The sequence below is a fragment of the Actinoallomurus spadix genome (genome assembly GCF_024055725.1).
GTDB lineage: Bacteria > Actinomycetota > Actinomycetes > Streptosporangiales > Streptosporangiaceae > Actinoallomurus > Actinoallomurus spadix.
The window spans coordinates 57,672-170,130 of record NZ_JAMXMX010000010.1 but is presented as its reverse complement, the minus strand read 5'-3'; the positions used below and the strand labels follow the sequence as shown (position 1 = coordinate 170,130).

The 112,459-nt window shown below is 71.3% G+C and carries 109 protein-coding genes (2 of these 109 only partly in view); 57 read left to right on the top strand and 52 right to left on the bottom strand.

Annotated features, from left to right (window positions below; all coding sequences use genetic code 11):
• Positions 1-68 carry the 3' portion of an organic hydroperoxide resistance protein gene (locus tag NE235_RS17345; RefSeq protein ID WP_252804054.1) on the top strand. The gene continues 346 nt to the left of window position 1, outside the view, so 68 of the gene's 414 nt are visible here — the last part of the coding sequence; its start codon lies off the left edge, out of view; the stop codon is at positions 66-68.
• A 37-nt stretch (positions 69-105) separates the two neighbouring features.
• Here NE235_RS17345 and NE235_RS17340 read toward each other — a convergent pair whose 3' ends face one another.
• The 3 genes from NE235_RS17340 to NE235_RS17330 all read right to left on the bottom strand — a co-directional run bounded on the left by NE235_RS17340 (position 106) and on the right by NE235_RS17330 (position 3,898).
• Positions 106-870: a hypothetical protein gene (locus NE235_RS17340; RefSeq protein WP_252804052.1), complete on the bottom strand. Its 765-nt coding sequence runs from the start codon at positions 868-870 to the stop codon at positions 106-108.
• Entirely contained in the window at positions 867-1,406 is a 540-nt protein-coding gene (locus NE235_RS17335; RefSeq protein ID WP_252804050.1) for a SigE family RNA polymerase sigma factor, read from the bottom strand. Before NE235_RS17335 ends, NE235_RS17340 begins: the two co-directional genes overlap by 4 nt.
• A 98-nt stretch (positions 1,407-1,504) precedes the next feature.
• Positions 1,505-3,898, bottom strand: a complete 2,394-nt coding sequence (locus NE235_RS17330) for a beta-xylosidase/alpha-l-arabinosidase (RefSeq protein WP_252804048.1) — start codon at positions 3,896-3,898, stop codon at positions 1,505-1,507.
• Positions 3,899-4,277: 379 nt separating this feature from the next.
• Here NE235_RS17330 and NE235_RS17325 point away from each other — a divergent pair, with 379 nt between their 5' ends.
• The 9 genes from NE235_RS17325 (at position 4,278) to NE235_RS17285 (ending at position 14,264) form a co-directional block, all read left to right on the top strand.
• On the top strand, positions 4,278-5,615 hold the full coding sequence (locus NE235_RS17325; protein ID WP_252804046.1) for an ABC transporter substrate-binding protein: 1,338 nt from the start codon (positions 4,278-4,280) through the stop codon (positions 5,613-5,615).
• 28 nt (positions 5,616-5,643) lie between these two features.
• Positions 5,644-6,582, top strand: coding sequence for a carbohydrate ABC transporter permease (locus NE235_RS17320; protein ID WP_252804044.1), 939 nt, complete (start codon positions 5,644-5,646; stop codon positions 6,580-6,582).
• A 4-nt stretch (positions 6,583-6,586) separates the two neighbouring features.
• Positions 6,587-7,474 (top strand): carbohydrate ABC transporter permease, encoded by an 888-nt coding sequence (locus NE235_RS17315; protein ID WP_252804042.1) that lies wholly within the window; start codon positions 6,587-6,589, stop codon positions 7,472-7,474.
• A 12-nt stretch (positions 7,475-7,486) separates the two neighbouring features.
• A complete protein-coding gene (locus NE235_RS17310) occupies positions 7,487-8,884 on the top strand; it encodes a glycoside hydrolase family 30 protein (protein WP_252804039.1) in 1,398 nt (465 codons plus the stop codon).
• Positions 8,884-9,957: a Gfo/Idh/MocA family protein gene (locus NE235_RS17305; protein ID WP_252804302.1), complete on the top strand. Its 1,074-nt coding sequence runs from the start codon at positions 8,884-8,886 to the stop codon at positions 9,955-9,957. Before NE235_RS17310 ends, NE235_RS17305 begins: the two co-directional genes overlap by 1 nt.
• A complete protein-coding gene (locus NE235_RS17300; protein ID WP_252804038.1) occupies positions 9,954-10,829 on the top strand; it encodes a DUF6807 domain-containing protein in 876 nt (291 codons plus the stop codon). Before NE235_RS17305 ends, NE235_RS17300 begins: the two co-directional genes overlap by 4 nt.
• Positions 10,823-11,524 carry a cupin domain-containing protein gene (locus NE235_RS17295; protein ID WP_252804035.1) on the top strand — a complete coding sequence of 234 codons (702 nt, stop codon included), beginning with the start codon at positions 10,823-10,825 and terminating at the stop codon, positions 11,522-11,524. Before NE235_RS17300 ends, NE235_RS17295 begins: the two co-directional genes overlap by 7 nt.
• A gap of 197 nt (positions 11,525-11,721) precedes the next feature.
• Positions 11,722-12,783 carry a lytic polysaccharide monooxygenase auxiliary activity family 9 protein gene (locus NE235_RS17290; RefSeq protein WP_252804033.1) on the top strand — a complete coding sequence of 354 codons (1,062 nt, stop codon included), beginning with the start codon at positions 11,722-11,724 and terminating at the stop codon, positions 12,781-12,783.
• A gap of 89 nt (positions 12,784-12,872) precedes the next feature.
• Complete coding sequence (locus tag NE235_RS17285) at positions 12,873-14,264, top strand: endo-1,4-beta-xylanase (RefSeq protein WP_252804031.1); 1,392 nt, start codon at positions 12,873-12,875, stop codon at positions 14,262-14,264.
• A gap of 358 nt (positions 14,265-14,622) precedes the next feature.
• On the opposite strand, the gene NE235_RS17280 is transcribed toward NE235_RS17285, so the two are convergent.
• Positions 14,623-14,895: a hypothetical protein gene (locus NE235_RS17280; protein WP_252804029.1), complete on the bottom strand. Its 273-nt coding sequence runs from the start codon at positions 14,893-14,895 to the stop codon at positions 14,623-14,625.
• A 198-nt stretch (positions 14,896-15,093) separates the two neighbouring features.
• Between NE235_RS17280 and NE235_RS17275 the strand changes: the two genes are divergently transcribed.
• On the top strand, positions 15,094-16,527 hold the full coding sequence (locus tag NE235_RS17275; protein ID WP_252804027.1) for a hypothetical protein: 1,434 nt from the start codon (positions 15,094-15,096) through the stop codon (positions 16,525-16,527).
• Between the two features lie 76 nt (positions 16,528-16,603).
• Here the strand turns inward: NE235_RS17275 and NE235_RS17270 are convergent, their stop codons facing one another.
• A complete protein-coding gene (locus NE235_RS17270; protein WP_252804025.1) occupies positions 16,604-17,800 on the bottom strand; it encodes a sensor histidine kinase in 1,197 nt (398 codons plus the stop codon).
• A gap of 8 nt (positions 17,801-17,808) precedes the next feature.
• On the bottom strand, positions 17,809-18,462 hold the full coding sequence (locus tag NE235_RS17265) for a response regulator transcription factor (protein WP_252804023.1): 654 nt from the start codon (positions 18,460-18,462) through the stop codon (positions 17,809-17,811).
• A gap of 188 nt (positions 18,463-18,650) precedes the next feature.
• Here NE235_RS17265 and NE235_RS17260 point away from each other — a divergent pair, with 188 nt between their 5' ends.
• From NE235_RS17260 to NE235_RS17245, 4 genes are read left to right on the top strand one after another with little or no spacing between them, the layout of a single operon-like run.
• Positions 18,651-19,214, top strand: coding sequence for a hypothetical protein (locus tag NE235_RS17260; RefSeq protein ID WP_252804021.1), 564 nt, complete (start codon positions 18,651-18,653; stop codon positions 19,212-19,214).
• Positions 19,211-20,398: a peptidoglycan-binding protein gene (locus tag NE235_RS38220; protein ID WP_252804019.1), complete on the top strand. Its 1,188-nt coding sequence runs from the start codon at positions 19,211-19,213 to the stop codon at positions 20,396-20,398. The genes NE235_RS17260 and NE235_RS38220 overlap by 4 nt, the downstream gene beginning before the upstream one ends.
• Complete coding sequence (locus tag NE235_RS17250; RefSeq protein WP_252804017.1) at positions 20,395-21,165, top strand: ABC transporter ATP-binding protein; 771 nt, start codon at positions 20,395-20,397, stop codon at positions 21,163-21,165. Before NE235_RS38220 ends, NE235_RS17250 begins: the two co-directional genes overlap by 4 nt.
• A complete protein-coding gene (locus tag NE235_RS17245; RefSeq protein ID WP_252804015.1) occupies positions 21,162-22,388 on the top strand; it encodes an ABC transporter permease in 1,227 nt (408 codons plus the stop codon). Before NE235_RS17250 ends, NE235_RS17245 begins: the two co-directional genes overlap by 4 nt.
• A 124-nt stretch (positions 22,389-22,512) precedes the next feature.
• Here the strand turns inward: NE235_RS17245 and NE235_RS17240 are convergent, their stop codons facing one another.
• Complete coding sequence (locus tag NE235_RS17240; protein ID WP_252804013.1) at positions 22,513-24,291, bottom strand: hypothetical protein; 1,779 nt, start codon at positions 24,289-24,291, stop codon at positions 22,513-22,515.
• A 286-nt stretch (positions 24,292-24,577) separates the two neighbouring features.
• On the opposite strand from NE235_RS17240, the gene NE235_RS17235 reads away from it, so the two are divergent.
• Positions 24,578-25,501, top strand: coding sequence for an alpha/beta hydrolase (locus NE235_RS17235; protein WP_252804011.1), 924 nt, complete (start codon positions 24,578-24,580; stop codon positions 25,499-25,501).
• A gap of 21 nt (positions 25,502-25,522) precedes the next feature.
• Here NE235_RS17235 and NE235_RS17230 read toward each other — a convergent pair whose 3' ends face one another.
• The 4 genes from NE235_RS17230 to NE235_RS17215 all read right to left on the bottom strand — a co-directional run bounded on the left by NE235_RS17230 (position 25,523) and on the right by NE235_RS17215 (position 28,741).
• The gene (locus tag NE235_RS17230; RefSeq protein ID WP_252804009.1) at positions 25,523-26,110 is read right to left on the bottom strand and encodes an SLATT domain-containing protein; all 588 of its coding nucleotides are present in this window, start codon (positions 26,108-26,110) and stop codon (positions 25,523-25,525) included.
• Between the two features lie 142 nt (positions 26,111-26,252).
• Positions 26,253-27,413, bottom strand: coding sequence for a glycosyltransferase family 4 protein (locus NE235_RS38215; protein WP_252804007.1), 1,161 nt, complete (start codon positions 27,411-27,413; stop codon positions 26,253-26,255).
• Positions 27,410-28,147, bottom strand: a complete 738-nt coding sequence (locus NE235_RS17220; RefSeq protein ID WP_252804005.1) for a hypothetical protein — start codon at positions 28,145-28,147, stop codon at positions 27,410-27,412. Before NE235_RS17220 ends, NE235_RS38215 begins: the two co-directional genes overlap by 4 nt.
• A gap of 144 nt (positions 28,148-28,291) precedes the next feature.
• Positions 28,292-28,741, bottom strand: a complete 450-nt coding sequence (locus NE235_RS17215) for a GNAT family N-acetyltransferase (RefSeq protein WP_252804004.1) — start codon at positions 28,739-28,741, stop codon at positions 28,292-28,294.
• Positions 28,742-28,885: 144 nt separating this feature from the next.
• Between NE235_RS17215 and NE235_RS17210 the strand changes: the two genes are divergently transcribed.
• Both NE235_RS17210 and NE235_RS17205 read left to right on the top strand, forming a co-directional pair.
• Positions 28,886-29,143, top strand: a complete 258-nt coding sequence (locus NE235_RS17210; RefSeq protein WP_252804002.1) for a WhiB family transcriptional regulator — start codon at positions 28,886-28,888, stop codon at positions 29,141-29,143.
• Between the two features lie 82 nt (positions 29,144-29,225).
• Positions 29,226-29,852: a rhomboid family intramembrane serine protease gene (locus tag NE235_RS17205; RefSeq protein ID WP_252804001.1), complete on the top strand. Its 627-nt coding sequence runs from the start codon at positions 29,226-29,228 to the stop codon at positions 29,850-29,852.
• Positions 29,853-29,938: 86 nt separating this feature from the next.
• Here NE235_RS17205 and NE235_RS17200 read toward each other — a convergent pair whose 3' ends face one another.
• Together NE235_RS17200 and NE235_RS17195 are read right to left on the bottom strand one after the other, a co-directional pair.
• Positions 29,939-30,664: an SDR family oxidoreductase gene (locus tag NE235_RS17200; RefSeq protein WP_252803999.1), complete on the bottom strand. Its 726-nt coding sequence runs from the start codon at positions 30,662-30,664 to the stop codon at positions 29,939-29,941.
• Between the two features lie 24 nt (positions 30,665-30,688).
• Positions 30,689-32,179: a translocation/assembly module TamB domain-containing protein gene (locus NE235_RS17195; protein WP_252803997.1), complete on the bottom strand. Its 1,491-nt coding sequence runs from the start codon at positions 32,177-32,179 to the stop codon at positions 30,689-30,691.
• Positions 32,180-32,381: 202 nt separating this feature from the next.
• Here NE235_RS17195 and NE235_RS17190 point away from each other — a divergent pair, with 202 nt between their 5' ends.
• Positions 32,382-34,214 (top strand): acyl-CoA dehydrogenase, encoded by a 1,833-nt coding sequence (locus NE235_RS17190; RefSeq protein WP_252803996.1) that lies wholly within the window; start codon positions 32,382-32,384, stop codon positions 34,212-34,214.
• 148 nt (positions 34,215-34,362) lie between these two features.
• Here NE235_RS17190 and NE235_RS17185 read toward each other — a convergent pair whose 3' ends face one another.
• Positions 34,363-35,319 (bottom strand): LysR family transcriptional regulator, encoded by a 957-nt coding sequence (locus NE235_RS17185; protein ID WP_252803993.1) that lies wholly within the window; start codon positions 35,317-35,319, stop codon positions 34,363-34,365.
• 84 nt (positions 35,320-35,403) lie between these two features.
• Between NE235_RS17185 and NE235_RS17180 the strand changes: the two genes are divergently transcribed.
• From NE235_RS17180 to NE235_RS17170, 3 genes are all read left to right on the top strand, one after another.
• Positions 35,404-36,282, top strand: a complete 879-nt coding sequence (locus NE235_RS17180) for a serine hydrolase (RefSeq protein ID WP_252803991.1) — start codon at positions 35,404-35,406, stop codon at positions 36,280-36,282.
• Positions 36,283-36,452: 170 nt separating this feature from the next.
• Complete coding sequence (locus NE235_RS17175) at positions 36,453-37,430, top strand: MBL fold metallo-hydrolase (RefSeq protein ID WP_252803989.1); 978 nt, start codon at positions 36,453-36,455, stop codon at positions 37,428-37,430.
• A gap of 277 nt (positions 37,431-37,707) precedes the next feature.
• Positions 37,708-39,054, top strand: coding sequence for a cytochrome P450 (locus NE235_RS17170; RefSeq protein WP_252803987.1), 1,347 nt, complete (start codon positions 37,708-37,710; stop codon positions 39,052-39,054).
• A 33-nt stretch (positions 39,055-39,087) separates the two neighbouring features.
• Here NE235_RS17170 and NE235_RS17165 read toward each other — a convergent pair whose 3' ends face one another.
• Both NE235_RS17165 and NE235_RS17160 read right to left on the bottom strand, forming a co-directional pair.
• Positions 39,088-39,330 carry a Uma2 family endonuclease gene (locus tag NE235_RS17165; protein WP_252803985.1) on the bottom strand — a complete coding sequence of 81 codons (243 nt, stop codon included), beginning with the start codon at positions 39,328-39,330 and terminating at the stop codon, positions 39,088-39,090.
• Positions 39,318-39,659 (bottom strand): Uma2 family endonuclease, encoded by a 342-nt coding sequence (locus NE235_RS17160; protein WP_252803983.1) that lies wholly within the window; start codon positions 39,657-39,659, stop codon positions 39,318-39,320. Before NE235_RS17160 ends, NE235_RS17165 begins: the two co-directional genes overlap by 13 nt.
• 162 nt (positions 39,660-39,821) lie before the next feature.
• On the opposite strand from NE235_RS17160, the gene NE235_RS17155 reads away from it, so the two are divergent.
• The gene (locus NE235_RS17155) at positions 39,822-40,649 is read left to right on the top strand and encodes an endo alpha-1,4 polygalactosaminidase (RefSeq protein ID WP_252803981.1); all 828 of its coding nucleotides are present in this window, start codon (positions 39,822-39,824) and stop codon (positions 40,647-40,649) included.
• Between the two features lie 4 nt (positions 40,650-40,653).
• Here NE235_RS17155 and NE235_RS17150 read toward each other — a convergent pair whose 3' ends face one another.
• Complete coding sequence (locus tag NE235_RS17150; protein ID WP_252803979.1) at positions 40,654-42,144, bottom strand: MFS transporter; 1,491 nt, start codon at positions 42,142-42,144, stop codon at positions 40,654-40,656.
• Positions 42,145-42,330: 186 nt separating this feature from the next.
• On the opposite strand from NE235_RS17150, the gene NE235_RS17145 reads away from it, so the two are divergent.
• Positions 42,331-42,702 (top strand): YciI family protein, encoded by a 372-nt coding sequence (locus NE235_RS17145; protein WP_252803977.1) that lies wholly within the window; start codon positions 42,331-42,333, stop codon positions 42,700-42,702.
• Positions 42,699-43,910 carry an RNA polymerase sigma factor gene (locus NE235_RS17140; RefSeq protein WP_252803975.1) on the top strand — a complete coding sequence of 404 codons (1,212 nt, stop codon included), beginning with the start codon at positions 42,699-42,701 and terminating at the stop codon, positions 43,908-43,910. Before NE235_RS17145 ends, NE235_RS17140 begins: the two co-directional genes overlap by 4 nt.
• 123 nt (positions 43,911-44,033) lie before the next feature.
• Here NE235_RS17140 and NE235_RS17135 read toward each other — a convergent pair whose 3' ends face one another.
• From NE235_RS17135 to NE235_RS17100, 9 genes are all read right to left on the bottom strand, one after another.
• Positions 44,034-44,414, bottom strand: coding sequence for a cytotoxic translational repressor of toxin-antitoxin stability system (locus NE235_RS17135; protein ID WP_252803974.1), 381 nt, complete (start codon positions 44,412-44,414; stop codon positions 44,034-44,036).
• Positions 44,415-44,455: 41 nt separating this feature from the next.
• Complete coding sequence (locus NE235_RS17130) at positions 44,456-44,872, bottom strand: type II toxin-antitoxin system HicB family antitoxin (RefSeq protein ID WP_252803972.1); 417 nt, start codon at positions 44,870-44,872, stop codon at positions 44,456-44,458.
• Between the two features lie 144 nt (positions 44,873-45,016).
• Positions 45,017-46,420, bottom strand: a complete 1,404-nt coding sequence (locus NE235_RS17125) for a dihydrolipoamide acetyltransferase family protein (protein ID WP_252803970.1) — start codon at positions 46,418-46,420, stop codon at positions 45,017-45,019.
• Between the two features lie 2 nt (positions 46,421-46,422).
• Complete coding sequence (locus NE235_RS17120) at positions 46,423-47,400, bottom strand: alpha-ketoacid dehydrogenase subunit beta (protein ID WP_308206095.1); 978 nt, start codon at positions 47,398-47,400, stop codon at positions 46,423-46,425.
• A gap of 48 nt (positions 47,401-47,448) precedes the next feature.
• Complete coding sequence (gene pdhA, locus NE235_RS17115) at positions 47,449-48,570, bottom strand: pyruvate dehydrogenase (acetyl-transferring) E1 component subunit alpha (protein ID WP_252803968.1); 1,122 nt, start codon at positions 48,568-48,570, stop codon at positions 47,449-47,451.
• A 218-nt stretch (positions 48,571-48,788) separates the two neighbouring features.
• Positions 48,789-50,399, bottom strand: coding sequence for a hypothetical protein (locus NE235_RS17110; RefSeq protein WP_252803966.1), 1,611 nt, complete (start codon positions 50,397-50,399; stop codon positions 48,789-48,791).
• 67 nt (positions 50,400-50,466) lie between these two features.
• A complete protein-coding gene (locus NE235_RS17105) occupies positions 50,467-50,673 on the bottom strand; it encodes a hypothetical protein (RefSeq protein WP_252803965.1) in 207 nt (68 codons plus the stop codon).
• Between the two features lie 81 nt (positions 50,674-50,754).
• Positions 50,755-50,880, bottom strand: a complete 126-nt coding sequence (locus NE235_RS37445; RefSeq protein ID WP_289848762.1) for a hypothetical protein — start codon at positions 50,878-50,880, stop codon at positions 50,755-50,757.
• 24 nt (positions 50,881-50,904) lie between these two features.
• Positions 50,905-53,037 (bottom strand): pentapeptide repeat-containing protein, encoded by a 2,133-nt coding sequence (locus tag NE235_RS17100; protein ID WP_252803963.1) that lies wholly within the window; start codon positions 53,035-53,037, stop codon positions 50,905-50,907.
• Between the two features lie 119 nt (positions 53,038-53,156).
• On the opposite strand from NE235_RS17100, the gene purS reads away from it, so the two are divergent.
• From purS to purL, 4 genes are all read left to right on the top strand, one after another.
• Positions 53,157-53,399 carry a phosphoribosylformylglycinamidine synthase subunit PurS gene (gene purS / locus NE235_RS17095; protein ID WP_252803961.1) on the top strand — a complete coding sequence of 81 codons (243 nt, stop codon included), beginning with the start codon at positions 53,157-53,159 and terminating at the stop codon, positions 53,397-53,399.
• A gap of 133 nt (positions 53,400-53,532) precedes the next feature.
• Positions 53,533-53,976: an ATP-binding protein gene (locus tag NE235_RS17090; RefSeq protein WP_252803959.1), complete on the top strand. Its 444-nt coding sequence runs from the start codon at positions 53,533-53,535 to the stop codon at positions 53,974-53,976.
• 55 nt (positions 53,977-54,031) lie between these two features.
• Complete coding sequence (gene purQ / locus NE235_RS17085; RefSeq protein ID WP_252803957.1) at positions 54,032-54,709, top strand: phosphoribosylformylglycinamidine synthase subunit PurQ; 678 nt, start codon at positions 54,032-54,034, stop codon at positions 54,707-54,709.
• The gene (gene purL, locus NE235_RS17080) at positions 54,706-57,045 is read left to right on the top strand and encodes a phosphoribosylformylglycinamidine synthase subunit PurL (RefSeq protein WP_289848760.1); all 2,340 of its coding nucleotides are present in this window, start codon (positions 54,706-54,708) and stop codon (positions 57,043-57,045) included. Before purQ ends, purL begins: the two co-directional genes overlap by 4 nt.
• Positions 57,046-57,133: 88 nt before the next feature.
• On the opposite strand, the gene NE235_RS17075 is transcribed toward purL, so the two are convergent.
• Positions 57,134-57,883, bottom strand: coding sequence for an SDR family oxidoreductase (locus NE235_RS17075; RefSeq protein ID WP_252803955.1), 750 nt, complete (start codon positions 57,881-57,883; stop codon positions 57,134-57,136).
• 18 nt (positions 57,884-57,901) lie between these two features.
• The gene (locus NE235_RS17070) at positions 57,902-58,642 is read right to left on the bottom strand and encodes an SDR family NAD(P)-dependent oxidoreductase (protein WP_252803953.1); all 741 of its coding nucleotides are present in this window, start codon (positions 58,640-58,642) and stop codon (positions 57,902-57,904) included.
• A 128-nt stretch (positions 58,643-58,770) separates the two neighbouring features.
• Here NE235_RS17070 and NE235_RS17065 point away from each other — a divergent pair, with 128 nt between their 5' ends.
• A complete protein-coding gene (locus NE235_RS17065; protein ID WP_252803951.1) occupies positions 58,771-59,370 on the top strand; it encodes a TetR/AcrR family transcriptional regulator in 600 nt (199 codons plus the stop codon).
• 44 nt (positions 59,371-59,414) lie between these two features.
• Here the strand turns inward: NE235_RS17065 and NE235_RS17060 are convergent, their stop codons facing one another.
• Positions 59,415-60,086: a TetR family transcriptional regulator gene (locus NE235_RS17060; RefSeq protein ID WP_252803948.1), complete on the bottom strand. Its 672-nt coding sequence runs from the start codon at positions 60,084-60,086 to the stop codon at positions 59,415-59,417.
• Positions 60,087-60,167: 81 nt separating this feature from the next.
• Between NE235_RS17060 and NE235_RS17055 the strand changes: the two genes are divergently transcribed.
• Both NE235_RS17055 and NE235_RS17050 read left to right on the top strand, forming a co-directional pair.
• Positions 60,168-61,592 (top strand): MFS transporter, encoded by a 1,425-nt coding sequence (locus NE235_RS17055; protein WP_252803946.1) that lies wholly within the window; start codon positions 60,168-60,170, stop codon positions 61,590-61,592.
• Between the two features lie 122 nt (positions 61,593-61,714).
• Positions 61,715-62,335 carry a pentapeptide repeat-containing protein gene (locus tag NE235_RS17050; protein WP_252803944.1) on the top strand — a complete coding sequence of 207 codons (621 nt, stop codon included), beginning with the start codon at positions 61,715-61,717 and terminating at the stop codon, positions 62,333-62,335.
• Between the two features lie 14 nt (positions 62,336-62,349).
• Here NE235_RS17050 and NE235_RS17045 read toward each other — a convergent pair whose 3' ends face one another.
• Complete coding sequence (locus NE235_RS17045) at positions 62,350-63,003, bottom strand: class I SAM-dependent methyltransferase (protein ID WP_252803942.1); 654 nt, start codon at positions 63,001-63,003, stop codon at positions 62,350-62,352.
• Positions 63,004-63,118: 115 nt separating this feature from the next.
• Positions 63,119-64,318: a S8 family peptidase gene (locus tag NE235_RS17040; protein ID WP_252803940.1), complete on the bottom strand. Its 1,200-nt coding sequence runs from the start codon at positions 64,316-64,318 to the stop codon at positions 63,119-63,121.
• Positions 64,319-64,526: 208 nt separating this feature from the next.
• Here NE235_RS17040 and NE235_RS17035 point away from each other — a divergent pair, with 208 nt between their 5' ends.
• Positions 64,527-64,970: a sterol carrier family protein gene (locus NE235_RS17035; protein WP_252803937.1), complete on the top strand. Its 444-nt coding sequence runs from the start codon at positions 64,527-64,529 to the stop codon at positions 64,968-64,970.
• A 112-nt stretch (positions 64,971-65,082) separates the two neighbouring features.
• Here the strand turns inward: NE235_RS17035 and NE235_RS17030 are convergent, their stop codons facing one another.
• Positions 65,083-65,436 (bottom strand): DUF4190 domain-containing protein, encoded by a 354-nt coding sequence (locus tag NE235_RS17030; protein WP_252803935.1) that lies wholly within the window; start codon positions 65,434-65,436, stop codon positions 65,083-65,085.
• 162 nt (positions 65,437-65,598) lie between these two features.
• Here NE235_RS17030 and purF point away from each other — a divergent pair, with 162 nt between their 5' ends.
• Genes purF through NE235_RS17015 form a run of 3 tightly spaced genes read left to right on the top strand, consistent with a single transcriptional unit; the run spans position 65,599 to position 68,808 of the window.
• The gene (gene purF / locus NE235_RS17025; protein WP_252803933.1) at positions 65,599-67,035 is read left to right on the top strand and encodes an amidophosphoribosyltransferase; all 1,437 of its coding nucleotides are present in this window, start codon (positions 65,599-65,601) and stop codon (positions 67,033-67,035) included.
• Entirely contained in the window at positions 67,032-68,075 is a 1,044-nt protein-coding gene (gene purM, locus NE235_RS17020; protein WP_308206094.1) for a phosphoribosylformylglycinamidine cyclo-ligase, read from the top strand. Before purF ends, purM begins: the two co-directional genes overlap by 4 nt.
• Before the next feature lie 52 nt (positions 68,076-68,127).
• On the top strand, positions 68,128-68,808 hold the full coding sequence (locus NE235_RS17015) for a SanA/YdcF family protein (protein ID WP_252803931.1): 681 nt from the start codon (positions 68,128-68,130) through the stop codon (positions 68,806-68,808).
• Positions 68,809-68,818: 10 nt separating this feature from the next.
• Here the strand turns inward: NE235_RS17015 and NE235_RS17010 are convergent, their stop codons facing one another.
• The 6 genes from NE235_RS17010 to NE235_RS38210 all read right to left on the bottom strand — a co-directional run bounded on the left by NE235_RS17010 (position 68,819) and on the right by NE235_RS38210 (position 78,041).
• Positions 68,819-70,315, bottom strand: coding sequence for a SulP family inorganic anion transporter (locus NE235_RS17010; RefSeq protein WP_252803930.1), 1,497 nt, complete (start codon positions 70,313-70,315; stop codon positions 68,819-68,821).
• A 28-nt stretch (positions 70,316-70,343) separates the two neighbouring features.
• Positions 70,344-70,949: a carbonic anhydrase gene (locus NE235_RS17005; protein ID WP_252803928.1), complete on the bottom strand. Its 606-nt coding sequence runs from the start codon at positions 70,947-70,949 to the stop codon at positions 70,344-70,346.
• Positions 70,950-71,142: 193 nt separating this feature from the next.
• Positions 71,143-71,514: a hypothetical protein gene (locus NE235_RS17000; RefSeq protein WP_252803926.1), complete on the bottom strand. Its 372-nt coding sequence runs from the start codon at positions 71,512-71,514 to the stop codon at positions 71,143-71,145.
• 289 nt (positions 71,515-71,803) lie between these two features.
• Complete coding sequence (locus NE235_RS16995) at positions 71,804-75,931, bottom strand: carboxypeptidase regulatory-like domain-containing protein (protein WP_252803924.1); 4,128 nt, start codon at positions 75,929-75,931, stop codon at positions 71,804-71,806.
• A gap of 580 nt (positions 75,932-76,511) precedes the next feature.
• Entirely contained in the window at positions 76,512-76,736 is a 225-nt protein-coding gene (locus NE235_RS16990) for a DUF3073 domain-containing protein (protein WP_252803922.1), read from the bottom strand.
• Between the two features lie 237 nt (positions 76,737-76,973).
• On the bottom strand, positions 76,974-78,041 hold the full coding sequence (locus NE235_RS38210) for a Glu/Leu/Phe/Val dehydrogenase dimerization domain-containing protein (RefSeq protein ID WP_252803920.1): 1,068 nt from the start codon (positions 78,039-78,041) through the stop codon (positions 76,974-76,976).
• A gap of 187 nt (positions 78,042-78,228) precedes the next feature.
• On the opposite strand from NE235_RS38210, the gene NE235_RS16980 reads away from it, so the two are divergent.
• Both NE235_RS16980 and bldC read left to right on the top strand, forming a co-directional pair.
• Positions 78,229-79,095 (top strand): hypothetical protein, encoded by an 867-nt coding sequence (locus tag NE235_RS16980; protein ID WP_252803918.1) that lies wholly within the window; start codon positions 78,229-78,231, stop codon positions 79,093-79,095.
• A gap of 240 nt (positions 79,096-79,335) precedes the next feature.
• A complete protein-coding gene (gene bldC, locus NE235_RS16975; protein WP_141956617.1) occupies positions 79,336-79,539 on the top strand; it encodes a developmental transcriptional regulator BldC in 204 nt (67 codons plus the stop codon).
• Positions 79,540-79,838: 299 nt separating this feature from the next.
• Here the strand turns inward: bldC and NE235_RS16970 are convergent, their stop codons facing one another.
• Positions 79,839-80,540 carry a TetR/AcrR family transcriptional regulator gene (locus NE235_RS16970; RefSeq protein WP_252803916.1) on the bottom strand — a complete coding sequence of 234 codons (702 nt, stop codon included), beginning with the start codon at positions 80,538-80,540 and terminating at the stop codon, positions 79,839-79,841.
• Positions 80,541-80,765: 225 nt separating this feature from the next.
• Here NE235_RS16970 and NE235_RS16965 point away from each other — a divergent pair, with 225 nt between their 5' ends.
• From NE235_RS16965 to NE235_RS16945, 5 genes are all read left to right on the top strand, one after another.
• A complete protein-coding gene (locus NE235_RS16965) occupies positions 80,766-81,836 on the top strand; it encodes a LacI family DNA-binding transcriptional regulator (RefSeq protein WP_252803914.1) in 1,071 nt (356 codons plus the stop codon).
• A gap of 249 nt (positions 81,837-82,085) precedes the next feature.
• Positions 82,086-82,322 (top strand): hypothetical protein, encoded by a 237-nt coding sequence (locus NE235_RS16960; protein ID WP_252803912.1) that lies wholly within the window; start codon positions 82,086-82,088, stop codon positions 82,320-82,322.
• Between the two features lie 148 nt (positions 82,323-82,470).
• The gene (locus NE235_RS16955; protein WP_252803892.1) at positions 82,471-83,328 is read left to right on the top strand and encodes an N-acetylmuramoyl-L-alanine amidase; all 858 of its coding nucleotides are present in this window, start codon (positions 82,471-82,473) and stop codon (positions 83,326-83,328) included.
• Positions 83,329-83,330: 2 nt separating this feature from the next.
• A complete protein-coding gene (locus tag NE235_RS16950; RefSeq protein WP_252803890.1) occupies positions 83,331-84,767 on the top strand; it encodes a DUF7059 domain-containing protein in 1,437 nt (478 codons plus the stop codon).
• Positions 84,768-84,770: 3 nt separating this feature from the next.
• Positions 84,771-85,865 (top strand): DUF711 family protein, encoded by a 1,095-nt coding sequence (locus tag NE235_RS16945; protein WP_252803889.1) that lies wholly within the window; start codon positions 84,771-84,773, stop codon positions 85,863-85,865.
• Here NE235_RS16945 and NE235_RS16940 read toward each other — a convergent pair.
• Positions 85,855-86,736, bottom strand: a complete 882-nt coding sequence (locus NE235_RS16940) for an alpha/beta fold hydrolase (RefSeq protein WP_252803887.1) — start codon at positions 86,734-86,736, stop codon at positions 85,855-85,857. The genes NE235_RS16945 and NE235_RS16940 overlap by 11 nt on opposite strands.
• Before the next feature lie 96 nt (positions 86,737-86,832).
• On the opposite strand from NE235_RS16940, the gene NE235_RS16935 reads away from it, so the two are divergent.
• Positions 86,833-87,324, top strand: a complete 492-nt coding sequence (locus NE235_RS16935; protein WP_252803885.1) for a DUF523 domain-containing protein — start codon at positions 86,833-86,835, stop codon at positions 87,322-87,324.
• A 125-nt stretch (positions 87,325-87,449) separates the two neighbouring features.
• Complete coding sequence (locus tag NE235_RS16930) at positions 87,450-89,117, top strand: MFS transporter (RefSeq protein WP_252803884.1); 1,668 nt, start codon at positions 87,450-87,452, stop codon at positions 89,115-89,117.
• 13 nt (positions 89,118-89,130) lie between these two features.
• Here NE235_RS16930 and NE235_RS16925 read toward each other — a convergent pair whose 3' ends face one another.
• Positions 89,131-89,745 carry a DUF1707 SHOCT-like domain-containing protein gene (locus tag NE235_RS16925; RefSeq protein ID WP_252803882.1) on the bottom strand — a complete coding sequence of 205 codons (615 nt, stop codon included), beginning with the start codon at positions 89,743-89,745 and terminating at the stop codon, positions 89,131-89,133.
• 68 nt (positions 89,746-89,813) lie between these two features.
• Between NE235_RS16925 and NE235_RS16920 the strand changes: the two genes are divergently transcribed.
• Both NE235_RS16920 and NE235_RS16915 read left to right on the top strand, forming a co-directional pair.
• Positions 89,814-90,527: a L,D-transpeptidase family protein gene (locus tag NE235_RS16920; RefSeq protein WP_252803881.1), complete on the top strand. Its 714-nt coding sequence runs from the start codon at positions 89,814-89,816 to the stop codon at positions 90,525-90,527.
• A gap of 66 nt (positions 90,528-90,593) precedes the next feature.
• Positions 90,594-91,355, top strand: a complete 762-nt coding sequence (locus NE235_RS16915; protein WP_252803880.1) for an arylamine N-acetyltransferase family protein — start codon at positions 90,594-90,596, stop codon at positions 91,353-91,355.
• Positions 91,356-91,377: 22 nt separating this feature from the next.
• Here NE235_RS16915 and NE235_RS16910 read toward each other — a convergent pair whose 3' ends face one another.
• Positions 91,378-91,572, bottom strand: a complete 195-nt coding sequence (locus NE235_RS16910) for a hypothetical protein (RefSeq protein WP_252803878.1) — start codon at positions 91,570-91,572, stop codon at positions 91,378-91,380.
• A 49-nt stretch (positions 91,573-91,621) separates the two neighbouring features.
• On the opposite strand from NE235_RS16910, the gene NE235_RS16905 reads away from it, so the two are divergent.
• The gene (locus NE235_RS16905) at positions 91,622-91,753 is read left to right on the top strand and encodes a DUF397 domain-containing protein (protein WP_252803876.1); all 132 of its coding nucleotides are present in this window, start codon (positions 91,622-91,624) and stop codon (positions 91,751-91,753) included.
• Here the strand turns inward: NE235_RS16905 and rodA are convergent.
• From rodA to NE235_RS16885, 4 genes are all read right to left on the bottom strand, one after another.
• On the bottom strand, positions 91,746-92,933 hold the full coding sequence (gene rodA, locus NE235_RS16900) for a rod shape-determining protein RodA (protein ID WP_252803872.1): 1,188 nt from the start codon (positions 92,931-92,933) through the stop codon (positions 91,746-91,748). The two genes, NE235_RS16905 and rodA, sit on opposite strands and share 8 nt — an antisense overlap.
• Positions 92,934-93,115: 182 nt before the next feature.
• Positions 93,116-93,700, bottom strand: coding sequence for a carbonic anhydrase (locus NE235_RS16895; protein ID WP_252803870.1), 585 nt, complete (start codon positions 93,698-93,700; stop codon positions 93,116-93,118).
• A 96-nt stretch (positions 93,701-93,796) separates the two neighbouring features.
• On the bottom strand, positions 93,797-94,189 hold the full coding sequence (locus tag NE235_RS16890) for a hypothetical protein (protein WP_252803868.1): 393 nt from the start codon (positions 94,187-94,189) through the stop codon (positions 93,797-93,799).
• Between the two features lie 267 nt (positions 94,190-94,456).
• On the bottom strand, positions 94,457-95,131 hold the full coding sequence (locus tag NE235_RS16885) for a DUF2231 domain-containing protein (RefSeq protein WP_252803866.1): 675 nt from the start codon (positions 95,129-95,131) through the stop codon (positions 94,457-94,459).
• 199 nt (positions 95,132-95,330) lie between these two features.
• Between NE235_RS16885 and NE235_RS38205 the strand changes: the two genes are divergently transcribed.
• The 3 genes from NE235_RS38205 to NE235_RS16870 all read left to right on the top strand — a co-directional run bounded on the left by NE235_RS38205 (position 95,331) and on the right by NE235_RS16870 (position 98,081).
• Entirely contained in the window at positions 95,331-96,023 is a 693-nt protein-coding gene (locus NE235_RS38205) for a phosphatase PAP2 family protein (protein ID WP_252803865.1), read from the top strand.
• Between the two features lie 11 nt (positions 96,024-96,034).
• On the top strand, positions 96,035-96,811 hold the full coding sequence (locus tag NE235_RS16875; protein ID WP_252803862.1) for a phosphatase PAP2 family protein: 777 nt from the start codon (positions 96,035-96,037) through the stop codon (positions 96,809-96,811).
• Between the two features lie 247 nt (positions 96,812-97,058).
• Positions 97,059-98,081 carry an RCC1 domain-containing protein gene (locus NE235_RS16870; RefSeq protein ID WP_252803860.1) on the top strand — a complete coding sequence of 341 codons (1,023 nt, stop codon included), beginning with the start codon at positions 97,059-97,061 and terminating at the stop codon, positions 98,079-98,081.
• A gap of 114 nt (positions 98,082-98,195) precedes the next feature.
• Here the strand turns inward: NE235_RS16870 and NE235_RS16865 are convergent, their stop codons facing one another.
• Positions 98,196-99,089 (bottom strand): alpha/beta fold hydrolase, encoded by an 894-nt coding sequence (locus tag NE235_RS16865; RefSeq protein ID WP_252803857.1) that lies wholly within the window; start codon positions 99,087-99,089, stop codon positions 98,196-98,198.
• A 237-nt stretch (positions 99,090-99,326) separates the two neighbouring features.
• Here NE235_RS16865 and NE235_RS16860 point away from each other — a divergent pair, with 237 nt between their 5' ends.
• From NE235_RS16860 to NE235_RS16850, 3 genes are read left to right on the top strand one after another with little or no spacing between them, the layout of a single operon-like run.
• The gene (locus NE235_RS16860) at positions 99,327-100,160 is read left to right on the top strand and encodes a CPBP family intramembrane glutamic endopeptidase (protein WP_252803855.1); all 834 of its coding nucleotides are present in this window, start codon (positions 99,327-99,329) and stop codon (positions 100,158-100,160) included.
• Positions 100,157-101,311: a sensor histidine kinase gene (locus NE235_RS16855; protein ID WP_252803853.1), complete on the top strand. Its 1,155-nt coding sequence runs from the start codon at positions 100,157-100,159 to the stop codon at positions 101,309-101,311. Before NE235_RS16860 ends, NE235_RS16855 begins: the two co-directional genes overlap by 4 nt.
• Complete coding sequence (locus tag NE235_RS16850; protein ID WP_252803850.1) at positions 101,308-101,967, top strand: response regulator; 660 nt, start codon at positions 101,308-101,310, stop codon at positions 101,965-101,967. Before NE235_RS16855 ends, NE235_RS16850 begins: the two co-directional genes overlap by 4 nt.
• A gap of 55 nt (positions 101,968-102,022) precedes the next feature.
• Here the strand turns inward: NE235_RS16850 and NE235_RS16845 are convergent, their stop codons facing one another.
• The 3 genes from NE235_RS16845 to NE235_RS16835 form a co-directional block, all read right to left on the bottom strand.
• Entirely contained in the window at positions 102,023-104,788 is a 2,766-nt protein-coding gene (locus NE235_RS16845) for an alpha-amylase family glycosyl hydrolase (RefSeq protein WP_252803847.1), read from the bottom strand.
• 219 nt (positions 104,789-105,007) lie between these two features.
• The gene (locus NE235_RS16840) at positions 105,008-105,772 is read right to left on the bottom strand and encodes a maleylpyruvate isomerase family mycothiol-dependent enzyme (protein WP_252803845.1); all 765 of its coding nucleotides are present in this window, start codon (positions 105,770-105,772) and stop codon (positions 105,008-105,010) included.
• A gap of 66 nt (positions 105,773-105,838) precedes the next feature.
• Positions 105,839-106,654 (bottom strand): hypothetical protein, encoded by an 816-nt coding sequence (locus tag NE235_RS16835; protein WP_252803843.1) that lies wholly within the window; start codon positions 106,652-106,654, stop codon positions 105,839-105,841.
• Positions 106,655-106,967: 313 nt separating this feature from the next.
• Here NE235_RS16835 and NE235_RS16830 point away from each other — a divergent pair, with 313 nt between their 5' ends.
• On the top strand, positions 106,968-107,372 hold the full coding sequence (locus NE235_RS16830; protein ID WP_252803842.1) for an SSI family serine proteinase inhibitor: 405 nt from the start codon (positions 106,968-106,970) through the stop codon (positions 107,370-107,372).
• Positions 107,373-107,478: 106 nt separating this feature from the next.
• Here NE235_RS16830 and NE235_RS16825 read toward each other — a convergent pair whose 3' ends face one another.
• Positions 107,479-108,075 (bottom strand): FHA domain-containing protein, encoded by a 597-nt coding sequence (locus NE235_RS16825; RefSeq protein WP_252803841.1) that lies wholly within the window; start codon positions 108,073-108,075, stop codon positions 107,479-107,481.
• Between the two features lie 722 nt (positions 108,076-108,797).
• Positions 108,798-110,309 carry a DUF4082 domain-containing protein gene (locus NE235_RS16820; RefSeq protein WP_252803840.1) on the bottom strand — a complete coding sequence of 504 codons (1,512 nt, stop codon included), beginning with the start codon at positions 110,307-110,309 and terminating at the stop codon, positions 108,798-108,800.
• A 449-nt stretch (positions 110,310-110,758) separates the two neighbouring features.
• On the opposite strand from NE235_RS16820, the gene NE235_RS16815 reads away from it, so the two are divergent.
• Both NE235_RS16815 and NE235_RS16810 read left to right on the top strand, forming a co-directional pair.
• Positions 110,759-111,214: an Ig-like domain-containing protein gene (locus tag NE235_RS16815; RefSeq protein ID WP_252803838.1), complete on the top strand. Its 456-nt coding sequence runs from the start codon at positions 110,759-110,761 to the stop codon at positions 111,212-111,214.
• A 341-nt stretch (positions 111,215-111,555) separates the two neighbouring features.
• Positions 111,556-112,459, top strand: the 5' end (the start) of a protein-coding gene (locus NE235_RS16810) for a DUF4082 domain-containing protein (RefSeq protein ID WP_252803836.1). It continues 2,222 nt past the right edge of the window; 904 of the gene's 3,126 nt are visible here — the first part of the coding sequence; the start codon lies at positions 111,556-111,558; its stop codon lies off the right edge, out of view.

Sequence of the window (112,459 nt, the reverse complement as noted above, 5' to 3'; positions counted from 1 at the left end):
CCCACCAGGTCTGCCCCTACTCCAACGCCACCCGCGGCAACATCCCGGTGGAGCTCGTCATCGAGTAGACACCCAAGAATGGCGCCCGGCCGCGGCGCCCGGCCGTCAGAACCGGCCGCTGTCGGTGATCGGGTGGCCGGCGGCGTCGGTGCCCGTCACGGTGTAGGTGTCCTCGTGGGCGTCATGGGCGGCCGGCGTACGGCCGTACTGGGCGGCGAAGACGTACCGGCCGGGCGGCACCGAGCGGCCGGGCCGCAGTTCCCACGTGTAGACGAAGGCGGTCCGCTCCTCGCCGACCGTGACCTGGAAGGCGTCACCGGGCAGCGACGACCAGGAGCCCACCGACCGCACGCCCTGCGTGCGCGCCACGCGCACGATGACGCGGAGCGCGGTGAGCCGCCGGGTCCCGGACACGGTGACGTCCTCCTGCGCCCAGTAGGCGCTGCTCTGCGGGTCGAGCCGGGCCGTGACCGCCGGGGACGCCGCCGGAGACCGCGGCGGGACCGCCGACGAGCCGCCGGCGTGGCCCGACGGGGAGGGACGGCCGGGGCGGGACGTCGGTCCGGCGCTCGCCCACGTGGAGGCCGCGGACGGGGACGGCCGGTCGCTCGGAGCGGACGCGTGCCCGGCCGGGACGGCCGGGTCCGCCGATCCCCCGGAACGCCACGTCACCACCCCCACGGCGACCGCGACCACGGCCACGCCGGCCGCCGCCAGCGCCGCCGCGGCCGGCGAGCGGCCACGCGCCGGGCGGTCCCGCCGCGCGCGGACCCCGGCCTCCACCCGGGACCGCATGCGGTCACTGTCAGGCCGGTGCGCGTCGGCCTCCTCGCGGAGGGCGGGGCGCAGCCAGGGCGGCGGCTCCTTCACCGCGCCTCCCCGGCCCGGCCCGCCGGGTGCGCCGGCGGCGACCGCCAGGCGCTCAGGGCCTTCTCCAACTCCGCCACCCCCCGTGACGTCTGGCTCTTCACGGTTCCGACCGAGATCCCCAGGACGCGGGCCGTCTCCTGCTCCGACAGGTCGAAGGCGTACCGCAGGACGACGCACGCGCGCTTGCGCATCGGCAGGCGCCGCAGCGCCGCCCGTACGTCCACCACGGCGGGGACGTCCGGATCCTCGGTCCGGTCCCGGAACATGGCCCTGAGCAGCCCGGCGCGCGTGCGTTCCCGGACAAGAGTACGGACGCGGGTGGCGGCGAGGTTCACCACGATGCGGCGGACGTAGGCGAGCGGCTGGTCCGCCGCGCGGACGCGGTCCCACCGGTCCCAGGCGGCGAGGAACGCGTCGGCGGCGAGGTCGTCGGCGGCGTCCGCGTCGCCGGTCAGCAGATAGGCGAGACGTGCCAGCTCCCGATGGTGCGCCTCGAAGAAGGCGTGGAACTCTGCTGCGTCGTCCTCGGACTGCACAGGGCGCTCCCGGGTGCGTCGGCTGTGTCCGCTCGTTCGGCCTCAGCCGCGCCGAGACTAGTGGCAGCCCCGATCGGATTTCTACCGGTGCGCGGGTCTCAGCACGGCGTCACCTCGACGGGCACGGTCAGGACGCGGTCCGGTCCGAGCACACGCTCCGGGCCGGTCAGCGTGAAGGCCCCCTGGAGGGGCAGGTCGGCGCTGGACCGGCCGACCGCGACGTCGATCCGGCCGGGCTCGACGATGCGCCGCAGGCCGAGGTCGGTGAACGAGGTCCGGTCCGCGTGCACGGTGAACTCCACCCGGGCGGCGGCACCGGGTTCGAGCCGGACCCGCGCCCAGCCGGCCAGCCACCGCACCGGCCGTACGACCGAGCAGACCGGGTCGCCGAGGTACAGCTGGACGACCTCGGTACCGGGCCGGTCGCCCGTGTTGCGGACGGTGGCGGCGACGCGGACGGTCCCGTCCGTGGCGGCCGATGGGTCCACCTCCAGCGCGTCGTACGCGAACCGGGTCCAGGTCAGCCCGTGGCCGAAGGGGAACAGCGGCGTCGGGTCGATCGAGCTCCAGCGCGACGGCCCGCCCGTCCGGGAGTGCAGGTACGTCGCCGGCTGGCCGCCGGGGCCGTGCGGCACGCTGACCGGCAGCCGTCCCGACGGCTCGACCCGGCCGGACAGGACGCCCGCGACCGCCGGGCCGCCCTCCTCACCGGGGAAGAAGGCCTGCACGATCGCCGCCGCCCGGTCGACCAGGCCACCGAGGGCGTACGGGCGGCCGGCGAGCAGCACGATCACCGTGGGCGTGCCGGTGGCCAGGACCGCGTCGGCGAGCTCGGCCTGCCGGCCCGGCAGGGCGAGGCTCTCGGCGTCGCAGCCCTCACCCGAGGTGCCGCGGCCGAACAGGTCCGCCCGGTCGCCGAGGGTGAGGACACAGACCTCCGCGCGGCGGGCGGCCGCGACGGCCGCGGCGATGTCCGCGTCGTCGGTGACCAGGACGTCATGGCCGGCCGTCACCTCGACCTGCGCGCCGGACAGCTCGGCGCGGAGCGCGTCTCCGAGGGGCGGGATCTCCACGCCGAACGGCAGGTCGGGGAAGCGCGCGGTCATGTGGTTGGGGAAGGCGTAGCAGCCCATCATGGCCCGCGCGTCGGCGGCGAGCGGGCCGGTCACCGCGACGCGGCCGGCGCGCAGCGGCAGGGTCCCGTCGTTGGCGAGCAGGACGACCGACTCCTCCGCGACACGGCGGGCCAGCCGCCGGTGGGCGGGGGGGTCCAGGTCGATCGGGTCGCCGGGCCGTACCCCGTCGGTCGCGCCGTCCACGGGAACACCGTCGCCCGCGCCGTCCACGGGCAGCCCGTCGACCGCGGCGCCGGTGGGGGCCTCGTCGAGCAGGCCCAGTTCGCACTTGAGGGTGAGCACGCGGGACACCGAGCGGTCCAGGTGCTCCTCCGGGACCGCGCCGCGCCGCACCAGCTCGACCAGCGGCGCGCCGTAGCAGCGGATCGTCGGCAGCTCGACGTCGACGCCCGCGCGCAGGGCCAGGGCGGCGGACTCGCCGGGGGAGCCGGCGACGCCGTGCATGTCCTCCAGGAAGGAGATGCCGAAGTAGTCGGCCACGACTATGCCGGTGAAACCGAGCTCGTCGCGGAGCAGCCGGGTCATCAGGCGTTCGTCGGCGTGGGCCGGGACGCCGTCGACGTCGACGTACGCGGCCATGACCGAGCGGGCGCCGCCCTCGCGGAGCGCGAGCAGGAACGGTTCGAGGACGATGTCGGCGTACTCGCGGGGGCCGATGGCGGCGGACGCCATGTTCCGGCCGGCCCGGGACGAGGCGTACGCCGCGAAGTGCTTCAGCGTGGCGACGATCCCGTGGCTCTCGAGGCCGCGCACGTACGCCGTGCCGATTCGGCCGACGAGGTACGGGTCCTCGCCGATGGTCTCCTCGGTCCGGCCCCACCGGGCGTCGCGGGTGACGTCGAGGACGGGCGCGAGGCCCTGATGGACGCCGACCTGCCGCATGCTGTCGGCGATCGCGCCGGCCATCTCCTCGACCAGTTCGGGGTCGAAGGTCGCGCCCCACGCCAGGGGGCTGGGGAAGACGGTCGCGGTGTGGGTCATGAAGCCGGTGAGGCACTCTTCGTGCGCGATCGCCGGGATGCCGAACCGGTTGCCGGCGGCGACCCGCGCCTGGAGTTCGCGCAGCCGCGCCGCGCCTTCGGCCGGGGGGACGGGCGCGGTGCCGAAGACCCGGGTCAGCTGGCCGAGTCCGGCCTTGATGACGTCGCCCAGCGGCGGCGGCTCGCCGAAGTCGTCGGGGAGCGGCGCCACCTCCTCGCCGGGTCGGGCGGACACGGCCCAGTAGCCGACCAGCTGGGCCGCCTTCTCCTCCACGGTCATCCGGCTCAGCAGGTCGGCCACCCGCTCGGCGGTCGGCAGGCGGCGGTCACGCCATGACCCGGTCGGTCGGGTGGGGTGAGGAAGCGTTTCGGCCATCTTCGGTGGGCTCCCGTCTGGCGGTCGAGTGTGGGCCGGGCGTGTCCCGTGGGCCTCGCGCTCCCACCGCATCGAGGTCCACGGGGCACGCGTCCTGGGTGCGGCCGGCGGTGGCGCCGTGGATGGCCGGACGCGCGGCTCGATGGCGAGGAGCGTTCTCGCCGAGCGGCCGAAGTGAACGTTATCGCAATGTTTCGGAGCCGCCAAGGTCTCGCTAGCTCGCTAGATCGCCGATTTATCAAGAAATGACGCGAAGGGTTGACCGCTGCGGGGCGCTTTCTTAAGGTACGGCAGCAACTGGTTTCCCGACACTTTTTCGAAACCGCGCCGACACGTCGTCGCAACGCCCGTCTCTGCCGCAATCCCCCAAGGAGGACCGATGGGCGACTCACCGCTCTCGCGCCGCACCTTCCTCTCGGCCGCCGGAGCCGCCGGAATCGCCGGCCTCACCGCCCCTCTGCTCAGCGCCTGCGGAAGCTCCGGGCCCTCCGGTGGCGGCGGAGGCGGAAAGAAGACCCTCCAGGTCTGGGCCCTCCAGGACGACGGGCAGAACCCCATCCAGCAGGCGGCACTCGACGACTTCAACAAGTCGTCGGCCACCAAGCTCAAGCTGGTGCCGATCCCCGACTCCGGCGGTTCCACCTACCCCGACAAGCTCCGCATCGGCATGGGCTCACCGAACCCGCCGGACCTGTTCTTCAACTGGGGCACCGGCAGCATCCAGGACTACGCCCAGTCCGGCCGGCTCGTCGACCTCACCCCGCAGCTCACGAGCGACACGGCCTGGAAGAACTCCTTCCTGCCCTCGGTGCTCGACGCCGGGAAGGCGGCCGACGGGAAGTACTACGGCATCCCGATGCGCGGCATGCAGCCCGTGCTGCTCTTCTACAACAAGACCCTGTTCACCCAGCACGGGCAGAAGCCCCCGACCACGTACGACGACCTGCTCAACCTCGTCACGTACTGGAACTCGCAGAAGATCCAGCCGTTCGCGCTGGGCCACCTGGACGCCTGGCCCGACCTGATGTGGCTGGAGTACCTCGTCGAGCGCCTCGGCGGCCCGACGGTCTTCGCGGACATCCTCGCCGGCAAGCCGAACGCCTGGTCGAATCCTGTCGTGCTCGACGCCCTGCACCGGATCGTGGATCTGGTCGACCGCAAGGCGTTCGGTACCAACTTCGCGTCGGTGAACTACGTCAACGACGGCGCCGGGGTGCTGTTCGCCAAGGGCAAGGCCGCGATGCACCTGATGGGGACGTGGGAGTACTCGAACCAGGTCGACAAGCATGTGAAGTTCGCCAAGAACGACCTGGCGTTCGCGCCCTTCCCGACCATCAGCGGGGGCAAGGGCGACCCGAACAGCGTCGTCGGCAACCCCACCAACTACTTCTCGATCAGCAGCAAGAGCAAGGACGTCAACGCCGCCCTCGCCTTCCTCAAGAAGGAGATGGGCAGCCCGATGTACATCGACAAGCTGATCAAGGCGGGCGACGTGCCGGCCGCCACCGGCCTGGAGGCGAGGCTGTCCGCCTCCCCCAACCCGGAGTTCTCCAAGTACGTCTACCAGATGGTGCAGAAGGCGCCGAGCTTCACGCTGTCCTGGGACCAGGCGCTGCCGCACGTGTTCACCGACCCGCTGCACAGCAACCTGCAGAAGGTGTTCCTCAAGAAGATGACGCCCGAGCAGTTCGTGCAGACGCTGGGCGCGGTGAAGTAATGGTGGCCCGGACCGAGGCGGGCGGCCGATGACCGCCGTCGCGAGCACGCGCCGAGGCGGGCGGGCGACGGACGCCGGAAGGGGTTCGGACCAGGCGTCGCGGCCCGGCGCACTGTGGGTCCTCCCCGCAGCGCTGTTCTTCGGCGTGTTCGCCGGGATTCCCCTGCTCCTGACGGCCGTCCTGTCCTTCACCCAGTGGAACGGCCTCGGTACGCCCGCCTTCAACGGCCTGCACAACTGGCGCCATGTGCTGTCGGACGGCGCGGTGTGGGACTCACTGCGGGTCAGCCTGGTCTTCATGGTGTTGTGCTGGGTGGTGCAGACCCCGCTCGCCCTGCTGATCGGCGTGTGGGCGGCGGGCCGGGAGCTGAACCGCGCGGTGCTGTCCTCGATCTTCTTCCTGCCGTTGCTGATGTCGACCGCGGCGATCGCCATCACGTGGCGGGTGCTGCTCGACCCGAACTTCGGGCTCGCCGCCACGATCGGCCCCTACATCGGATTCCCGGACGGGAACATCGCCGGCGACCAGCACGGTGCCGTGGCCGCCGTGGTCGTCGTCGTCGCCTGGCAGTTCGTGCCGTTCCACGCCCTGCTGTACCAGGGCGCGGCCCGGCAGATTCCGAAGATGCTCTATGACGCCGCGCTCATCGACGGCGCCACACGGTTCCAGCAGTTCTGGAAGATCACGCTGCCGCAGCTGAGGAACACCATCGTCACGTCGTCGGTGCTGATGCTCGTCGGGTCGCTGACCTACTTCGAGACCATCCTCATCGTCACCGACGGCGGACCGGGCACCGCGACCATGGTCCTGCCTCAGCGCATGTACATCAGCGCCTTCCAAAGCTTCCAGATGGGGTACGCGAGTGTGATCGCGCTGGTCCTGGCCGCACTCGGCACGGCGCTGTCGATGCTCATCGTCCGCTTCTCCGGCTTCGGGAAGATGCGCAGCACGCTGGAGGGGATCTGACGCCATGACGATAGTCCGAGAACAGACGCCGGTGCCGGTCGCGAGCGACCGGCACCCCAGCGGTCCGCGGCGGAGGCGACAGCGGCCGAACTGGGCCGCCGGGCTCCTGGCGGTGGTCTGGCTCGTGTTCGTGGGTGTGCCGATCTACATCATGATCAAGGACAGCGTCCAGTCGCAGGACGCCTACCTCGACAGCGGCCCGTTGTCCCTGCCGCACAGCCTGACGCTCGGACGCTTCGCCGATGTCTTCCACGCCGGGTACACCCGCTATCTGATCAACACGGCGGTCGTCACGGTGGCGAGCGTCGCGCTCACCGTGCTGCTCGCCTTCCCCGCGGCGTATGCGATCGTGCGGTCGCGCAGCCGGGTCGTGTCCGGGACCTTCCGGATCTTCCTGGCCGGACTGGCCGTCCCCGCGCAGGCCACGATCATCCCGGTCTACCTGATGATCACTCGGATGCACCTGTACGACTCGCTGACGGCGATCATCCTGCCGACCGTGGCGTTCGGCCTGCCGCTCAGTGTGCTGGTGCTGTCGTCGGCGCTGCGGGACGTCCCCCGCGAGCTGTACGAGGCGATGACCATCGACGGAGGAGGGTCGTTCCGGCTGATGTGGAGCCTGGCGCTGCCGCTCAGCCGCGCCTCGCTGACCACGATCTCGGTCTACAGCGCGCTGAGCGCCTGGAACGGATTCCTGTTCCCACTGATCCTGACGCAGTCCACCGAGCAGCGCGTCCAGACGCTCGGCCTGTGGGCCTTCCAGAACCAGTTCGGCTCCAACGTGCCCAGGCTGATGGCCGCCGTGGTGCTCTCGGCTCTCCCCATCTTCGTCGTCTACCTGTTCGCGCGCCGCTGGCTCATCGCGGGCCTGGCCGGCGTGGGCGGAAAGTAGAGCCCTCCCCCCATGCGCAGATCGCTCGCCCTCGCCCTCACCGTGGCGACCGCCTGCTCGCTGGGCGTGCCCGCGCACGCCCAGGAGCCATCCCGCGGCCGGGTCGACTTCCGCGCGAACCTGCAGCCCATCGACGGGTTCGGTTTCTCCGAGGCGTTCCAGCGGGCCGCCGTGATCCACGGGCTGAACGGGCTGCCGGCGCCGAAGCAGAAGGAGGTCGTCGACCTGCTGTTCGGCCGGCGTACCGGCGCGGGCGCCTCCATCCTGCGGCTCGGCATCGGCTCGTCCGCCGACACGGTGTACGACCACATGCCGTCCATCGAGCCCGCCGACCCGGGAGGGCCGACCGCACCGCCGAAGTACGCCTGGGACGGCGACGACGGCGGCCAGGTCTGGCTGGCGAAGCAGGCGCAGTCGTACGGCGTGCGGCGGTTCTACGCCGACGCGTGGAGCGCGCCGGGCTTCATGAAGGACAACGGCACCGACGCGAACGGCGGCACGCTCTGCGGCCTGCAAGGAGCGGACTGCGCGAGCGGCGACTGGCGCAAGGCGTACGCGAAGTACCTCGTCCAGTACACGAGGTTCTACCGCCGCGAGGGCATCCGGATCACCGACCTGGGCTTCACCAACGAGCCGGACATCACCGTCTCGTACGCCTCGATGAACTTCACCCCCGCCCAGGCGGTCGAGTTCGTCAAGGTCCTCGGCCCGCTCGCCCGCAAGGCCGGCCTGAACCTGTCCTGCTGCGACCACACCGGCTGGGACGGGCAGCAGGACTACACCCGGGCCATCGAGGCGGACCCGCGGGCGGCCCGCTGGGTCACGACCGTCACCGGCCACGCCTACTCCAGCCCGGTCACCGCGCCGCAGCCGACCCGGAAACGCACGTGGATGTCGGAGTGGGGCCCCGGCGGCAGCACCTGGAACGAGAACTGGGACGACGGCACCGAGTCCTCCGGCTTCGCGGTCGCGGAGAACATCCACCGGACCCTGACCGACGGCGGCGCGAGCGCGTACGTCTACTGGCTCGGCGCCTCCATCGGGGCGACCCGCGCGCTGATCCAGCTCGACGGCGACGCGTACCACGTGTCCAAGCGGCTGTGGGCGTTCGCGGCGTACAGCCGGTTCATCCGCCCGGGCGCGACCCGCGTGGCCGTGACCGCCGCCGACCCGGCGCTGAAGGTCTCGGCGTACCGCAACGTCGGCGGCACCAAGGTCGTCGAGATCCTCAACACCGGCACCACCGCGTCGACGACGCACCTGGCCCTCGGCTCCCCGGCCGGGCACGCGCAGGCGTACCTGACCGACGCCGGCCACTCGGTGTCCCCCGTCGCCGCCGCGCGCCTCCACGGCCGGGCCCTGTCGGTCGCCCTCGCCCCGCGCTCGCTGACCACGGTCGTCCTGCGGTGATCCGGGCCGCGATCGTCGGCACGGGCGGGATCGCGGGGATCTGCCACCTGCCCGCGCTGCGGGCGGAGGCGCACCGCGCCCGGGTCGTGGCCGCCGTCGACGTCGACGCCGGGCGCGTCAAGGACTTCTGCGCCGCAAACGACATCCCGGCCGCCTACACCGGCCTGGCGGAGATGCTCGCCGAGGCCCGCCCCGACCTCGTCCACGTCTGCACGCCGCCGCACGTCCACGCCGCGCAGGTGACGGCGTGCCTGGAGGCCGGCGCGTGGGTGCTGTGCGAGAAGCCGCCGGCCCTCTCGCTCGCCGAGTACGACGCCATGACCGCCGCCGAACGCGACGGCGGCCCGTACGCGGCGGTCGTCTACCAGCACCGGTTCGGCTCCGGTGCCCGCCACCTGCGCCGCCTCGTCACCGAGGGAGAGCTGGGCCGGCCCCTGGTCGCGGTCTGCCTCACCACCTGGTACCGCGACCAGGCCTACTTCGACGTCCCCTGGCGGGGCCGGTGGGACACCGAGGGCGGCGGCCCGGCCATGGGCCACGGCATCCACCAGATGGACCTGCTGCTGGCCACGCTCGGCGACTGGGCCGAGGTCCGTGCCATGGCCGGCCGCCTCGCCCGGGACGTCGACACCGAGGACGCGTCCGTCGCGTCGGTCCGGTTCGAGAACGGCGCTCTCGCGTCGGTCGTCAACAGCGTGCTGTCGCCGCGCGAGGAGAGCCGGCTGCGGTTCGACCTCACCGAGGCGACGGTCGAGCTGTCGCACCTGTACGGGTACGGCAACGCGGACTGGACCTACACGCCCGCGCCGCACGTCACCGACGAGGCGCGGATCGCCGCGTGGCGGACTCCGGACCGCGACGTGCCGAGCTCGCACACCGCGCTGCTCGCCGACCTGCTCGACGCGTACGAGCGCGGCGAACGCCCGGAGACCAGCGGCGCGGGCGGCCGGCAGACCCTCGAACTCATCGCCGCGCTCTACAAGTCGGCGCTCACCGGGCGGCCCGTACGCCGCGGTGAGATCGACGACACGGACCCCTTCTACCGAGCGATGAACGGCGGGATGGCCCTGTGAGGATCGAGTACATCGGCGACCACACGCTCGCCGTGCGCGAGCGCGGCGTGGAGCTCTTCCGGTACGTCTACCGGCCCGCGACGCCGGCCTTCGAGGGACCGAAGCCGTACCTGCACCCGGTCCGTACGCTCGCCGGGGACGTCGTGACCGCCTTCCGGCCGCACGACCACCGCTGGCACAAGGGTGTCCAGATGACCGTGTCGCACCTGTCCGGGGAGAACTTCTGGGGCGGCGGCAGCTACGTCCGCGACCAGGGCTACGTCGACCTGCCGAACGTCGGCGTCATGCGGCACGAGGGCTTCGCCGACGCCGACGCCGGCAGTGGCCGGATCGCCGAGCGGCTCACCTGGCACACGCAGGCGGGCGAGCACTGGGTGGACGAGCAGCGCGAACTCACCGTGCGCGACGTCACCGAGGACTCGTGGGCGCTGGAGTTCGCGACCGCGCTGACCAACGTGCGAGGGGAGCCGCTCGTCTTCGGCAGCCCGACCACGAACGGCCGCCCGGCGGCCGGGTACAGCGGGCTGTTCTGGCGCGGACCGCGCGCCTTCACCGACGGGGAGGTCATCGCGGCGGACGGCCGGGGCGGCCCCGAGATGATGGGGCGGCCCGCGGCCTGGCTCGCGTACGTCGGCCGGCACGACGAGGTCGACCGGGCCTCGACGCTGCTGTTCTTCGACGACCCGGAGTACGGCAGCGACTGGTTCGTCCGGAACACACCGTTCCCGGCGGTCAACCCCTCGCTCGCCTTCGCCGAGGAGTTCACGCTGCCGCCCGGCGAGACGCTGCGCCTGCGGTACCGGATCGTCGTCGCCGACGGCGCGTGGGACCGCGCGCGGCTCGACGCGTACGCCAAGGACCACGCGTGGTGAGCCCGCTGCCCGGTGCCGTCGGGATCTCCGGGCTGCGCGTGTACGACTGGCCGACCGCCGACGGGCTGTGCGGCGGCTCACCGCACGCCCACCTGACCTGCGCCGAGGCGTACGTCGTCGTCGCCGGCGAGGGCAGCGTGCAGACGCTGACCTGCGACGGCTTCGCCGAGACGCCCCTGACCCCGGGCACCGTCGCCTGGTTCACGCCCGGCACCGTGCACCGCCTCGTGAACGGTGACGGCGCGCTGCACATCGTCGTCGTCATGCAGAACGGCGGGCTGCCCGAGGCGGGCGACGCCGTCTTCACCTTCCCGCCCGAGACGCTGAACGACCCGGCGGCGTACGGGCGGGCGGCGACCCTGGACCCCGCCGCGCGGGCGGACACCGCCCGGCGCCGCCGCGACCTGGCCCTGGAGGGCTTCACCGCGCTGCGGGCGCGGCTCGACGACGGCGACCCGGCGGCGCTGCACGACTTCTACCGGTCGGCCGTGAGCCTCAAGGCGCACCTGTTCCCTGAGTGGGAGAAGCGCTGGCAGACCGGCGCGTTCGCCGAGGCGCTGCGGACCGGCGCGCAGCTGAGCCGCCTGGGCGCGGGCGACATCGGCCACCTGACGGAGGCGGCCGTGCACCGGCTCGAACCACCGCCGGAGCGCGCCTTCGGCATGTGCGGCCGCCTCGACACCTACGTGCCCTGAGCCACCCGGCGGCGCTTTCATCTGCTTTCACCCAGGAGATGACGAATCTGCATGTCGGGGGCGATCCCGGCCCCCCTGAGACGACGACCGTTGCCTCCGCCGGAACCCGCGCGCATCCTGGGCAGGCGCTCCCACCGCGCCGAACTCTCGCGGGTCCGCACGCCCGGACCGCGGGCGGATCGAAGGGAAACGGTGTCGTGAGAAAGCGACGGAGAAGCGCGCTCGCCGCAGCCCTCGGCATGGTGTCGATCCTGCTCATGAGCGTCTTCACGGGCACACCGGCGTGGGCCCACGGAGCGTCCATGCAGCCGGGCAGCCGTACGTTCCTGTGCTGGAAGGACGGCCTCACCTCGACCGGGGAGATCAAACCCCAGAACCCGGCGTGCGCGGCCGCCGTCGCGCAGAGCGGGACCAACTCGCTCTACAACTGGTTCTCCGTGCTCCGGTCCGACGGCGCGGGCCGTACGCGGGGCTTCATCCCCGACGGGCAGCTGTGCAGCGGCGGGAACCCGAACTTCTCCGGTTTCGACCTACCCGGCACGGACTGGCCGGTCACGCACCTGACGAGCGGCGCGAACTACCAGTTCCGCTACAACAAGTGGGCGGCGCATCCCGGCTGGTTCTACCTGTACGTCACGAAGGACGGCTGGGACCCGAGCAAGCCGCTCACCTGGGACGAGCTGGAGACCGATCCGTTCCTGACCGCGGACCACCCGGCGGACACCGGCCCGGTGGGCAGCGTGGACGGCTACTACTACTGGTCCGGCAACCTCCCGGCGCACAAGACCGGCCGGCACATCATCTACTCCGTCTGGAAGCGCTCGGACAGCAACGAGACGTTCTACGGCTGCTCCGACGTCGTCTTCGACGGCGGTAACGGTGAGGTCACCGGCGTCGGCAACGGCGGTGGCGGTGGCACCGGGGGCGGCGGTGGCACCGGTGGCGGTGGCGGCGGCACGAGCACGCCGTGCACCGCGACGTTCAAGACGACCAGCAGCTGGTCGGGCGGCTTCCAGGGCGAGATGACGGTCAGCAACCCCGGAACCACTCCTCTCAACGGCTGGACCGTGAGCTGGATGCCGGCGAGCGGCCAGACCATCAACAGCGTCTGGAACGGCACGCTGACCGTCAGCGGGGACATGGTCACGGTCCGGAACACCGACTGGAACAGAACGGTGAACGGCGGTGCGTCGACCACCTTCGGATTCGTCGCGAACGGCTCCGCGGGCGCGTCGATGATCTCCTGCACCAGCCCCTGACCCGCGGACACGGCGCGGGGAAGCACTGCTCTCCCCGCGCCGTGTCATGCGCCGGCGCATTTCCCGAAACACCCCCTGGAGGAACCAGCATGTCCTCGCCACTCCGGCCGAGACTCGCGGCCGTCCTGGCGCTGGCCCTCGGCGTGCTCCTGGCGCTCACCGCGACGGTGATGCGCCCGGCGTCCGCGGCGTCAACGCTCGACCAGCTCGCCAAGGCCAAGGGCAGGTACTTCGGCTCGGCCACCGACAACTCCGAACTGTCCAACAGCGCCTACACGGCGATCCTGGGCGGCGGTGAGTTCGGGGCGACCACCCCGGGCAACTCGATGAAGTGGGACACCACCGAGCCCTCCAGGGGATCGTTCAACTTCAGCGGCGGCGACCAGATCGTCTCCTTCGCCAAGAGCCACAACATGATCGTGCGCGGCCACAACCTGGTCTGGCACCAGCAGCTCCCGAACTGGGTGTCGAGCCTGCCGAGCAACCAGGTGCAGGCCGCGATGGAGAACCACATCACCACCGAGGTGACCCACTACAAAGGTCAGCTCTACGCCTGGGACGTGGTGAACGAGCCGTTCAACGAGGACGGCACCTTCCGCACCGACGCCTTCACCAACGCGATGGGCAACGGCTACATCGCCGACGCGCTGCGCACCGCGCACGCCGCCGACCCGGACGCCAAGCTCTACCTGAACGACTACAACATCGAGGGCCTCGGCGCGAAGAGCGACGGCATGTACAACCTCGTCAAGTCGCTCAAGCAGCAGGGCGTCCCGATCGACGGCGTCGGCTTCGAGGGCCACCTCGCGATCCAGTACGGCTACCCGACCAACATGCAGCAGAACATGCAGCGCTTCGCCGACCTCGGTGTGGACGTCGCCGTCACCGAACTCGACGTGCGGATGCAGTTGCCCGCCGACACCAGCAAGGTCAGCACCCAGGCGCAGTACTACACGGACGCCGTGAAGGCATGCCTCGCCGTGACCCGCTGCGTCGGCATCACGATCTGGGACTACACCGACAAGTACTCCTGGATCCCCGGCACCTTCAGCGGTGAGGGCTCGGCCCTGCCCTGGGACGAGAACCTCAACAAGAAGCCGCAGATCTACGGCGCGATCAGCACCGCGCTCGGCGGTACGGACGACGGCGGCACCCCGACGCCCCCGCCGCCCGGCAGCTGCAAGGTCGCGTACTCGGCCAACGACTGGGGGACCGGCTTCACCGCGAACGTCACGATCACCAACGGCAGTACGGCCATCAACGGCTGGACGCTGAAGTTCTCGTACGCCGGCAACCAGAAGCTGTCCCAGGGCTGGAGCGGCACCTGGTCCCAGTCCGGCGGCACCGTCACCGTCACCAACGCGAGCTGGAACGGCGCCCTGGCCGCCGGCGCGTCGACCTCGGTCGGCGCGAACTTCACCTACAGCGGCTCCAACTCGGCCCCGAGTTCGTTCACCCTCAACGGCACGGCCTGCGGCTGAGTGCCACCGATCGTCCCCCCGGGGGCCTCGCGTGCGGAGGACCGAGGCCCCCGGGGCGACACCACGTCACTCGTACGAGGCGCCCGCACTGTCACCGGCGACGAGGCGGTCACCAGGCACAGGCACCGGCCGCGTCACCGCGGACGCGGCGGCCGCCCCGTCGGCCGCCACTCGGCCGTCGGCCAAGGCCACGACCTCGCATTGATGATCGCGCGGGTCAACTCCTCGGGGTCGAGCGCCTCGATCAACCGCCACCCGGAAGGCGGCGGTACGAGGGCCCACCACGACCTGGTGTACGAACCGAACCAGATCGGCATCCCCGGGAACCGCCGACGCAGGACGCCCAGTGCGTCGGCGCTCACGGACGTTGGTCCGGCCGTTCGGCGCCCACGTCGAGGTACGCCACGATTTCGGCGGCCGCCCCGGCCGGATCGCCCACCGGATGACGCATCTCGTCGACGCGACGCCAGACGAACGCGTCGTCTTCGATGCCGATCCAGACCCTGCCGCCGGTGAGGCACGCCCGGACGGACAGGGCCGGCCGGGCGTCGCTCAACCCCACATACAGTCCGGATCCAGCGAGTGCCTGGCACAAACCGGTCAGTGCGCGGATCTTTCGTTCGCTGTCCACCTGGCTCCTTTCGATCGCTCGGGATCGCGCTCTTCACGGTCGGGCATCGGACGCCGTGAAATGGACCCGGATCTGGGAAGGCAGGTGCGAACAGGCGCGGATCGGTGTGTTCGGTGTGCTTTAGTTTTTGCCTGGCGTCACGATTAAGGTTGTCACCGTGACACCCCCTGACGGCAACGCTTCCTGGGCGGACACCCCATGACGGTCATCACCGACGAGGACAACTGCAAAGCGGGCAAGCCGAATGAGAAACTGAAGGATCTCCTCGAAGAAGTCGGGTGGCGCCCGGAAAGTCTCGCGCGCCGTATTAATGCGGCCATATCAACAATGCGCCGGGAGAACCGCCAAATCCACCATAAGACCCCCTATCGTTGGCTGAACCGTGGCGAGGTCCCCCATGCGCCGGTTCCCGAGGTCGTGGTGTGGCTCCTCGCCGACGCCACTGGACGCGACCTGACGTTCGACCAGGTGTGGCCCCGCGGAGCACCGCGTTCTTCGCTGCTCTTGCCCGCCGACCACCGCCTCGATCTACCCTGGGACGCGGGCGGTTTGCTGCGTCTCCTGGAGGAGTGGTCGCATCCGATGCTGACCCGGCGGACGTTCATGGCGGTCTCCGGTATGACGCTGACGCGCCATGCGTGGCAGTGGGCCGAGGCTCCCGTTCCGGCTCTTGCCTCGGCCGTGCGAGAGGGAGACCCCGTCACCGCGCCGATGCTCGAACTCGTCGAGGAGATCGTCGCGCGATGCCGCCGGCTGGACGAGCGGCACGGCGCGGCAGGTGCCGCCTTCGTGGCCGACCAGTTCGCCTGCGTGTCACGGTTACTCCGGCGGTCCCGGTACGACGCGCGCACCGGTCGGCGGCTTACCTCGGCTCTTGCCCAGCTCGCGCAGACCTCCGGTTTCATGGCGTTCGACTCCGCCCGGGACGGCGAGGCGCAGCGCTGGTACCTCGTCGGTCTCCGTGCGGCGCACGCCGCCGATGACCGCGCTCTGGCTGCGAGCATCCTCGGCCTGATGAGCAACCAGGCGACGGAGACGGGCAGGACGGGTGACGCGTTGCAACTCGCCACGGCCGCGCAGGAAGCGGCCTCGCAGGGGCCTTCGACGGTGCGAGCGCTCATCGCCGCGCGCAGTGGCCTCGCCAGCGCGGTGGCAGGTGACTCGGCGACCTTCCAGCGTTTGCGGGAGCAAACGCTGGAGTTGATCGACGACGCGAAGGACCGGGGAGAAGCCGTTCCTGATTGGGCGGGTTACGTCACCCGGACCGAACTCGACGCGATCGCTGGGCGGGGCATGGTCGTTCTGGCCGGTCAGATGCCGACGCGCCGGCGCCGTCTCCTGGCGGAGGCTCAGGATCTGCTCAGCGGCCGGGCGCGGACCGATCCGTCCGGAGAGCCGCAGCGGTCCGCGCTCCGGCACGGAGCATGGCTGGGGCTGGCCCATGTCCACGCCGGAGACCTCGACCAGGCCGTGGCCGCCGCGCGTCGTGCCGTCAACCGGCTGCCCGGCGTGACCTCGGCCCGTAGCACGGACCTGCTGCAGCGACTCGGCCGTGAACTCGCCCCACACGCCCGCCGGTCACCCGAGGTGAAGAACCTCCTGCGCGACCTCGAGGGAAGGCTGCCGACGTGAAACGTGCGCCCACGGGGCGGAGGGAGAGGGGGCGCGACCGTCGTCTCGTGCTTTGAGGAGTACGGCGGCCGGGTGGTCAGGGGAAGCGGACCTCGACGTCCAGACCGCCTTCCGGGCGGGCGTGCGCCGTGACGGTGGCGTCGTGGGCGGTGGCGATGGCGCGGACGATCGACAGGCCCAGGCCGTGGCCGCCGTCATCGCGGGCCGTACGCCCCCCGAGGCGCTGGAACGGCTCGAACAGCTCCGCCACCCGGTCCGGCGGGATGACCGGGCCGGTGTTGCGCACCCGCAGGACCGCCCGCCCCGTCTCGGTCGCCGTACCGACCTCGACCCGGCCGCCGGGGACGTTGTGGCGGACCGCGTTGTCGAGGAGGTTCGCGACGAGGCGTTCGGCGAGTGCCGGGTCGCCGGCGGCCGGCGCGGGAAGCGTCCGCGCCTCGATCCGGAGCCCGAGCCGATCGACCTGGGGCCGGGGGGCGAGCAGCGCCTGACCGGTGAGCTCGCACAGGTCGAAACGCTCGCGGCGGTCCAGCCCCCGTTCGCTCGTCGCCAGGGTGAGGAGCGCCTCCAGCAGGCGTTCCTGCTGCTCGCCGATGGCCAGCACGCGTTCCGACGTCGCCCGGAACGCCGGGACGTCGGCTTCGCGGTCGGTGAGCGTCTCCTCCAGCAGCGCGTGCCCCAGGGTGAGCGGGGTGCGAAGCTCGTGCGCGGCGTTGGCGACGAAGCGCTTGTGCGCGCCCAGCGCCGTCTCCAGCCGGCCGAGGAGGCCGTCGACGGTGTCGGCCAGGTCCTTGAGTTCGTCGCGGGGGCCTTGGACGGCCAGCCGTTCGTGCACGTTGCGCGCGGAGATCCGCCGGATCGTGAAGGTCATCGTCCGCAGTGGGCGCAGCACCCGCCCGGCGACCAGCCAGCCCAGCACGACCGACACCAGCATCATGATCGTCAGCGCGATGCCGGACTGGACGAGCAGGGCGTGCATCTGGGCCGCGTGCTGCCGGGCCACCTCGGCGTCCAGCTGCGTGGTGAGGCGCTGCAGGTCGGGCGGAACGGGCTGCTTCGGGAAGATCCCGCCGCCCGAGGTGGCCGGTCCGATCTGACCGGTCCGGTAGATGACTCGCCGCGGTCCCGTGGCGTGACGGACGAGCAGGTAGGTGATCGCGAGCAGGATGGCGCCGGAGACGGCGAACAGCGCGCCGTACAGGGCGGTGAACCGGAGGCGTACGGTGCGCGGCCGCAGACCGGCCGGGACCCGGGGACGAAGCAGCGTGAGCATGGGGGCCTTCAGATCCGGTAGCCGCCCCGGGGGACGGTCTCGATCACGGGTGGGGCTCCGAGCTTCGACCGCAGGCGGTTGATCGTCGCCTTGACCGTCGTGGTGAACGGGTCGGTCGCCTCGTCCCAGACCCGTTCGAGCAGTTCCTCGGCGGGCACGACCCGGCCCTGCGCGCCGAGCAGGTACTCCAGCACCGCGAACTCCTTGGGGCTGAGGGCCAGGCGTGCGCCGGCGCGGAAGGCGGTCCGCTGCGCGGGGTCGAGCCGTACGTCACCGCGCGCCAGCACCGGCGGCAGGGCCGGCTGCGCGCGCCGGGCGAGCGCGCGGACCCGCGCGATCAGTTCCGCGTACGCGAACGGTTTGGGCAGGTAGTCGTCGGCGCCGAGGCTGAGCCCCTCCACCCGGTCCGCGATCGTGCCCGACGCGGTCAGCATCAGGATCCGAGTGCGCGGTCCCTTCTCGATCAGGGCGGCGCAGACCTCGTCACCGTGGACCTCGGGGAGGTCCCGGTCGAGCACGACGACGTCGTAGTCGGTCAGCGAGGTGCGGTCGAGGGCGTCCCGTCCGTCGTAGGACACGTCGACCGCCATCCCCTCACGGCGCAGCACGCGCGCCACCGAGTCCGCGAGTTCGACCTGGTCCTCCACGACCAGCACTCTCATCCGCGTACGCCCCGCGGCCCGGGCAGGGTGGTCTGGTCCATGCGGTCAGGATGCCCGACGACCGGTCACAGGTCGGTCACAGCGGCTCGCACCGGGATGTGACCGGCCGATCCGTACAACTGGCCTCACGACGAACGGCCGCCGGGCCACGACGGTCCGGTGGCGTCGACCTGAAGAGAGGCCGGGACATGAACGACGCAGCCGGTATGCGCATCACCCCGATCACGCCGCGCCGGATCCGGCGCGGCCGCTCGCTCGCCGCGGTACTCCTGATGGCCGGGTTGGCCCTCACGGCCTGCGGGGGCGGTTCCGGGGGTTCCGCCGGTGCTTCGAGCTCCGCGGCGGCCGGCCGTGGTGGAGGCGCCGCGAAGGGCGCGGACTCGGGGAAGGCGGTCAAGTACTCCGAGTGCATGCGTAAGAACGGCGTGCCCGACTTCCCCGACCCGCAGGACGGCAAGATCCAGATCAAGGCGGGGCCGGGCAGTGACCTGAATCCCGACTCGCCGCAGTTCAAGGCCGCCGACCAGAAGTGCAAGGCATACGCGCCGAACGGCACCGGGATGGGCGCCCAGGACAACACCGCGATGCTGAAGTTCGCCGAGTGCATGCGCAAGAACGGCGTGCCGGACTTCCCCGACCCGGAGGGCGGGAAGATGATCCTCAAGAAGGGCGGCGGGGTCGATCCCGACTCGCCGCAGTTCAAGGCGGCACAGAAGACCTGCCAGAAGCTGATGCCCGGCGGCCTCCAGTGAGTGCGGAGATCCGTGACGCCGTCGGTGAGGCGGAGGTCCCCGGCTCCGACACGTCCGGCCGCACGGCACCGCGCCGGCGGCGGCGCCGGTTCGCGCGCGTCGGCGGCGCCATCGTCGTCCTGGCGGTCGCGGCGGGCATCGTGATCTTCACCGCCGGTCCGTTCGGCGACCGGAAGAAGGCGCCTGGACCGACGACCGGCGGTGAGTCCCTCGCGTCCGTGCGGAAGGGCCCGCTGTCGTCACAGGTCGACCAGAGCGGAACCCTCTCGTACGTCGCCCGTGCCGACGGGACGCCGTACTCGGTCGTCAACCACGCGAACGGTGTCTACACCTGGGTGCCGCGGGCGGGCGACGAGGTCGAATGCGGGAAGGTCCTCTACTGGGTCGCAGGCACGCCGGTGCCGCTGCTGTGCGGCACGTGGCCCGCCTACCGCGACCTGTCCGAGGGCGACAGCGGCAAGGACGTTCGCGAGCTCAACCGCAACCTGGTGAAACTCGGTTACGCCGATGACTCGGACCTCGACCCGGATTCGAAGTACTTCGGTTCGGCGACCGCCACGGCGCTCGAGAAACTGCAGGACGAGATCGGCGCGGAGGAGACCGGGTCGCTGAAGCTGGGGTCCGCCGTCTTCCTGCCCGGCCCGCTCCGGATCACGAAGGCGGCGGCCCGGCTCGGCACGAACGCGCGGCCGGGGGAACAGGTCGCGCAGGCGACCTCGACCGACCGCCAGGTGACCGTGAACCTGGACGCGTCACAGCAAGCCCAGGTCAAGGTCGGGGACAAGGTGGAGATCACCCTGCCGGACAACCGCACCACCTCCGGGAAGGTCGGCCGCATCGGCGCGGTCGCGACCTCGTCCTCCGACCAGAAGGACTCGTCCGGCTCGTCCGGCGCGACGATCCCGGTGTACGTCACGCTCACGCATCCGAAGGACGCGGGCCGGCTCGACCAGGCACCCGTCCGCGTGCAGATCACGACCGGCGGCGTCAAGGACGCGCTGATCGTGCCGGTCACGGCGCTGATCGGTCAGGCCGGCGGCGGCTACTCGGTGGAGAAGGTCGACGCGCGGGGCGCGCGCGGCGTCGTACCGGTCACGCTGGGGCTGTTCGACAACGCCGACGGTCTGGTGCAGGTGTCGGGGAACCTCGCCCCGGGCGACCGAGTGGTGGTGCCCGCGACATGAGGCCGACGCGAGCGGCTCTGGAGCTGGAGGCGGTTACGAAGGTCTACGGGGAGCGGCCGCCCGTCCTGGCGCTCCGGGGAGTGACCTTCAGCGTCCGGAAGGGCGAACTGGTGGCGATCGTCGGGCCGTCCGGATCGGGCAAGACGACCCTGCTGCACGTCATGGGGACGCTGGAACGGCCCACCGGGGGCACGGTCCGGATCGACGGCGTCGACATCGACCGTCTCGACGACCGCGGCCTGTCGGCGCTGCGGGCCCGCAGCATCGGGTTCGTCTTCCAGCAGTTCTTCCTGGCCGAGCACTCCACCGTGCTGGACAACGTCGCCGACGGGCTGCTGTACGCGGGCGTCGAGGTCCGCGAGCGGCGGCGGCGGGCCCTGGCGGCGCTCGAACGCGTCGGCCTGGCCGACCGGGCGTCCGCCCGGCCGACCCAGATGTCGGGCGGGCAGCGGCAGCGCGTCGCGATCGCCCGGGCGCTCGTCGGCCGGCCGGCGATCGTGCTCGCCGACGAGCCGACGGGCAACCTCGACAGCGTCACCGGCGCCTCGATCATCGAGCTGCTGCACGAGCTCAACGCCGAAGGCGCGACGATCGTCGTGATCACGCATGACGCCGAGCTGGCCGCCGATCTGCCCCGCCAGGTGCACGTACGCGACGGGCGGATCGTCTCGGACAGCGCCCACGACCCGGACCCCGACGACCGGGCGACGCCCCGGACCACCGGCGCGCGCGTGCCCGTCGGAGCGGAGCAGGAGGACCGATCATGACGACGCTCGTCCCCGCCCGGCTGCGGCCGGGCGACCGAGCACGGGTGGCGAGCGTCGGGCTGCGGGCCCGGCGGCTGCGGTCGGCGCTGTCGGCGCTCGGGATCGCGATCGGCACGGCCGCGATCGTCGCGGTGCTGGGACTGTCATCATCGTCCCAGGCCGGCCTCCTGAGCGAGATCGACCGTCTCGGCACCAACCTGCTCACCGCCGAGAGCGGGCAGAGCTTCAGCGGGGACGCCGCTCGGCTGCCGCCTGAGGCGCCCGCCAGGATCTCGCGGCTGACGGCCGTGGAGCAGGTGGCCGACACCGCCACCATCGCGACCGCGAACGTGTACCGCAGTCCGCTGATCCCCCCGGTGAGCACCAACGCGCTGAAGGTCAGGGCGGCCGATCTCAACCTGCTGCCGGTGGTCGCCACCGGCGTCGCCCAGGGCCGCTGGCTGAACTCCGCGACCGCCACGAAGCCCGTCGTGGTGCTCGGCGCGGTCGCCGCGCAGCGGCTCGGGATCGACAGGGTCCGCCCGGGGCAGCGCGTCTGGCTCGGCGGCCAGTGGTTCTACGTCGCCGGGATCCTCCGGCCCGCGGTGCTGGCACCGGAGATCGACACCAGCGCCCTGATCGGTTATCCGGCCGCGCAGCGCTATCTGAACTACGCGAGCATCGTTCACGGCACGGTGACGCAGGGACCGCCGAGCACCGTCTATGTCCGTTGCCGGACCGATCAGGTCGACGCGGTGCATGAGGTGCTGGCCCGGACGGCCGACCCCGAGTCGCCGAACGAGGTCGACGTGAGCCGGCCGTCGGACGCGCTCACCGCCCGCGCGGCGGCGAGCGGGGCGTTCAACAGCCTGTTCCTGGGCCTCGGCGTCGTCGCGCTGATCGTCGGCGCGGTCGGGGTGGCCAACATCATGATCATCTCGGTGCTCGAACGCCGCTCGGAGATCGGTCTGCGCCGCGCCCTCGGCGCGACCCGGGGGCAGATCCGCGCGCAGTTCCTGTCCGAGGCGATCGTGCTGGCGTTCCTCGGCGGTGCGGTCGGGGTGGCGGCCGGTGTCCTGGCCACGGCCGTCTACGCCACGACCAAGCACTGGGCGATCGTCGTCCCCGCGGAGGCGTGGACGGGCGGCATCGGCTCCGCGATCCTCATCGGTGCCCTCGCCGGCCTGCTCCCGGCCCTCCGCGCCTCGCGGATGGCCCCGACGGAGGCCCTCCGCACGGTGTGACCCATACGGTCGTGATCGCTTCTCGCGAACGGGGACGAGTCCGCCTCCCGGCCGCCGCATCGGGCGGGAGGCGCTCGTACGCGTCCGGGGGCGGGACACACGTCTCGCCCCCGGACACAGGCGATCAGGGCTTCAGGCCGTAGGCGTGCACGATCGTCTGGTCGACGGTGCGCCCCGCGGTGTCCTCGGCGACGGTGCGGAGCGACACGTACCCGCTTCGCGTGCCCTGCGGGTTGCGCACCGTGGCCGTCCAGCCGTCCGTCGTTCTGGCGACCGGGGCGTTCGTCCAGGTCGCGCCGTCGTCGTAGGAGACCTGGGCGGTCATTCGGCGGATCACGGGCGCCGGTCCCTGCCCGTCGGTCCGCGCGTCGAGATCGATCCGCTGGGTGCCCGCCGGTGCGCGGTTGTCGTCGTCCAGCGGGGTGCGGTACAGCACGGAGAGCAGGGACGCCGTCCCGACCGCGTCACCGTCCGGGACGTTCGCGGAGAACGTCCAGACGACGTGCTGCCGCGTCGCGAGGTCCGACCAGGGGGCCTGGCGCTGGAGGTCGGTGGTGACCTTGTACGTACCCTGCCCCGGTGGCAGCGGGAACTCGCCGTAGCCCGGCTGGTCGCTCGTGCCGGTGACCTTCCCGGTGGCGTCCTGCAGTGTCGTCCGCCCGGTGACGCGGTCGTACGGGGCGATCCCCGAACTCGCCCCCCAGGAGCTCAGCATGGGCACCCAGAACAGCAGGGTGCCGTCGCCCGTCACGGCGTTGTAGTCGGCTCCGGGCCCGAGCGGCCCCGTCGTCCGGTCACGGGTGTACGTGCCCGCCTGCGAGAACCGCTCGGTGACACCCATGACGCCGCCCTCTTCGAAGGAGCAGTCCGGTCCGACGACGGTGTCGGTGTCCCAGCCGACGCCGGGGCTGAAGTACTCGGTCCTGACGGCGGGCATCGGGCCGACGCCCACGAAGAACCCCTCGTCGAAGCCTCCCCCCGGCAGGAGCGCGGCGGCGTGCGTGCCGGCGCAGCCGGGTTCGCCCTGCCGGGCGTAGCGGGTCCGTACGGCGGCCAGATCCGCCGTGCGGACGCGCAGCACGGGTTCGGCGGGAATGACCTCCGCGTCGGAGGTGCTCCCGGCGACGTTGTAGATGTACGGACTGCCCATGACCGCGCCGGCCTTCGTCAGCCGCCCCGCCATCAGGAGCGCGAGTCCCGGCGCACGGCCGGTCGGCGTGACGTAGGTGGGCGTTCCGTCGAGGAAGACGTTGGCGGTCGTCGTGGTCCGGCCGCCGATGTCCTGCACCACACGCGCGAGCCCTCCGCCCCCGTCTCCACCGGTCAGGCGGGCGTCCGGGCGGTCGGCCGCGATGGACATGGGGCGGCCCAGGCGGGCGTCCAGCGTCACCGTACGGTCGCGGTCGATGTCGAGGCGAGGCAGGTAGACGAGGGTCAGCGATCGCCCGGCGTCGGCCTGCGGCGTGGTGACGCCGGCTTCGACGACGTACTCGCCCGGCGGTAGTCCGGCGGTCAGGTGCCCGTCCTCGGCCTGGCCGTAGAGCGGCGTCGAGCCGTCCAGCGGAAGGAAGAACACGTTCTGCGCGTCGGCCGTCCGCGGGGCCGCTCCGTTGCGGTCGATGAGGTCGACGGTGAGCGTGTGCGTGCCGGCCGCGGCCGATGCGGCACGCACGCTCGAGAGCGGTTTCGACTTCCGCAGCATGCCGAGGGCGTCGCCGGTCGCGCCGCCCCGCGCGACCGGCGTGCCGCCGTGCACGGCGATGCCCCGGTAACCGTTGGGATAGGTCGCGCGGTCCGGCGCGTGGGCCGGGCGGGGAGCGGCGTGAGACGTGGGTAGCGGCCCGGTCGTCGCCAGGGTGAGGGCCGTCGCGACGGTCGCGAGGGTGGCCGTTCGTCTTCTCATCGGAGCCTTTCGTCGGCCGCCGGGCATGGCGGCATACCGTCCCGCGTGAACGGGAGCGGTGGGGGGTGGGGTGAGACGACCCTTCTCGGGTGGGGATGTCACCTGTTGTTGCCACAGCCGGTGACGTCGCTTCCCCGGATCCTTCGACCTCGACGGACGCTGTCGCCGGAGGGTCGTGGGAGCGGTCGTGCGGAGGACGCCGTTCGGCCATGCTCATCGCTCCGGTACGTCCCGCGTATATTCCTAGGCATATAGTGTCTCGGCAGGCACCTGGACGGAGGACACGATGAGCAGGGAACAGCGCGCGCGGATCGACGCGATGCTGCGGCGGTCCGGCGGTGACGGGCCTCGCTCGGTGGAGGAGCTGCGCGCCGGATTCAGGGCACTGATGGCCGGGATGATCGTTCCGCCGGGGATCCGTACCCGGGACGAGGTGCTCGGCGACCGGCGCGCGGTACGCGTCGAACCGGACGACGATCCGAAGGCCGGGACGATCCTGTACTTCCACGGCGGCGGCAACGTGTTCGGCTCACCGGAGACGGCGCTGTGCCTGACGGCGAACCTCGTGGTCAGGACCGGGTTCCGGGCCTTCTCCCTGGACTACCGGCTCGCCCCCGAGCACCCTTTCCCGGCCGCGATCGACGACGCGCTCAGCGCGTACCGCGCGCTCCTCGACGGCGGCGAGGACCCTTCGGCGATCGCGTTCGCCGGCGACTCCGCCGGAGGCGGTCTCACCGTCACCGCCTGCCTCGCCGCCCGCGACGCGGGCCTGCCCCTGCCCGCCGCGATCATGGCGTTCTCCCCCGGGCTCGACCACACCCGCTCGGGCGAGAGCATGCGGACCAAGGAGGGCATCGACCCGATCTTCACGCGGGCGGCCGTGCGGTACACCGGGTCCTTGTACCTCGCGGGGCGGGACCCGCACCATCCTCTGCTCAGTCCCGCCGTCCTGGCCGACCTGAGCGGATTCCCCCCGATGCTGCTGCAGGTGGGGACGAACGAGCTGCTCCTGGACGACTCGACGCGCCTGGCCGCGCGCGCCCGGGACGCCGGGGTGGACGTCATCCTGGACGTCACCGCCGACGCGCCGCACGTCTTCCAGGCGTACGTCGGCGTCCTGGACGAGGCCGGCCAGGCACTCGATCGCGCGGCCTTCTTCCTCGGCCAGCACGTCCGCGCCGTGGAGACGGCACGCACGCCGGCACCTTAGGGAAGGAGCGGCCGGCGAGGCTCAGGCCGGCTGGTCGGCGGCCCGCCGGGGAGTCTGGAAGACGCGGACGATGTCGCTCATGCGCTCGGTCATGACCTGCTCGGCCCGCTCGACGTACCGGTTGCGCTCGGCGCGGTGCTGCGCCCACGCGGGGGCGGGCGGAGCGTTGCGGATCACCGCGTGCCAGCGGGCGGTCAGCTCGTCGAGCACCTGCCGGGCCTGCATGAAGGCGTGGCCGGGCAGGTCGACCTCGCGGGCCTGCCGCGCGGCCGTCTCCACCGACCGGTAGGCCTTGGCGGCCTCGGCCGCCTGGTTCTCCTTACGGCCGGGCGCGACCATGCTGACGACCGTGGCCAGCAGGGCGGCGGCCAGCGCCAGCCCGCCCGCGACGAGAGGGAACCGGTCACCGGCGAGGACCAGGCTGCCGGCCACCCCGGCGGCCAGGACGGCGGTCGACCCGAGCCACAGGTTGAGGACCCGCCAGATCTTCACCGTCTCGGCCTGGGCGCGCGCCGAGTGCGAGCAGTGCTCCTCGATCCGGTACAGCTCGGCGGCGACCGTCACGCGCCACGCGGGTTCGGCTCCGCCGAAGAGTTCGTTGTCGATCATGGCGTTTCCCCTCGAATACTCGCCGATGATGACGCAGATGATTCAGCGCGTCATGGCGCGGACGACGGGCGCACGACGGAAAACGGGAACGCCGTTGACCGAGGCATGGAACGCGGGCCGCAACGGCCTCCGCGCTGCGCGACTACGCGGTCCGCGCGTGACGCAGGTCGGCGAACATCTCGTCCCAGCGGTCCCCGACCTCGGAGCTCCGGTAGCGCAGCGCGGTCCGGCGGCCGTTCTCGGCGAGCCGGCGCAGCTCCTCCGGGTCGTCCATGAGGGACAGCAGGGCGTCGGCGAAGGCGTCGATGTCGCCGTCGGGCACCAGCAGCCCGTCCTCGCCGGACGTGATGATCTCGGGGGGACCCTGTGGGCAGTCGAACGACACCACCGGCACCCCGGCGGCGAACGCCTCAACGATCGTCATGCCGAACCCCTCGAACCGCGAGGTGATGACGTGGATCGACGCCTTGGCCAGCTCACCCTCGATGTCGTTCGTCGGCCCCATGAAGGCCACGTTGTTGTGCAGGTTCAGGCGGCGGGCCCGGCGGCCGAGCTTGTCGGCCTGGGTCCCCTGACCGTAGATGCGCAGTTTCCAGTCGGGACGCTTCTCGGCGACCTTGGCGAACGCGTCGAGCAGCCGGTCGTACCCCTTGACCCGGACGAGTCTGCCGGCGGCGATGACGACGCGGTTGTCCAGCCGGGACTGCGGACGCGGCCCGTCGGGCAGCCCGTTGCCGATCGTGTAGACCCGGGTCGGACTGCCCTCGAGCATCTGCGCGTACGCGGCGTGGTCCGCGTCGGTCAGGGTGACGACCGCGTCGAGCTTGGGGTACCAGGCGCGGATCTCTTCGAGGATGCCGGGCTTGTGCGCGCCGAAGTGCAGGTGTTCCTGGCCGATGAGGGTGACGCCCGCGGGGGCCAGCCTGGCTGCGGCGATGTTCAGCCCGGCCCGGGTGGTGACCAGTACGTCGGCCCGCAGGTCGGTGAGGTGCCGCGTCAGCACCCGGTCGCTCTCGGCGCTGAAGTTGTCGTACGCCCGCTCTTCCGGGTGCATCAGCGTGCTGGGCTTCTTGAGCCGGGAGGCGACGCCGAACCGCCACCACTTCCGGGTCTCCGGCCGGAGGTCGACCAGGCTGGACAGCGTCACCCGGTCGGAGAGCGGCAGGAACGGCGTGTCCCGGTGCCGGAAGACGCTGACGACCTCGACCTCGTGGCGCCGGGACAGCTCGTCCGCCAGGTTGAACGTCGCACGGATCGTGCCGCCCATGCCGTAGGCGTTCATGATGAGGATGGAGATCTTCACGACGCCTCCGCGTTCGGGACGACCGTGGCGGCGATCGCGAGCTGATCCTTGTCGGTGTAGTAGGCGCGCACGCGTACGCGGTCGGTCTCCCGCGCGACGTGCCGTGCCGGGAAGCGGACCTTGTTCTTCTTGTCCGGGATGTCGTCGATCCAGGTGGCGACGGTGAGCCCGCCGAGCCGCAGGTCCCAGAAGCCGCGCTCGGTCTCCACCGCGAAGGGGGCGATCGGGATCTCGGCGTGCCAGTGATCGCCGGTGACCGATACCGTCCCCGTGACCCGCTGCGCCGTCTTGCGCCGGGTGGCGACGATCTCCGCCGAGTCGGGGTTCGCACCGTATGCGAGGAACCCTTCGAGGGTGAGCTTCTCCTCGCCGGGGTGGACGGCGGTGACCTCGGCGTACGGCTCGACGGCCCGCACGTCGACGCGCAGGCCGCCCGAGCGGGCGCGGAAGGCCCGCAGTGCCCGGCGGCGGGCGCGGCGGGCGTACTCCACCAGGCCGTCGAGGGAGAAGCCCGGGTCGGTGGTGATGATCTCGGCGTCGGCCGCGTGGACCGACCAGGTGCCGGGGGTCAGGTCCAGTCGCGAGAGGTCGGCGGCCTCGCCGTCGAGGCCGACCGTGTGCGTGGTGCCCTCGCGGCGGAGGGTGAGCGTGGTCGCGTCGACCGGCGGTTCGGCCCAGCGGATACGAAGGACGTCGTCTGCGTCGAGCCGCGCCGACGCGGCGAGTGCGGCCATCGCTGGGGGGATCCCTTCGTCCTACTCCTGTGTCCGGACATGGAACCAACAGTCGGGTAAACGTCCGGCTAACCGCGTGTTGTGAGTCCGGGGATGATTCACAGTAAGGACGTCCGCAAGAAGATCTTGGTTTACCGAAGGCCGTCAGAGCGGCAGCTTCATGCCCTCGTGGGTCGCCGCGAAACCGAGGGACTCGTAGAAGCGGATCGCGTCCGTGCGGCGCTTGTCAGAGGTCAGCTGGACGAGGCCGCAGCCGCGCCGTCGCGCCTCGCCGATGGCCCACTCGATCATCCGGTGGCCGAGGCCCTGGCCCCGGTGGGCGCCGCCGACGCGGACCGCCTCGATCTGGGCGCGCTCGGTGCCCATGCGGCTGAGCCCGGGGATGAAGGTCAGCTGCAGGGTGCCGGCGACCTCGCCGTCGATGTCGGCCACGATGAGGTGGTTGCGGGGGTCGGCCTCGATGTCGGCGAAGGCGGCCCAGTAGGCGTCGACGTCTCCCTCGCGACCGGCGCCGATCGCGTCGTCGGCGAGGAGCGCGACGATCGCCGGAACGTCGTCCCTGGTGGCGCTGCGGAAGATCACGTCGGTCGGCACGTCCCGGAACTTTAGCGAGAATTGACACGACTCGCCGTAGTACTACATTGGGTAGTACTACGATTCGTCAAGAGGCCCGTCCGGAGACGCGCCGAAGCGCGCCCCGAGACCCTCGCGGCCTCGTTCGACCTGGAGGCAATCGTAATGATCGAGCACTGGACGGATCTCGCGGCCTGCCGAAGCGCCGACCCCGAGCTGTTCTTCCCGGTCAGCACCGCCGGGCCGGCCCTGGACCAGGTGGCCGAGGCGAAGCAGGTGTGCGCGAGCTGTCCCGTGGCGTCGGACTGCCTCGCCTGGGCGCTGCGCGCGGGCGAGTCGGCCGGCATCTGGGGCGGGACCACCCCCGACGAGCGGCGTTACCTGCGCCTGAAGCCCCTCCCCGCCGCGCCCGCCTGGCACTGAGACCGGCGCCCGGCGGCACCCGGGCCGGAAGCCGGCCGCGGGCCTTATTTCCCCCCGACCGCCCGCCGCGTACGGTTGCGCTATGACCGACTCGCCGATCACCGCTCGCTCCCCCCGCGACGGAATCGCCCACCACGCCGCGCGCGCGGTCAGCGCGTTGATCATCACCGTCGTGCTGCTCGGCGTCTGCTGGGCGCTGGAGGTCGTCAACTACGGCGGCGGTCTCACCCGGGACTACGGCATTCAGCCGCACAACGTGAACGCCCTGTGGCACATCTTCACGGCGCCGTTCCTGCACGCCAACCTCGACCACATCATGGCCAACTCGGTCCCGCTGGCGATCCTCGGCTTCCTGACGGCGCTGCGCGGCCTCGGCCGCTTCGTCACCGTCAGCCTGATCGTCATGGTCGTCAGCGGCCTCGGCGTCTGGCTCCTGGCAGCCTCGAACGTCGTGACCGTGGGCGCGAGCGGCCTGATCTTCGGCTACTTCGGCTACCTGCTGGCCCGCGGCTTCTTCGAACGCCGCATCCTGGACATCCTCCTCGGCGTCGTCATCGCCCTGGTGTACGGCACGATGATTTTCGGCGTGCTGCCCGGGCAGCCGGGGATCTCCTGGCAGGCCCACCTGTTCGGGCTGATCGGCGGCGTCCTCGCCGCCCGCCTGACCCGGAGCCGCAGCGGCCCCGCCGCGCTGCCGCCCGCCCTCTGACGCGCCCGCGGCCCAGCGCGCCCGCCGTCCGGTCCTCCGGCGCGTCCGCCGTCCATTGCGCCGCCGCGTAAGTAGTACGCCCGCTGTCAGCCGCGGACGCTGATGTCGGTGACGGTCGCGTCGCGCGGGGTCGTCAGCGCGTTGACGATCACCGTGGCGACCGTCGGCGCCGACATGTAGTCCGCCGGGTCGTACTCCCCGCCCTCCTGGTCGCGGACCTTGCGCTGCATCTCACTCGCCGTACGGCCGGGGTAGACCGAGGTGACCCGGATGTCCGGCTCCTCGTCGCGGAGCGCGTCGGCGAGGGCCCGCAGCGCGTGCTTGCTGGCGGCGTACGCGCCCCAGCCGCCCCGGGCGCGCAGCCCCGAGCCGGAGTTCACGAAGACGACGTGGCCGCGGGCCGCGCGCAACTGCGGCAGCAGCAGGCGGGTCAGCTCGGCGGGGGCCGCCGCGTTCACCAGGAGCTGTTCGACCCACGCGCCCGGTGGGGCCTCCGCGACCCTGCCCAGCTCGACCACGCCCGCACTGTGGACGACCCCGTCGAGCGGCGGGAGGCCGGCGTCGGCGAGCGCCGCCTCGATCCGCCGGGGATCGGACAGGTCCAACTCCAGGACGCGCACGCGGTGCTCGACCGAGGGGTGGGCCGTCGGCTCGACGGCCAGCGGGGTCGGATGGCCGAGCCGCGCCGCGGTCTCCGCCAGCCGCTCGGCCGACCGCCCGACGAGGATGAGCGATTGCCCGGCCTCGTACAGCAGGTCGGCGACCGCCGCGCCGATGCCGCCCGTGGCTCCGGTGATCAGGTAGGTTCCCACGACGTTCATTCTTCCCCGCGACGCTCAGGAGCGACGCAGCACCCGCGCGACCCCGGAGATCAGCGCGGTGGCGAGGATCCAGCCCGTGCCGGTCAGGGACCAGGCCAGCCAGCGGGACCAGCCGACCGGGTCCCATGCGGTGCGCTGCCCGAACGTCTCGATCGGCAGCATCAGGTCGAGCGTGTAGATCAGCGCGTGGAAGTGCGGCCGCTCGTCCGGCTGCTTGATCGTACGCGGGTGGTCGATGCTGAAGACCACGGTGCCGACGGCGACGAGCAGCGCCAGCCACACGGCGGCGATCCACGGCCGGTAGCCGTACCCGACGGTCCAGTCGAGCAGGACGCCCCACGTCTTGCCGACCGGTCCGAGGCTCCGCCGCCGGGCCCGCTGCTTGGCGAGCTGGCATTTGCGGGCCAGGTCCTCCCGGCCGATCCCGCGCAGCCAGGCGGCGAGCTGCTCGTACGGCTGCGGGCGGAACCCGTGCGGGTCGCGGGAGATCCAGTCGAGTCGCTGGCCCTCCTCGGGCTCCCCGCGCAGCGTCTCGTACACGAGGCCGTTGAGCCGCAGCCGTTCGGGCCAGACGTCGGGCCGGTCGAGGATGACGTCGATGCGGGAGTACCCCAGCGTGACCTCGCCCTGGATCGGCTCGCGGGGGATGAGGATCAGTTCCTTGACGGCGGCGTGGCTGAGGTGGAGGGCGCGCCGGCCGGGCGCGCGGATCGCGCCCTGGTCGAAGGAGAGCGTGCCGTCGATCCGCGCGCCGCGCAGGCGTACCGGCCCTTCGGCGGTGAAGCCCCCGCTGCACTCCATGCGGTCCTGGACGATCATGTTGTCGCCGTCCAGTACGCAGACGTCGTCGCGCAGCGTCGTCCCGTACATGAACAGGCCGCCCGTCATGCGGGCGCCGGTGAGGCGCACCTCGCCGGTGATGTCGGAGTTGCGGATGTACGCCCCGGCGTCGACCGTGAGCAGCCCCGCGTAGAGGGCGTACCCGCCGGGGTTGCGCAGGCGCACGTTGTTCATGCGGAACCCGCCGGACAGGGCCGCCCGCGTCAGCCGCACCTCGCCGTCGATCATCGACTCGGACAGGCTCAGGTAGCCGTCCACCTGGAGCCCGCCGCCGTCCAGCCCGGGGAACGCGCAGGCGTTCAGGCGCATCTGCCGGGCGCGGGCGTTGGAGAAGTCGGGGCGTTCTTCGAGAACGCAGTGTTCGAGGCGGAGTTCGCAGCCGACCTCGCCGCCGGAGACGTCGAGCACGCCGGTGACGCGCGCGCCGCGGAGGCGTACGGCGGGCACGTGCCCCGGTGCCGCCTCTCGGGCTCCGAGCAGGAGGGCCGAGATCACCTCGGCCCGGATCGTACGCTGCGGGGCGCCGGTGCGGGGCGGCCGTCCGTCGCCGAGCGACAGGAGCGTTCCCGTGGGGTACGCGTCCCAGAGCCGCCGTTCGGACGGGGTCAGCCGCAGTCGTCGCTCACCGTTCCGCCGCGCGCGGACACCGTTCCACCGATCGGCCACAGACGGTCATCGTAGGCCCCAGTGATCACCAAGGCTGCGGCGAATGTCATGGAACCGGGCCGATCGTTGATCGCCCATGCACCACCGAACCCCCATATTCCGGTACACAGTTGTCTGTTCAGTTACTCGCGGGTAGCATCAGGTGTTACTGACTGGTACGTAACCGGGTGCGACCCGCCCGCCCGAGAGCAACGGGGTGTTCATGGGGCACTACAAGAGCAACCTGCGTGACATCGAGTTCAACCTCTTCGAGGTCCTCGGCCGTCAGGAGATCCTGGGCACCGGCCCGTTCGGCGAGGTCGACGAGGACACCGCGCGCAGCGTCCTGGACGAGGTGAACCGCCTCGCCACCGGCGTACTCGCCGAGTCCTTCGAGGACGCGGACCGGCACCCGCCCGTGTTCGACCCCGAGACGCACTCGGTCACGATGCCCGAGAGCTTCAAGAAGTCCTTCCGGGCCTACTTCAACGACGCCGAGTGGTGGCGCCTCGAACTGCCGGCCGAGCTCGGCGGCATGAACGCCCCGCGCAGCCTGCACTGGGCCGTCGCCGAGCTCATCCTCGGCGCCAACCCGGCCATCTGGATGTTCTCCAGCGGCCCGAGCTTCGCCCAGCTCCTGTGGCGCATCGGCACGCCCGAGCAGAAGCGGCTCGCCGAGCTCGCCGTCGAGAAGCACTGGGGCTCCACCATGGTGCTCACCGAGCCCGACGCGGGCTCCGACGTCGGCGCCGGCCGTACGAAGGCGATCCAGCAGCCCGACGGCACCTGGCACATCGAAGGCGTCAAGCGCTTCATCACCAGCGCCGAGCACGACATGGCCGACAACATCCTGCACTACGTGCTGGCCCGCCCCGAGGGCGCCAAGCCGGGCACCAAGGGTCTGTCGATGTTCATCGTGCCGAAGTACCTCGTCGACACCGAGACCGGCGAGCTCGGCGAGCGCAACGGCGTCTACGTCACCAACGTCGAGAAGAAGATGGGCCTGAAGGTCTCCACGACCTGCGAGCTCACCTTCGGCGAGAAGCACCCGGCCATCGGCTACCTCGTGGGCGACGTCCACGAGGGCATCAAGCAGATGTTCCTGATCATCGAGCAGGCCCGCATGATGGTCGGCACGAAGGCGATCTCGACGCTGTCCACCGGCTACCTCAACGCGCTCGCCTACGCCAAGGAGCGCGTCCAGGGCGCCGACCTGACCAAGATGGCCGACAAGACCGCGCCGCGCGTCACCATCACCCACCACCCCGACGTACGCCGCCTGCTCATGCTGCAGAAGGCCTATGCCGAGGGCATGCGGGCGCTCGTCCTCTACACCGCTACGTACCAGGACAAGGCGCAGCTCGCCGAGGCCGCCGGCGAGCCGGACAAGCTCGCCGAGAAGGTCAACGACCTGCTGCTGCCCATCGTCAAGGGCGTCGGCTCCGAGCGGGCGTACGAGGTGCTGACCCAGGCGCTGCAGACCCTCGGCGGCTCCGGCTTCCTCCAGGACTACCCGATCGAGCAGTACATCCGGGACGCCAAGATCGACTCTCTGTACGAGGGCACCACGGCGATCCAGGGCATGGACTTCTTCTTCCGCAAGATCCTGCGTGACAACGGCGAGGCCCTGCAGTACCTCGCCGGGCAGATCAAGCAGTTCGCGGACAGCGAGGCGGGCAACGGCCGGCTCAAGAAGGAGCGCGAGCTGCTCGGCAAGGCCCTCGAGGACGCCCAGGGCATCCTCAACCCGATGATCGGCTGGGCGCTCGGCTCGATGGAACGGCCGGAGGAGATCTACAAGGTCGGTCTCAACACCACCCGCCTCCTCATGGCCCTCGGCGACGTCGTCATCGCCTGGCTCCTCTGCCGCCAGGCGGAGATCGCCCTCACCAAGCTGAGCGGCGAGGTCTCCGAGGCCGACAAGGCGTTCTACACCGGCAAGATCGCGGCCGCCCAGTTCTTCTGCGCGACCCAGCTGCCGAAGCTCGCCGCCGAGCGCGCCATCACCGAGGCCACCACGGCCGACCTGATGGACCTCCCCGAGGAGGCCTTCTGACACGAACCACCTGACGTGCGCTCTGTGAGGTCCCGCCGCCGAGTCGATCGGCGGGGGGACCTCCGCGTCGTATGACGCCCGCCCGGGCGGGCCACCGGGCGCTCGGGGCGGGGACGGGATCGCATCGGCCTGCCTTGCTCGCGGGGGTTCACCGGCCTGCGGTGAAGACGACGGACCAAGGGCGCGACATGGTGGGGGCGGCGGGTGAGGGCGGGGTGTGCCCGGCGGTGAGGACGTCCGCCGCGATCGAGGCGAACCTCGCCGTCGCCGGGTGCGCCAGGTCGGCGGGCCAGGCGGCCGACACGCTTCGCAGCAGGGGGCGGTCCGTGAGGGGGCGCCACGCGACGCGGGGTTCCCGGCGGGCCAACGCCTCCTGTTCGAACGCGACGCCGTGGCCGCCGAGCACCAGCCCGAGCAGGAATTCCGGGTTGCGGGCGTGCCGCAGCCGCGGCGGAGTGAAGCCGTGCCGGGCGCAGACCTCGAGGACGTGGTCGTGCCAGCCGGGGGCCGTCGCCTTCGGAGGGAGGATCAGGCCATGGCCGGCGAGGTCGGCGAGTCCGACCTCGCGCAGGCGCGCCAGCGGTGACGTGCGGGGCAGGACGACGCCCAGCGGCACGTCGACCGCCGGGCCGAACCGCAGGTCGGCGGACTCCACCGGACGGTGCACCAGGCCGACGTCGAGCTGGGCGGAGGCGAGCAGGCGGACCTGCTCGGCGGTCGTCAGCTCCTGCAGGTCGACGTCGAGTTCGGGGACCTCGTCGGTGAGCCGACGGGACAGGGCCTGCAGGGCCACCGCCGGCGTCTCCGGCGGAACGCCGGCGCGCAGCGTGCCGAGCGCGCCGGTGGCGGCCTTCCGCATCAGGGTGCGCAGGCGTTCCTCACGGGCCAGCAGGTCGCGGGCCTCGTCGAGGAGGAGGCGGCCGGCGGTCGTCAGCTCGACCTGGCGCCGGGACCGGTCGAACAGCTCGACGCCGAGTTCGCGTTCGAGGCGCTGGATCGACTGGCTGAGCGGCGGCTGGGCGATGCCGAGGATCTCTGCGGCGCGGCCGAAGTGCAGCTCCTCGGCGGTGACGACGAAGTACCGCAGATGCCGGGAGAGGTCCACGCCGCCACGATAGGGGATCGCCTATCGGAGGCCGGGCGCGTCACGGCGGCCGGTGGCGCGGCGCTCCGGCGGTAGCGTGATCGGGTGCGAACCGAGGAGAGCATCGCCCGGAGATTCGCCTCGGTCGGCGTCGCCGCCCGGCTTCACGTGGTCGACGTCGACGACGGCCGGGAGGTCGGGATCCAGCCTGACGAGCCGGTCGTCCTCGCGTCGGTGTTCAAGATTCTCCTCGTCCTGGAGTTCGCGCGGCAGGTCGTCGCCGGGCAGCTCGATTCCGCCGAGCGCGTCCTCGTACGCGCCGAGGACCGGCTCGGCGGATGGGGGATGGCCGGGTGCGCCGACGACGTCGAGGTGTCGCTGCGTGACCTCGCCTACTTCGCGATGTCCGTCAGCGACAACACGGCCGCCGACCTGCTCATGCGCCGGGTCGGCCCGGACACGCTGCCGCTGCTGGCGGCCGAGCTCGGCCTGGCGCGCACCCGTGTGGTCGGCGGGCCGCGCGAGCTGCTCGCGTCCGTGTTCGCCGACGTCGGGGCGCGGACCGAGGCGGAGTTCGCCGGTATCTTCCCGGGCCTTCCGGAGGAGCGCGTGCGGGCGCTGCGCGTGTTCGATCCGGAGCAGACCACGTCCGGCACCGCCCGGGACATGACCCGGTTGCTGAGCCTGATCTGGCGTGGCGAGGCCGGGCCGGAGCCGGCGTGCGCGATGGTCCAGGACCTCATGGGCCAGCAGATCTTCTGGACGCGGATCCCCAGCGGCTTCGCGCCGCCGGTCCGCGTGGCCGTCAAGAGCGGCAGTCTCCCCGGCCTGCACAATGAGGCCGGAGTCGCCGAGTATCCCGACGGCCGTCGGTACGCCATCGCGATCTTCGCCCGGGCCGAGCGGCTCGACGCGCGGCGCATTGACGTCGACCTGGCCATGGGCGAGGCCGCCCGAGCCGCGGTCGAAGCCCTGCGCGCGTGACGCCCTACGGCGATTCGGGACGGCCGAGGCACCTGCGCTCCCGTCCTGAACTGCCTCGATATCCATCCGCCTATGAGCGGCCAAATCGTTGATCTTGGACGGGGCCGGTGGTCCGGTGGTCGAATTCGGCCGGATCAGTCACTCGGCCCACCTCGAAAAGGGAGATCAGCGTGGTTGGTAAGCGAGTCGACCGGCGGCGTTTCCTGCGCGGCGCGACCGTCGGCGCCACCGTCGCCACGGCGGCGGCCACCGGGGCGTCCGGGGCGCCCGCGAGCGGTGAGCGGCCGAAGGCGCGCCGCGCCGGCGGCACGAGCACCGCCGTGACGTTCCGCTGGTTCGGGACGGCGGGGTGGAGGATCGACATCGGATCGCGGACCCTGCTCGTCGATCCGTACCTCAGCCGGTACGACACCGGCCTGTTCCGCGGGGCGTTCGATCCGGCGACGGAGCTCACGGTGGACACCGCGACCGTCGGCGAGAACGTCGGCAGGCCGGAGACCGTCCTGGTGACCCACGCGCACTGGGACCACTTCAACGACGTCCCGTACATCGCCCGGACGACCGGCGCGCGGGTCATCGGCACGATGACGACCTGCAACCTGGCGCTGGCCTCCGACGTTCCGTCGGGCCGGCTCGGGCTGGTCAAAGGCGGGGAGGTGCTCGACTTCGGTGACTACACGGTCGAGGTCGTCGCTTCACTGCACAGCCGTAACGCCGCGTACTCCGTCGGGCTGCCGGGGGTGCGGCTCACGCGGCCGGACAAGCCGCGGACCGTGGCCGACCTGCCCGAAGGAGACACGCTCGCCTACCAGGTGACCGTGAAGGGCGGTCCCTCGGTGTTCTTCATGGGCGGCAGTGACTTCGTCGAGCGCAATGTGGCCGGTCTGTCCCCGGACGTCGCGATGATCGCCATGCAGGCGAGCGACGCGACCCACGCGTACGCCGAGCGGATCGTCACGGCGCTGGGCCGGCCCTCGGTGATCGTCCCGGTCCACTGGGACGACTTCGAGACGCCGCTGACGAACCCACCGAAGCCCGACCCGCAGGTCGAACCGCATCTCGACGCCTTCGTCTCGACGGTGCGGAAGGTCAGCCCGCGCTCCGAGATCGTGCTGCCGAGTTACCTCACGCCGTACCACTTCGCCTGACCCCAGAACTGCTCGGTCCTCGCCTGAACCGCACGGCCCCCGCCCGGTCCCCGCATGGGTCCGGGCGGGGGCCGTGACCGGACGCTTGGGATGTCACTGCCTGAAATTCGGCATCGCACTGGAAACTGGAGATCACCGGCTGTAGCCTTTCGGCTCCTTGGTGCTGCCCGCGATCTTCTCGTCGGTCGTTACGGACGGCCGGATCGCCCCGTCCGGCCGCAGACGCGTCGATCCGCTGGCAGAGGCTCTCCGACCGCCCCCTTCAAAGGAGCCCCGAGTGACCTCTGATCAGTTCGCCGCCGGATCCTGCCCCGCCCACTCCGGGCTGCTGCCGTTGCACGGGCCGGAGTTCGCCACCGATCCCGCCGGGACGTACGCCGCCCTGCGCCGGCACGGGAGTGCCGCGCCGGTCGAACTGGCGCCCGGCGTGCCCGGCACGCTCGTCGTCGGCTACCAGGCGGCGCTCGACGTGCTGCGCGACCCGATCACGTTCCCCAAGGACCCCCGCCGCTGGGAGGCGACCGTCGCCCCCGACTGCCCGCTGCTGCCGATGATGGCGTACCGGCCGAACTGCATGTTCAGTGACGGCGCCGCGCACACCCGCCTGCGGGCCGCGGTGACGGACAGCCTGGCGCGCGTGGACTCCAACATCCTGCGCGGCTGGGTCGAGAGGAACGCCGACTCCCTCATCGCGCGATTCGCGCACGTCGGCCAGGCCGACCTGATCACCGAGTACGCCCGTGTCCTGCCGCTCCTGGTGTTCAACGCGATGTTCGGCTGCCCCTCGGTGATCGCGGACCGTCTGGTCGAGGGGATGAGCGGGATCTTCGAGGGCACCGACGCGGAGAAGGCGAACATGATCCTGGGGGAGGCCGTCATGGAGTTGGTGGCCTACAAACGCGCCAACCCGGGCGCCGACGTGACCTCCTGGCTGATGGCCCACCCGGCGGGGCTGACGGACGAGGAGATGCTGCACCAGCTCGTCACGCTCGTGGGCGCCGGGACCGAACCCGAGCAGAACCTCATCGCCAACACCATGCTCTTGCTGCTGTCCGACGATCACTTCGCGGACGACCTGTCGGGGGGCAGCCTGGCGATCGAGGACGCGCTCGACGCGGTGCTGTGGACGGACCCGCCCATCGCGAACTACGCGGTCACCTACCCCCCGAAGGACACCGACCTCCACGGTGCCCGGCTGCCCGCGGACCAGCCCGTCGTCATCAGCTTCGCGGCCGCGAACACCGACCCGTCGCTCACGTCGGAGGGCCGAACGGGCAACCGGGCGCACCTGGCGTGGGGCGCGGGGCCGCACACGTGCCCGGCGCAGGGCCACGGCCGCCTCATCGCCTCGGTCGCGGTCGAGAAGCTCCTCGACAAGCTCCCCGGGATGGAACTCGCGCTACCCGCCGACCGGTTGCAGTGGCGACCGGGAATGTTCCACCGCGCGCTGACCGCGCTCCCGGTCCGCTTCCCGCCCGTGTCGGTGCCCGCTCCGGTGCCCGTCGAGCCGGCAGGTTCCGCGGCCTCGGCGCCGCCGCTCGCCACGCCGAACCGGCCCGAACCCTCGGGCGCGGGGCGGCCGCGCTGGATGCGCACCCTGGTCGGCTGGTGGCGCGGCCAGTAGGACGCGAACGACCGCGTCCGTCGCGGCGGCAGGTCAGCGCAGTGCCGCGGTGTCGATCGTGAAGTCGAACGGGGCGGGCAGCCGCAGCTTCTCACCGGCGAGGACCCGCTCGATCGTGCGGTACCCGTCGTCGCTCGGGTCGCTGAAGAGCGTGACGGCGGTCGGCTCGTCGACCGGGTCGACGAGGAGGTAGAGCGGGACCCCGCTGAGCGCGCAGTTGCGGGGTTTGGTGAACCGGTCACGGACGGCGTTGCCGCGGGAGGTCACCTCGGCCACCAGCAGCACTCCTCGCCCGAACACCTCGCCGCGCCGAACATCGGCGGCTCCGGCGGCACGATCACCAGGTCCGGCTCGATCCGGTCGCGGTTGCTCTCCAAGTGGATGGTGAGCTCGTGGCAGAGATACCAGCCGTTCTTCCGCGCGACCTCCACGAACAAGTCTTGGAGGAAGTAGTTGATCCGGGAGTGCCGGAAGTTCCCGTGTGGGCTCACGACGAGGCTCCCGTCGATGATCTCCACTTGGAATCCCGGGTACGACGGAGTCTGCTCCCAGATCTCTTCGATCGTGGGGGGCTCTTCTTCCTCGACCGGCTGCGGCATGGCCATGGCTCCACCATCCTCGAGTGCTCCTCGCTCAGCGTATCGGGACTGATGCTGAGAGTAATGTCTAGAGTGCTGCCTGTGTCTGCTTGTTCGCGCGATTCGGGCCCGTCATCTCCTCTCCCGAAACCCGGATGTACCGGCGGGTTGCGGGTACCTTGATCGACTATGGCTCTGCGGCACGCGGTTCTCGCGCTCTCCCTCGTCACGCTCGCGGGTTGTGGCGGTGCCGGTGGCGGCGCCCGCGACGTGTCCGCTCACCGGACGGCGCCCGCGACCGTGCAGGCGGCCTCCTGGTGGCGGCCGAAGGTCGGCGTGAGCTGGCAGTGGCAGCTCAGCGGGAAGGTCGACACGTCGGTCAAGGCGAGCGTCTACGACGTCGACATGTTCGAGACGCCCAAGTCGACGGTGACCGCGCTGCACGGCAAGGGGCGCAAGGTCATCTGCTACGTCAGCGCCGGCTCGGTGGAGGAGGGGCGGCCCGACCACGCGTCGTTCCCCAAGTCCGTCATCGGCAAGAAGCTCGACGGATGGCCGAAGGAACGCTGGCTCGACATCCGTAAGCTCGACGTGCTGCAGCGGATCTGGGCCAAGCGCCTGGACCAGTGCAGGGCCAAGGGCTTCGACGGCGTCGAGCCGGACAACGTCGACGCCTACCAGGCCGACTCCGGCTTCCCGCTCACCGCGAAGCAGCAACTGGCGTTCAACCGCATGCTGGCGCGCGTCGCTCACCAGAAGGGCCTCGCGGTCGGGCTGAAGAACGACCTCGACCAGATCCCGTCCCTGGTCAAGGACTTCGACTTCGCGGTGAACGAACAGTGCGCGGAGTACGAGGAGTGCGCGACGCTCAAGCCTTTCATCACGGCGGGCAAGCCCGTCTTCCACGCCGAGTACAACCTGCCCCTGAGCAGGTTCTGCGCGGAGTCCAAGCGCCTGCGCCTCAGCTCGATCCGCAAGACCCTCGACCTCACCGCCAAGCGCCAGACCTGCCCCTGACCCCTCAGCCGGCCGCCTCGTACTCGGGGAGCACGGCAGGGGTGGTCCGCGTCGCCGGGCGCATGGTCAGGACGAGTACGGCCAGCGCGGTGAAGATGCCCGCGGCGACGAGGCCGGTGACGTGCAGGCTCGCGGTGAACGCCTCCCGCGCCGTGTGCAGGAGCTCCGCGCCCTGGCCTGCGGGGAGGTGTCGGCTCGCGGCGACCGCGCCGGCCAGCGAGTCGGAGGTGCCGTGCGCCCCGCTGCGGTAGACCGCCGCGGCCACCACGCCGAGCAGCGCGAAGCCGAGCGAACCACCGAGGTAGTTGCCGGTCTCCGACATCGACGCGGCGGAGCCGGCCCGCTCCGGAGGCACGGCCCCGAGGACGAGCCCGGTGCCCAGCGCGAACAGCGGGCCCGTGCCCAGCGCGAGGACCGCGATGCCGGTCATCACCAGCGGCAGGGCACCGGCGCCGCCGACGGTGACCAGCAGCAGCCCGCCCAGCGCCGACCCGGCCAGCCCGCCGGCGATCGCGGTGGTCTGCCGCATCCACCGGGTCAGGACCGGCGCGGTCATGGTGCCGGCCGCCACCCCCAGGCCCATCGGGGCGAACAGCACCGCCGACGCGACCGGCGAGTGGCCCAGGACGTTCTGCAGGTACTGCGTCACCAACAGGCCCGTACCGGCCATGGCGACACCGGCGAAGACCAGGGCGATGATCACGGCCGTGAACGGACGGCTCCGGAACAGCCGCAGGTCCAGCAGCGGCGTCTCCAGCCGCAGCTGCCGCCGTACGAACAGGACTCCGAACACCGCGCCGCCGACGATGGCCACCGTCGGCGCGACCGGCTCGCTCGCGACGGTCAGCCGCTTGATGCCGTACACCGTCGCCAGCACCGCCACGAGCGACAGTCCGACGCCGCCCAGGTCCAGCGGGCCGCCATGGTCGCCGCGGAACTCCGGCAGCACGACCGGCCCGGCGAGCACCAGCAGGACCATCGCCGGTACCGCGGCCAGGAACACCGACCCCCACCAGAAGTGCTGGAGCAGGAGTCCGGCGAGTACGGGGCCGAGCGCGCCACCGGTGAACTGGCAGGTCGCCCAGATCGCGATGGCCTTCCCGCGCTGCCGGTCGTCACGGAACAAGTTGGTGATCAGGGCGAGTGTGGACGGCGCCAGGGTCGCGCCGGCGACGCCCAGCAGCGCCCGTACGACGATCAGCATCAGCGGATCGACGGCGAAGGCGGCGACCAGCGACAGCGCCGCGAACGCCGCCGCGCCGATGATCAGCAACCGCCGGCGGCCGATCCGGTCGCCGAGCGTACCCATCGTGATGACCAGGCCGGCCACCATGAATCCGTAGCCGTCACTGATCCACAGCTGCTCGACGTTGCCGGCGCCGAGGTCGGCGCTCAGCCGCGGGAGCGCGAGGAGCAGGGCGGTCGTGTCCATCGCGACGAGCAGGGTCGGCAGCATGAGAAGGGCCGCGCCCAGCCAGGCACGAGTGATTCGCATCTTCGGGACTCTCTGTTCGCAGGACGTTTCGCCGGTCGGTCGGAGCGGCCGGGGACTTCTTGACATCGGCGCGGCGAGAATTCCGTGGAAGTGTTCCGGCGGGGCATGTAAAGCCGGCGGCCGCGGCTCCGACCAACCGAGCGAAGGGCCCCGGCCAGGGGCTCGCGAACGACAAAGGGGCAGACGATGAAGTTCCTGATCAGCATGCACATCAACCCGGCCGTGCTGGACGCGCTGACCGACGAGGAGAAGGCGGCGATCGGTGAGGGCCACGGCGCGTTCATCGAGGCGCTGAAGGAGTCCGGCGAGCTGATCACCACTCAGGCGCTGGTCGACCCGTCCCAGGCCGCGGTGGTGTCCGTACGCGGCGGCCGGCCGGTGGTGACCGACGGGCCCTACCTGGAGGCCAAGGAGTACCTCGGCGGCTTCTACCTGATCGACTGCGAGAACAAGGAGCGGGCGGTCGAGCTCGCCGCGCGGATCCCGGACGCCGCGATCGAGGGCCTGGGCGTCGAGGTGCGGCAGGTGATGTTCGCCGACGGACAATTGGAGGCGTGACGGCTTCGATCACCGAGGACCTGCTGCGTGAGCTCACGCCGCAGGTCCTCGGCGCGCTGGTACGCCGGCATGGCCGGTTCGAGGGATGCGAGGACGCCGTACAGGAGGCCGTCCTCGCCGCCACCGTGCAGTGGCCGGCCGTGGGCGTGCCGGACAACCCGCGCGGCTGGCTGGTGGCCGTCGCGTCCCGGCGGCTCATCGACCAGATCCGCAGTGACCACGCGCGCCGCGAGCGGGAGTCGGCGTCGGCCGGCGACGTGCTGCCCGAGGACGTACCGGACACCGACGACACGCTCCTCCTGCTGTTCCTGTGCTGCCATCCGATGCTGACCCCGGCCTCCCAGATCGCGCTGACGCTCCGGGCGGTCGGCGGCCTGACCACCGCCGAGATCGCCCGCGCGTTCCTGGTGCCGGAGGGCACGATGGCGGTCCGGATCAGCCGGGCCAAGCAGCGCATCAAGGCCGCCGGCGCCTCGTTCGGCCTGCCGGAGGGCGCCGAGCGCGAGGAACGGCTGCGGGCCGTCCTGCACGTCCTCTACCTGATCTTCAACGAGGGGTACGCCGCGTCCTCGGGCAGTGCGCTGCACCGCCCCGACCTCGCGCGCGAGGCGATCCGGCTGACCAGGATGGTGCACGCGCAGCTGCCCGAGGACGGTGAGGTGACCGGCCTGCTCGCGCTGATGCTGCTGACACACGCCCGCCGGGACGCCCGTACGACGGCGGCCGGTGACCTCGTGCCCCTGGACGAGCAGGACCGTACGAAGTGGGACCGGGCACTGATCGACGAGGGCACCGAACTGATCAAGGCGTCACTGGCCGGCCCGGCGCTGGGGCCCTACCAGCTGCAGGCCGCGATCGCCGCCACACACGCCGACGCGGCCACGGCCGGGGAGACCGACTGGCGGCAGGTGCACGCCCTCTACCTGATTCTGGAACGGATCGCCCCCAACCCGATGGTCACCCTGAACCGCGCGATCGCACTCGCCGAGATCGAGGGCCCGCCGGCCGGGCTGGCCCTGCTGTCCACCTTGGACGGCGACGAGCGGATGGCCGGTCATCACCGGCTGCTGTCCGTACGGGCGCACCTGCTGGAGAAGACCGGCGACACGGCCGGGGCGTACGAGCACTACCGGCGCGCCGCGAAGGCCACCGCCAGCCTTGCCGAACAGCGCTACCTGGAGTCCCGGGCCGGCCGGCTCAGAACCTGAACAGCGTCCCCGTGACGCGGCCATGGCGCCGCCGTTGTGGTCTCCGTGCCGTCGACGTTGACGAACGGTGACCGGTTCGCCGGTCTTGGGGGGTCACCACCGGCGTCACGGTGGCCAGTCCACTCAGATGCCATCCAGCCAGTACTGCTGCAGCCGGATGATGGCCTGCTCCCGGGTCATCTCGGCGACCTCTTTCTCCGTGAGTCCGACCCGTGTGATCAAAAGACGCACCATTTCAGCAGGGAGGGCGTCTTGCGCCGGCGGGGGAGCTCCTCTGTCGGGTTTCTGGCCATCGCGAACACAGGCCCAGATCTCCTGCTCCGAGACATCGAGCTGGTCACGGAGGATGTGCGCCCACAGGCTCTTGCCGTAACCGCTGCGATCGACCGGGTGGGAGATCCTGGTACGCAGGATCGACCCGTCGGGAAGGTCGAGTTCATAGGTGACGTGATGGGTTCCGGTGCGTCCACGTGCGTCGCGCACCCGACGCCAGCTTTCGGTCACGCAGAAGCACTCGTGATCCTTCCGGGTGGGTCGTGGCCAGTTCATGCGCCGTCCCCGGTGAGCCACTCGCGTAGCTGGTCGTCGTCGCTGAGGTTGATCAGCTGGACCAGTCCCCACTGCCGGCGATGGTTCGGTGCCTCACGCAGTCGCTCCTGCCAGTCGGCGGCATACTCACGGAGGGCGTCCACCATCTCCGCGATCGCTTCGTCGAAGGTGGCGCCATCGGCGGAGATGGGCATCCCTGGGAGGAACACCGACCAGCCGCCGTCTTCCGCCACCACCTGCGCGCGAACCGGGCTGACGAGGGCGAGGAAGTGTCGTAGTCGCTCGGCGTCCACGACCGCCGCCATCGAGGACTCCCGGCGTACGGTCGCCGTGCATCCGAGTTCCGCCGCATCGAGGAGATCCTTCAGATGCGCGCGCGCTTCTGTGTAGCTGTTGAAGTGCACAGACGACATGATGCCACTCCCTGTCACCGATCATGCCGCTTTTGTGACAACGGCAGGTACGTCAAGTACTCAACGTACCTCGGTGTGGGGCGGGCCGTCCGTGGTGACGGGAGAGGGGCTCCGAGGCGTGGCCCGGAGCCCCTTCCCGCGCGATCAGGACCAGGCGAGCATGCGCATGGGGTCCTCGAGCATGGCGCCGACCTCGCGGAGGACGGCGGAGCCGAGCTCGCCGTCGACGATGCGGTGGTCGAACGACAGCGCCAGCGTCGTCACCTTGCGGACCTTGATCTCGCCACCGTGTACCCAGGGCATGTCCCGGATCTGGCCGAAGGCGAGGATGGCCGACTCACCGGGGGTCAGGAGCGGGGTGCCCGCGTCGACGCCGAAGACGCCGACGTTGGTGATGGTGATCGTGCCGTCGGACAGGTCGGCCGGGGTGGACTTGCCGGCCCGCGCCGTGGCGGCGAGGTCGGCGAGCGCCCGGGCCAGGTCCGGCAGGGACAGGTCGTGGGCGTCGCGCACCTTCGGCACGATCAGCCCGCGCTCGGTCGCGGCGGCGATGCCCAGGTTCACGTAGTGCTTGACCACGATCTCCTGCGCGTCCTCGTCCCACGCCGAGTTGATCAGCGGGTTGCGGCGGACCGCCAGCAGGAGCGCCTTGGCGACCAGCAGCAGCGGCGAGACCTTGACGCCCTCGAAGTCGGGCAGCTCGCGCAGCCGCTTCACGGCGTTCATCGTCTCGGTCACGTCGACCTGCAGCCACTCGGTGACGTGCGGCGCGGTGAACGCCGACTGCACCATGGCCGCCGCCGTGTGCTTACGCACCCCGCGGATCGGGATGCGCTCCTCCCGCCGTTCGCCCACCGTACGGGCCGGGGCGGCGGGCGCCTCGGCGGCCTGGCGTACGTCGTCGCGGGTGATCGACCCCTGCGGGCCGGTGCCGGCGACGGTCGCCAGGTCGACGCCGAGGTCCTTGGCCAGCTTGCGGACCGGGGGCTTGGCCAGCACCGCGACCCGCGACCCCGCAGGGCGGGGAACGGGGACGGTCTGCGCCGGAGCGGCGGGCTCCGCCGCTCGTACGGCCGGAGCGGCGGTCGCGGCCGGGACCGGTCCAGCGGGCGCCGGGGCCTTGCGCGGGCGGCGCTTGGTCGAGCCGGCCTTCACGCCGTAGCCGACGAGCACCGGGACGCGCTTCTGCTCCGGAGCGGCCGGGTCGACGGCCGGGGCGGGGCTGCCGACCATGCCCGGCTCCTGCGCGCCCTCCGCCGGCGTGGCCTCCGTCGGCGCGGTCTCCGCGGCGGCCGGGACGTCGCCGCCGACGGCGACCGCGATGATCGGGACGCCGACGTCGACGGTCGTGCCCTCCTCGACGAGGAGCTCGGCGACCGTCCCCTCGAACGGGCAGGGCAGCTCGACGACGGCCTTGGCCGTCTCGATCTCCACGATCGTCTGGTTGACCTCGACGGGGTCGCCGGGCCGTACGTGCCACTTGACGATGTCGGCCTCGGTCAGGCCCTCGCCGACGTCCGGCAGCTTGAACTGTTTCAGCTCACCCATGCTCACCACGCGAAGGTCCGGTCGACGGCGTCGAGGACGCGGTCGAGGTCGGGCAGGTAGTGGTCCTCGAGGCGGGACGGCGGGTACGGCGTGGAGAAGCCGCCGACCCGCAGCACCGGTGCCTCCAGGTGGTAGAAGCACTTCTCGGTGATCCGGGCGGCGAGCTCGGCGCCGTACCCGTTGAAGACCGGCGCCTCGTGCACGACGACGCACCGGCCGGTGCGGCGTACGGACTCCAGGATCGTCTCCTCGTCGAGCGGGTTCAGCGAGCGGACGTCGACGACCTCGATCGAGTGGTTCTCGTCGGCCTGCGCGGCCTCCAGCGACGTCTTGACCATCGGCCCGTACGCGAGCACGGTCACGTCCTCGCCGGGGCGCGCGACGACGGCCCTGTCGAACGGCACGGCCTTGGACAGGTCGCGGTCGACGGGGGCCTTGTCCCAGTAGCGGCGCTTCGGCTCAAAGAAGATCACCGGGTCGGGGCACTCGATGGCCTGCTGGATCATCGTGTACGCGTCGGACGGGTTGGAGCAGGCGACGACGCGCAGGCCGCCGGTGTGGGTGAAGTACGCCTCCGGCGACTCGCTGTGGTGCTCGACCGCGCCGATGCCGCCGCCGCAGGGGATGCGGATGACGACCGGGAGTTCGAGCGTGCCGAGCGAGCGCATCCGCATCTTGGCGAGCTGCGTGGTGATCTGGTTGAACGCCGGGAACACGAACCCGTCGAACTGGATCTCGCACACCGGCCGGTAGCCGCGCAGCGCCAGCCCGATGGCCGTGCCGACGATGCCGGACTCGGCCAGCGGCGTGTCGATGACGCGCGCCTCGCCGAAGTCCTTCTGCAGACCGTCGGTCACCCGGAAGACGCCGCCGAGCTTGCCGACGTCCTCTCCCATGATGAGGACCTTCGGGTCGTTCTCCATGGCCTTGCGAAGGCCCTCGTTCATCGCTCTGGAAAGAGTCAGCGTCTCAGCGCTCACCGTCGAACTCCCCTCCGCGCGTACCCCCGGCCGGAACCGGCCGCCCCCTCATCGGGACACATCCTCGAACGACGCCAGGTACGAGGTGAACTGGTCGCGTTCCTCCGCGAGCAGCGAGTGCTCGGTGGCATAGACGTTCTCCCAGATCGCCGTCGGCTCCGGGTCGGGCAATTCTAGACAGCGTCTCCGCAGGTCCGAGCCGACCTGTTTGGCCTCGGCGTCGATCGCGTCGAAGAATTCACGGTCGGCCATCTCGTTCTTGACGAGGTACGCCTTGAGACGCTCGATCGGGTCCTTGAGCTTCCAGGACTCCAGCTCGGACTGAAGCCGGTAGCGCGTCGGGTCGTCGGTGGTGGTGTGCGCGCCCATGCGGTACGTGAACGCCTCGATGAGCGTGGGGCCCTGCCCGCTGCGGGCGTTGTCGAGGGCCTTCCGGGTGACGGCGAGAACGGCGAAGATGTCGTTTCCGTCGACGCGGACGCCGGGGAAGCCGAAGCCCTCGGCGCGGCGGTACAGCGGAATGCGGGACTGCCTCTCCAGCGGTTCGGAGATGGCCCACTGGTTGTTCTGGCAGAAGAAGACGATGGGGGCGTTCTGCGCGGCCGACCAGACGAACGCCTCGTTGACGTCGCCCTGGCTGGTCGCGCCGTCGCCGAAGTAGACGATGGCGGCGTTCTCGGCCCCGTCGCGCTGGATGCCCATGGCGTAGCCGGTGGCGTGCAGGGCGTGGCTGCCGATGACGATCGTGTAGAGGTGGAAGTTGTGGGCCTTCGGGTCCCAGCCGGCGTGGTTGACGCCGCGGAAGAGGCCCAGGAGGTCGAGCGGGTCGACGCCCCGGCACCAGGCCACACCGTGCTCCCGGTAGCTCGGGAACGCCATGTCGCCGGTCCGCAGGGCGTGCGCCGAGCCTATCTGCGCGGCCTCCTGGCCGAGCAGCGAGGCCCAGATGCCGAGCTCGCCCTGTCGGGTCAGCGCGACGGCCTCGGTGTCGATCCGGCGGACGATCACCAGGTCGCGGTACAGGCCCTTGATCTCCTCGGGGGTCAGGTTCACGTCGTACTCGGGATGCTCGACGCGCTCACCCTCAGGGGTGAGCAGCTGGACGAGTTCCGGCGGGGGAGACTGTGCGTCGGTGCCCAGGGGCGCACCGCGCGCGGCGTCGACGATCACGTGCCACTCCTCGTGCGTTCAGGGCCGTCCGCGGGATCGCCGCGGTCGGCCTGGTTGCGCGTCGCCCTTCCCGCGGATCCCGGCGAGTACGGGAGACGTAGTCGTCATCGTGACAGAGGCCACGTACCCGGGCGCAAGCCCTTGCTCCTACGGAAACGTACCCGCAAGGTTGTGCCCTGCCACCAACGCGAATCACGCGCCGATTCGCTAGTGGTGGATCACTCGCGGGACAGGACGCGGGTCGCGCCGGCGGCGACGGTCAGGCCGAGGACGAAGCCCGCGGCGACGAGCGCGTCGGAGATCCACAGGTAGATGCCGTGGGGGGCGAACTCCCCCTCCTGACCCAGCGAACCCACCGGAAGCAGCAGGTCAAGGGTGTACAGGAACGGGTTGAACTGCGTGTTGTGCCCCGGCTCCTGGATCAGCGGGCGGTGCTGGAACACCACGGTGCCGATCGCCAGCAGCGCCACCAGCCACGCGGCGGCCAGGAACGGCCGGTACCCGTAGCCGACCGTCCAGTCCTGGGCGTAACCCCAGATGCGGCGCGGCACGGGCTGGGTGTCGCGGCGCGCCCGCTGCTTGGCCAGCAGGACGCTGCGCCGCTCGCCGTCGTGGCCGAGGGCCCGGTAGGTCTCCGCGAGCTTCTCGTACGGCTGAGGGATGTAGCCGTCCGTGTCGCGGGCCACCCACTTGAGCCGTTCCCTGGCGGTCAGCGGCGGATCGATCATCTCGTACGTCAGGCCGTCGAGCTGGTACCTCGGCGCCCAGGACAGCGGGTCGTCGCGCAGCAGCTTGATCCGCGCGTAGCTCAGGTCGACGACGCCTTTGACCGGCTCGGCGGGGCGCAGCATCACCTCCTCGACCTGGGCGCGCTGGAGGTTCAGCGCGACGCCGGCCGGGTTGGCGAGCCGCCCGCCGCGCAGGTTGAACAGGCCGCCGATGTGCGCGCCCGCCAGGCTGACCACGCCGTCGGAGCGGAAGCCGTCCGAGCAGTGGATGTCGGTCTCGATGCTCATGTCGTCGCAGTTCAGCGTGGTACGGCCCGGGTTGGACACGGTGGCGCCGACCATCGAGAGGTACCCGCCGATCCGCGCGCCGCGCAGCCGGATCTCCCCCTCCGCGCCGAACCCGCCGTCGCAGAACATGTTGGCCGCGACCACGAGCCGGCTGGCGTACAGCGCCTGGCCCCTGGGGTTGCGCAGCCGCGCGCCGCGCAGGTTGAGCAGGCCGCCGATGTGCGCGCCCGGCAGCCGCACCTCACCCTCGGCGGTGAAGCCCTGGTCGCAGTAGACGTTGTTGTCGACGATGAGGCGGTCGGCCAGTAGCGGCGAGTCGCCGTTCGGGTGCGACAGGTACGCGCCGGTCAGGTTGAGGATGCCGGTGATGTGGGCGCTGTCGAGCCAGACGCCGCCGTAGATGTGGCTGCCCTCCAGCCACAGGTGCCCGTCGATGCGCACGCCGGAGGCGACCAGGCCGGGCAGCCGGCAGCGCATGAGGTGGACGCTGCGCAGCTGCGCCCAGTACAGGTGCGGCGCGTCGGTGAGCTGGCAGCCGGTCAGCGCGAGCGGAACGGTGACGTGGGCGTGCCCGAGGTTGAGGGTGCCGGTGATCCGCGCGCCGGTCAGGCGCACGGCGGCGACCTGGCCGGGCTCGGTCTCCCGCCCGCCCAGCAGCAGCGCGGAGATCACCTCGGCCCGGATCGTACGCTCGGGGCCCCAGGCGTTCGTGGCGTCGAAGTCCTGGTCACCGCCGGACAGGTCCACGGTCTCCCCGCGCGGGAACGCGTCCCAGAGCACGCGCTCGGGCTTGGTCAGGTCATCGATCAGCATCCACCACTCCGGGGCGAGGACAGAACCAACATATATAGCGCGCCGACGCCCCGCCCGGTGTGACCGCTTACACGGACACGAGACGCACCCGATCACCGCAGAGTTTCGTCATGTCGTCGATGTCCGAGGTGAGAAGGACGACGGGACGTCGCTGCCGTACGGCCATCTCGGCCACAGCGGCGTCGATCGCGTACTTGTGGCCGTGCAACCCGGCGCCGATCAGCATCGTAGAGGCGGCCTTGGCCTCCTCTTCGCCGACCGGGGCGATCCGCACACCGGGAAGGAGCCAGGCCAGTCGTGCCTTATCGGTTCGGCGACAGTCCCTCGCAGTCGAGCACCAGGGTGCCCTCGTGGCTCAGCTTGCGGCGGGCCAATTGCCCTCCTCGGCGAACACCTCGTCGAAGACCTGGCGTGCCTCCTCCTGTTCTCGTACCGAGACCGGTCCCTTGCGGCGTTCGTAGTCGGCCAGGTACTCGTCCATCAAAGAAGTAGGAATCCGGTCCGGCTATTGGCGGGATAGGACGCGGGTGACGCCGGTGGCGATGGTGGTGGCGAGGATCCAGCCCGCCGCGACGAGTGCCGCCGCGAGCCACTGCTGCCAGCCGCGCGGCGCGTACGCCGACTCCTGGCCGAACCCGATGATCGGCAGCAGCAGGTCGAGCGTGTAGAGGACCGGGTTGAACGGCGGCGCCTCGTCGGCCTTGAGCGGCGGCGGATGGTGGCCGCCGAACGCCGCGACGCCGGCGAGCAGCAGTCCGGCCAGCCAGAGCACCGCCCGCTGCGGCCGGTAGCCGTACCCGACCGTCCAGTCCTGGACCAGGCTCCAGGCGGCGAGCCAGCGCGGCAGGGTCCGCCGGCGGTGGCGCTGCCGGGCGAGCTGGACGGTACGGGCGTCGGCGTCCTGCCCGAGCCGCCGGTAGACGGCCGCCAGCTGCTCGTACGGCTGCGGCTGGTACGTGGCCGCGCCGTCGAGCCAGGCCGCCCGGTCGGCCGCGGACAGCGGCGTGTCGAAGGAGTCGTAGGTGAACCCCGCGAGGAGGGTCTCGGCCGGCCAGCCCGCCGGGTGATCGCGGAGGACGGTGATCGTCGCGTGCCGCAGGTCGAGGGGGCCGGTGATGCGGGTGTTCTCGGTCAGCCGGAGATTGTCGGCCCGCGTCCCACGGAGGGCGACGGACGCGTCGATCGCCGCGTCCGCGAAGCACACCTGGCCGCCGACCTGGGCGCCGGCGAAGGAGACCCGGCCGTCGGCGGTGAACCCGTCACAGCAGTCGACCACCCGGCCGACCTGGATGCCCCAGGCGGTCAGCGTGCGGCCGCCCGGATTCGACAGTGCCGCCCCGTTGAACTCGACGCTCGCGCCGACGCGGGCGTCCAGGAGGCGGATCTCCCCGTCGACCGTGAGGCCGCCCTTGCCGGAGAGCGTGCCGCCCACCTCGATCCGGTCCGCGGACAGCGCCGACTCGCCCGGGTTCGACAGCCGGGCCCCGTCCAGGTCGAGCGAGTCCCGGACGGTGCCGCCCTCGAGCACCACCTCGCCGACGGCGGTGAAGCCGTCGCCGCAGTTCAGGGCGCCGCCGACGGAGATCCCTGCGGCCTTGAGCGCGACGGACCCGGAGGCGGTGATCCGGGCGCCGGACAGGTCGACGCTGGCTCCCACCCGTGTGTCGACCAGGTGGATCGCGCCGTCGGCGACGAACCCGTACTTGCCGAAGAGGCCGCCGGTGATCTCCGCCCGGGAGGCGCGCAGCGCGGCGCCACCCGGGTTCGACAGGTGGGCGCCGTCCAGGTTGATCGATCCGGTGATGTGCGCCGCGTCGAGGTAGACCTGCCCGGTCACCCGGATGCTCGCGGCCCGCAGGCTGCTTCCGACGGTGAGGAGGTGGCCGCGCAGCGCCACGCCCGAGGGATTGACCAGCTCCGCGCCGTCCAGCTCCAGCGCCCCGCCGATCACCGCGGACCGCAGGCTGACCATCCCCTCGGCGCGCAGCCCCTTGCCCATCACGACGGCGCCCTCGACGCGGGCGCGGTCGAGATCCAGTGCGACGCCGCCCGGGCAGGACAGCCGGGCGCGGTCGAGGACGATCGCGCCCTGGATCCGCGCGCCCCGCAGGCGAGCCGCTCCCGAGACGGTGAGGCCGGTGGCGATCAGGTCGCGGGCGACGGTCAGGCCGTCGGCCCGCAGGGCGTCTTCCCCGTCGATCCGCGCCGAGGTCAGGGACAACGCGCCGTCGACCTGCGTTCCGACGATGACGACGGGTCCGTCGAACCGGCAGCCCTCCAGCCAGAGCAGGCCGTCGATCCGGGCGTCGGAGGCCTGCAGGCCCGGAAGCCGGGAACCGGAGAGGTTGACCTGCCGGAGCCGGGCGCCGTACAGGCTGGGGCTCTCGGCGAACACGCAGTCGCGCAGCAGGGCGGCGTACGGCACGTCGGCGAAGGACAGGTCGAGCGCTCCGGTGATCTTCGCGCCGGTGAGCCGGACGGCGGGCACCCGTCCCGGCTCGGGCGGCCGGGCGCCCGAGAGCAGCGCCGCGATCACCTCGGCCCGCACCTCACCCCGGCCGCCGAGGTCGACGGTCCGCGCGGCGGGGAACGCCTCCCATAGGGCCGACTCGGGCTCGGTCAGGTCCTCGGCGCGCATGACGATTCCTCCGGAGGGGTGATCGGCCCCTACGATCCCATCGGAGGAGGCATCCCGTCATCGGCCGCCGGGCGTGCCGTACGCTTCGATGCCGTAGCTGCAGATCAGAGGGGGTCCCCATGGCGCGTTTCATCGTCGAGGTCATGCTCAAGCCGGAAATTCTCGATTCCCAGGGCCAGGCGGTCGCCCGCGCGCTGCCGCGGCTCGGTTTCGAAGGCGTGACGCAGGTTCGGCAGGGTAAGCGGTTCGAGATCGAAGTCGACGGACCGGCCGACGAAGCGGCCACGGAACGTGTCCGGAAGATGGCCGAGACGCTGTTGGCCAACCCCGTCATCGAGACGTTCGAACTGCGCGCCGAATAGTCGCTCAAAGTTAGCCCGGTCGCGCGATTACGCCAGTTTCCGCCGGGGAAGCCTTAGCTTCGTTGAAAGAATCGCGAAGACGGGGTCGACCCCCAGGTCAGGGGTCGAAGATGACACGAGGTGACCGGTGGATATGAAGTTCTCACTCGACTTGCCGCGTGAGACTCTCAGCATCCCGGTGATCCGCCGGGTCCTGGGCGATACGTTGCGCGGGTTGGGGGTTTCGGAAGCCTGTATCGCCGACCTTCTCGTGGCCGCATCCGAAGCCTGCACGAATGTGGTGCAGCATGTCGATTCGGCGAGCCACTATGAGGTGATCGCCAGTATCGCGGGGGATCACTGCGTCCTGAAGGTCGCCGACACCGGCCACGGCTTCCGAGGCGACGCGGAGAAGAACGTCGGTCTCGATTCGGAATCCGGGCGCGGGATCAAGATCATGCGAGCTCTCGTCGACGACGTCACCTTCGACAGTCGTCCCGACACGGGCACCGTCGTCTACCTGCAGAAGCGGCTGAGCTGGCAGGAGGAGTCACCGATGCGGCTCCTGGAGCCCCAGCTCCTGAAAACCGCAGGTTAGAACGCCGGATAGGCTAGGGCACGTCCCGAGTCCGTTCTTGTATCGGAGTGTGCCCATGTCAGCCCGTGTGGGCGTGATCACCTTCCCCGGGTCGCTGGACGACCGGGACGCCGCACGAGCGGTCCGCCTCGCGGACGCCGAGCCGGTGTCCCTCTGGCACGCCGAGGGTGACCTGCTCGGTGTCGACGCCGTCATCCTCCCCGGTGGCTTCTCCTACGGCGACTATCTCCGCGCCGGGGCCATCGCGCGGTTCGCGCCGCTCATGGAGAAGCTGGTCGCCGCCGCCCGCGACGGCCTTCCCGTCCTTGGCATCTGCAACGGCTTCCAGGTGCTGTGCGAGTCGCACCTGCTGCCGGGCGCCCTGACCCGTAACACCGGCCTCCACTTCGTCTGCCGCGCCCAGCGGCTGCGGATCGAGAACGCCGAGACCGCCTGGACCACCGACTACGAGGAGGGGCAGGAGGTCGTCATTCCGGTCAAGAACATGGACGGCTGCTACGTCGCCGACCCCGAGACCCTCGACGAGCTGGAGTCCAGTGGCCGGATCGTGGCCCGGTACCTCGACGTCAACCCCAACGGCTCGCTGAACGACATCGCCGGCATCTGCAACGAGGCGGGCAACGTCGTCGGCCTGATGCCGCACCCGGAGCACGCGGTCGAGGCCCTGACCGGTACGTCCACCGAGGGCCTTGGCTTCTTCACCTCGGTCGTCAAGAAGTTGGTCGCCGCATGAGTGAGCAGAGCAGCAACGAGAGCGGCGTCGAGCCGACCGGGGCCGGGTCCGCCGGGTCCGCCGAGGCGGCCACCGAGCCCACGCCGGTACGCCCCGCGGAGGTCGACTCCGTCGCCCGCGCCGCGCAGACCCCCGAGCTCCCCCTCCCGTACGCCGAGCTCGGCATGAAGGACGACGAGTACGCCCGGGTCCGGGAGATCCTGGGCCGGCGGCCGACCTCCGCCGAGCTGGCGATCTACTCCGTCATGTGGAGCGAGCACTGCTCGTACAAGAGCTCGCGCGTCCACCTGCGGCAGTTCGGGGACAAGGCCCCGCAGAGCGACGCGCTGCTCGTCGGCATGGGCGAGAACGCCGGTGTCGTCGACGTCGGCAACGGCTGGGCCGTCACCTTCAAGATCGAGTCGCACAATCACCCGTCGTACGTCGAGCCGTACCAGGGCGCGGCCACGGGCGTCGGCGGCATCGTCCGCGACATCATCTCGATGGGCGCCCGCCCGGTCGCCGTCATGGACTCCCTGCGGTTCGGCCCGCCGGACGCCCCGGACACCCGCCGTGTGCTCGACGGCGTCGTCCGCGGCGTCGGCGGCTACGGCAACTGCCTCGGCCTGCCCAACATCGGCGGCGAGGTCGTCTTCGACGACTGCTACGCCGCGAACCCGCTGGTCAACGCCCTGTGCGTCGGCGTGCTCAAGCCCGAGGGCATCAAGCGCGCGATCGCCCCGGGGCCGGGCAACAAGGTCATTCTGTTCGGCGCGGGCACCGGGCCGGACGGCATCGGCGGCGCGTCCGTGCTGGCCAGCGCGACCTTCGATGAGGAGTCGCAGGCCAAGCGGCCGTCGGTGCAGGTCGGCGACCCCTTCATGGAGAAGCTGCTCACCGAGTGCTGCTTGGAGATCTTCGACGAGGACCTCGTCGTCGGCATCCAGGACCTCGGCGCGGCCGGTGTCTCCTGCGCCACCACCGAGCTGGCCGCGGCCGGTACCGGCGGCATGGACATCGACCTGAACACGGTCCCGCTGCGCGACCCGACGCTGCGCCCCGAAGAGATCCTGATGAGCGAGTCCCAGGAACGCATGATGGCCGTGGTCGAGCCGGCCAAGGTCGAGCGCTTCCTCGAGGTCTGCGCCAAGTGGGACGTCCCGGCGACGGTGATCGGCGAGGTCACCGACACCGGGCGGCTCCGGATGACGTGGCACGGCGAGACGATCGTCGACATCCCGCCGGGCACCGCCGCCGACGAGGGCCCCGTCTACGAGCGGCCGTACGAGGTGCCGGCCGACCTGGCGCAGCTGCAGGCCGACGGCCCCGGCCGGCTGCCCCGCCCGGCCACCCCGGAGGACCTGCGCAACACCGTCCTGTGGCTGGCCGGTTCGCCGAACCTCGCCGACAAGTCGTTCGTGACCTCGCAGTACGACCGGTTCGTGCTCGGCAACACGGTGCTGGCCATGCCGGAGGACGCCGGCCTGATCCGCATCGGCGACGGGCCGCAGGGCATCGCGCTGGCCACCGACGGCAACGGCCGGTACGCCCGGCTCGACCCGTACGCCGGCGCGCAGCTCGCGCTGTCCGAGGCGTACCGCAACGTCGCGACGACGGGCGCGCGGCCGCTCGCGGTGACCAACTGCCTCAACTTCGGGTCCCCGGAGGACCCGGGCGTGATGTGGCAGTTCGCGCGCGCCGTCGAGGGTCTCGCGGACGCCTGCCAGGCGCTGGGCGTCCCGGTGACCGGCGGCAACGTCAGCTTCTACAACCAGACGGGCACCACCCCGATCAACCCGACCCCGGTGATCGGTGTCCTCGGCGTCCATGACGATGTGAACCGCCGGGTGCCGATGTCGTTCAACGTCGAGGGCACCACGCTGCTGCTGCTCGGCGAGACCCGGCCGGAGTTCGGCGGTTCCGAGTGGGCGCACGTCGTGTTCCAGCACCTCGGCGGCCTGCCGCCGCGCGTCGACCTGGCCGCCGAGGCCGCGCTGGCGTCGGTGCTGGTGGCCGGGGCCCGTGAGGGCGTGCTGAACGCCGCGCACGACCTGTCCGACGGCGGCCTGTCGCAGTCGCTGGTCGAGTCCTGCCTGCGTGGCGGCCTCGGCTGCGTGGTCGACCTGCCGGACGACCCGTTCACCGAGCTGTTCAGTGAGTCCGTCGCGCGCGCCGTCGTGGCCGTCTACCCGGAGCACGAGGAGCGGGTCACCGCCCTGGCCCAGGCCGCCGGGGTCCCGGTGCGCCGGCTGGGCACGGTCGGCGGCGACGCCTTCGAGGTCGCGGGCCTGTTCTCGATTCCGCTGAGCGAGCTGCGCGAGGTGCACCAGGGCGCGCTGCCCGCTCTCTTCGGCTGAGCGATCCGCCGCGCCGGGCGACCACCCGGCGCGGCGAACGGCCGTCCCCTCGCGCCGTTCGGCCCCCTGACGCGGCGAACGACCTGTCTCAGTAGGCGAGTTCTCCGATACCGCCATCGACGCGCAGGACGGTGCCGGCGGTGTAGGCGGACTCGTCGGAGGCGAGGTAGACGGCCGCCTTCGCCAGTTCGGTGGCGGTGCCGAGGCGATGGAGGGGCACGGTCCGGCGGAGTTCGTCGTAGATGGCGGCCTGGCGCTCCGGGCCGAGCGGCTTGAACGTGTCTGTGACGGTCGGCCCCGGGCTCAGCCCGTTGACCCGGACGCCCCGGTCCTTCAGCTCATGGGTCAGCCCACGGGAAAGGGACAGCAGGCCGGCCTTGGCGGCACCGTAGACCGCCGCGTTCTCATGCCCGATGAAAGCGGAGACAGAGCCGACGAGGATGACCGATGCCTGCCGCGAGAAGAGCGGCAGCAGGGCCTTGATCAGGAAGAACGGGCCCTTGAGATCGGTGGCGACGAGCCTGTCGAACGCCTCCTCGGTCCAGTCTTCGATCGGGAGATGGGTGACGTCGGCGGCGTTGCTCATCACGATGTCGAGCTTCGGCCACTCCTCCCGCAACCGCGCCGCGAGCGCCGCCTGGCCGGGCACGTCGCCGGCGTCGCTGAGAATGGGCAGCAGCGGGCCGTCCAACTGCCGGGCGGCCTCATCCAGCCGTTCCTGCGAGCGGCCGGTGATCGCGACCGTCGCTCCCTCGGCGAGGAATTCGCGGGCGGTCGCAAGCCCGATGCCGCCCGTCCCGCCCGTGATCAGTGCGTGCTTTCCCGCAAGACGATCCATCGATCTCGATCTCCTCACTCAGATGGCGGTCCGGCCGCCGTCGGCGGCCACGACGGCGCCGGTCACGTAGCCGGCCTGGTCGCCGGCGATGAACGCGATCACCTGGGCGACCTCGGCCGGGTCGGCGGTTCGCTTCAGCGCGGTCGTCAGTCCCATGCCGCCGAGGTCGGGGCCCATGGCCGCCACCACCTTGGAGGTGGTCATCGGGCCGGGCGCCACGGCGTTGACGCGCACGTTCGACGCGGCGAACTCGGCCGCCCAGGTGCGGGTCAGGGACTCGAGGGCCGCCTTGGTGGCACCGTAGACCGCCATCGGCGGCATGCCGAGGCGGGCGGCGGTGGAGCTGACGTTGACGATGCTGCCGCCCCCGCTCGTGGCCATCTTCGGTGCGAGCCGGCCGACCAGGAGGAACGGCGCGCGCACGTTGACCGCGAAGGCGGCGTCGTAGGTGGCGATGTCCTGGTCGGCGGTCGCGCTGAACGGGACGACGCCCGCGTTGTTGACGAGGATGTCCACCGCCCCGGCGTCCTCGGCCAGCCGCTGCACGGCCTGGGGGTCGGCCAGGTCGGCGGGGATGAAGCGCACGGAGCCGGCCGCGCTTGCCCGCACATCGTCGACGACCTGGGCGCCGCGGTCCGGGTCGGTGCCGGTGATGATCACGTTGGCCCCGCCGGCGGCGAAGACTCTCGCCGTCGCGTGCCCGAGCCCGCCGATGGCGCCCGATCCGGTGATCAGTGCCGTCTTTCCCGCGAAGTCCATGGGGTCCTGCCTCTCGTCCGCCGTGCGCCCGCACCTCTGATCGACTTCTGTGCGAGCGTTCAAGAAATACTCTCGCCCTCACCGTAGGGATTTTTGTGCGTGCGGTCAAAAAGTCCTACCGTGGAGACATGGCACGGACAGGACGCCCCCGCGAGTTCGACAAGGACCAGGCCCTGGAGCGCGCGCTCCTCCTGTTCTGGTCCCGGGGCTATGGAGCGACCTCCGTCCAGGACCTCGTCGACGCGCTGGCCCTGGAACGGGGCAGCCTGTACGGCGCCTTCGGCGACAAGCGGAGTTTCTACCTGGCGGCGACCCGGCTGTACTGGGAGACCTACGAGCGCCGGCTCGTCACGGCGCTGGCGGCCGGGCCGGTGCTGCCCGCGCTGCGCGAGGTGCTCGCCCACCCGGCCCGGGCGCACGAGTACGCCTCCGACGTCGGCGTTCCGCAGGGGTGCATGATCGGCAACACCACCGCCGAGCTCGTTCCGCAGGATGCCGAGGCGCGCGAGATCGTGGCCCGCTCGCACGCTCGCTTCATCGAGATCGTCACCGACGCGCTGCGGCGCGCGCAGGCCGACGGCGAGGTCACCCGGGACGCCACCCCCGAGGCCCAGGCGCGGCTACTGCTGTTCACCGTCCAGGGGCTTTCCCTGGTCTCCCGGGCAGGACTCGACATGGCCGCCGCGCTCGCCGCCGTCGACGCCCTGATCGACGCTCTCCGGGCTTAGAACCCGGGCGCCCGGCGCGGCGGATGATCGTTCTCCGCCGGGGGTCAGCCGTTCGGGGCCAGGGCCCGGACACCCGCCACGAACAGGTCGATGCCGAGGGCGATGTCGGCGTCGGACTGGTCGCTGATGGCGAGCGCCGACGCCGCCTCGACGACGCGGCCGTACCGCTCGGGAGACAGCGTCTCGAACATGACCCGTTTGCGCCGGTGGACCTCCGCGATCTCCTCGGCGGTCATGTTCGGCGGCATCTTCGGGTCGCCGACGGCCAGCATGGTCGCCGTGCGCAGGCCGTACCGCCCGACGGCGACCGCCTGCTCGGCGGAGAACCCGCCTTCGATGAGGAGCGCGAGGGCCGTCTCCATCGAGTCGTAGCAGAGTGGGGCCGCCTCGAAGTTCACGCTCAACATCAGCTGGGCCGCGCTGGGGTGCGCGCGGAGCACGGCCACGACCGACGTCACCAGCGCATGCAACCGGGCATGCCAGGGCGCGGCTGGATCCACGTCGGTGTCGACCAGTGACCACAGCCGGTTGATGAGCGCGGTCTGCAGCTCGTTCTTGTTCTTGAAATGCCAGTACAGCGCCATCGGCGTGACGCCGAGCCGCTGGGCGAGCCGACGGATGGTCAGCTTGTCCAGGCCCTCTTCGTCGACGAGCGCGAGCGCGCCGTCCACCACCGTCTCCCGGCTGAGCCGGGCCCGTTCATCTGTCGAGGCCACTTGACAACTATACGCCGTACACGTTTCCCTATACGACGTACATGTACATCGTATAAGAACGCCGTATAGGAGCGGGGACCGATGGAATCTCGTCGACGCTGGTGGACCCTGACCGGGGTGGCGCTGGCGACCTTCATGACCTACCTGGACAACAACGTCGTCAATGTCGCGCTGCCGTCGATCCAGCGCGACCTGCACCTGTCGTTGTCCGGGCTGGAGTGGATCGTCAGCAGCTACATCCTCGTCTTCTCGGGCCTGATGCTGGTCGGCGGCAGGCTCGGCGACGTGTACGGCCGCCGCCGGCTCTTCCTGACCGGGCTGGTGATCTTCACCGGAGCGTCGCTGCTGGCCGGGATCGCGAACGACGAGACCACGCTGATCATCGCCCGCGTCCTGCAGGGCGTCGGAGCCTCGCTGTCGGCGCCGTCGACGCTGGCGATCATCTCGTCGACCTTCCCCGACAAGCGGGAGCGGAGCAGGGCGGTCGGCGTGTGGAGCGCCGTCAGCGCGCTCGCCCTGGCGCTCGGGCCGCTCACCGGCGGCCTCATCAGCGACCACTGGCACTGGGGCTGGATCTTCCTCATCAACGTGCCGGTGGGCGTGGTGACGATCGCCATCATCGCGGTATCGATGCGCGACACCGAGGCCGTACGCCGCCGCCTGGACCTCCCGGGCCTGCTGACCTCCGCGGTGGCCCTGTTCTCCGTCACGTACGCGCTGATCGAGGGATCGGACCGGGGCTGGACGTCCGCGCTCATCCTGGGCGCCTTCGGCCTCGCCGCGGCCGCCGCGGCGGCGTTCATCGTCATCGAGACGCGCGCCGCCGACCCGATGGTCGACCTGTCGATGTTCCGGAACCGGGTGTTCAGCGGCGGCGCCGGCGCCATGGTCCTCTGGGGCTTCGGCGTCATGGGCGTCTACCTGTTCACGGCCATGTACCTGCAGAACATCCTGGGCTTCTCCCCGACCGAGGCCGGCGCCTCCATCGTCCCGATGGCGCTGACGATGATCGTCATCACGCCGTTCGCCGGGTCCGTCGCGCGCCGCCTGGGCACGCACCGCACCGTCGCCGGGGGCCTCACCCTCCTCGTCACCGGGCTGGTCATGGTGGCGTTCGTCGGCGAGGGCGCTCACTTCATGGACTTGATGCCCGCCTTCCTGCTGTTCGGGGTCGGCTCCGGCTTCACGATGATGCCGCTCACCGACGCGATGATCGGCATGCTCCCGCCCGACCGGGCCGGCGCCGCCTCCGGCGTGCTCAACGCCACCCGTGAGGTGTCCGGCCTCCTGGGCGTGACGATCATCGGCGCGATCCTGACCTCACGCCAGTCCGCGGTCCTGCGTGGCGGCTCCACGCCGACCCACGCGTTCCTGGCCGGCTACCAGCTCGCCCTCCTGGTCGGCGCCACGATCGTCTTCATCGGCGTCCCACTCAGCCTGTACGCCCTCCGCCCGCGGAAGGCGACCCCCGCAGAGCGGGAACCGATGCTAGAGCCGGTCGTCTGACCCCTCCCCCCACGGTCCCTGGCGATCACCTATGAACGGTGAGCGCCAGGGATCAGGTTTCGCCCATCCGTCGGTCGGCTTCGATAACGTCACTCGGACGCGCAGCCGAGGAGTGGAGCACCATGGCCGACCGCAAGCACGGGCGGGCCGCGCCGCCCACCGAGAGCACCATCCGGTCCGAGGACTGGGACGGCCGGGACCTGTCCGGGCAGGGGTACACCCGGGTCGAGTTCGCCGACGTCGACCTGACCGAGACGTCCGGTCAGGGCGCGGCGTTCACCGAGTGCACGTTCCGGGGCGTCCGGTTCAACGTCTCCTCCTACACCGACACGGCCTTCCTGAACTGCGCGTTCGTCCGGTGCTCGTTCTTCGACGCCACCCTCACGGGATGCAAGCTGGTCGGCGGCATGTTCGACGGCTGCACGTACGGCCTGTTGAAGGTCGAGGGCGGCGACTGGTCCTTCACCGGCCTGCCGGGAGCCGATCTGCGCGGGTCCTCGTTCCGTGGCGTACGGATGCGGGAGGCCGACCTCACGGGCGCCCGGCTGCAGAAGGCGTCGTTCCGTGACGTGGACCTCTCCGGCGCGTGGCTGCACAAGGCGGACCTGTCCGACTGCGACCTGCGCGGCAGCGACCTGTCGTCGCTGGACCCGAACACCACCGCCCTGGCCCGCGCGGTGATCGACCCCTACCAGGCGATCGTGATCGCGCGGGCCCTCGGTCTCGACGTGAGAGAGGCCTGACTCCGCTCCGGGGACTATCCGCGGCCGCCCGCTCCCCAGTAGCAGGGGCCCGCGGTGGCATGGACCTCGATCCGCCACCCGAGGCGTTCGAGTCGTCGCTCGAGGTCGGCGGGCCGGTACGGAACCTTGACGATCCGGTAGGCGGTGCCGTCGCCGAGCCGGCGCCGGATCGTCGCGGACTCCTCGCCCTCGATGAGCTCGTCAGGGGTGCGGTACGCGTCGTCGACGAAGAACACCCGCCCTCCCGGCTTCAGGCAGTCGGCCACCAGCGCCCAGAAGGACGCGAAGCGCTCGGGCGGGACATGGGACAGCCAGAACCCGAAGAAGACGACGTCGTACTGGCGGTCCGGCCGCCAGCGGAACAGGTCGGCCGGCACGAACCGCACCCGTTCGGAGCCGGCCCGCGCCGAGGCGAGGGCGAGCATCTCCGGCGACGCGTCCACCGCGGTGACGTCCGTGGCGTGCCGGAGCAGTCGGTCGGTCCAGATGCCGGGGCCGCAGGCGAGTTCGAGCACGCTGCCGGTCGGCCGGAAGGCGTCCAGCGCCTCCGGCAGCTCGGATCCGAGGGGCCACAGGGCACTCGCCTCGTACTCCGGTGCCCTCGCCCGGTAGTAGGCGACCTGCTCGGCGAGCAGGTCCGGCGCGTCTTCGTCGTGCGTCGGCGTCATACACCGACGATCAACGAGATGTCCTCCCGGTGCAAGCGTGAACCCGGACCGGCCCTCCCGGCACACGCGGAAGGCCGCCGTCCCGACGGGACGGCGGCCTCCCGCGTCGATCAGGTCAGAGGGTGCTCTTGTAGAGCAGGCGGTTGTGCGTGTTCGACTTGTTCTTCTGAATGACGTTGTTGGTGGCGTGCGCGTGGATCCACGACTGGACGGTGCCGAAGCTCTTCTGGCCGTACGTCGACTTGTACAGCGCCGCGACGCCGGCCACGAACGGCGACGCCATCGAGGTGCCGCTCTCGAACTCGGTGCCGCCGGGTACGGTCGACTTGATGTTGTTGCCGGGCGCGTAGATGTCGACGCACTTGCCGTAGTTGCTGAACGAGGCGCGCTTGTCGGTCGACGTGCTGGCCGCGACCGCCTCGACGCTCGCCGCGCTGGCCGGGGACGACTTGCAGGAGTCGGCGCTGTCGTTCCCGGCCGCGACCGCGACGAAGACGCCGGACTTCGACAGCTTGGTGACCGCGCTGTTCAGGGCCGTGGACTTGTCACCGCCCAGCGAGAGGTTGGCCACCGACTTCGACGCGTGGTGCTTGGTGACCCAGTTGATGCCCGCGATCACGTCGGAGATCTTCCCCTGGCCGTTGCAGCCGAGCACCTTCACGGCGTGCAGTTTGACCTCCTTGGCCACCCCGTAGGTCCGCGACCCGATGATGCCCGCCACGTGCGTGCCGTGACCCTCACAGTCGCCCTTGCCGCCGTACACGGAGTCCGCCCGGCCGCCGAACTGGCTGAGCGTGGTGTCGATGCCCGTGTCGATGACGTACGCGTCGACGCCCTTGCCCGTGTGCGTGTAGGTGTACGAGTGCGACAGCGGGAGCTTGTGCTGGTCGATGCGGTCCGGGCCCCAGTTCGGGTTCTTCTGGGTGGTCTTCGTGGGAGGCGTCGGAGTGGTCGGCGGAGTGGTCGGCGGCGCGGTGGTCGGGGTGGCGCTCGGCGTGGGAGTCGGCGTGGTGCCCTGGATCTTGACGATCTTGTCCTGCTCGATCGCGGCGACGTTCGGGTCGGTCTGCACCTTCCTCAGCTGCGCCGGGGTGAGCTTCGCGGCGAAGCCGTCGCCGTAGTCGTGGATCCGGTGGAATCCGGACAGCTTCGACGAGCGCGCGCCGGCACGCTTCAGCGTGACGATGTACTGCCCGGGGACCGCGTCGGCGGAGACGGAGGCGGAGACGACGGCGACGTGCGGCGCGGGCCCGGTGATGGCGGCGTACGCCGGGACTGCGGCCGCGCCCAGCGCGACGACGGAGGATGCGATCACGAGTCTTCTGGCTCGGACCCTCACAGGGGGGTTCTCCTTAGATCGGGGGGCGTTCACCGGGAGGGGGCACCGGCGGCGAAACTCAAAACTGCCACAAGACCGTACTCCTGTGACATATGGGTCTAAGTTGCATATGGGGGACTAAGGCAATTTAGCGGGTTCTGTGGGTGAAGGGGCGTCATTCGCACCCGGTAGCGTCTGTCCTGTCATGGCCAAACCGACACCTGAGCGGCTACGCGCCGCCCTCGACGACCAGCTCGCCGCACTCGGCGAGGAGCCCTACGCCGGCCCCGCCACCCGCCTCGCGGACGCCCTCGTCGACGCCGTCGTGACCGCGTACGCCACCGGCGCCGAGCCCGAGCGCGCCGCCGCGCGCCTGGCCGTGAAACTGCTGCTCGAACGGCTCGCCGGGCAGGCGCCGGGCAAGTCGGTGGAGGTGCGCGTCCCGCCGTACGCCGCCGTGCAGTGCGTCCCGGGTCCCCGCCATACGCGTGGCACGCCCCCGAACGTGGTCGAGACCGACCCGAAGACGTGGATCCTGCTCGCCACCGGCCGCCTCGCCTGGGCGGACGCCGCCGACCGGATCTCGGCGAGCGGCGCGCGTGCCGACCTGTCGCCGTACCTGCCGGTCACGCCGTACGAAGGCGGGTAGCGGGCCGGGCCCGCCTCGTCGTCAGGGGATGTCCGGGTCCGCGGCCTCGTCAGGGGGCCGTACGGGTCCCGGCGATCGCGTCAGGGGGCCGAAGTGGTCCCCGGTGGCCCCGTCAGGGGGTGGGGCTGGGTTTCAGGAAGGGGACGCGCTCCTCGAGGCACCGGTCGCGGTCCGCCTTGGTGGGGTAACGGGCCCGGTCCGCGCAGGGCTGAATGCGGCCGTAGAACCACACGGCGAAGCCGATCGCGATGACGAGTGTGATCACCGACAGGACGAGGCCGGCGACGGCCATGCCGCGGCCGTTCCGCCGGACGACCGCGATGATGCCGATGACCAGGCCGATGATGGCCAGGATGACACCGATCCCGCACAGCAGCAGCGTCAGGAGCCCCGCGATCCCGAGGACGAGCGCGGCGATGCCCAGCCCCCGGCGCTGCGGCGGCGTCTCGCGTATCGGCGGATACATTCCGTGGTCACCCCCGTGCCCATCGTGCTCGATCGGCGGGCGGCCGGTCGCCGCGGCGCGCCGGTCACCGTGCCGTCCGTGAATTCCGGCAGGACCGGTGATCCGGCGATGTCCTGTCCGGTATGGGCGGGAGCTTGGCGAACGCCGCACTACACTGGGCGTGTGCCGCATGGAGACGGACGTCTGAGTCACGACCTCGACCCCCGTGATCGAAGCCCCCAGGACGCCTGCGGGGTCTTCGGCGTGTGGGCGCCCGACGAAGAGGTCAGCAAGCTCGCCTACTTCGGGTTGTACGCCCTTCAGCACCGCGGTCAGGAGTCGGCCGGCATCGCGGTGAGCGACGGCGCCCGGATCGTGGTGTTCAAGGACATGGGGCTGGTGTCCCAGGTCTTCGAGGAACCCGTGCTCAACACCCTGCGCGGGCACATCGCGGTGGGGCACTGCCGCTACTCAACGACCGGGTCCAGCGTCTGGGAGAACGCCCAGCCGACGTTCCGGTCGACCGAGACCGGCAGCATGGCCCTCGGCCACAACGGCAACCTGATCAACACGCCGGAGCTGGCCGCGCGAGTGCCGTCGGGCGAGCTGACCGCCACGACCGACACCGAGGTGCTCACCGCCCTGCTGGCCGGCGGGGGCGGCAGCGTCGAGGAGACCGCGCTGGAGGTGCTGCCGCTCGCCCGCGGCGCGTACTCCCTGGTCTTCATGAACGAGCGCACGCTGTACGCCGCGCGGGATCCGCAGGGCATCCGCCCCCTCGTGCTGGGCCGTCTCGACCACGGCTGGGTCGTCGCCAGTGAGACCGCGGCCCTGGACATCGTCGGCGCGACGTTCGTCCGCGAGGTCGAGCCCGGCGAGCTCATCGCGATCGACGAGGCGGGCGTGCGGTCCACGCGGTTCGCCGTCGCCGAGCCGAAGGGCTGCCTGTTCGAGTACGTCTACGTGGCCCGGCCCGACACCTCGATCGCCGGCCGCAGCATCCAGGCCACCCGCGTCGACGTGGGCCGCCGGCTGGCCCGTGAGCATCCGGTCGAGGCCGACCTGGTCATCCCGACGCCGGAGTCCGGCACGCCCGCCGCGATCGGGTACGCCGAGGAGTCCGGCATTCCGTACGGCCAGGGCTTCGTCAAGAACTCCTACGTCGGCCGGACCTTCATCCAGCCGTCGCAGACGATCCGCCAGCTCGGCATCCGGCTCAAGCTGAACCCGCTGCGCGAGGCCATCGAGGGCAAGCGCCTGATCGTCGTCGACGACTCGATCGTGCGCGGCAACACCCAGCGGGCGATCGTGAAGATGCTCCGGGAGGCCGGGGCCAAGGAGGTGCACGTCCGCATCTCCAGCCCGCCGGTCGCCTGGCCGTGCTTCTACGGCATCGACTTCGCGACCCGGGCCGAGCTGATCGCGGGGAACCTCTCGGTCGAGGAGATCCGGCAGTCCCTCGGTGCCGACTCGCTCGGTTACATCTCCCTCGACGAGCTGATCGCGGCGACGCAGCAGGACAAGAACAAGCTCTGCCGTGCCTGCTTCGACGGTGTCTACCCGATCGACGTCGCCGACGACGCCCGCGGCAAGCACCTGCTCGAAGAGGCCCGCCGGTGACCGACGAGTCCACCGGGACGTCCTACGCCGCCGCCGGCGTGGACATCGCGGCCGGCGAGCGCGCGGTCGAGCTGATGAAGTCCCGCGTCGCCGCGTCCCACCGCCCGGAGGTCGTCGAGGACGTCAGCGGCTTCGCGGGCCTGTTCGACGTCTCGGCGCTGAAGCGTTTCGAGCGGCCGCTGCTGGCCACCTCCACCGACGGCGTCGGCACGAAGGTCGACCTCGCCCGGCGCCTCGGGGTGTACGACACGATCGGGCATGACCTGGTCGGCATGGTCATCGACGACCTGGTCGTGTGCGGCGCCGAGCCGCTGTTCATGACCGACTACATCGCCTGCGGGAAGGTCGTCCCCGAGCGGATCGCCGCGATCGTCGGCGGTATCGCGGAGGGCTGCGCGCTGGCGGGCTGCGCCCTGGTGGGCGGCGAGACCGCCGAGCATCCGGGGCTGCTCGGGCCGGACGAGTTCGACGTGGCCGGTGCGGGCACCGGCGCGGTCGAGGCGTCCAAGGTCCTCGGCCCGCACCGGGTTCGCCACGGTGACGTCGTGCTGGGCCTGGCCTCGTCCGGGATCCACTCCAACGGCTACTCCCTGGTCCGGCACATCCTGCGCGAGAGCGGCCTGGCGCTGGAGACGACGCCGCCGGAGCTGGGCCGGACGCTGGGCGAGGAGCTGCTCACCCCGACCCGGATCTACGCCAAGGACTGCCTGGCCCTGATCGGCGCCGCCGACGTGCACGCGTTCGCGCACATCACCGGCGGCGGCCTCGCCGCCAACCTCGCCCGGTCGCTGCCGGCCGGCTGCGACGCCGTCCTGCGCCGCTCCTCCTGGGAACCGCCGCCGATCTTCGGCCTGCTGGCGGCGCACGGCCGGGTGCCGCAGGCGGAGATGGACACGACGTTCAACATGGGCGTCGGCATGGCCGCCGTCGTGGCCGCGCCGGACGCCGACGCCGCGCTGCGGACCGCGGCCGAGCGCGGCCTGCCCGCCTGGGTGCTCGGCGAGATCGTCGAGGGCACCGGCCAGGCCCGCCTGGTCTGACCCTTCCCGCGAACCCGCGAACCGACCGCCTCGTACCCGCGTCTTCTCTGGTATGAGGCGGTTCTGGGGTGGCGTCTGGCGGTGCAGGGCGCCGCTGGCCGTGTTCGGCGCGCTCGGCGGATACGCGTTGTTCCTGCCCGGTGCCCTGATGTACGCCGACGCGGGCCGCTACCGGACGGACGTCGCGCACGCTCCTCCCATGGCCGTCGGGATGGTCTTCGGTGCGGGCGCCGAGAACGGCAGCCCGTCCCGGATGCTCTACGAGCGGCTGAAACTCGGCGCGGCGCTGTACCGCGCGGGCAAGGTGCGGGTCCTGCTCGTCACCGGCGACAACAGCCGCAAGGACTACGACGAGCCGTCGGTCATGCGCGACACCCTGGTCGCCCAGGGCGTGCCGCAGACCCGGATCGTGCTGGACTACGCGGGCTTCAGCACCTGGGACTCCTGCGCCCGCGCCAAGCAGATCTTCGGCGTGGACCGGGCGATCCTGGTCACCCAGAACTTCCACCTGCCGCGCGCCCTCACCCTGTGCCGTGCCGCGGGCATCGACGCCTGGGGCGTCGGCGACGACAGCGGCCGGTACGCCGCCACGACCACCGACTCGCTGTACGTCCGGGAGATCCCGGCCGTCCTCAAGGCCACCTACGAGGTGGCGCTGCGCCCGCGCCCGTACTATCTCGGCCCGCGTGAGACCGGGATCCGCCGCGCGCTCGACGCGGCGGGGAGAGAGTGAACCGGCCGGTTCATCCGGCGGCGGCCGGCTCCGCGATCCGCACCGAGGACGTCTCGTCCCGTTCGCGGTGCTGAGCGGACCAGGACTCCAGCGCCGTCCGGCAGGCGTGGTCGAGGTGGCGCAGGCCGGACAGGTCGAGTTCGACCGCCCGGCCATGCGGGATCCTCTCCAGGGCGTCGAGCACCTTCGGCAGGCGGAGGAACGTCGCGTTCCCGGTGAGCCGGATGACGAGCGGATCCGCCTGCTCGTCCACATGGATGTGGATATCCGAGACGTCCCATGCCGTCTTGATAACGGCCAGCAGCAGGCCGATGAGGACGCCTTCGAACAGGTTCGTGACGACGATCGCCAGGGCCGTGCCGGTCAGGACGACCGCCTCGCCGCGCTCGGTCCGCCAGAGCCGGCCGACCTCCCGCAGCGACAGCAGCTTCCAGCCCGCGTGCACGAGGATGGCGGCGAGGGCGGTCACCGGGATGTACTCCAGGGCCACCGGAAAGATCACCGTGAATGCGAGCAGCCAGACCCCGTGCAGGATTCGGGACGCCTTCGTGCGGGCGCCGGCCTGCACGTTCGTGGCGCTCCGTACGATGACGGCGGTCATGGGCAGGGCGCCGAGCAGCCCGCACACCATGTTGCCGGCCCCCTGCGCCATCAGCTCCCGGTCGTAGTGGGTGCGCGGGCCGTGGTGCATCCGGTCGACGGCCGCCGCGCTGAACAGGCTCTCCGCCGAGGCGATCAACGCGAACGCCACGATGGTGCCGACCGCGCCGATCGAGACGAGCCCGCCGAGGTCGGCCGGGCTCGGCGGCTGGATCGCGCCGAGCAGGCCCTTGACCTCGATGCGCTTGACCGGAAGGTCGAAGGCGACCGTGACCAGCGTTGCCAGCGCCACCGCGACGAGCGCGCCCGGGATCACCCGCAGCCGCCTCGGCGCGTACTTCCAGCAGACCAGGACGACGATCGTGCCGATGCCGATTCCGCCGGCGGCGAGGGCGGCCGGTTCGCTCGCCGAGTCGGCGAACAGGTCCGGCAGGCCGGCGACGTTGGCCATCGCCGCGCCGGGTGATTTGTTATCGAACAGGCTGTGCACCTGGCCGGTCACCAGGACCAGCCCGATACCGGCCAGCATGCCGTGCACGACCGAGATCGAGATCGCGCGGAACCAGCGTCCGAGGCGCAGCGCGCCCATCCCGAGTTGGATGAGGCCCGCGGCGAGGACGATCAGTCCAAGGGACCGCAGGCCGTACTCCCGCACGGCCTCGAACACGAGCACGGTCAGGCCGGCGGCCGGGCCGCTGACCTGCAGGCTGCTGCCCGGCAGGGCGCCGGCGACCAGGCCGCCGACGATGCCGGTCGCCAGGCCGAGCTCGGCCGGGACGCCGGAGGCGACCGCGACGCCGATGCACAGGGGCAGGGCGACGAGGAAGACGACGATCGATGAGAGCAGGTCTTGCCGGAAATGCGGGAAGCGCCGGGGGGCGGCACGTCCGGAGAGGGGCGGTGCCATGTTCACCTCGTTCCAGGTCGGGAGGGTTTCAGAGCGGCAGGAAGGTGCCGGCGTCCGGGCGGTGGGCGCTGACGACGCCGGTGTCGATGGCGTAGAACCAGCCGTGCAGCGCGAGCCGGCCGTCCCTCACCCGCGTCGCGACGCTCGGATGGGTGCGGAGCCGGTCGAGCTGGGTCAGCACGTGCCGCTGGACGGCGGAGCTGATCGCGGGTCCGTCCGCGTCGGTCATGGCGTCGCGTACGGGGTCGTGGGGCTCGGTGTGGCTGAGCCAGCGCCGGACCGTGGGCACGGCGGGCAGGCCGTCGGCGCTCAGGAGCGCGCCCACGGCTCCGCAGTGCGAGTGCCCGCAGACGATGACGTTGGCGACCTCGAGCACCTCGACGGCGTACTCGATCGTGGCGGCCTCGGCGGTAACCCGCTCGGCGTTGTGGACCGGGACGATGTTCCCGGCGGTGCGGAGCTCGAAGAGCTCGCCCGGACCGGCGCCGGTGATCAGCGTGGGCACCACGCGGGAGTCGGAGCAGGTGATGAAGAGCGCCTCGGGGCGCTGGCCCTCGGCCAGACGGCCGAGGTCCGTACGCCGGTCGGCGGCTCGCTTCGGGAAGAGACGAGCGTTGTCGATCAGCGACTGCATGGCACAGCCCTCTCTGGGGTCGTCGGCACGAACCGACGAGAACGGACGGGTACTGGCGAGCGTTCACGCGGCACGCGAAGGCACGGCGTCGGGCCGTCGCGGGCAGGCGTCGATCAGTCGGCGTCGTCGGAGACACCGTCTGCGGAGAAGAAGAAGGAGAGAACGGGCGGTGGGCCGCCCTAGGCGGCGTCGCTCAGCAGCGGAAGACCTGTAGTGACTCGGGAGTGGACCCGAGAGGGTGCCGCGTGAGGTCGCGGTCGAGGAGCGCGCCGGCCGGTCCGGGAGGCGGAGCGGCGGTGACACCGGTCTGCCCGGTCGTGAGGACCGAGCGGCTTTCGTGGTCGGGCGGCAGGCCTGGTATCCGGCGACGACCGGGCATGAGGTGCGCGGTGACCGAGGCGGAGCCGACCGGCTCCTCGCCGGCCCGGTTGTCGCGCTCGGTCGCCGACGAGGCGGCCGAGGCGGGGACCGGCGAATGGCCGGAGGTCAGGAGGTCGGGACCCCCGAGGAAGGCCAGCGCGATCAGCAGCACCGCTGCGATCCAGCCTCCGCGTGCCCTGAGCACGACGCCCCCTGACTCGGACCTGACTGACATGAACCAAGGCCAGCCTAACCTGGGGCGGTACGTGATCGGGAGGTCACACTCCGCGCAGAACCTGGTTCTGGCCAGGGACTTCTCGGGGCGATTCACCTTCTTTCGGGATGAACTCCGCTGACTAGTGAGGGGGATTTAACCGGGACGTTACATTTTGTCAACGGAGGGTGATCGGCGGGAGAAGGCGTACGGGCCGCGGGAGACCCGCGGCCCGTACGTCTCACTCCGGGACCGGTTCACCGGTCAGGGACGGCTCCTCTCAGCCGCAGGCGTGATCCGGCTTGAGCGCGAAGTCGGCCGTCGTGGACGCCAGCTTCACGATCTTGACGGACCTGCTCTGCGGCGCCCAGCCGTCCTTGGCCGCGATCAGGGTGAGCGGGTTGTTGCGGACGTCGAGCCAGAGCACGTACTGGCCGTTCTTGTCGGTCTTGAGCGTGTAGCCCGCCGTCCAGCTGTCGATCTGCACGGTCGCCCCGGCCAGCGGCGCCGGCGCGCCGGTGCATCCGGCGCCCGTCACCGTCCCGGTGATCTTCCCCCACGTCGACGGCGGATTCACCGTCAGCGTCACGGGCACCGAGGTGGCGCCGTACGGCGTCTTGGCGTCGACCGTCAGTTGAGCGGTGAACGTCCCCGGCTGGGTGATCGCGGCGACGTTCGCGTCGAACTTCACCGTGACCTTGGCGCTCTTGCCCGGCTGGATCGTCACCTCGGTCGGATCCTCCGACAGCCACGGGACGTCGGCCGTCGCGACGCACTGGTCGTACCCGGGCAGCGTCTCACCGCTCTTCACGGCGTTGAACCCGCCGCTGGACCCTCCGATCTTGTACAGGCCGCAGGCGGCACCGCCGCGGTACAGGGTGTTGTTGGAGTTGGGCAGGGCCGTCCAGGAGTCCGAGTCGGGGTGGTAGGCGAAGCCCTGGTTGGTCAGCGTGCTCGTGCCGTTGGTCACGCCGCCGGACACCAGCAGCTGCCCGCCGGCCGTGGCGTACCCCATCGCCCACAGGTCGATCGGCAGGTCGGCGACGGCCGACCAGGTCCCGCTCGACGGGTCGTAGGCGTAGGCGTGCCTGCTGCTGACACTCGTCGCCGAACCGCCCGCGCAGTACAGCTTCGCGCCGATCCCGCCGCAGGCGAGCCAGGCGGTCTTCTCCGGGTACGCGGCCGCCGAGCTCCAGGAGTTCGCCGCCGGGTCGTACACCTGCACGTCGGTCGCGCCGCAGGCGTCCAGGCAGCCGCCAACGAGGTAGATCTTGCCGCCGAGGACGCCGACGCCGGCTCCGGCGTACGGCTTGGGGTTGTCCGCGCCGGCCGACCAGGCGCCCGTCGCCGGGTCGAAGACCTCCGTCTTGGCGACCGCGTCGCCGGTGGAGCCCCAGCCGCCGAGGACGTAGATCTTCCCGCCGACCGTCGCGGCCTGCGGTGCCTCCCGTCCGGTGCCCAGGTTCGCGATCGATGACCACGCCTGGCCCGCCGGATCGTAGACGTACGCCTTGTTCAGGACGGACGTGGTGTCGACGCCACCGAGCGAGTAGACCTTGCCGCCGACGTTCACGACCGCGTTGTCCATGACCGTCGAGGGGTAGTCGGCGATGCTCGCCCACGGCGGCGCGTACGGTGCCGCGGCGGCCTGGGCGGCGGCCTTCGTCCGGGCCGTGGCGCTCTTGTCCGGGCGGAACCGGCCCTGCGCGTAGTCTCCCTTCACCTTCTGCAGCGGCGCGCCCTGCGCCGCCGGGTGGTAGTCGCCGTTCTGCTCACCGATCTTGGCGGTCACGGGCGCCGAGCCGGTGTTCTTCAAGGTCAGGGTCGTGCTGCCCTGCCCCTGCCAGGCCACCGTCTTCTTCAGCTCGGCCGGCGTCACCGCGAGCCGGGGCGCGGCCAGGGTGAAGTCGGCCGCCGTGGCCCAGCCGGCCGCCACGTTCACCGTGGCGTCCTTGGTGGAGTAGCCGCTCGCCGACGCGGTGAACCTGTGGCTTCCGGTGACCGAGGAGAACAGCCAGTAGAAGCCGTCACCGAGGTTCGGGTCGTCCGGCGTCGCCGCCGACGTCGCCTTCTCCGCCGGCCGGTCGGCCGAGGTCACGGTGGCGCCGTTCACGCCCGCGCCGGTGTTGCCGTCGAGGACCTGGCCGAGGACGAGGGCGCCGGAGACCGGGGCGCACGTGCGCTCGCCCAGGAACACGTCGTCGACCTGCCACCAGTAGCCGAACTTCCCCGTGAAGTGGAACCGCACCTGGACCGCGCTCTTGCCGGCCGCCGCCGACAGGTCGGCCGTCTCCGTCCGGGGACCGCGGGCACTGGCCGCGTGGTGCGCGACCGTCGTCCACGTCTGGCCGCCGTCGACACTGAGGTCCACGTCACCGGCCTGACCGGAGTAGTGGTAGTAGTCGCTGCGGAACGACGCGATCGGGTGCGCCTTGCCGCTGAAGTCGAGGACCGGGCTGACCAGCGACGTGTCCTGGGTGTTGCCCGAGCCGTACTCGTCGCTGTCGACGATGGCGAACCCGCCGGTTCCGCCGGTCCGGTTGCCGCGCCCGCCCGGATCGTCGAACACCCACGTCTGGCCCTTGCCGGGCTTGTCGTCGACCGTCCAGCCGCCCGGGGCGGCCGTGCCGTCGAAGCCCTGCGTGGTGCCGGAGTAGGTGAAGCCGTACCCGGGCGCGCTGCACGTCGTCTGGTCCACCAGTGTGGTGACGTCGTGCGTCGTGTCGGAGGACCCGACCCGTACGTCCGCCGAATCGGACCGGTAGCCCGGGTACAGCGGATCGACCTGCAGCGTGTACGTGTCGTCGGCGGGCAGGCTCAGGGCGTACCGGCCCGTCTTCGGATCGGTGTACGTCACCGAGGTCGGCTCGTCCTTGACCCGGACCGTCGCGTACATCGGCCAGCCGTGGCCGGACCCGTCCCGTACGAGACCGGTCACGTTGACGCGCGCCTTGGCGGTCAGCGCGAAGTTCTCGGTCACCGTCTGCCCGTCGGCGACCTGCACGCCGGCGACCGTCTTGGCGGCGTAGCCGAACTTGCTCGCGGTCACGTCGTACGTCCCGGGCGGAACGCTGAGCGTGTAGTCGCCCTGCCCGTCGGTCGTGGTCGTGGCGTCGCCCGCCGTGACCTTGGCGGCGGCCAGTGGCGCGGCGCCGTCCGTGACCGTGCCGGTGACGATGCCGTGCGGCCCGGACCGGAACGCCCCGACGCCCTTCGGCGTGCCGAGCCCGGTCGGCCCGTCGTACCCGGACCCGGCCGTGCACAGGTACGCCGGGTCGCAGTCGCCGTTCGACCCGCTCGTCACGTCGTTGAGGTCGCCCGGGTGGGCGTACGGGAGGGCGTTCGGCGCGGAGCCCGCGGCGGGCGTGCCCGCGAGCGCGTACACCGAGGCGATGATCGGAGCCGACGCGCTCGTGCCGCCGTAGACGTGCCAGCCGCCGTAGTAGACGGCGACGCCGGTGTTCGGGTCCGCCACCGCGGACACGTCGGCGATCGACCGCCGGGCACAGCCGGTGTCCTGCTGGAACGACGGCTTGGACTCGTAGGCCGAGCAGCCGCTGCCCGCGCCGTCCCACACGGTCTCGGTCCAGCCGCGCGCGGAGGAGTCCTTGACCAGGGACGTGCCGCCGACGGCGGTGACGTCCGGCGACGCCGCCGGATAGCTCGTGCCGTACCCGTCGTCACCGCTGCTGGCCGTGATCACGACGCCGGGGTGGTCGAAGTAGGCGTCGTCCGCCTGGATCTCGTCGGAGCCCTCACCGCCGCCGTAGCTGTTGGAGACGAACTTGGCGCCCTGCGCGACCGCCTGGTTCACCGCCGCGCCGAGGTTCTCCATGTAGTTGTCGTCGGCCTCGACCAGCAGGATCTTGCAACTGGGGCAGACCGCGCTGACCATGTCGACGTCGAGCGCGATCTCACCGGCCCAGCCGGAGTTCGGCGGGGGGTAGCTCGTCCCACCGCGCTGGTCGATCTTCTTGAAGCAGCCGTTGGCGGTCGTGCACGGCGGCAGGCCGTACTGCTGCCGGTACACCGCCAGGTCGGCCTCGGCGTTCGGGCTGTCGAACGCGTCGACGATCGCCACCGTCCGCCCCGCGCCCGTGTCGGGCAGGGCGTACGCGTCGACCAGATCGGCGGGTGCCAGTCCGGCCGGGTCGCTGTTCGGCTGCACGCCCTTCGGCCCGATGGCGTCGTCGCGAACGAACGACAGGCAGGCCATCTCCCCGGCCCGGGTCGGCTTGGCGCACGCCCGGCTGGTGGGATGCAGGCCCGGGGCGGCCGGACCGGACGCCTTGGTGTGCGGGACGGGTCTCTTGGCCGGGAGGCCGGACGCGGAGGCCGCCGGAACGCTGATCACTGTCAGGACGGCCGTCATGAGCGCCACGACGAGGGCGCCCACGCGCCCGCCCACGGATGACACCGCGAGCGGATGGGGGAGGCGACGAGGCCGCCGCCGGGTGGGAGGTTGGGGCATGGACGTCTCTCCTGGCGGGGGTGGCGGGGACCCGGATCACGGGTCTCGAACACGCCGATCGTCGCCCAAGAGACGGCAAAGATCACGTCCGCATATGGCCGGGAGTCAAGTCCGTTGTCAGCTTGAAAACTCCTGAAAAAACGCTCAACGCGTTAGGAACTTACGAAGAGTGAGTTTCCCGGCATTTCTGCACATTCTTCTGGAACGTGCCAGTGCGGACTCCTACAAACTCCGGCCCGCAACCTTGGCCGCGTAGCGGCTCCGCCACGCTCCGCTCCCCGGCACACCGGCCACCACCGCGACGCGACGCCTGCCGCGCGGCCCGGAGTTCAGGCCGCCCGACGGCCCGGCCGGTGGGGCGGGCGGGGGGAGGACTCAGGGTCGGTCAGGGGTTACGAAAAGCGCCCCCGCCGTGTGGCGGGGACGCTTTTCGGTCGTACATCCCGGCATACCCCTCCGGCCTCGGTCGGCCGGGCGACCGGGTGGCTCAGACGCCGAGACGGCACTCGGCTCGCTCTTACCTCGTGCCGTCCTTCTTCTCGTCGTAGTCCTCGGCGTAGTCCGCATAGCGCGCTGCGAGGTCTTCGTACGACGAGTCGTCGTCGTAGGGGTCATGGTCATCTTGCGAGTTCTGGTTGACGCCCAGCTCGCCGCGCAGGCGCTCCAGGTCCGTCCCGCCGCTGTTGTACTTCAGCCGGCGAGCAACCTTAACCTGCTTGGCCTTGGCTCGGCCGCGCCCCATTGGCTCGACCCCCTCGATGGTCGGGGACCCGTCGTATCGGCCCCACTTACGCTCGCTTACGCATCCGCAACCGGGCGCGACAACACGCCACGCACCGACTACGGGTACAACCGTACCCGTTTTGCGCCTAGCTCGGTACGTCGTCTGCACGGCAGCGGCTGGTCTAGAGCTTAACCCACCGTTCCCGTACGCGCTCCGGCGACCTTCTCGGGACGGAGGATCCGCAGCGTGCGCCGATCACGGGTTCAGCAGGATGCCCCGCAGGCGGCCAATTTCGGACATCCGTCGTTCGGCGAGTCGATCGGCCGCAACGGCGGGTGGGACGCCCTCGTCTGCGGCGATCGCGAAGATTCGCCGGGTCGTCTCGAAGATGCCGCTCGCCTTCTGCTTCGCCCGATCGAAGTCGAAGCCCTCGATCTCGTCGGCCACCTGGATCACGCCGCCGGAGTTCACGACGTAGTCGGGCGCGTAGAGGACACCCCGGTCGTCGAGCTGCTTCTCGATGCCGGGATGGGCGAGCTGGTTGTTGGCCCCGCCGCAGACGACCTTGGCGCCCAGCACCGCGACCGTCTCGTCGTCGAGGGCCGCGCCGAGCGCGCAGGGGGAGTACACGTCGATGTCGGAGGCGATGAGGGCCGCGTGGCCGTCGACCACGTCGACCTCCGGGTGCCGGGCCCGTACGCGCGCGACGGCCGCCGCGTCGACGTCGGTGATCACCACGTCGGCACCGTCCTCGCGCAGGTGCTCCACGAGCCGGTGGCCGACCTTGCCGACGCCCTCCACGCCCACGCGACGGCCGCGCAGGGTCGGCGAACCCCACACGCGCTCGGCCGCCGCCCGCATGCCCTGGAACACTCCGTACGCGGTGAGGATCGAGGAGTCCCCGGCCCCGCCGTGCGCGACCGTGCGGCCCGTCACGTACGCGCACTCCCGCGCGATGACGTCCATGTCCTCGGAGAAGGTCCCCACGTCACAGGCCGTGAAATAGCGGCCGCGCAGCGACTGCACGAAGCGCCCGTACGCGCGCAGCAGCGCCTCGGACTTGTCCGTCGCCGGATCGCCGATGATGACCGCTTTGCCGCCGCCGAGGTCGAGGTCGGCCAGGGCGTTCTTGTACGCCATGCCCTTGGAGAGGTTGAGGACGTCGTCGAGGGCCTCGTCCTCGGAACCGTAGGGGTAGAAGCGGGTGCCGCCGAGCGCGGGACCCAGCGCGGTCGAGTAGATGGCGATGATCGCCTTGAGACCGCTGGCCTCGTCGTGGCAGAAGACGACCTGTTCGTGGGGTGTGCCGAAGACCTTCGTCACTGTGGTGGCTCCTCTCTGAGCACACGCTGCCCATGGCCGGGGTGGGGCATGAGTCCGACAGGATCAGGGTAGGCGTCCGCACGGCGGTGCGCGGGCAATGGCGCGGCGATGCGCCGAAGAGGTCTCAGGAGCATCTCGGCGGCCCGGGCGACGAGCGTTTTCCGTACGGTCGTGTAACGATGCGGTCGTGTTGCCTTACGCCGCCTACCTCCGGGTGTACGAACCGCTGGCCGCCTATCCCGAGCCGGAGCGCTCGCGCTGGGAGGCGTACGCCGATTCGCAGGAGCGGCCACGGCGGGTCGGTGCGCTGGGCGTCGAGCATACGCGTGCGCTCTGGCGGATGATCGCGGTTCCGCCGATCGTGGCGCCGACACGCGAGAGCGGTGACGCGTATGTGAGGCGTGTCGAAGGGGTGACATATGTCTGCCCCTGGGAGACGCGGCTGCGGTCGTGGCTGGCGTTCGACCGCTTCCGGGCGGAGATGCCCGACGGGCTGGCGGAGATGTTCGTGCCGGCGCGCGTCGCCGAGCAGGCGGACGAGGCGTTCGAGGGCTGGAAGCGCGCGTCCGGGCCGCTGACCCCGCACATCCTGTCCAGCACGTGGCAGGTGCCGCTCGCCTGGTTCGTGCCGTTCGTGGCCAAGGAGCGCTGGCTCGTGCTCGGCGGCCAGGGGGAGCCCGGATCCGGCGGGCCGACGACCGCCACGCCGACCCGTACGCTGATCTACGTGACACCGATGGCCCAGGCCCGACGGCGTGTCGCGCGTGCCCGTGGTGTCCTGCGGCGCCAGGTGGGCGACGGCCTGGAGCTCGGGGACATCGAGTCGGTGGGGCGCTGGCTCGAGGAGTTTCACCCGCACTCTCTGGTGGAACTCGACTACGGCGGACTGGTGCACCTGCTCGACGACGCGGCGTTGCGCGCCGATGAGTCGGTCGGAGAGATCGCTGCTGCGATCATGGGACTGGAGACCGGGCAGGCCGAGGTCGCCGTCGCGATGCACAAGCGTGTGACCGCCCGGTGGCGGGTTGTACGAGCTCTTGAATCCGCCAACTGAGCAAAATTAGCCGAATCACCGCGCGATGCGACTATACGTGTCGCTAGAATCACGCAGCGTGACTCGACCACCAAAAATCACAGAGTTGCTATCAGGGACTTGCCTGTTGCGCTCAGTGGTGGCATGGTTACGTCTTGTGATGTCAAAGTGGTCCATCCAGACCATAAGAGACATCAGTGGCACGCGCGAGGTTCAAACGCTGGATCGCTGTCATCGGTCCACGGAGGAGAGGCCGCACAAATGTCAGCTCGTACGCCAGAGGCCGAGCCCCTGCTGACGCCGGCAGAGGTGGCGACGATGTTCCGCGTCGACCCCAAGACCGTCACCCGTTGGGCGAAGGCCGGGAAGTTGACGTCAATCCGGACGCTGGGAGGGCATCGGCGCTACCGCGAGGCCGAGGTCCGCGCTCTGCTGGGGGGGATCCCGCAGCAGCGGTCGGAGTAGTCGGAGCACCCCGATCAGTCGTCGGTGACCGGTACGGACCCGCCGGCGACGTTCAACTGGGGGGCGCACGGCCGGCGGTCGCCGGGCGTGTCGCATGAGCCGCGCGATGGCGGATGTCCGCCGTCCGCGGGAGGTCGGGGAGCTTCCGTGAGGTTCGACCGGTCCCGCACGTTCGGGGCCGAGGGGGGTTGCACGGACTCCAGGTGATGGATGCCCCGCCCGAGACCGGGCGGGGCATCCGCGCCGTCCGGCGTGTCGCCGGTGTCCGGAGGGCGACCGGGGCGTCACCGGCAGGGGGGTCAGGTGGCGCGGGACTCCCGGGACAGCCGGTCGATGAGCGCCGCCACCTGCGGATCGTGCCGGGCGGCGACGTCCAGGAGCACGACATGATGATCGATGAGCAGGCGTTCGAGTTCGTCCCGGGGGATGTCGCGGTGTTCGAGCCAGTCGAGGCCGGCGGTCTCCACCGAGGCCATCCACGACCGGAGCGTGATGCGCAGGATGGGGCCCGGGTCGTCCGCGCCGATCGTGGCGATGATGCGGCTCATGACGAAGTTGCGGATGCCTTCGATCACCTCGCCGATCTCGCCGGTCCGGTACGCCGGGCCGCCCCGCAGCAGCGCGACGAACGCCGCGGCGTAGTGCTCGACGAAGTCGAAGTAGCGGTGCAGCGACACGGCCAGCCGCTCCAGCCCCCGCCCCTCCGCCGGCGGGTCGAGCAACTCGCCGAGCTGCTTGGCGGCGGTGTGCAGTGCCGCGAGGTAAAGCTCCTGCTTGCCGCCGAAATAGTGGTAGACCAGCGCGCGGGACGCCCCCGCCGCGTCGGCCACGTCATCGATCGAGATCTCCTCGGGCGGCCGGTCGCTGAACAGCTCCAGGGCGGCGGAGATCAGCTCCTCACGGCGCTCGTCGACGCTCAGCCGACGCCGGCCCGGTCGCCCGCCGGTGGAACGCCGGAGTTGCCCCGGTTGTTCGTCCGGAGCGGTTGCGCGATCACCCACAGTGGAAGCGTATCGGAGCGGGCTTTCTCGCGGTGGTTCGGTCAATAGCTGGTCAGCGCATGGACCGAAAGTAGTGACCTGGCCCGAAATGCCTCTCAGGCATGCCCATTACTGAGGGTTACGGGCGAGAGAGGCGATAGGAGGGCATCATGGCATCTCCTCCCTTGCGGCGGTCCGCCGGTATCTGTCCCTGATTCAGGCGGTCGCTGGGACAGGAGAACCCCCATGCCCGAGGACCCACGCCAGGAGGCGGCCGTGCCCAAGGTGCCGGCGGCGAAGCCGACCATCCGCAACGTGGCGGAGCGCGCCGGCGTGTCGAAGTCGCTGGTCTCGCTCGTCATGCGCGGGTCACCGCACGTCAGCGAGGCACGACGGCAGGCGGTGCTGAAGGCGGCCCGAGAGCTCGGCTACCGTCCCAACGCGGTCGCCCGCAGCCTGGTCGAGGGACGCACCCGGCTGATCGGCGCGCTCGTCGCCGACCTGCACAACCCGTTCTTCGCCGAGTTCCTCGACGGACTGCAGGAGAGCCTGCACGGCGCCGGCCTGCGGATGCTCGTCGGCAGCGGCCGCTGGGACCCGCAGTTCGAGGCCGAGGCCGTCGAGGCGTTCCTGGAGATGCGCGTCGACGGGCTCGTGCTGCTCAGCGTCGTCCCGGAGACGCTCACGGACATCGCCAAGACCGTCCCCGTCGTCCTGGTGGGGGAACGCGACATCGACGGCGTGGACATCGTCGTCGACGACGACGAACTCGGCGCGCGGCTCGCGGTGGACCACCTCGTCGAGCTCGGCCATCGCCGGATCGCCCACATCGAGGGCGCGTCGTCGACGACGGCGCACTACCGCCGGACCGGGTACGAATCGGCGATGCGCCGGCACGGGCTGGCGGAGCGGATCGTCGTGGAGCCCGGCGACTTCACCGAGGAGGGCGGCTACCGCGCCGCCCGCAAGCTGCTCGAGGGCCCCGAGCCGCCGACGGCCATCTTCGCCCCGAACGACCTCGTCGCCACCGGCGTCCTGTCCGCCGCCGACGAACGCGGCCTGCGCGTCCCGGCCGACATCTCGATCGTCGGATACGACAACACCCACCTCGCGGCCATCCGCCACATCGCACTGACCAGCGTCGATCAGCCCCGCCGCGACATGGGCCGGGTCGCCGCCGAGCGTCTGTGCGCGCGCATCGACGACCCGTTCCGGGCGCCGAAGCAGACTCTGGTGGTGCCGCACCTGGTGATCCGCTCGACCACCGGCCCGTCCCCGGCCGGCCCGGCCTCGACCGCCGGTCCCATCCCGGGCTGACCGTACGGCATCGCCGATCTACCTTCGTACGCCTCTCGTCCCGCCGTGGTCTGCGATCGGTAAGGGGGGCGTCAAGCTCCGCCGAACCCGCGTACCCCGGCCCGGCGTGCCCGCCTTAATGGACGCGTGACCGCCGCCCGGCGGGTCCTCGGGAGTCGTCGCCGGCCCTGTTCGGGGGGACGGCCGGGGCGCAGGCCCGGGACCGCCGGGCGGCGGACGGGCGGAGCCGAGAGATGCCAGGAGGCGATCGTGCGTGATCCCGAGCTTGTGTCATCCGCGCAGCGCGCGGCGAGTGAGCTGGAACGCGCCTGGTCGCAGTGGCGGCACGCACGCGGGCTGATCGAGGAGGTGACGGAGTCCGTCGCCGGATACGTCAGCCACTCGATCGACCATCCGTGGGGACGGCCCCGTGTGGTGCTCGGCCTGGACGCCGACGAGGCCAGGGCCCTCGCCGTCCTTCTCGGCAAGGAGAGCGTGGTGCGCTGATCGAGCGGCCGCCCGGCGTCAGGACGTGGCCGTCGCCGTTCCACTCAGCGCGGAGAGAACGGCGGCGGCCACCCGCTTCTCCGACGGCGGCCACCTGTTTTCGAGGGGCGGGGCACCGCACCCGCCGGAGTTTGGCAGACTGGTCGTGATGCGTTGTTCGACGGTTCGCTCCGGCAGGGCGCTGAGCGCCCTGGTCATGACCGTGCTCGCGGGTGGTCTCGCCGCCTGCGGGTCCGGGGGCTCGTCGTCGGCGTCGGCGGCTCCGCCGTCGGCGTCGGCCGGCTCGCACCCCGCCCCGGCCTCCTCCGGGGCTCCGTCGCCGACGGGCGGATCGGGCGGGCAGGGGCCGCTCGCCGGGAAGGTCATCGTCGTCGACCCGGGCCACAACGGCGGCAACGCGAAACACCCCGAGGTCATCAACAAGCCCGTCGACGTCTACAACGGCAAGAAGCCCTGCAACACGACCGGCACCTCGACGAACGACGACTACTCCGAGCACGCGTTCACCTGGGACGTCGCCACCCGTCTCACCAAGATCCTGCGGGCGAAGGGCGCCGAGGTCGTCCTGACCCGGCACAGCGACACGGGCGTCGGCCCGTGCGTCGACGAGCGTGCCCGGATCGGCAACCGGGCGCACGCCGACGCGGTCCTGTCGATCCACGGTGACGGGGCGCCCGCCAAGGGCCACGGGTTCCACATCATCGAGCCGGCGCACATCAAGGGCGGCCACAACGACGCGATCCTCGCGCCGTCCCGCAGGCTGGGCAAGGACCTGCGCGACGCCTTCCACGAGGGCACCGGCATCCCGTACTCCACGTACCTCGGCAAGGACGGCATCGACGTCCGCGGCGACCTCGGCGGCCTGAACGTCTCGACCCGGCCGGCCGTGTTCATCGAGGCGGGCAACATGCGCAACCCGGGCGACGCGGCGACGATGAAGAGCGCGAAGGGCCGGCAGAAGATGGCCGAGGCCCTCGCGAACGGCTTCGTCAAGTACCTGGGCTGAGCGTGACCGTCGACGAGGGCGCCGCCGGGCGCGTGCGCGGGCTGTTCGAGCACGCCGACTACACCGTCGCCGGGGTGCGGCACCTCCTCGGGCCGGTCGCCGGTGCGGCGCTGGCCCGCGACGAGATCGTTCCGGCGCTGCGCGCCACGCGGGGCGGCACGCCGCTGGAGACCCTGGTCCGGCTGTTCTGGCTGCAGGTCCCGGTCCCGGAGTCGGCGCTGCCGGCCGACGACCTGGCGGCCCTGGGCCTGGTCGAGCGGTCGGGCGGCGAGGTCCGCGCGCTGCTGCACGTCGAACCGGTCGAGTCCGCGTCGGGCGCCGGCGAGCCGCCCTCGGCCCGCGGTCATATCGTGTCCGACCTGAAGGCCCGGCCGGGCGGGGTCCCGCTCCGGCCCGACCACGTCGTCGGGCAGGGCGGCGCGTCGAACAACCTGGCGCAGCTCGTCGCACGCGGCCCGGTCGGCGACGTGCTCGACCTCGGCACGGGATCGGGCGTACAGGCCGTGCACCTGGCGGACCGGGCCCGGAGCGTGACCGCCACCGACGTCAGCTCGCGCGCCCTGGACCTGGCGCGGCTGAGCTTCGCGCTGTCCGGGATCGACGCCGAGCTGCTGGAGGGCTCGCTGTTCGAGCCCGTCGAGGGCCGCACGTTCGACCTGATCGTGTCGAACCCGCCGTTCGTGATCTCACCGGGACTGCGCTTCGAGTACCGCGAGACGGGACTGCCGGGCGACGAGCTGTGCCGGCGCCTGGTCCGGCGGGCGCCCGCGCACCTGGCGCCGGGCGGCTGGTGTCACCTGCTGGCCAACTGGCTGAACGTCGAGGGCGAGGACTGGCGCGAGCGCGTCGCGGACTGGATCGAGGGCGTCGACGGCTGGGTGGTGCAGCGCGACGTGCAGGACCCCGCGGAGTACGCCGAGCTGTGGCTGCGCGACTCCTGCGACGTGGGCTCGCCGGAGTACCGCCGCCGCTACGACGCCTGGCTCGACTACTTTGAGGCGCACAAGGTCACCGGCGTCGGCTTCGGCTGGATCACCCTGCACGCCTCCGGCGGGGAGGACGTACGGGTCGAGGAGCTGCGGCACGCGGTCGACCAGCCCGTGGGCGCGTACGTCCGGGACGTCGTACGCCCCCGGCCGCGCCTCACTCCGGAGACGACGCTGCGCACCGCGCCGGGGGTCGTCCAGGAGCAGATCGGCCCGCCCGGCGCGGAGGATCCCGAGCGGATCGTGCTGCGGCAGACGTACGGGTTGCGCCGCGCCGCCCAGGTCGGAACGGTCGAGGCGGCGCTGGCCGGGGCCTGTGACGGCGACCTGCCGCTCGGACCGCTCCTCGACGCGATCGCCGAGCTGACCGGCGCGGACGCCGCCGCCGTACGGGCCCGGGCGCTCGCCGTGCTGCCCGATCTGGTGGCCGACGGGTTCTTTGACATGATTTGAGCCATGGTCCCGATCCGTACGCTCACTCTCGGGGTGCCCGAGCCGCACCCGCTCGCCGCGGACGTCGTCGCGAAGGGCGCGGACGCGCTGCGCCGCGCGGAGGCGGTGTTCCGCGACGCCGGATACGAGGTGCAGACGCTGCGTCTGTCCACCCGCCCGGTGTTCGGCGACATGACGCCGACCGCCGCGTACGCGCGCGACCTGCAGGCCGCACTGGACGACGCCGGCCTGACGTACCTCTCGCTCGGCCCGGCGACGTCGGGGGTCGAGACGATCCCGGACCTGCTCATCGGCAACGACGCGCTGCACTGCACCGTCCGCCTCGACGGCAACACCGCGGCGGCCCGGCCCGCGGCCGAGGCGATGCTGCGGCTCGCGGACGAGACGGAGGAGGGCTTCGGCAACTTCCGGTTCGCCGCGCTGGCGTGCGTCCCGCCGGGCAGCCCATTCTTCCCCGCCGCCCACCACGAGGGCCCCGCGAACCTCACGGTCGGCCTGCAGGGCGCGAGCATCGCGGTCGGCGCGGCCAAAGAAGGACTGGACGGGCTGACCGAGCGCCTCGCCGCCGCCGTCACCGAGGAGGCCACGCCGGTCGTCCGGCTCGCCGAGCAGGTCGCGGCCGAACTGGGCGTGGCGTTCGGCGGGATCGACCTGTCGCCCGCCCCGAACGGGCCGGACTCCATCGGCGCGGCGTTCGAGGAGATCACCGGGGAGTTCGGCGCGCCCGGCACGCTCGCCGTCGCCGCCGCGCTCACCGCGGGCATCCGGAGCACGAGCCTGCCGACCTGCGGCTACAACGGGCTGATGCTGCCGGTGATGGAGGACGTCGTGCTCGCCCGGCGCTGGGAGGAGGGCCGGATCGGCCTGCACGACCTGCTGGCGTACTCCTCGGTCTGCGGCACCGGCCTGGACACCGTGCCGCTGCCCGGCGACAGCTCCGCCGACGCCATCGCGCGGCTGCTGCTGGACGTCACCGCCCTGGCCGTACGCCTGCGCAAGCCGCTGTCGGCGCGGCTGTTCCCGGTGCCGGGCACACGCGACGGCGACCGTACGGCGTTCACGTCCGAGTACCTGACGAACACCACCGTCAGGTGGTGACGCGCCGGATCGCCTCCAGGGTCGTCGCGACGTACGTCTCGGGGTCGGCGAGGAAGACGTCGTGGTCGTCGTCGATCTCGAGGACCTCGGCGTCCAGGCGGCGGGCCATCGCGTACTGATCATCGGGCGGCACCGCGCGGTCCCGCGTCGTCACGACCACGGCCGTGGGCAGCCCGGCGAGCTGAGGCGCGTGCCGCCGGAAGTCGAACTCGTACTCCGCCAGCATCGTGTCGATGATCGCGCGGGGGTGTGCCCGTACGAGCTCACGGCGCAGCCAGGGCCACAGCCGGGCCGTCTCCGCGCTGCGCTTGCGCGTGTCGCTGAAGTAGCGCAGCGGCGCCGTACGGCCGACGTCGAAGCGGGTCAGCGGCCGGAGCGCCTTCAGCAGGGGCCGGGTCACCCGGTCGGCGGGGCTGTCGAAGCGCAGGGCGGTGGACTGCAGCACCAGGCCGGCGACCCGGTCGGGGTGGCGGCGCGCGAGTTCGAGGGCGACCGGGCCGCCCAGGGAGTAGCCGCACACGACGACCTCGTCGATGCCGAGCGCGTCGAGCAGCGCGGCCTGGTCGTCCGCCGCGGCCTCGATGCGGAACCGCCCGGGCCGGTCCGGCCCGTGGCCGTGCCCGTGGTGGTCCATGGCCACCATGCCCTGGGACAGGTGCGGCATGAGGTGGCAGAAGTTCACGTCCGCGGTCAGCGCCCACCCGTGTAGGAGCAGGACGGGCGCGGGGCCCTCGACGACCCGCACGGTGACCTCGCCGCGCCGGGGCAGCGCGAGGACCCGTGCGGGCGGCAGATCGGGTTCGACGGCGCTCTCGCGGGTCCTGCCGACCGGGCGGACGAAGGCCAGTCCACGTCGGAGGTCAGCCTGCATCGAGCTCATGATCCGGAGTGTGGCACGGCCGGGCGCCGCCGAGGTATGAGACCGTCGTCACATTCGTGTACTCGGGGGTTGACTACGCTGAACACGATGGAACGCATCCTCGTCAGCTCCTGCCTGCTGGGCACGCCGGTCCGCTATGACGGCACCGGCAAGCGCAGCGACCACGCCGTCTTCGCGCGGTGGCGGGACGAGGGGCGGCTCGTGCCGGTCTGCCCGGAGGTGCGGGGCGGGCTGCCCGTGCCGCGACCGCCCGCCGAGATCCACGGCGGGCTCGGCGGGGACGTGCTCGACGGGCGGGCGCGGGTGCTGACCCCCGACGGCACGGACGTCACGGCCCACTTCCTCAAGGGTGCGCGGCACGCCCTCGACCAGGCCCGCGCGCACGGCGTGCGGATGGCGATCCTCAAGGAACGCAGCCCCTCGTGCGGCGTCGCGCGGATCTACGACGGCGGCTTCAGCGGCACGACCGTGCCTGGGGAGGGCGTCACGGCCGCCCTGCTGGAGCGCGGCGGGATCAGGGTCTTCGCCGAGGACGACCTCGACGTGGCGGCCGCCCACCTGGCCGCGCTGGAGCGCTGAACCCCCCGAGGCGCGAGCGTGTCCTCCTGCCGGACACTTGGCGTCAAACGCGATATGTCTTGACCTCTCTTCGAGTACGAGATATATCTTCTCTGAAACCGAGTTAAAAGTCCAAAGGAGAGATCATGACCGCGACCGACGAGTCCCGGGCGGGCGTCGGCACCCCGGCGGTGTACCGATGGCGGTGGGCCGCCCTGTTCGTCATCCTCGCCGCCGAGGTGATGGACATGCTCGACGCCATGATCACGAGCATCGCGGCGCCGTCGATCCGCGCCGACCTGGGCGGCAGCGCGAGCATCGTCCAGTGGCTCGGCGCCGCCTACACGCTGGCGATGGCGGTCGGCCTGATCACCGGCGGGCGGCTGGGCGACGTCGTCGGCCGCAAGCGGATGTTCGTGATCGGCGCGGTGGGCTTCACCGCCGGCTCCCTGCTGTGCGCCCTCGCGCAGTCACCGGAGACGCTGATCGCCTTCCGCGGCCTCCAGGGGCTCTTCGGAGCCGTCATGCTGCCGCAGGGGCTCGGCATGATCAAAGAGATGTTCTCCGAGGAGGAGATGAGCAAGGCGTTCGGGGCGTTCGGCCCGGTCATGGGCCTGTCCTCGGTCGGCGGCCCGATCCTCGCCGGCTGGCTCATCGACGCCGACCTCTTCGGCACCGGCTGGCGGATGATCTTCCTCATCAACCTGCCGCTCGGGCTGCTGGCCGTGCTCGGCGGGCTGCGGTTCCTGCCCGCCACCCGCTCCACGGAGGCGCCCCGGCTCGACCTCGCCGGCGTGGTGCTGGCCGCCCTCGCCTCACTGCTGCTGATCTACCCGCTGGTCCAGGGCCGTGAGCTCGGCTGGCCGACGTGGGCGTTCGCGATGATCGCCGCGGGCGTCGCCGTCTTCGGGCTCTTCGGCTGGTACGAGGCCCGCACGAAGCGCGCGGGCGGTGATCCGCTGGTCGTGCCCAGCCTGTTCCACAAGCGCGGCTACACGGGCGGCCTGATCGTCGGCACCGTGTTCTTCTCCGGCATGGCCGGGTTCTCGCTGGTCTTCAGCCTCTTCCTGCAGATCGGTCTCGGGTACTCCCCACTGCGGGCCGGGCTGGCGACGGTGCCGTGGTCGGCCGGCGTCGTCATCGGCTTCGGCGTCGCCCAGGCGGTCCAGCGGTACGGCCGCCGGGTGATCCACGGCGGGACGGTGGTGATGGCCCTCGGCGTCGCGGCCGTCGTCCTCACCCTCCACCTGGCCGGCACGGGCGTCGGCCCGTGGGACTTCGTGCCCGCGCTCACGCTCACCGGCACCGGTATGGGCGTGCTGATGGCACCGTTCTTCGACATCGTTCTGGCGGGAGTCGAGCCGCACGAGACCGGTTCGGCGTCCGGCACGCTCACCGCCGTGCAGCAGTTCGGCAGCGCGCTCGGGGTCGCCGTCCTCGGCACCATCTTCTTCGGGGTCCTCGGCGGGGAGATCGCGTCGGCCACGGACACGACGGCGCCGAAGACGCTCGCCGCGGCCGGAGTGTCCGGACCGGCACGGGACCGGCTCGTCGCCGGGCTGCGCGACTGCGGTCACGACCGGGCGGTGGCCAAGGACACCGAGACCGTCCCCGCGTCCTGCCTCCGCGCCGAGGGGGAGGTGCGCGCGGCGGGCGTCCCGGCCCAGCGGGCGGCCGCCGAGGCCGGCCGTACGGCGGTGAAGAGCGGGTTCGTCGCGACGATGAAGATCGTGCTCTGGGTCGAGGTGGGGCTCCTCGGCCTGACCTTCCTCGCGGCGTTCCTGCTCCCGAGGCGCGCTCGCGACCCGGAGTGAGACGCGCGGGTTCCTAACCCTCGAGCCTCCGGCGCCCCGTCTCGGCGTCGGAGGCTCGGCGCTGGACGCCGACCCCGCCCCAGAACGCGAAACCGGTAATGATGATCTTCGGCGCGCCGGCGGCGCCCACGCCGCTCGCGCGGTGGTCGAAGCCGCCCATGATGCCGATGCCGTTCACGTGCACCTCGGCGTCCTCGGGAACGAGGATCTCCACGCCGCCCATCACGGCGAACGCCCGGATGGTCACCACGGGCGTCTCGAACTTCGCATCCCGCAGGTCCAACTGCCCGCCGCCCCAGAACGCCACGGCGGTGAACTCCTCCGGGACGACCCACGCGCCCTTGCGCTGGAACCCGCTCATGATCCCGAACGCCGCACGGGAGACGGGTGTCCCGCCGAACCGGTCCCCGCGCGGCGCGGCGGCCGGCCGGGCCGCCGGTTCGGGCAGGTCATGGGTGATGGGCTCCAGATCGCCGTACGTCTTGGCGGCGTAGACTGCCGTGAGGCGCTCGTCGAGCTCCTCGAGGTCGAGCCGGCCCTCGCCCGCCGCCTCACGAAGGATCGCCGCGACCTGGTCGCGCTCGGCGTCGGAGATGCGCATCTCGCGCCGCTCCGGAAGATTCGTCATGGCGCCACCCTAGATCGCCCGCATCCGGGTGCGTAGGGTTGTTGCGCCGAACACCGCTGGGGGTGCTCATGAAGCCGCATCGAACCGCCGTCCTCGCGTCCCTCGCCCTCGCCGGCGGGACCGCGCTCACCGCACTGGCGCCCGCCGCGCAGGCCCAGACCTTCGACCCGTGCTCCGCCGCGAACCACGGCAGGCTCCGGTACACGACCGGGTCGGCCGCGCACGTCGTGTTCGCGATCTCCCCCTCGTACGCCTCGAACCACGTGGTGGTCAGCGAGTGCGCGAAGCACGGCAGATCGTGGAAGCGGATCAGCGTCACCACCGGACGCGCGGGAACCGGTGCCTTCGCCCGGCCGGGCGCCAAGCGCGAGGGCGACGGCGCGACCCCGACCGGCTCGTTCACGCTCACCGAGGCGTTCGGCCTCGGCAACTCGGGCACGAAGCTCAAGTACCGCACGCTGCGCGGCAGCGGCGACTGCTGGGGCGCCACCCCCGGTAAGAGCCACTACAACGATTACTACTCCGGCTCGTGCCGCTCGACCGACGAGAACCTCTCCGCCATCGCGCGGCGCGGCCCGTACCACCAGGCCGTCGTCATCGACTACAACCGGCCGAACGCCAAGCCCGGACTGGGGTCGGCGATCTTCTTCCACGTCGGCGGCGTCACCCCGACCGCCGGCTGCGTGTCGATCAAGGAGCCGGAGCTGCGCGCCGTCATGCGCACCCTCGTCCCGAACGACCGCATGATCATGGGCCCGAAGAGCGCGCTCTTCCGCTCCTAGACCTACGACCGGGCGTACGACCCACGACCGATGGCCCGGCGCCGTCCCCGCGTGCGTGAATGAGGCATGGACGAAACCCGGATGAAGGCCTACCTGGCCCGCATCGGCGCGGACGCGCCCGCGCGTCCCGACGACGGCGCACTCCGCGACCTGCACCTGCGGCACCTGCGCACCGTGCCGTTCGAGAACCTCGCCGTCCACCTGGGCGAGGACATCGTCCTCGACGAGGACGCCCTCGTCGCCAAGGTCGTCGACCGGCGGCGGGGCGGGTTCTGTTACGAGCTGAACGGGGCGTTCGGGGCGCTGCTGTCGGCGCTGGGCTACGACGTCACGCACCTCGCCGCCCGTGTCCTCGGCGACGACGACCCCGGCATCCCATACGACCACCTCGCCCTGCGGGTCGGACCGTGGCTGGTCGACGTCGGATTCGGCGACCACACCCACCACCCGCTGCGGATCGACGAGCGCGGCGACCAGGAGGACCCCGGGGGGATCTTCCGCATCGTCGAGACCGCCGACGGCGACCTCGACGTGCTGCGGGACGGACGGCCCGTCTACCGCCTGGAGACCCGTCCGCGCACGCTGCGGGACTTCGCCGCCGGCTGCTGGTGGCACCGCACGTCCCCCGGGTCCCACTTCACCGGGTCCCTCGTCTGCTCACTGCTCACCGAGACCGGCCGGATCACCCTGAGCGGCCGCACCCTCACCCGTACGGTCGACGGCGAGCGGCGGAAGGAGCGGCTCGGCGACGACGCACAGGTGCTCGCCGCCTACCGAGCCCACTTCGGCGTCGAACTGGACCGCGTCCCGGAGGTCCGTACGCCCTGAGCCCGCGCCCGGCCCGTTCGCCTCAGGCGCTCGTGGCATCGCGTTCGGCGGCGCGGATCAGGTGACGGGTCAGCGAACTCAGCAACAGCAGCAGCGCCCGCTGGACGACGCGGCACCGGTCGCCACGTCGCACGTCAGTGCCGAGGGTTCTGGTGCCGTGAGCATCGAAAACCCTCGGCACCGACGTGCGCGGCGTCGGCGCCTGTTCGACCATCACCTGCTGTAATCAGATCTGACCTGGCTTCGAACAGGATTGGATCCGTGACATGACCGTGCAGTGCGCCGACTGGCGTAAGTCGAGTCGTAGTGAAGCCAATGGGGCCTGTGTCGAGGTCGCCCGTCTCACCTACGGGACCATCGGCGTACCCGGCGACGGAGACCTCGGCGCCGTCAGCTGAAGGGGCGCTGGCGCAGGTAGACGGCCTGGAGCAGGCCGAGTGCGAGCATGTTGGCGAGTGTCGCCGACCCGCCGTAGGAGATGTACGGCAGTGGGACTCCGGTGATCGGCATGATGCCGAGCGTCATGCCGATGTTCTCGAAAGTCTGGAACGCCAGCCACGACACGACCCCGGTCGCCACGAGCATGCCGAAGCCGTTCGGGCAGAGGGCGGCGATGCGCAGGCCCCGCCACAGCACCACTCCGACGAGCACGACGATCAGCGCGGAGCCGAGGAAGCCGAGCTCCTCACCGGCGACCGTGAAGATGAAGTCGGTGTGCTGCTCGGGGACGAAGTGGCCGCCGGTCTGCTGGCCCCGGAACAATCCCTGACCGGCGAGCCCGCCCGATCCGACCGCGATGCGGGCCTGCGCCGCGTTGTATCCCGCGCCCCTCGGATCGGCCGAGGGATCGGCGAAGGCGATGAACCGGTTGATCTGGTACGGCTTCAGCAGGTGGAACTGCCAGGCGGCGATCCCGCCGCCGACCCCGCCGGCCACCAGGCTGAGCAGCCAGCGCTTCGACGCGCCGGAGATCGCGATCATCGCCAGGACGACGACGGCGAGGACCATGGTCGTCCCGAGGTCCGGCTGCATCATGATCAGGCCCGCGAGCAGCCCGGCGAGGGCGAGCGCGGCCACGATGTCGCGGGTGTCCGGCGCGGTCTGGGCGTCTCTCGGCTCGCCGAGTAGCACGGCGAGCACCACGACCAGGCCCACCTTGGCGAACTCCGCGGGCTGGAGCTGGAAGCCGCCGCCCAGCTCGATCCAGGAGTGATGCCCTTTGATGGTGGAGCCCAGCGGCGTGAGAACGAGGATCAGGCCGACGCAGGACGCGCCGTAGACGATCGGCGCGTACGCGCGGACGAGCCGGTAGTCCAGTGCCGCGACCAGCGCGGCCAGCCCGAAGCCCAGCCCCACCGTCAGCAGGTGCTTCTTGAGGAAGACCTGCGGATCCTGGCCGGTGTGCAGCAGGGCCGGCCGGGTCGCCGACCACACCAGGAGGGTCCCGATGAGCGTCAGCGTCATGACGGCGCCGAGCAGGACCCAGTCGAGCCGGCGCAGCGGTGACTCGTGGCCGGACCAGCGGCGCAGCAGCGAACGTCGCCGCGCCGTCCGTACGGTGTCGTGCGATCCGAACATGGCACCCCCCGAACCCGCCCCCCGACGGGTCCCGACCATCCCTCGCCGGGGTCGCGGCGCCGGCCGCGGACCCCGGCGATGGTGTGATCACATCGCAGCAGGTGATCGATCAGTCACTCTCCGAGCATACCCGGGGTGATGGGAACGTTCCTGAGGCGAGGAGCGGAGCGGTGGTGAGGGCGTCAGAGGGGGACGAACGCGCCCGTGTCCGGCCGGTATCTCCAGACCGCGCCCGTCTCGACGTCGTAGAACCAGCCGTGCAGCCGCAGTGTGCCGTCGGCCAGGCGCCGGGCCACCCACGGATAGCGGCGGAGCTTGTCGAGCTGGGCGATGAGGTGCGGCCGGCCCGGGTCCTCCTGCTCCTGCGCGCGGATCCCCCGCCAGCGGTGCGTGTGCAGCAGCCAGAATCTCGTCGTAGGGGCGTGGCGGAGCGCGCCGCCGCTCGTACGGGCGCGGACCGCGCCGCACCGGGTGTGACCGCACACGATCAGGTCACGGACGCCGAGGACCACCACGGCGTACTCCAGGGTCGCGGCCTCGGCGGTCAGCCGCCCCACCCGGTAGGGCGGGATGACGTTGCCGGCGGTGCGCAGCTCGAACAGGTCACCGGGCGTGGAACCGGTGAGCAGCGAGGGGACGACCCGGGCGTCGGAACAGGAGACGAAGATCGCCTGTGGGGTGTGGTCCGGCCGGAGCGGGGAGCGCAGCCCCCGGTGGGTCGCGACCTGCTGATGAAAGCTGCGGGCATGGTCGATCAGTGACTGCATGGGACGAAGTCCTTCGCGCTGGGGACGGGTGAGGTGAACCGGCGGTCCCGTCGCGCGCGGCATGTCCGCTTCGCGCGCGTGCGGGCGGGCCGCGGATCAGCAGCGGAAGACCTGCAGGGTCGCGGGTTCGGGCTGCGCGGCGTGCCGTGCCGGGCGGTCGGCCCGGCGGGGCGCCGTTCCGCGCGGGTCCGCACTCGGTCCGGCGGGCTGCGCGGTGGACGGGCGGAGGGGCTGCGCGCCGGGGCCGGAGGGCGGCGCGGGCGCCCGGTGCAGGACGGCGTCGCAGTGGCCCCAGGGTGTGGGCCGGCCGCCGTCACCCGGATCGTGGCGCAGCCGGTCCGTCGAGCGGGAGGCCGGGCATGGGGAGAGCGCCGGATGATCGGCCTGGATCGACGCCAGTACGGCCGCCGCATGGGCGCCGTGCGGGGCGGTGCCGTGCACGAGGATGACGACGGTCACGGCCAGCGCCCACAGGATGACGGCGGTCATGCGCGCCATCCGGATCGCACCGTCCCTCGCCCGCCGCCCCGAGGCCAACCCGGCTCCCATCGATGACAAAGAGTTGCCGCTTCATGACTCTATGTTGCCGGTGGGGGCTGCGCTACACGTCCGGGCAGGCAGAGGTGTCGGTCCCGCCACCCTCCGTGACGGCCTCCTGTCGTACGTACGGGTCGGGGACCGAGCCGTGTCCGGATCGGTCCCCGACGTCTCATCTCGAACGGTCCGGGCGGGGGCCGGGTGCGCCCCCGCCCGTGCTCAGCCGCCTTCGTGCCAGGTCATCTTGGCGCCGAGGTGACCGGTCCGTATCACCCAGATCGCCGAGACGACGGCGGCCACCACGGCGAGGGCCGCCACCACGGTGCCGAGCGCCGGACCGGCGAGGAAGCCCTCCGCCGTGTACGCGCGGTACCGCGCGAGGATGACGAGGACGACCAGGAGGACGACGAGGACGAGCACGAGCAGGCGCAGCTGCGAGCCCAGCTCGGCGTGGCGTTCCAGGAGGTTCCCCTCTCCGCCGCCCTGGCGCGGGCCGCCCGCGGGTCGGCCCGACGGCCGGCCGGCGCCGCCGCTGAGCGCCTTGAATCGCTTCATGCGCTCGTCCCGCAGTTTCTCGCCGGCGCCGGCGGTGAGGACGGTCGCCGCCATCGTCACGATGCCGAAGACGCCGGCCGCCAGGCCATACCGCACCCGCCAGACGGGGCGTACGGCCAGGGCGATGACGACGCCCGCCAGGATGGGGACGAGAACGACCGGGACGTGCAGGAACAGCGCGTGGGCGGGCAGGCCGAAGAGCGTGGTCAGCTCGAACGGAGCCACCGCGACGGCGACCACGACGGTCGCCGCCAGCAGGAGGACCGAGGGGTCCGATGGGAAGAACCGCCGTGCGGGCGGCTTCGCTGGAGTGTCGGATTCGGTCAGGGCCGTTGTCATGAGTCCAGAAGCTATGGGAGTTCGCGGAGCGGTGGCTGTGAGAAGGCTATGAATCGCCTCTGAAAGCATCCGGGCCCACCCGTGTCCTCCGTCACTCACCCGATGTGTCGCGTCTGCGGCGCAGTGTGGCGATCACGGCGCTAACGTGTCCTGATCGTGAAGTCACGGTGAACGCCGTGGTGGGCTGGAAGGGCGGGACGTGGCAGGTCGGACGAAGATCATCGGAGGGGTGCTCCTGCTGGCCGTCCTGGCGGCGCTGGGCCCGGCCGCCAAGACCGCCGCGCTGACCAACGCGGACCTCCGTCTCGACGAGCACCTCGCCGGCCTGCGGACTCCCGCCCTGACCCTCGTCGCCAAGGCGGCGACGCTGGTCGCGCAGGCCGCGGTCGGCGCCGTGATCGCTGTCGTCGTTCCGGCGATCCTCTGGCTCCTGCGGCGCCGCCGTGACGCGCTGCTGACCGCCTGCCTGATGATCGGCGCGCTCGGGATCGCGTACGTCGCGAAGACCCTGGTGGCCGAGCACCGCCCGCCGAAGCGGCTCTGGGTGATCCCGCCGGACAACGCGATGAGCTTCCCGAGCGGGCACGCCACCGTCGCCGCCGCGGTCGCCATCATCCTCGGCCTGCTCGTACGCGGGCGGCTGCGGCCGCTCGCGTTGACGGTGGGGGTGATGTTCGCGGGCGTCGTGGCGTTCGCCCGCATGTACCTCGGCGTGCACTACCTGCTCGACGTCGTTGGCGGCTGCCTCGCGGCGGTGAGCGCCGCGCTCCTGGTCTCGGGTTTCTACGACCTGCCCCGCATCCGTAGCGGACTGGAGGACGTGGGCACTCCCGCCGCCGGCCGGCACCACGCGGGCCGCGCGGCCCGGGTGCCCACGAACCGGCCTGGGTAAGAGTCTCCGGCATGTGGCCACAAAAGACGCGGAGGTGGATTCACCGGCGGTTCAGCCCGGACGGGCGTCTCGGCCTGAGACTGACACTGGCCGGGGCCGCGGTCTTCCTCCTCGCCGTGCCGTTCGTCGTCCTGCTGGCACTCGTCAACGCCCACTGGGCGCCCCTGCGGAACCTCGACGACACGGCGACGATCCACACCCACGGCTTCGTCGTCCGGCACCGGGCGCTCGTCGGCCCGCTGCGGGCCACCGCGTACGTCTTCCACCCGTGGGTGTTCCGGGTCATCCTCCTCGCGCTGGCGGCCTGGCTCCTCCACCGGGGCGCGCGGAGACTCGCCCTGTGGGTGACCACGAACGTGCTGGTCGCCGGGGCGGCGAGCGGGGCGCTCAAGGCGGCGGTCGGCCGGACCCGTCCCGTGCTGCCCAGCCCGATCGCGCACGCGGGCGGAGGGTCGTTCCCCTCGGGTCACGCGCTGATGACGGTCGTGGGCACCGTGACGATCGTGCTGGTGTTCCTCCCGCTCCTGCGCCGTGCCGGGCGCGCGGTGGCCTGGGCCGCCGTGGCCGTGCTCAGCGCCGCGTCCGGGCTGTTCCGCGTGCTGCTGGGCGTGCACTACCTCAGCGACGTCCTCGGCGGGTGGATCCTGGGCATCGCCATCGTCCTGGCCACCACCGCGGCGTTCGAGACGTGGCGGCGCGGCGAGGGCCGGCGTCCGGCCGACCCACTCCGCGAAGGCACCGAGCCCGAGGCCGAACCGCGGATCGCCGGTGACGACCACGCCGCCTGACTCGGGTTCCTGCCGCCTGACCGGGGTCCGCGGTCTTGGCTGAGAGTCCCGCCGCCTGACGTAGGCCCGCCGCCTGACGTGGGCCCGCGATCTGGCTGAGAGTCCCGCCGCTTGTTTTCCCGGCTGCTGACGGTGCCGTGACCGAGATCCGCGGCCTCACCCGGTGGCGACGCGCGAGCATGGAAGGCCGATGGAGCGGTCGCGCAGGCCGTCCGTACGACTCGGGTTCGAAGGAGGCCGGCCGGCCATGGGGGCGAGAACGCGAACCCGCCGGTGGCGCGCGGTCGCACCGGTGACCACCGTGGCCGTCCTCGCGTGGGTCACGCCCGGGGCGGCATTCGCCGCCGCGCCGCCCCGAGGACGGCCGATGCCGATTCCGCCGGTCCGGATCTCCGGTATCACGGCGGTCTCCGCGGGCGGCGACTTCGCGCTCGCGCTGCGAACCGACGGCACGGTCGTCGGCTGGGGCTCCGACCAGTTCGGCCAGTCCAGCCTCCCCCGCCGGCTCACGGGCATCATCGCGATCTCGGCCGGCAGCGACTTCGGCATCGCGCTGCGCTCGGACGGCACGGTGGTGGGCTGGGGGAACAACGAGTTCGGCAAGGCGACCCCGCCGCGCTGGCTGACCGGTGTCCGGGCGATCTCGGCCGGCGGCGTGTGGGCCGCGGCGGTCCGGTGGGACGGCACCGTCGTGGCCTGGGGGAACGATGAGTTCCGCGAGGTCAGCTCGGCGAACCGCCTCCGGGGGATCATTCTCGTCGCGGCCGCGGACAACTTCGGCCTGGCCTTGCGCTCCGACGGCACCGTGCTCGGCTTCGGCAACGACGAGTTCCGCAAGGCGAGCCCGCCGCGCTGGCTGACCGGGGTACAGGACGTGTCGACGGGTGACATCTTCGGCGTGGCCCTCCGGTGGGACGGCACGCTCGCCGCCTGGGGAGGCGATCGGTTCCGTGTCGTCAGCACGGCCGACCGGGTCTACGGGATACGCCAGGTCTCCGGCGGTGGCGGGTTCATCACCGCACTCCGGTGGGACGGCACCGTGATCGGCTGGGGGCGGGACGACTTCGGCCAGGCGAGCCCGCCGCCCTGGCTGCGCGGCATCATCGAGGTCTCCTCGGGCAACGACTTCGTGGTCGCCCTGCGGAGCGACGGCGTCGTCGTCGAGTGGGGCAACATCGGCGGACCGGCTGAGCCGGTCGATGTCGGCTCGGGCATGGGCGCGGCCGGCGGAGCGGGCGGAGCCGGTGGTGGAGCCGGCAGCGGCGGGTGAAAGCCGGTAGGTGAAAGCCGGCGGGTGGGAGCAAGCGGGCAACAGCCGGTGGGTGAAAGCCGGCGGCCCCATCGCCCCGGTGAGGGGCGAGGGGCCGCGACGCGTCGGGGTCGCTCAGTGCCCGGCTTCGGAGGCGACGCGCTGGATGGCGCGGACGGCGATCTCGGGCTGGTCGACGTAGATGTAGTGCTCGCTGTTGGTCGCGACGCTGTACTTGCTGTGCCGGGAGAGCGCGAGCCACTTGTGCGCGCCCTCGGTCCAGGCCTGCTCCAGGCGCGGGCCGTACTCGGGGACGGCGGCGAGGTAGGGCTTGCCGTGCTTGATCACCTGGACGGGGATGCGCCCGGCGGAGCGGACCTTCCCGTCGGGGGTCGCGAGCTTCTCCGGGTTGTCCCCGTGGAAGGTCGCGATGCTCTGCGCGCGCATCTCGCCGGCGGGGCCGGTGGCGTTGGCGGGGATCGTGTTGGTGAGGTCGGCTTCCATGGTGGGTGAGGTGGCGTCCATCAGGACCAGGCCCTTGACCTTGTCGCGGTGGTCGGGGGCGTACCGGCCGGCGATCAACCCGCCGAGGGAGTGCCCGGCCAGGACGACCGGGCGGTGACCGGCGACGCGCTCCAGCACCCCGGTCAGGATCTTTCCGGTGCTCGCGAAGCTCTGGGGGCCGTCCGGCTTGTCGCTGGCGCCCTCACCGAGCCGGTCGTAGGAGCAGACCCGGTTGTGGGCGCTCAAGGTCTTCTGCAGGGCGGCCATCTTGTCCAGGCCGTCGCCGAGCCCGGGCAGCAGGACGATGACCGGTCCGCGTTTCGCCAGGTCGCCCGAGCAGGACACGTTCACCGACTTGCCGTCGACCGTGATCTTCCCGGTGCCGGAGAACAGGCTGTGGTCGTCCTTGTGGTGGGAGAGCGGATTGGAGGCCGCGTCCGCGTCGGCCTTGCAGCCGGTGAGTGCCGCGCCGGCAACGGCGCAGGACAGGGCGATGACGGCGGATGCCTTGATATTGCGAAGCATTATGTCCTCCAATGAGCGATTCCGGCGGCGGGCGGAGCGCCGCGGCATGGGAAGAACGCTATTGATCCGACGGCCCCCGGGTCGTCACCGCACAGCGGACATTGCCGAGGCTCTTTTGTCCCCCGTGCGAGCGACAAACGAATGTCCACGGCGTGGTGACGATTCCAGGCGGCCGAATCCTTAGCGTCTTCACCATGCCGCGGCGCTCCGGTCGCGGGATTTCGTAAAGGAGTCCACATGCGACTGTTGAAGCAGCTCGTGCCCGTCGCGCTGGTCGCGATGGTCGGCGGTCAGGCCGCGGCCGCGGTCGATGGGAATGAGGTTCTCACCCTCATCATCGGTCTTGCGACGGCCGTGGTCACGGTGCTGGTGTATCGGTGGGCGGTGCGGTGGTCCGAGCGCCGCGCGCCGGCCGAACTGGCCGGGCAGGGCGCCGTCGCCGCCGTCGGCCGGGGGCTGCTGATCGGTGTGGCGATGTTCGCGGCGGTCATCGTCAACCTCGTCTTCCTGGGCGACTACCGGGTCGACCACGGGGGCTCGGTGCTGGGCGCGCTGGGGTTGTTCGGTTTCATGGCCGCCGCCGCCGTGACGGAGGAGCTGCTGTTCCGCGGCGTCCTGTTCCGTATCGTCGAGGGATGGATCGGCACCTGGTCGGCGCTGACGCTGACCGGCCTGCTGTTCGGCCTGTCGCACCTGTTCAACAAGGACGCGAGCCTGTGGGGTGCCATCGCCATCGCCATCGAGGCCGGCGGCATGCTCGCCGCCGCCTACGCCGCCACCCGCAACCTGTGGGTGACGATCGGTGTGCACTTCGGCTGGAACTTCGCCGAGGCCGGCATCTTCGGCACCGAGGTCTCCGGCAACGGCAACACGGAGGGGCTGCTGCACGGCGTCACGTCGGGCCCGTCCATCCTCACCGGCGGGAAGTTCGGCCCGGAGGCGAGCGTGTACTCGATCCTGTTCGGCGCGCTGCTGACGGTCGCGTTCATGTGGCTCGCCCACCGGCGCGGCAACCTGGTCCCCCTCCGGCGCTCCGCCCGGGCCGCCGCGACCGCTACGCTCGCCCAGTGATCGATTTCCGGCGGGTCCCGGATCTGTGGCGGCGGTTTGACGTCACGATCCGGGATCTCCCGTTCGCACTGCTGCTGATCATCGTGGCGTTGACGCCGGCGTTCCGGGACCAGCGGACCGAGATCGGTGGCCTGCCGACCCGTCCCTCCGACGCGCTGACCTTCGTCGTGATGGCCCTCGAGTGCCTCCCGCTCGCCGTACGCCGACGGTGGCCGGCCGTCTGTCTCACCCTCGTTTCGCTCGGCTTCGTCCTCGACCAGATCCTCGCCTACCACACGGCCGCGGGCACCGCCCTGGGCTTCGCGCTGATCAGCGCGGGCGTCCACCTGGAACGCAACCGGCGCGTCACCGTGGTCCTGCTCACCGTGGCGTACGTGCCGTTCTCGGTGGCGCTCGACCAGCTCGGCGGGCGCAAGGGACCCGGCGAGTACGTGACGTTCTACCTGGTACTGGCCGTCGCGTGGGGAGTCGGGGCCTGGCTGCGCTCCACCCGGGCCGCCGAGGCGGAACGCCGCAGCCGCGTCGCCGAGGCCACCCGCGCGGCCGAGCGGACCCGCATCGCCCGCGAACTCCACGACGTGGTGACGCACCACGTGACGGCGATGGTCGTACAGGCCGAGGCGGCGCGCTACCTGACCGCCGTCCCCGATCGTCTCGACGCGACCCTGAGCGCCGTCACCGACACCGGTCGGCGGGCCATCACCGACCTGCGGCACCTGCTCGACCTGCTCAACCCCGACCACGACACCGACGTCCAGATGCCGTCGGCCAGGGACCTCGAGGTCCTCGTGGAGCAGACGCGCCAGGCCGGGCAGCCGGTGGAGTTCACCCAGCAGGGCGACCTGCCGGAGGAGACGGGCAGCGCCGAGTTCGTGGCCTACCGGGTCGTGCAGGAGGCCCTGACGAACGCCCTCAAATACGCGCACGGCAGCCGCACCATGGTCTGTGCGCGCTATGGCAAAAGGGAGATCACAGTGGAGGTCGGCACCGACGGTTCCGGCTCGCGGATCGGCTCTCCCGGCGGGAGCGGCCGGGGTATCGCCGGGCTCCGCGAACGGGTCGACGCCCTGGGCGGCGAGTTCAGCGCGGGCCCGCGGGAGGGCGGGGGCTTCGTCGTGCGGGCCCGCATCCCCGCGGGGAGCGGGTCGTGAGCGCCCCGGTCCGGGTCCTGGTCTGCGACGACCAGGCGCTGATCCGGACGGGATTCTCGACGATCATCGATTCGCAGCCCGACCTCGAGGTGGTGGGTGAGTGCGGGGACGGGCGCGCCGCGGTGGACCTCGCCCACCGGCTGCGCCCGGACATGGTGGTGATGGACGTCCGGATGCCGGTGCTCGACGGCATCGAGGCGACCCGCCTGCTCGCGGGTCCCGGCGTGGAAGACCCGATCAAGGTGCTCGTGGTGACGACGTTCAACCTGGACGAGTACGTGTACGAGGCGCTGCGCGCCGGGGCGAGCGGGTTCCTGCTCAAGGACGCGCCGCCGGCGCAACTGCTGAGCGGCATCCGCACCGTCGCGACCGGTGCCGCGCTGCTGGCGCCCGAGGTGACGCGGCGGCTCGTCGGCAGGTACGCCGCGCGGATCCGTCCCGCCGAGGACAAGACGGGCGACGTCCCGCTGACCCCACGGGAGCTGGAGGTTCTGCGCCTCATCGCGAACGGACTGTCCAACAGCGAGATCGCCGCGACCCTGGTGATCAGCCAGGAGACCGTCAAGACGTACGTGTCGCGCATCCTCACCAAGCTCGACCTGCGGGACCGCGTGCAGGCGGTCGTCTACGCGTACCGTCGGGGCCTGGTGACCTGACACCGCCGGCGCGGCAGGTGCCGGCCCTCACCTCTGGTGGGGGCCGGCACCCGGTTCAGGAGATCTTCTCGACCGACGGGACGTGGGTGACCTGGTTCCAGGTGAACCGGTACTTCGTGCCGTCCGCCGGGACGCCGAGCTTGAGGTTCTCACCGCCCGCGGCCCCACCGGCGCCGTAGTTCTCGGTCCACGAGTCGTTGATCGCAATCTTCCACTCGTAGTCGCCGGCCGGCAGCGTGAAGGTGCCGTGCCACCGGCCGTCGGTGGTGTCGAACGCCAGCCGGCTGGCCGCGCAGGCCGGGTCCCAGTCACCGCCGCAACCGGCCTCCGACTGCAGCGACCCGACGAGCGTCACGTGGTCGCGGGCCGGTTTCGGCTCGGCGGTCGTCACCGTGATCGGTGCGCCGGCCACCGGCCGCGAGCCGCGCTCGAGGAGGGTCGCGCGGTACCGGACCCGCGTGCCCAGCGGCAGCTTCGACACGTCGTCCGTGACGGTGTACGCCGGGGAGGAGGTGTCCGTGCTGAGGTCCTCCCAGGGCCCGCCACCGACGCTGCGCTCGAACCGTACCGACTGCGCCGCCCGCTCGGGGTCGACGTTCGCCTGGACGGTGACCGGGTCGATGTTCGTGACGGTTCCGCCGTCCTTCGGGGCGGCCACGGTCACCGCCGGCGCCGGCACGGCCGTCGGCCGCTCCCGGCTCCACCGCGTGTGACCGGCGTTGTCGAGCACGACCGCGCGGTACCGCAGCGGGGTGCCGGTCCGGTAGCCGCTCGTGTCGTGGAACACCTGGTACGGGGCGGAGTCGTCGGTGCCGATCGACCGCCACGGGCCGCTGCCGGCCTTGACCTGGAAGGTGACCTCGTTGAAGGAGGACCCGGTGACGTTCGCGGCGACGTGCATGCGCCCGTGGGACGCCTCCGCCGGCGCGGGCGGGGCGAGGGTGATGGCGGGCGCGGCCGTGGACGTGGGGACGCGGCCGTCGGCGAGGTAGACGACCGCGGACAGGGGCGGCACGGTCACCTGCAGGGTCCGGTCGGCCTTGCTGCGCAGCGTCGCCGCGCCGGTGCCGTACACCTTCGTGAACCCGCCGTTCGCGACGTAGGTGGGGACGGCGGCCGACTGCGCCGACGTGCTGTTGTTCAGCGCGACGACGTACTCCCGCTGCTGTGTGCGGTCGGTGCGGGAGAACGCGAAGACGCCCGGCCCGTCCGAGGCGTACCGCACCTGCTCGGCGCCGTTCCGCAGGGCGGGATGCCGCTTGGTGACCGCCGCGAGTTCGCTGATCGTCCGGTAGAGCGGGTGGCTCCGGTCGAAGTGGTCGACCGCGTGCGTCGAGGAGGTCCCGAGCAGGTCGTCCTTGAGGTACTCCGGCACCTTGCTCGCGAACATCGTCTGGCGGGCCAACTGGTCCCCGCCCTTGCCCGTGAAGCCCTGCTCGTCCCCGTAGTAGACGACCGGGTTGCCGCGCGAGAAGTACATCAGCTCGTGCGCGAGCCGGTCCCTGGCCACGAGTTCGGTGTCGCCGGCGTTCGGGTTGTCGCTCGTCAGGAAGTAGCCGACGCGTCCCATGTCGTGGTTGCCGAGGAATGTCGGCAGCTCGTACACGTTGGAGTCCGCGTCGGTGTACCAGTCGTCGTTCGCGAAGAACCGCGCCAGCGCGGCGTTGCCCTGGCCCCGCGACGCGAAGCCGCGCGCGGCGTCCTGGAACGGGAAGTCCAGCACCGCCTGCATCTTGTCGTGCGTCGTGTAGTGCGAGGTGAGGCTCTTCGCCGCGTCGTCGCTGCCGTCGAGGGCCACCTCGCCGAACATGAAGAAGCCCGGCTTGCCGTGCTCCCGCGCGTACTTCACGATGCCCGGCCCGAACGTCTGCCAGAACTCGTCATTGACGTGCTTCATCGTGTCGATGCGGAAGCCGTCGATGCCGAAATCCTTGATCCACGTCTCGTAGACGTCCATGAACCCGCGGACGACGCGCGGGTTCTCGGTCATCAGGTCGTCGAGCCCGTAGAAGTCGCCGTACTGGGAGTCCTCGCCGGTGAAGGTCGTGTTGCCGCGGTTGTGGTACAGCGTGACGTCGTTGAGCCAGTCCGGCACCTTGAGGTGCTTCTCGCCGTCGTCGAGCACCGGGGTGTACGGGAAGGACGTGGCCGGGTCGAGCTTGGGAAAGGTCGAGGTCCCCGCGTAGTCGCGGTCGTCGAACGGCTTGCCGCCGGCGGTGCGGTACGGCTTGGCGTCCTTGGAGACGTACGCCGTGCGCGCGCCCTCCTTGTAGCCGATGACGTCGGCGGTGTGGTTGGTGATGATGTCGAAGTAGACCTTCATGCCCCGCTGGTGCGCGGCCTTGACCAGCGCCGCCAGGTCGGCGTTCGTGCCGAGGTGCGGGTCGATCTGGGTGAAGTCGGTGATCCAGTACCCGTGGTAGCCGGCGGAGGGGCCGTCCTCGAGCTGGACCGCCTTGTTCTTGAAGCTGGGGGTGAGCCAGATCGCGTTGGTCCCGAGCCCCTGGATGTAGTCGAGCTTCGCGGTGACGCCCTTGAGGTCACCGCCGTTGTAGAAGCCCTTGTTCGTCGGGTCGAAACCGGAGACCAGCGGGTCGTTCCCCAGGCCGCCGGTGTCGTTGGCCGTGTCGCCGTTCTTGAAGCGGTCGGCCATCACGAAGTAGAAGTTCTCGTTCGTCACCGGCCCGCGGAGCGAGTGCAGGGCACCGCCCCGGGGTCCGGAAGAGTCGGGTGCGGCGCTCGCCGGCCGGGCCGTGGACCAGGCTGCCACGCCGAGCGTGGCCGCCGCGGCGGCGAGGGCGGTGCGTACCGAGTTGCGCATCGTTGCGGACTCCTGGCTCGGGGGTGCCAAGACCGTAGTTCACCGACGTGCATGGAGAAAAGGTCCTTCAGGTCCCCGGAGCATCACGGCTCGCCCCGAACCCCGTGGGTCGGCCGGTTCTGCCGATGTCGTGCTTCGCGCTCGAGCTCCGCCGGCGTGATCCGCCCGGACGGATCCGGGTCCGTCCGGGGCGGGCCCGGCGGCGCTACGCGGGCCCGCTCACTGCGTCGCCGTGACGATGCAGCGCCGCAACTCCTCGACCGCCTCCGGAGGGCCCTCGACCGTCACGCCGCTCGCCTCGCCGGGGGACTCGCGGTTCCAGAGCCGGCGCAGCAGGGCCGCCGGCGGGCCGGTGATCGTCACGTCGCCCGCCTCCTCGTCCGTACCGTCCTCGACGGTGAACAGCCCCGGCCCCGTCCGCACGCGCCAGGCCGCGCCGTCGGTCCGCACGGTGTACGTCCAGCCGGGCGAGGCCGCCAGGATGCCGGTGAAGTCGTCGCTCCACCCGGCGACGGAGTACGCCACGAAGACCGTGAGGAGCTCGTCGACGCCGTCGACGGCGAGGTCCGCCGGAACGGGCGCGACCGGCAGCCCGGCCGCGAGCTCGGCGTCGACGCGGTGGATGACCGTCTCCTGCGCCATCCGCCGGATCCAGAACCGGACGGTCTGGTCCGGGCCGTACCAGGTGCCGGTCGGCTCCTCCGGGCGGCGCGCGGCGAACTCCGCCCGCAGGTCGGCGTACGTCCGGTCCAGCAGCGCGAGCGGCTCCTCGTCCGCGAGCGACTTCGGCGGCCACTCGTCGGGCTCACCGCCATCGCGCATGCCGAGGGTCTTGTGCAGATAGACCTGCCCGACGTGGCGGGCGAGGTCGGCATTGGCCCAGCCGGGGCAGGTCGGGACCGCCGCGCTCGGGTCGGCCGCCACGACGGCCCGCAGGCGGTCGAAGTCCGACGCGAGGCAGTCGAGGAATCGGGAGTACTCCATGCCGCACAGTCGAGCAGACGCGTACGACAACCGGCCGGTGGCCCCGAGACGAAGGCGTCGAGCGGTTCACTCGGGGCGCGTCGGCGCGTGCCCGGCGATGAGCCGCAGGAGCCGGATCACCGCGAGCGCCACCATGGGCAACGCGACGAGGGGCAGCCTCGTCACGTGCGTGAGCGGGGCTCCGTCGAGGTACCCCAGAGTGCCCAGTGCGTCACCGGATCCATGGTCGCTCAGCAGCACCGTCACCGCGGCCACCGCACCGGCCGCGCATCCGCCGTACCCGACCCGCGCGTCACGGGCGGCGAACGCCGTCAGCACCCCGGCGGCGGCGACGGCCAGCAACGCCATCTCCACGGCCCAGTGCAGCAGCCGGGGGCGCAGGACGATCCGGCCGGCCGGCGGCGGGTCGCCCGGCGAGACGCGCCAGGTGTACTCGAAGCCGGGCGGATGGGTCCGGGCGCCGAGCGACGTACGGACCAGAGGCGGCCGGATCCGCAGTGTGTAACCGGAGTACCCGGCGGCCTTCAGCACGGCGCCGGCGCCCTCGCCGGCCACGTCGAAGCCTGGACGCGGCCCCGGCCGGTACGCCCGCGGAACCTCCGTACGGGCGAACGTGACGGCGGTGCCCGGCCGTACGGTCGTCGGCCCGAGGGCCTTTCCCCGGAACAGCGCGGCGGCCACCCGCCGGCCCAGGTCCCGCAGGTCGCGGTCCGCGCGCATGCCGCCGCTCGCCCACAGATCGACCCGCCCGCCGCCGTCCGCCCGCAGGACGACGGTGACATGGGCCCCGGGTGCCGGACGCGGCCCGCCGGCTCCGCAGCCGACGGCGACGAGGAAGAGGAACACGACCGCTGCCGGCGCGGCCCATCGTCTCCATCCCATGGCGCCCTCCGTGGCCGACCCCGCGTTCTTCAGCGTGGCCGGTCCGGATAGCGGCGAGATCTCGTTCCGGCCGCAGCTCGACCGGACGGAGCCTGCGACACCATCACGCCGGACCCGTGTTTTCACGGCCATGGGGGCGTTCTCCGAGGTCAGCCCGCCTGGCCGCCTTCGGCCCATGAAAACCGCGATGGGTTCCGACGAGGGAAAGTAGCGTGAATGAGCACTCAAGGGGATCGGCGTCGCCGGTGTTCGCCCGAGGGCTCCGGGTCACGCCGATGCTCGATCAGGGCGATCGCGGTGGAGGGTGATGAAGGTGCGGTCTGTTCGGCTGATGACGGCGATGGCGCTGGCGGCGGGCTCGGTCACGGCCTCGGTGGCGGTCGCGCCACCCGCGCCGGCCGCTTCGGTCGCGTGGGACTCGCTCACCTTGAGCCTCTCGTCCCAGCGGATCGGCACCAGGACCGTGACGCTCACGTGCGAGCCGACCGGCGGGACACATCCCGCCGCCGCCGCGGCCTGCGCGGACCTGATCGCGGCGAACGGCGACATCTCGCGTATCCCGCCGTTCCGGGGCGGCGGCTGCGGCGGCGACTACGACCCGGCCGACGCGTCGGCGGTCGGGTACTGGCGCGGACTACCTGTCGCCTACGCGAACAGGTTCAGCAACCCCTGTGTCGCGATGCTCGTAACAGGTGGCAACGTCTTCCACTTCTCATGAGATTCTCACCTCCGTACGGCCGGCGTCCCCGCTGAGGATCCGGATCCCGTCCTCGATCCGGCCGGCCGGAACGCCGCGTCCGCGCTGACGACGATCTCTGAACAGGTCAGCGGCGCCGCCAGAGACTCCACCGGCTCCGCTTGGCAGGAGGCTCCGACGCGGCCGCGCCGGCCGGAACCCCGGTCAGGGGAGCGTTGCTGACGTAGACCAGGCGGAATTTGCCGATCTGGACCTCGTCGCCACTGGACAGCACCGTCTCGTCGACCCGCTCACGGTTGACGTAGGTGCCGTTGAGGCTGCCCGCGTCACGGATCGAGAACCGGCCGTCGCGCCGGAAGAACTCGACGTGCTTGCGGGACACGGTGACGTCGTCGAGGAAGATGTCGCTCTGCGGATGGCGGCCCGCGGTCGTGGTGTCGCGGTCGAGGAGGAACCTGCTGCCGGCGTTGGGTCCTCCCTTGACGAGGAGGAGCGCCGTGCCGGGCGGAAGCGCCTCAGCCCCTCCGTGATCGATCGGCGGCCCCTCGTCCTGTTCCGCCTCGACGGCCGCCTGGATCGCGCTCAGCGACATGGTGGACGTTGAGGCGCCCGGTTCGCTCGCGAACGGCGGGGCCTCCCCGGTGAGCGGGGTGCCACAACTCGAGCAGAAGCGGGCACCGTCCGGGTTGGTGTGGCCGCACCGCGCGCACTCAGCGTTCGGCATCGCCGGTTCCGCCTCCTATCTATGGTTCGGTCTCCCCATGCACCGTACGGCACGGATCTAAGAGATATGACGGTGTGGTGGCGCCTTCGCCGGAACCAGAGTGGATCAAGGAGGCGACCGCTGTCGTTGATGCCCGTTCTGCGGCATTCGACGCCACCCGAACGTAGCCGACCTCTCGGCGGGACGGCCCCAACATCGTGCGGCGATCCGTGGTGAGTTCGGCTGACACCGGCGGAGTCTCGCGGAAGGACGCGTGGGGTCAGGATCCCGGGAGCTTCCTGCCATGGCGAAGCCAGAGTTCCCTCAGCTCCGGTGACCTGCGAAGGAGCGTCCGGAACTGATAGGGGTGTTGTACGGCCAGCCGCTTGAGCTTCGCGTACGTCCACCATGGCTTCGGTTCCCTCGGCCGCTGTCGGTCCTGCGGGCCGGGCGGAGTCGGATTGCCGTTGTCGCCTGTGATGAAACGTGCGCGCTTGCGAGCTCCGTCCAGCTGACGCTCATCGCTGATCACGGCTTGATGATAAGTAGCCCTGCAGTGACGAGACCGCCGCGTGTGCGAGCCCATCGAGGCGGAGCGGCCGGCCGGGACGGTGCGGTGGGACGGCCCAGTGGTGGCGAGCACGATGCCTCACTCGCACGGCGATCGGGTGGACGTCACTCCGTGACGTCCACCCGGACTTCGCCGACCGTGCCGCGTTCCACCGTCTGGTGCGCGTCGGTGACTAACTCGATGCCGTGAAGACCACGTCGACCCAGTAGTTGGTGGCCTGGTAGGTGTTCGAGGGGAACGCGTTGGCGGCGCCGTAGGCGTACACGCCGTTCCCGCCGGAATTGGCGCTCGCCGGAGCGGACAAGGGACCGTTGGCATGAGGGTTCGTGAAGTACGGCCGTGACACGGAATAGTGACCCGACGGCGCGAAATAAGACGCGATGTACGTGGTGTTCGCCGTCACCGCCACCGGGGTGGAGAAGTTGACCTGCTGCCAGCCCGACACCGACTCGCCGGTGAAGGTCGCGTTTCCCAGGAGCGTGCCGTTCGTACTCCACAGACTTCCCACGTGCGTTCCCGTGTTGCCCGAACCCTTGTAGAACCGGATGCCCATCACGGTGCCACTCGCCGACGCCGTGAACTTCACGCCCAGCGTGACCGCCAACGGATCGTTGTGAGACGGGACGTCCGGAACGTCGGCACTCGACCATAGGCCGGTGGACACGACCTGGTTGATGGTGGGTGAGGTGCTGGGGGCCCAGTTGATGGGTTGTTCCGAGTTGAAGGTCGTTCCGCCGAGGTAGACGGCGGTGATGGAGTGCTGGGTGGCGGACAGGGTGGAGGTGGTGAAGGTGGCGGGTTGTGCGGTGCTGCGGAAGAAGGCGGTGCCGATCACGGTGTCACCGTCTTTGAAGGCGACGTTCCCTTGGGGGTTGAGGCTTCCGCTGGTGGGCTGGACGGTCGCGGTGAAGGTGATCGGTTCGCCCGCTCTTGCGGGGTTGTTGTTGGAGGTGAGGGTCGTGGTGGTCGGGCGGTCGTCGGGGACTTGGATGAGGGTGGGGGGCTGGCTGGTGGCACCGGTGATGGTCACGGCGTTGTTGAGGGTGAACAGGTGGCCGATCGGGTTGGCTCGGACGTTGACGTTGATGGCGTTGGCGGCGATGAGGACGCCGCGGAAAGTGGTGAAGGTGTCGAGCGTGGCGGAGTCGCTGATCACCCAGTAGAGGTTGTTGGCCTGGGCGCCTCCGGTCAGGGTGATGGTGCTGGACATGGCGGCGCTGAGGGTGGCGGCCTTGAAGACGAAAATGGCGTCGGGGTTGGCTTGGGCGTCCAGGGTGAGGACTCCGTTGATCTGGAAGTTGCCCGTGGTGGAGTTGTAGACGCCGGGGGTTCTGGTGGTGTTCCCCAGTTCTGCGGGCAAGGTGGCGTCCGGTGTTCTCGCCACCAGGTTGTTGTAGGCGGTCACGACGTCGGCCTTGGCGTTCGCCGCGGTGGAGTCGCCGGCGTGGATGGTGCCGGTGATGGTGCCGGGCGGGAATCCGATGACGGCGGCGCCGGGGCTCGTCCCGACGTCTCCGATGACCTGCGTGAGGTTGGTGTTGGTGACGTTCGAACCGGCCAGGACTGCGAACGGCGCCGCGGCGCCGATGCTCACCGGCTGCGCTTGAGCGCTTTCCTGTGTCATGACGATGGCACCCAACGAGAGAACGGCCGCCAGTGCGGCGGACAGCCAGGAATTCGACATGTGACGCAACTCCTCAAAGCCTCGTGCCGAAGCTCGCACAGCCACGATCAGGCGGGAAGGATCGCGCGAATGTCAGCACTCAGCTGTGAGCGGTCACGACATGCGACGATGTGTGCGCTTAGAACGGTAGCAAGTGCGCGTTTTATTCGATCAACGATGACTCCGGTTGATGGGATTTAGCGCGAACCTTACCCCGCCATGTCCATGCGCATTACTTGCCTGGAGGTCCTAACTCGATATCTTGATCAAAGTGCGTCGGCGGCGACTTCGCTCGACGTGGCGAATTGTGGGAAGTGGGCGACGAAAGCCACATATCGGCCGAATTCCGTTCGGTGCTCATCTCGGGCGTGACCGGCGTCGCACGCGTGTCCCCGCCGCTGAAGAAGGGAGATGCCGTGGCATTCACTGATCTTCGTACTTCGTTCGCATCGAGGGCGTGCCTCTCGTTGGTGGCGCCTCTGGCGGCCCTTCCCGTCACGGCGACGGCCGGCGGAACCCAGGGCGACGCCTACGCCGCCACGATCACCGACGCCACGAGCAGGCCCTCCACCGTCATCCGAGTCCCCGGCGATCGCCCGAGCACCACGACCCTCACCTCCAGCAACAACCCCGCGAGAACAGGCGAACCGATCACTTTCACCGCGACCGTCCAGTCCGTCGGCGGAACCCTCACCCCGCAAGGGAACGTCGCGTTCAAAGACGGTGACACCGTGATCGGCACCGCCTTCTTCCGCAGCACCGCACGACCCGCCACCTTCACCACCTCCGCCCTGTCCGCCGCCCGGCACTCCATCACCGCCGTCTACCTCGGCGGAACGACCTTCAACCAGGAAGAACCCATCAACTGGGCCCCCAGCACCTCACCCGCCATCGACCAAGTCGTCACCGGGCCCGTCTCCACGTGATCGGCGGCGACCCGCATCCGAGCGGACGAAGACCGTGGCGCAGGCGGCGCCTGAGGCTCTGGATCGCCTGCGCGAACAGCCTGGTCGTCCTGGTCTGCCTGCTCCAGGGCGTTTCCAGTCCTTCGCGCGCGTCCGTCGCCAAGCCCGCCGGCAGGCGCTCGGCTCCTGCCGCGCCATCCTCGAACGACCGCCGAAGCGGCAAGGGCGCGGTCCCCGCTCGTAGAGCCGCGTGCCCGCCGACGTCGGTCATCTGTATCGAGAACAGCCTCCCCGGCAACCCGCCCAGCGAATGGGACGTCTCCGGAGCAGGGTCTCCGAACATCCAGGGGTACGCCACTCAGATGAGTGTCGCCCAGGGCGAGACGGCGCAGTTCAAGGTGCTGACTCCCGCGACCGCCTATCACATGGACATCTACCGCATGGGCTACTACGGCGGCTTGGGAGCGCGCCTGATCGATACGGTTCAGCCGTCCGCCGCCCTGCCGCAGACGCAGCCGAATTGCCTGACCGACGGCACGACCGGCCTGATCGACTGCGGCAACTGGGCGGTCTCGGCCTCCTGGGCCGTACCGGCGAGCGCGGTCTCCGGCGTCTACATCGCGAAGCTGGTGCGTGACGACGTGACCGGTGAGGCCAGTCAGATCATCTTCGTCGTCAGGGACGACACCCGTCGTTCGGACTTCCTGGTGCAGACGTCCGACGCCACGTGGGAGGCGTACAACTCCTACGGCGGCAACAGCCTCTATACGGGTGCCCCGGCGGGCCGGGCGTTCAAGGTGAGCTACAACCGTCCGTTCACGACCCGGAGCGCCGACGACTCCGTGTACAGCTGGTTCTTCGATTCCGAATATCCGATGGTCAGATGGCTCGAGGCGAACGCGTTCGACGTGAGCTACACCACCAACGTGGACACCGCCATGCGGGGAGCGGAGATCCTCGAGCACAAGGTCTTCATGTCCTCGGGCCATGACGAGTACTGGTCCAACGAGATGCGGAACAACGTGCAGGCCGCCCGCGACAACGGCGTGAACCTCACCTTCTTCTCCGGGAATGAGGTCTTCTGGAAGACCAGGTGGGAGAACAGCATCGCGGACGGCGCCTCGTTCCGGACCCTCGTCTGCTACAAGGAGACGCTCGCGAACAACACAAGACTCGATCCGACTCCGACGTGGACGGGAACCTGGCGAGATCCGCGTTACTCCCCGCCGGCGGACGGAGGGCGACCGGAGAACGCACTGACAGGCA

What these genes read in the sequence shown, in the direction of transcription:
- NE235_RS17330 (WP_252804048.1), bottom strand. Translation starts at nt 3,898, where the DNA reads ATGGCCGAAACGCTTCCTCACCCCACCCGACCGACCGGGTCATGGCGT.
- NE235_RS17325 (WP_252804046.1), top strand. Translation starts at nt 4,278, where the DNA reads ATGGGCGACTCACCGCTCTCGCGCCGCACCTTCCTCTCGGCCGCCGGA.
- NE235_RS17320 (WP_252804044.1), top strand. Translation starts at nt 5,644, where the DNA reads ATGACCGCCGTCGCGAGCACGCGCCGAGGCGGGCGGGCGACGGACGCC.
- NE235_RS17315 (WP_252804042.1), top strand. Translation starts at nt 6,587, where the DNA reads ATGACGATAGTCCGAGAACAGACGCCGGTGCCGGTCGCGAGCGACCGG.
- NE235_RS17310 (WP_252804039.1), top strand. Translation starts at nt 7,487, where the DNA reads ATGCGCAGATCGCTCGCCCTCGCCCTCACCGTGGCGACCGCCTGCTCG.
- NE235_RS17285 (WP_252804031.1), top strand. Translation starts at nt 12,873, where the DNA reads ATGTCCTCGCCACTCCGGCCGAGACTCGCGGCCGTCCTGGCGCTGGCC.
- NE235_RS17275 (WP_252804027.1), top strand. Translation starts at nt 15,094, where the DNA reads ATGACGGTCATCACCGACGAGGACAACTGCAAAGCGGGCAAGCCGAAT.
- NE235_RS17270 (WP_252804025.1), bottom strand. Translation starts at nt 17,800, where the DNA reads ATGCTCACGCTGCTTCGTCCCCGGGTCCCGGCCGGTCTGCGGCCGCGC.
- NE235_RS17265 (WP_252804023.1), bottom strand. Translation starts at nt 18,462, where the DNA reads ATGAGAGTGCTGGTCGTGGAGGACCAGGTCGAACTCGCGGACTCGGTG.
- NE235_RS17260 (WP_252804021.1), top strand. Translation starts at nt 18,651, where the DNA reads ATGAACGACGCAGCCGGTATGCGCATCACCCCGATCACGCCGCGCCGG.
- NE235_RS17250 (WP_252804017.1), top strand. Translation starts at nt 20,395, where the DNA reads ATGAGGCCGACGCGAGCGGCTCTGGAGCTGGAGGCGGTTACGAAGGTC.
- NE235_RS17245 (WP_252804015.1), top strand. Translation starts at nt 21,162, where the DNA reads ATGACGACGCTCGTCCCCGCCCGGCTGCGGCCGGGCGACCGAGCACGG.
- NE235_RS17240 (WP_252804013.1), bottom strand. Translation starts at nt 24,291, where the DNA reads ATGAGAAGACGAACGGCCACCCTCGCGACCGTCGCGACGGCCCTCACC.
- NE235_RS17235 (WP_252804011.1), top strand. Translation starts at nt 24,578, where the DNA reads ATGAGCAGGGAACAGCGCGCGCGGATCGACGCGATGCTGCGGCGGTCC.
- NE235_RS17230 (WP_252804009.1), bottom strand. Translation starts at nt 26,110, where the DNA reads ATGATCGACAACGAACTCTTCGGCGGAGCCGAACCCGCGTGGCGCGTG.
- NE235_RS17220 (WP_252804005.1), bottom strand. Translation starts at nt 28,147, where the DNA reads ATGGCCGCACTCGCCGCGTCGGCGCGGCTCGACGCAGACGACGTCCTT.
- NE235_RS17210 (WP_252804002.1), top strand. Translation starts at nt 28,886, where the DNA reads ATGATCGAGCACTGGACGGATCTCGCGGCCTGCCGAAGCGCCGACCCC.
- NE235_RS17205 (WP_252804001.1), top strand. Translation starts at nt 29,226, where the DNA reads ATGACCGACTCGCCGATCACCGCTCGCTCCCCCCGCGACGGAATCGCC.
- NE235_RS17190 (WP_252803996.1), top strand. Translation starts at nt 32,382, where the DNA reads ATGGGGCACTACAAGAGCAACCTGCGTGACATCGAGTTCAACCTCTTC.
- NE235_RS17160 (WP_252803983.1), bottom strand. Translation starts at nt 39,659, where the DNA reads ATGGCCATGCCGCAGCCGGTCGAGGAAGAAGAGCCCCCCACGATCGAA.
- NE235_RS17155 (WP_252803981.1), top strand. Translation starts at nt 39,822, where the DNA reads ATGGCTCTGCGGCACGCGGTTCTCGCGCTCTCCCTCGTCACGCTCGCG.
- NE235_RS17150 (WP_252803979.1), bottom strand. Translation starts at nt 42,144, where the DNA reads ATGCGAATCACTCGTGCCTGGCTGGGCGCGGCCCTTCTCATGCTGCCG.
- NE235_RS17145 (WP_252803977.1), top strand. Translation starts at nt 42,331, where the DNA reads ATGAAGTTCCTGATCAGCATGCACATCAACCCGGCCGTGCTGGACGCG.
- NE235_RS17130 (WP_252803972.1), bottom strand. Translation starts at nt 44,872, where the DNA reads ATGTCGTCTGTGCACTTCAACAGCTACACAGAAGCGCGCGCGCATCTG.
- NE235_RS17125 (WP_252803970.1), bottom strand. Translation starts at nt 46,420, where the DNA reads ATGGGTGAGCTGAAACAGTTCAAGCTGCCGGACGTCGGCGAGGGCCTG.
- NE235_RS17110 (WP_252803966.1), bottom strand. Translation starts at nt 50,399, where the DNA reads ATGCTGATCGATGACCTGACCAAGCCCGAGCGCGTGCTCTGGGACGCG.
- NE235_RS37445 (WP_289848762.1), bottom strand. Translation starts at nt 50,880, where the DNA reads ATGGACGAGTACCTGGCCGACTACGAACGCCGCAAGGGACCGGTCTCG.
- NE235_RS17100 (WP_252803963.1), bottom strand. Translation starts at nt 53,037, where the DNA reads ATGCGCGCCGAGGACCTGACCGAGCCCGAGTCGGCCCTATGGGAGGCG.
- purS (WP_252803961.1), top strand. Translation starts at nt 53,157, where the DNA reads ATGGCGCGTTTCATCGTCGAGGTCATGCTCAAGCCGGAAATTCTCGAT.
- NE235_RS17090 (WP_252803959.1), top strand. Translation starts at nt 53,533, where the DNA reads ATGAAGTTCTCACTCGACTTGCCGCGTGAGACTCTCAGCATCCCGGTG.
- purQ (WP_252803957.1), top strand. Translation starts at nt 54,032, where the DNA reads ATGTCAGCCCGTGTGGGCGTGATCACCTTCCCCGGGTCGCTGGACGAC.
- purL (WP_289848760.1), top strand. Translation starts at nt 54,706, where the DNA reads ATGAGTGAGCAGAGCAGCAACGAGAGCGGCGTCGAGCCGACCGGGGCC.
- NE235_RS17075 (WP_252803955.1), bottom strand. Translation starts at nt 57,883, where the DNA reads ATGGATCGTCTTGCGGGAAAGCACGCACTGATCACGGGCGGGACGGGC.
- NE235_RS17070 (WP_252803953.1), bottom strand. Translation starts at nt 58,642, where the DNA reads ATGGACTTCGCGGGAAAGACGGCACTGATCACCGGATCGGGCGCCATC.
- NE235_RS17065 (WP_252803951.1), top strand. Translation starts at nt 58,771, where the DNA reads ATGGCACGGACAGGACGCCCCCGCGAGTTCGACAAGGACCAGGCCCTG.
- NE235_RS17055 (WP_252803946.1), top strand. Translation starts at nt 60,168, where the DNA reads ATGGAATCTCGTCGACGCTGGTGGACCCTGACCGGGGTGGCGCTGGCG.
- NE235_RS17050 (WP_252803944.1), top strand. Translation starts at nt 61,715, where the DNA reads ATGGCCGACCGCAAGCACGGGCGGGCCGCGCCGCCCACCGAGAGCACC.
- NE235_RS17045 (WP_252803942.1), bottom strand. Translation starts at nt 63,003, where the DNA reads ATGACGCCGACGCACGACGAAGACGCGCCGGACCTGCTCGCCGAGCAG.
- NE235_RS17035 (WP_252803937.1), top strand. Translation starts at nt 64,527, where the DNA reads ATGGCCAAACCGACACCTGAGCGGCTACGCGCCGCCCTCGACGACCAG.
- NE235_RS17030 (WP_252803935.1), bottom strand. Translation starts at nt 65,436, where the DNA reads ATGTATCCGCCGATACGCGAGACGCCGCCGCAGCGCCGGGGGCTGGGC.
- NE235_RS17015 (WP_252803931.1), top strand. Translation starts at nt 68,128, where the DNA reads ATGAGGCGGTTCTGGGGTGGCGTCTGGCGGTGCAGGGCGCCGCTGGCC.
- NE235_RS17010 (WP_252803930.1), bottom strand. Translation starts at nt 70,315, where the DNA reads ATGGCACCGCCCCTCTCCGGACGTGCCGCCCCCCGGCGCTTCCCGCAT.
- NE235_RS17005 (WP_252803928.1), bottom strand. Translation starts at nt 70,949, where the DNA reads ATGCAGTCGCTGATCGACAACGCTCGTCTCTTCCCGAAGCGAGCCGCC.
- NE235_RS16990 (WP_252803922.1), bottom strand. Translation starts at nt 76,736, where the DNA reads ATGGGGCGCGGCCGAGCCAAGGCCAAGCAGGTTAAGGTTGCTCGCCGG.
- bldC (WP_141956617.1), top strand. Translation starts at nt 79,336, where the DNA reads ATGTCAGCTCGTACGCCAGAGGCCGAGCCCCTGCTGACGCCGGCAGAG.
- NE235_RS16965 (WP_252803914.1), top strand. Translation starts at nt 80,766, where the DNA reads ATGCCCGAGGACCCACGCCAGGAGGCGGCCGTGCCCAAGGTGCCGGCG.
- NE235_RS16955 (WP_252803892.1), top strand. Translation starts at nt 82,471, where the DNA reads ATGCGTTGTTCGACGGTTCGCTCCGGCAGGGCGCTGAGCGCCCTGGTC.
- NE235_RS16945 (WP_252803889.1), top strand. Translation starts at nt 84,771, where the DNA reads ATGGTCCCGATCCGTACGCTCACTCTCGGGGTGCCCGAGCCGCACCCG.
- NE235_RS16940 (WP_252803887.1), bottom strand. Translation starts at nt 86,736, where the DNA reads ATGCAGGCTGACCTCCGACGTGGACTGGCCTTCGTCCGCCCGGTCGGC.
- NE235_RS16935 (WP_252803885.1), top strand. Translation starts at nt 86,833, where the DNA reads ATGGAACGCATCCTCGTCAGCTCCTGCCTGCTGGGCACGCCGGTCCGC.
- NE235_RS16930 (WP_252803884.1), top strand. Translation starts at nt 87,450, where the DNA reads ATGACCGCGACCGACGAGTCCCGGGCGGGCGTCGGCACCCCGGCGGTG.
- NE235_RS16925 (WP_252803882.1), bottom strand. Translation starts at nt 89,745, where the DNA reads ATGACGAATCTTCCGGAGCGGCGCGAGATGCGCATCTCCGACGCCGAG.
- NE235_RS16920 (WP_252803881.1), top strand. Translation starts at nt 89,814, where the DNA reads ATGAAGCCGCATCGAACCGCCGTCCTCGCGTCCCTCGCCCTCGCCGGC.
- NE235_RS16915 (WP_252803880.1), top strand. Translation starts at nt 90,594, where the DNA reads ATGGACGAAACCCGGATGAAGGCCTACCTGGCCCGCATCGGCGCGGAC.
- NE235_RS16905 (WP_252803876.1), top strand. Translation starts at nt 91,622, where the DNA reads ATGACCGTGCAGTGCGCCGACTGGCGTAAGTCGAGTCGTAGTGAAGCC.
- rodA (WP_252803872.1), bottom strand. Translation starts at nt 92,933, where the DNA reads ATGTTCGGATCGCACGACACCGTACGGACGGCGCGGCGACGTTCGCTG.
- NE235_RS16895 (WP_252803870.1), bottom strand. Translation starts at nt 93,700, where the DNA reads ATGCAGTCACTGATCGACCATGCCCGCAGCTTTCATCAGCAGGTCGCG.
- NE235_RS16890 (WP_252803868.1), bottom strand. Translation starts at nt 94,189, where the DNA reads ATGACCGCCGTCATCCTGTGGGCGCTGGCCGTGACCGTCGTCATCCTC.
- NE235_RS16885 (WP_252803866.1), bottom strand. Translation starts at nt 95,131, where the DNA reads ATGACAACGGCCCTGACCGAATCCGACACTCCAGCGAAGCCGCCCGCA.
- NE235_RS16875 (WP_252803862.1), top strand. Translation starts at nt 96,035, where the DNA reads ATGTGGCCACAAAAGACGCGGAGGTGGATTCACCGGCGGTTCAGCCCG.
- NE235_RS16870 (WP_252803860.1), top strand. Translation starts at nt 97,059, where the DNA reads ATGGGGGCGAGAACGCGAACCCGCCGGTGGCGCGCGGTCGCACCGGTG.
- NE235_RS16865 (WP_252803857.1), bottom strand. Translation starts at nt 99,089, where the DNA reads ATGCTTCGCAATATCAAGGCATCCGCCGTCATCGCCCTGTCCTGCGCC.
- NE235_RS16860 (WP_252803855.1), top strand. Translation starts at nt 99,327, where the DNA reads ATGCGACTGTTGAAGCAGCTCGTGCCCGTCGCGCTGGTCGCGATGGTC.
- NE235_RS16845 (WP_252803847.1), bottom strand. Translation starts at nt 104,788, where the DNA reads ATGCGCAACTCGGTACGCACCGCCCTCGCCGCCGCGGCGGCCACGCTC.
- NE235_RS16840 (WP_252803845.1), bottom strand. Translation starts at nt 105,772, where the DNA reads ATGGAGTACTCCCGATTCCTCGACTGCCTCGCGTCGGACTTCGACCGC.
- NE235_RS16835 (WP_252803843.1), bottom strand. Translation starts at nt 106,654, where the DNA reads ATGGGATGGAGACGATGGGCCGCGCCGGCAGCGGTCGTGTTCCTCTTC.
- NE235_RS16825 (WP_252803841.1), bottom strand. Translation starts at nt 108,075, where the DNA reads ATGCCGAACGCTGAGTGCGCGCGGTGCGGCCACACCAACCCGGACGGT.
- NE235_RS16820 (WP_252803840.1), bottom strand. Translation starts at nt 110,309, where the DNA reads ATGTCGAATTCCTGGCTGTCCGCCGCACTGGCGGCCGTTCTCTCGTTG.